The 113095-nt window shown below is 60.0% G+C and carries 112 protein-coding genes and 1 riboswitch (2 of these 113 only partly in view); of the genes, 52 read left to right on the forward strand and 60 right to left on the reverse strand.

The genetic code is table 11. The annotated features are described in order from the left end of the window. Positions 1-444, forward strand: the 3' portion of a protein-coding gene (gene lipB / locus O4G74_RS09785) for a lipoyl(octanoyl) transferase LipB (protein ID WP_269402423.1). It extends 258 nt beyond the left edge of the window; the window shows 444 of its 702 coding nt (coding positions 259-702); the start codon falls outside the window, past its left edge; the stop codon is at positions 442-444. On the opposite strand, the gene O4G74_RS09790 is transcribed toward lipB, so the two are convergent. The 5 genes from O4G74_RS09790 to O4G74_RS09810 form a co-directional block, all read right to left on the reverse strand. Then, positions 432-1235, reverse strand: a complete 804-nt coding sequence (locus O4G74_RS09790; protein ID WP_269402424.1) for a DUF805 domain-containing protein — start codon at positions 1233-1235, stop codon at positions 432-434. The genes lipB and O4G74_RS09790 overlap by 13 nt on opposite strands. 78 nt (positions 1236-1313) lie before the next feature. Continuing rightward, positions 1314-1853, reverse strand: a complete 540-nt coding sequence (locus tag O4G74_RS09795; protein ID WP_269402425.1) for a DUF805 domain-containing protein — start codon at positions 1851-1853, stop codon at positions 1314-1316. A gap of 37 nt (positions 1854-1890) precedes the next feature. Next, positions 1891-3888: an acetyl-CoA carboxylase biotin carboxylase subunit gene (locus O4G74_RS09800; RefSeq protein WP_269402426.1), complete on the reverse strand. Its 1998-nt coding sequence runs from the start codon at positions 3886-3888 to the stop codon at positions 1891-1893. A gap of 157 nt (positions 3889-4045) precedes the next feature. Continuing rightward, positions 4046-5020 carry a hypothetical protein gene (locus tag O4G74_RS09805; RefSeq protein WP_269402427.1) on the reverse strand — a complete coding sequence of 325 codons (975 nt, stop codon included), beginning with the start codon at positions 5018-5020 and terminating at the stop codon, positions 4046-4048. Positions 5021-5115: 95 nt separating this feature from the next. Next, positions 5116-5526 carry a BLUF domain-containing protein gene (locus O4G74_RS09810; RefSeq protein WP_269402428.1) on the reverse strand — a complete coding sequence of 137 codons (411 nt, stop codon included), beginning with the start codon at positions 5524-5526 and terminating at the stop codon, positions 5116-5118. 315 nt (positions 5527-5841) lie between these two features. Here O4G74_RS09810 and O4G74_RS09815 point away from each other — a divergent pair, with 315 nt between their 5' ends. Beyond that, on the forward strand, positions 5842-6492 hold the full coding sequence (locus O4G74_RS09815) for a carboxymuconolactone decarboxylase family protein (protein ID WP_269402429.1): 651 nt from the start codon (positions 5842-5844) through the stop codon (positions 6490-6492). Position 6493: 1 nt separating this feature from the next. Further along, a complete protein-coding gene (locus O4G74_RS09820) occupies positions 6494-7024 on the forward strand; it encodes a VOC family protein (protein ID WP_269402430.1) in 531 nt (176 codons plus the stop codon). A gap of 10 nt (positions 7025-7034) precedes the next feature. On the opposite strand, the gene O4G74_RS09825 is transcribed toward O4G74_RS09820, so the two are convergent. Next, a complete protein-coding gene (locus tag O4G74_RS09825; RefSeq protein ID WP_269402431.1) occupies positions 7035-8030 on the reverse strand; it encodes an SDR family NAD(P)-dependent oxidoreductase in 996 nt (331 codons plus the stop codon). 179 nt (positions 8031-8209) lie between these two features. Between O4G74_RS09825 and O4G74_RS09830 the strand changes: the two genes are divergently transcribed. Continuing rightward, a complete protein-coding gene (locus tag O4G74_RS09830) occupies positions 8210-8881 on the forward strand; it encodes an MlaC/ttg2D family ABC transporter substrate-binding protein (protein WP_269402432.1) in 672 nt (223 codons plus the stop codon). Between the two features lie 115 nt (positions 8882-8996). Here the strand turns inward: O4G74_RS09830 and O4G74_RS09835 are convergent, their stop codons facing one another. Further along, a complete protein-coding gene (locus O4G74_RS09835; RefSeq protein WP_419715392.1) occupies positions 8997-11210 on the reverse strand; it encodes a M3 family metallopeptidase in 2214 nt (737 codons plus the stop codon). A gap of 164 nt (positions 11211-11374) precedes the next feature. Between O4G74_RS09835 and O4G74_RS09840 the strand changes: the two genes are divergently transcribed. Further along, on the forward strand, positions 11375-11800 hold the full coding sequence (locus tag O4G74_RS09840) for a hypothetical protein (protein WP_269402434.1): 426 nt from the start codon (positions 11375-11377) through the stop codon (positions 11798-11800). Here O4G74_RS09840 and O4G74_RS09845 read toward each other — a convergent pair. Then, the gene (locus O4G74_RS09845) at positions 11736-12218 is read right to left on the reverse strand and encodes a DUF411 domain-containing protein (protein ID WP_269402435.1); all 483 of its coding nucleotides are present in this window, start codon (positions 12216-12218) and stop codon (positions 11736-11738) included. The two genes, O4G74_RS09840 and O4G74_RS09845, sit on opposite strands and share 65 nt — an antisense overlap. A 249-nt stretch (positions 12219-12467) precedes the next feature. Between O4G74_RS09845 and O4G74_RS09850 the strand changes: the two genes are divergently transcribed. The 4 genes from O4G74_RS09850 (at position 12468) to O4G74_RS09865 (ending at position 15670) form a co-directional block, all read left to right on the forward strand. Then, positions 12468-12677 carry a cold-shock protein gene (locus tag O4G74_RS09850; protein ID WP_269402436.1) on the forward strand — a complete coding sequence of 70 codons (210 nt, stop codon included), beginning with the start codon at positions 12468-12470 and terminating at the stop codon, positions 12675-12677. Between the two features lie 425 nt (positions 12678-13102). Beyond that, positions 13103-13546 (forward strand): hypothetical protein, encoded by a 444-nt coding sequence (locus tag O4G74_RS09855; RefSeq protein WP_269402437.1) that lies wholly within the window; start codon positions 13103-13105, stop codon positions 13544-13546. Positions 13547-13575: 29 nt separating this feature from the next. Next, positions 13576-14946: a tetratricopeptide repeat protein gene (locus O4G74_RS09860; RefSeq protein WP_269402438.1), complete on the forward strand. Its 1371-nt coding sequence runs from the start codon at positions 13576-13578 to the stop codon at positions 14944-14946. Between the two features lie 25 nt (positions 14947-14971). Beyond that, positions 14972-15670 carry a hypothetical protein gene (locus tag O4G74_RS09865; protein ID WP_269402439.1) on the forward strand — a complete coding sequence of 233 codons (699 nt, stop codon included), beginning with the start codon at positions 14972-14974 and terminating at the stop codon, positions 15668-15670. 67 nt (positions 15671-15737) lie between these two features. Here O4G74_RS09865 and O4G74_RS09870 read toward each other — a convergent pair whose 3' ends face one another. From O4G74_RS09870 to O4G74_RS09880, 3 genes are read right to left on the reverse strand one after another with little or no spacing between them, the layout of a single operon-like run. Then, positions 15738-16115 carry a hypothetical protein gene (locus O4G74_RS09870; RefSeq protein WP_269402440.1) on the reverse strand — a complete coding sequence of 126 codons (378 nt, stop codon included), beginning with the start codon at positions 16113-16115 and terminating at the stop codon, positions 15738-15740. Positions 16116-16161: 46 nt separating this feature from the next. Further along, complete coding sequence (locus tag O4G74_RS09875; protein WP_269402441.1) at positions 16162-17076, reverse strand: thymidylate synthase; 915 nt, start codon at positions 17074-17076, stop codon at positions 16162-16164. Beyond that, entirely contained in the window at positions 17076-17927 is an 852-nt protein-coding gene (locus O4G74_RS09880) for a dCTP deaminase domain-containing protein (protein ID WP_269402442.1), read from the reverse strand. The genes O4G74_RS09875 and O4G74_RS09880 overlap by 1 nt, the downstream gene beginning before the upstream one ends. Positions 17928-17953: 26 nt before the next feature. Between O4G74_RS09880 and O4G74_RS09885 the strand changes: the two genes are divergently transcribed. Further along, positions 17954-18436 carry a deoxycytidylate deaminase gene (locus O4G74_RS09885; RefSeq protein WP_269402443.1) on the forward strand — a complete coding sequence of 161 codons (483 nt, stop codon included), beginning with the start codon at positions 17954-17956 and terminating at the stop codon, positions 18434-18436. Here O4G74_RS09885 and O4G74_RS09890 read toward each other — a convergent pair. The 8 genes from O4G74_RS09890 to O4G74_RS09925 form a co-directional block, all read right to left on the reverse strand. Next, the gene (locus tag O4G74_RS09890; RefSeq protein ID WP_269402444.1) at positions 18433-19965 is read right to left on the reverse strand and encodes an acyl-CoA carboxylase subunit beta; all 1533 of its coding nucleotides are present in this window, start codon (positions 19963-19965) and stop codon (positions 18433-18435) included. The two genes, O4G74_RS09885 and O4G74_RS09890, sit on opposite strands and share 4 nt — an antisense overlap. 156 nt (positions 19966-20121) lie before the next feature. Continuing rightward, positions 20122-20775, reverse strand: a complete 654-nt coding sequence (locus O4G74_RS09895; RefSeq protein WP_269402445.1) for a hypothetical protein — start codon at positions 20773-20775, stop codon at positions 20122-20124. A 114-nt stretch (positions 20776-20889) separates the two neighbouring features. Continuing rightward, complete coding sequence (locus O4G74_RS09900) at positions 20890-21618, reverse strand: ATP12 family chaperone protein (protein WP_269402446.1); 729 nt, start codon at positions 21616-21618, stop codon at positions 20890-20892. 49 nt (positions 21619-21667) lie between these two features. Then, a complete protein-coding gene (locus tag O4G74_RS09905) occupies positions 21668-22111 on the reverse strand; it encodes a hypothetical protein (RefSeq protein ID WP_269402447.1) in 444 nt (147 codons plus the stop codon). A 170-nt stretch (positions 22112-22281) separates the two neighbouring features. Further along, entirely contained in the window at positions 22282-22446 is a 165-nt protein-coding gene (locus O4G74_RS09910; protein WP_269402448.1) for a hypothetical protein, read from the reverse strand. A 61-nt stretch (positions 22447-22507) separates the two neighbouring features. Next, positions 22508-23185, reverse strand: a complete 678-nt coding sequence (locus O4G74_RS09915) for an HAD-IA family hydrolase (protein WP_269402449.1) — start codon at positions 23183-23185, stop codon at positions 22508-22510. A gap of 144 nt (positions 23186-23329) precedes the next feature. After that, the gene (locus tag O4G74_RS09920) at positions 23330-24325 is read right to left on the reverse strand and encodes an RluA family pseudouridine synthase (protein WP_269402450.1); all 996 of its coding nucleotides are present in this window, start codon (positions 24323-24325) and stop codon (positions 23330-23332) included. Next, a complete protein-coding gene (locus O4G74_RS09925) occupies positions 24322-24711 on the reverse strand; it encodes a fluoride efflux transporter FluC (RefSeq protein ID WP_269402451.1) in 390 nt (129 codons plus the stop codon). Before O4G74_RS09925 ends, O4G74_RS09920 begins: the two co-directional genes overlap by 4 nt. A 75-nt stretch (positions 24712-24786) precedes the next feature. On the opposite strand from O4G74_RS09925, the gene O4G74_RS09930 reads away from it, so the two are divergent. The 4 genes from O4G74_RS09930 (at position 24787) to O4G74_RS09945 (ending at position 28807) form a co-directional block, all read left to right on the forward strand. Next, positions 24787-26085: an FAD-dependent oxidoreductase gene (locus O4G74_RS09930; RefSeq protein WP_269402452.1), complete on the forward strand. Its 1299-nt coding sequence runs from the start codon at positions 24787-24789 to the stop codon at positions 26083-26085. A 5-nt stretch (positions 26086-26090) separates the two neighbouring features. Further along, complete coding sequence (locus O4G74_RS09935) at positions 26091-26456, forward strand: YybH family protein (protein ID WP_269402453.1); 366 nt, start codon at positions 26091-26093, stop codon at positions 26454-26456. Beyond that, positions 26449-27519, forward strand: coding sequence for a phosphotransferase (locus tag O4G74_RS09940; RefSeq protein WP_269402454.1), 1071 nt, complete (start codon positions 26449-26451; stop codon positions 27517-27519). Before O4G74_RS09935 ends, O4G74_RS09940 begins: the two co-directional genes overlap by 8 nt. A gap of 79 nt (positions 27520-27598) precedes the next feature. Next, complete coding sequence (locus tag O4G74_RS09945; protein WP_269402455.1) at positions 27599-28807, forward strand: PQQ-dependent sugar dehydrogenase; 1209 nt, start codon at positions 27599-27601, stop codon at positions 28805-28807. A gap of 34 nt (positions 28808-28841) precedes the next feature. Here the strand turns inward: O4G74_RS09945 and O4G74_RS09950 are convergent, their stop codons facing one another. From O4G74_RS09950 to O4G74_RS09965, 4 genes are all read right to left on the reverse strand, one after another. After that, positions 28842-29579 carry an RluA family pseudouridine synthase gene (locus O4G74_RS09950; protein WP_269402456.1) on the reverse strand — a complete coding sequence of 246 codons (738 nt, stop codon included), beginning with the start codon at positions 29577-29579 and terminating at the stop codon, positions 28842-28844. A gap of 119 nt (positions 29580-29698) precedes the next feature. Further along, a complete protein-coding gene (locus tag O4G74_RS09955; protein ID WP_269402457.1) occupies positions 29699-32722 on the reverse strand; it encodes a TonB-dependent receptor domain-containing protein in 3024 nt (1007 codons plus the stop codon). 200 nt (positions 32723-32922) lie between these two features. After that, positions 32923-33978 (reverse strand): DUF3667 domain-containing protein, encoded by a 1056-nt coding sequence (locus O4G74_RS09960; RefSeq protein ID WP_269402458.1) that lies wholly within the window; start codon positions 33976-33978, stop codon positions 32923-32925. Between the two features lie 26 nt (positions 33979-34004). Then, a complete protein-coding gene (locus O4G74_RS09965) occupies positions 34005-35684 on the reverse strand; it encodes a peptide ABC transporter substrate-binding protein (RefSeq protein ID WP_269402459.1) in 1680 nt (559 codons plus the stop codon). A 92-nt stretch (positions 35685-35776) separates the two neighbouring features. Here O4G74_RS09965 and O4G74_RS09970 point away from each other — a divergent pair, with 92 nt between their 5' ends. Beyond that, positions 35777-36298: a hypothetical protein gene (locus O4G74_RS09970; protein ID WP_269402460.1), complete on the forward strand. Its 522-nt coding sequence runs from the start codon at positions 35777-35779 to the stop codon at positions 36296-36298. A 72-nt stretch (positions 36299-36370) separates the two neighbouring features. On the opposite strand, the gene O4G74_RS09975 is transcribed toward O4G74_RS09970, so the two are convergent. The 3 genes from O4G74_RS09975 to O4G74_RS09985 all read right to left on the reverse strand — a co-directional run bounded on the left by O4G74_RS09975 (position 36371) and on the right by O4G74_RS09985 (position 40213). Beyond that, the gene (locus O4G74_RS09975; protein WP_269402461.1) at positions 36371-37024 is read right to left on the reverse strand and encodes a redoxin domain-containing protein; all 654 of its coding nucleotides are present in this window, start codon (positions 37022-37024) and stop codon (positions 36371-36373) included. 31 nt (positions 37025-37055) lie between these two features. Next, positions 37056-39206, reverse strand: a complete 2151-nt coding sequence (locus O4G74_RS09980) for a protein-disulfide reductase DsbD family protein (RefSeq protein WP_269402462.1) — start codon at positions 39204-39206, stop codon at positions 37056-37058. Positions 39207-39388: 182 nt separating this feature from the next. Next, a complete protein-coding gene (locus O4G74_RS09985) occupies positions 39389-40213 on the reverse strand; it encodes a SapC family protein (protein ID WP_269402463.1) in 825 nt (274 codons plus the stop codon). Between the two features lie 147 nt (positions 40214-40360). On the opposite strand from O4G74_RS09985, the gene O4G74_RS09990 reads away from it, so the two are divergent. From O4G74_RS09990 to O4G74_RS10020, 7 genes are all read left to right on the forward strand, one after another. After that, positions 40361-42199, forward strand: coding sequence for a DUF885 domain-containing protein (locus tag O4G74_RS09990; protein WP_269402464.1), 1839 nt, complete (start codon positions 40361-40363; stop codon positions 42197-42199). A gap of 231 nt (positions 42200-42430) precedes the next feature. Beyond that, positions 42431-43579, forward strand: a complete 1149-nt coding sequence (nadA, locus tag O4G74_RS09995) for a quinolinate synthase NadA (protein WP_269402465.1) — start codon at positions 42431-42433, stop codon at positions 43577-43579. 59 nt (positions 43580-43638) lie between these two features. After that, on the forward strand, positions 43639-44103 hold the full coding sequence (locus O4G74_RS10000; protein WP_269402466.1) for a hypothetical protein: 465 nt from the start codon (positions 43639-43641) through the stop codon (positions 44101-44103). Beyond that, entirely contained in the window at positions 44100-44558 is a 459-nt protein-coding gene (locus O4G74_RS10005) for a hypothetical protein (protein WP_269402467.1), read from the forward strand. Before O4G74_RS10000 ends, O4G74_RS10005 begins: the two co-directional genes overlap by 4 nt. Before the next feature lie 20 nt (positions 44559-44578). Further along, a complete protein-coding gene (locus tag O4G74_RS10010) occupies positions 44579-46123 on the forward strand; it encodes an L-aspartate oxidase (RefSeq protein WP_269402468.1) in 1545 nt (514 codons plus the stop codon). After that, on the forward strand, positions 46123-46974 hold the full coding sequence (gene nadC / locus O4G74_RS10015) for a carboxylating nicotinate-nucleotide diphosphorylase (RefSeq protein WP_269402469.1): 852 nt from the start codon (positions 46123-46125) through the stop codon (positions 46972-46974). The genes O4G74_RS10010 and nadC overlap by 1 nt, the downstream gene beginning before the upstream one ends. A 61-nt stretch (positions 46975-47035) precedes the next feature. Then, positions 47036-47845: an SDR family oxidoreductase gene (locus O4G74_RS10020; RefSeq protein WP_269402470.1), complete on the forward strand. Its 810-nt coding sequence runs from the start codon at positions 47036-47038 to the stop codon at positions 47843-47845. Between the two features lie 9 nt (positions 47846-47854). Here the strand turns inward: O4G74_RS10020 and O4G74_RS10025 are convergent, their stop codons facing one another. From O4G74_RS10025 to O4G74_RS10065, 9 genes are all read right to left on the reverse strand, one after another. Further along, a complete protein-coding gene (locus O4G74_RS10025) occupies positions 47855-48514 on the reverse strand; it encodes an O-methyltransferase (protein WP_269402471.1) in 660 nt (219 codons plus the stop codon). A 9-nt stretch (positions 48515-48523) separates the two neighbouring features. Next, positions 48524-49519: a cell wall hydrolase gene (locus O4G74_RS10030; RefSeq protein WP_269402472.1), complete on the reverse strand. Its 996-nt coding sequence runs from the start codon at positions 49517-49519 to the stop codon at positions 48524-48526. Positions 49520-49886: 367 nt separating this feature from the next. Then, positions 49887-52571 (reverse strand): pyruvate, phosphate dikinase, encoded by a 2685-nt coding sequence (gene ppdK, locus O4G74_RS10035; RefSeq protein WP_269402473.1) that lies wholly within the window; start codon positions 52569-52571, stop codon positions 49887-49889. 5 nt (positions 52572-52576) lie between these two features. Beyond that, positions 52577-52969: a hypothetical protein gene (locus tag O4G74_RS10040; RefSeq protein ID WP_269402474.1), complete on the reverse strand. Its 393-nt coding sequence runs from the start codon at positions 52967-52969 to the stop codon at positions 52577-52579. A gap of 30 nt (positions 52970-52999) precedes the next feature. Continuing rightward, positions 53000-55279: a glycine--tRNA ligase subunit beta gene (glyS, locus tag O4G74_RS10045; protein WP_269402475.1), complete on the reverse strand. Its 2280-nt coding sequence runs from the start codon at positions 55277-55279 to the stop codon at positions 53000-53002. A gap of 64 nt (positions 55280-55343) precedes the next feature. Continuing rightward, the gene (locus O4G74_RS10050; RefSeq protein ID WP_269402476.1) at positions 55344-55889 is read right to left on the reverse strand and encodes a hypothetical protein; all 546 of its coding nucleotides are present in this window, start codon (positions 55887-55889) and stop codon (positions 55344-55346) included. A 48-nt stretch (positions 55890-55937) separates the two neighbouring features. Further along, on the reverse strand, positions 55938-56840 hold the full coding sequence (locus O4G74_RS10055) for a glycine--tRNA ligase subunit alpha (protein ID WP_269402477.1): 903 nt from the start codon (positions 56838-56840) through the stop codon (positions 55938-55940). Between the two features lie 176 nt (positions 56841-57016). After that, positions 57017-57760, reverse strand: a complete 744-nt coding sequence (locus O4G74_RS10060; RefSeq protein WP_269402478.1) for a tRNA1(Val) (adenine(37)-N6)-methyltransferase — start codon at positions 57758-57760, stop codon at positions 57017-57019. Continuing rightward, positions 57753-57977, reverse strand: coding sequence for a DUF2007 domain-containing protein (locus O4G74_RS10065; RefSeq protein WP_233350357.1), 225 nt, complete (start codon positions 57975-57977; stop codon positions 57753-57755). The genes O4G74_RS10060 and O4G74_RS10065 overlap by 8 nt, the downstream gene beginning before the upstream one ends. Before the next feature lie 151 nt (positions 57978-58128). On the opposite strand from O4G74_RS10065, the gene O4G74_RS10070 reads away from it, so the two are divergent. The 5 genes from O4G74_RS10070 to O4G74_RS10090 all read left to right on the forward strand — a co-directional run bounded on the left by O4G74_RS10070 (position 58129) and on the right by O4G74_RS10090 (position 64978). Continuing rightward, complete coding sequence (locus O4G74_RS10070; RefSeq protein WP_419715393.1) at positions 58129-59076, forward strand: polyprenyl synthetase family protein; 948 nt, start codon at positions 58129-58131, stop codon at positions 59074-59076. Between the two features lie 140 nt (positions 59077-59216). Continuing rightward, positions 59217-61178: a tetratricopeptide repeat protein gene (locus tag O4G74_RS10075; protein WP_269402480.1), complete on the forward strand. Its 1962-nt coding sequence runs from the start codon at positions 59217-59219 to the stop codon at positions 61176-61178. Positions 61179-61349: 171 nt separating this feature from the next. Beyond that, a complete protein-coding gene (locus O4G74_RS10080) occupies positions 61350-63050 on the forward strand; it encodes a tetratricopeptide repeat protein (RefSeq protein WP_269402481.1) in 1701 nt (566 codons plus the stop codon). Beyond that, a complete protein-coding gene (locus tag O4G74_RS10085; protein ID WP_269402482.1) occupies positions 63050-63910 on the forward strand; it encodes a 4-(cytidine 5'-diphospho)-2-C-methyl-D-erythritol kinase in 861 nt (286 codons plus the stop codon). The genes O4G74_RS10080 and O4G74_RS10085 overlap by 1 nt, the downstream gene beginning before the upstream one ends. A gap of 9 nt (positions 63911-63919) precedes the next feature. Further along, the gene (locus O4G74_RS10090; protein WP_269402483.1) at positions 63920-64978 is read left to right on the forward strand and encodes a glycosyltransferase family 4 protein; all 1059 of its coding nucleotides are present in this window, start codon (positions 63920-63922) and stop codon (positions 64976-64978) included. A gap of 527 nt (positions 64979-65505) precedes the next feature. On the opposite strand, the gene O4G74_RS10095 is transcribed toward O4G74_RS10090, so the two are convergent. Next, positions 65506-67194, reverse strand: a complete 1689-nt coding sequence (locus O4G74_RS10095) for an electron transfer flavoprotein-ubiquinone oxidoreductase (RefSeq protein ID WP_269402484.1) — start codon at positions 67192-67194, stop codon at positions 65506-65508. Positions 67195-67292: 98 nt separating this feature from the next. On the opposite strand from O4G74_RS10095, the gene O4G74_RS10100 reads away from it, so the two are divergent. Then, positions 67293-68087 (forward strand): uracil-DNA glycosylase, encoded by a 795-nt coding sequence (locus tag O4G74_RS10100; protein WP_269402485.1) that lies wholly within the window; start codon positions 67293-67295, stop codon positions 68085-68087. Then, positions 68084-68338, forward strand: coding sequence for a hypothetical protein (locus tag O4G74_RS10105; RefSeq protein ID WP_269402486.1), 255 nt, complete (start codon positions 68084-68086; stop codon positions 68336-68338). Before O4G74_RS10100 ends, O4G74_RS10105 begins: the two co-directional genes overlap by 4 nt. Before the next feature lie 182 nt (positions 68339-68520). On the opposite strand, the gene O4G74_RS10110 is transcribed toward O4G74_RS10105, so the two are convergent. Then, entirely contained in the window at positions 68521-68997 is a 477-nt protein-coding gene (locus O4G74_RS10110) for a hemerythrin domain-containing protein (protein WP_269402487.1), read from the reverse strand. A 117-nt stretch (positions 68998-69114) separates the two neighbouring features. Between O4G74_RS10110 and O4G74_RS10115 the strand changes: the two genes are divergently transcribed. The 6 genes from O4G74_RS10115 to O4G74_RS10140 all read left to right on the forward strand — a co-directional run bounded on the left by O4G74_RS10115 (position 69115) and on the right by O4G74_RS10140 (position 75135). After that, positions 69115-69798 carry a TIGR04283 family arsenosugar biosynthesis glycosyltransferase gene (locus O4G74_RS10115; protein WP_269402488.1) on the forward strand — a complete coding sequence of 228 codons (684 nt, stop codon included), beginning with the start codon at positions 69115-69117 and terminating at the stop codon, positions 69796-69798. A gap of 12 nt (positions 69799-69810) precedes the next feature. After that, a complete protein-coding gene (locus O4G74_RS10120; RefSeq protein ID WP_269402489.1) occupies positions 69811-70410 on the forward strand; it encodes a TIGR04282 family arsenosugar biosynthesis glycosyltransferase in 600 nt (199 codons plus the stop codon). 87 nt (positions 70411-70497) lie between these two features. Continuing rightward, entirely contained in the window at positions 70498-70911 is a 414-nt protein-coding gene (locus O4G74_RS10125; RefSeq protein WP_269402490.1) for a BLUF domain-containing protein, read from the forward strand. Positions 70912-71000: 89 nt separating this feature from the next. Next, a complete protein-coding gene (locus O4G74_RS10130; protein ID WP_269402491.1) occupies positions 71001-72134 on the forward strand; it encodes a PA0069 family radical SAM protein in 1134 nt (377 codons plus the stop codon). 98 nt (positions 72135-72232) lie between these two features. Then, positions 72233-73315, forward strand: a complete 1083-nt coding sequence (locus O4G74_RS10135; RefSeq protein WP_269402492.1) for a site-specific DNA-methyltransferase — start codon at positions 72233-72235, stop codon at positions 73313-73315. Positions 73316-73392: 77 nt separating this feature from the next. Next, positions 73393-75135, forward strand: a complete 1743-nt coding sequence (locus O4G74_RS10140) for a cation:proton antiporter (protein ID WP_269402493.1) — start codon at positions 73393-73395, stop codon at positions 75133-75135. On the opposite strand, the gene O4G74_RS10145 is transcribed toward O4G74_RS10140, so the two are convergent. Beyond that, positions 75130-76191, reverse strand: coding sequence for an A/G-specific adenine glycosylase (locus O4G74_RS10145; RefSeq protein WP_269402494.1), 1062 nt, complete (start codon positions 76189-76191; stop codon positions 75130-75132). The two genes, O4G74_RS10140 and O4G74_RS10145, sit on opposite strands and share 6 nt — an antisense overlap. Between O4G74_RS10145 and O4G74_RS10150 the strand changes: the two genes are divergently transcribed. From O4G74_RS10150 to O4G74_RS10185, 8 genes are all read left to right on the forward strand, one after another. Further along, positions 76190-76777: a DUF721 domain-containing protein gene (locus O4G74_RS10150; RefSeq protein ID WP_269402495.1), complete on the forward strand. Its 588-nt coding sequence runs from the start codon at positions 76190-76192 to the stop codon at positions 76775-76777. The genes O4G74_RS10145 and O4G74_RS10150 overlap by 2 nt on opposite strands. A gap of 37 nt (positions 76778-76814) precedes the next feature. Next, entirely contained in the window at positions 76815-77612 is a 798-nt protein-coding gene (locus O4G74_RS10155; RefSeq protein WP_269402496.1) for a DsbA family protein, read from the forward strand. A gap of 27 nt (positions 77613-77639) precedes the next feature. Further along, positions 77640-81101, forward strand: coding sequence for a chromosome segregation protein SMC (smc, locus tag O4G74_RS10160; protein WP_269402497.1), 3462 nt, complete (start codon positions 77640-77642; stop codon positions 81099-81101). A 161-nt stretch (positions 81102-81262) separates the two neighbouring features. Next, positions 81263-81622 carry an AtpZ/AtpI family protein gene (locus O4G74_RS10165; protein ID WP_269402498.1) on the forward strand — a complete coding sequence of 120 codons (360 nt, stop codon included), beginning with the start codon at positions 81263-81265 and terminating at the stop codon, positions 81620-81622. Further along, entirely contained in the window at positions 81622-82401 is a 780-nt protein-coding gene (locus O4G74_RS10170) for a F0F1 ATP synthase subunit A (RefSeq protein WP_233348458.1), read from the forward strand. Before O4G74_RS10165 ends, O4G74_RS10170 begins: the two co-directional genes overlap by 1 nt. Positions 82402-82513: 112 nt before the next feature. After that, positions 82514-82750 carry a F0F1 ATP synthase subunit C gene (locus O4G74_RS10175; RefSeq protein ID WP_018146608.1) on the forward strand — a complete coding sequence of 79 codons (237 nt, stop codon included), beginning with the start codon at positions 82514-82516 and terminating at the stop codon, positions 82748-82750. Positions 82751-82842: 92 nt separating this feature from the next. Further along, on the forward strand, positions 82843-83391 hold the full coding sequence (locus O4G74_RS10180; protein ID WP_269402499.1) for a hypothetical protein: 549 nt from the start codon (positions 82843-82845) through the stop codon (positions 83389-83391). 12 nt (positions 83392-83403) lie between these two features. Next, on the forward strand, positions 83404-84000 hold the full coding sequence (locus O4G74_RS10185; protein WP_269402500.1) for an ATPase: 597 nt from the start codon (positions 83404-83406) through the stop codon (positions 83998-84000). Between the two features lie 85 nt (positions 84001-84085). Here the strand turns inward: O4G74_RS10185 and O4G74_RS10190 are convergent, their stop codons facing one another. Beyond that, a complete protein-coding gene (locus O4G74_RS10190; RefSeq protein ID WP_269402501.1) occupies positions 84086-84433 on the reverse strand; it encodes a hypothetical protein in 348 nt (115 codons plus the stop codon). A 182-nt stretch (positions 84434-84615) separates the two neighbouring features. Here O4G74_RS10190 and O4G74_RS10195 point away from each other — a divergent pair, with 182 nt between their 5' ends. Then, positions 84616-85809: an acyltransferase family protein gene (locus O4G74_RS10195; RefSeq protein ID WP_269402502.1), complete on the forward strand. Its 1194-nt coding sequence runs from the start codon at positions 84616-84618 to the stop codon at positions 85807-85809. Between the two features lie 36 nt (positions 85810-85845). Here the strand turns inward: O4G74_RS10195 and gcvPB are convergent, their stop codons facing one another. From gcvPB to O4G74_RS10230, 7 genes are all read right to left on the reverse strand, one after another. Continuing rightward, positions 85846-87411 (reverse strand): aminomethyl-transferring glycine dehydrogenase subunit GcvPB, encoded by a 1566-nt coding sequence (gene gcvPB / locus O4G74_RS10200; protein ID WP_269402503.1) that lies wholly within the window; start codon positions 87409-87411, stop codon positions 85846-85848. Further along, on the reverse strand, positions 87408-87719 hold the full coding sequence (locus O4G74_RS10205) for a hypothetical protein (protein ID WP_269402504.1): 312 nt from the start codon (positions 87717-87719) through the stop codon (positions 87408-87410). The genes gcvPB and O4G74_RS10205 overlap by 4 nt, the downstream gene beginning before the upstream one ends. Continuing rightward, entirely contained in the window at positions 87716-89062 is a 1347-nt protein-coding gene (gcvPA, locus tag O4G74_RS10210) for an aminomethyl-transferring glycine dehydrogenase subunit GcvPA (protein ID WP_269402505.1), read from the reverse strand. Before gcvPA ends, O4G74_RS10205 begins: the two co-directional genes overlap by 4 nt. A gap of 1 nt (position 89063) precedes the next feature. Next, positions 89064-89450, reverse strand: coding sequence for a hypothetical protein (locus tag O4G74_RS10215; RefSeq protein WP_269402506.1), 387 nt, complete (start codon positions 89448-89450; stop codon positions 89064-89066). 6 nt (positions 89451-89456) lie between these two features. Further along, positions 89457-89846, reverse strand: a complete 390-nt coding sequence (gene gcvH, locus O4G74_RS10220; RefSeq protein WP_269402507.1) for a glycine cleavage system protein GcvH — start codon at positions 89844-89846, stop codon at positions 89457-89459. A gap of 13 nt (positions 89847-89859) precedes the next feature. Then, the gene (gene gcvT / locus O4G74_RS10225) at positions 89860-91014 is read right to left on the reverse strand and encodes a glycine cleavage system aminomethyltransferase GcvT (protein ID WP_269402508.1); all 1155 of its coding nucleotides are present in this window, start codon (positions 91012-91014) and stop codon (positions 89860-89862) included. 191 nt (positions 91015-91205) lie between these two features. Beyond that, a riboswitch (glycine riboswitch) is annotated at positions 91206-91297 on the reverse strand. A gap of 117 nt (positions 91298-91414) precedes the next feature. After that, complete coding sequence (locus O4G74_RS10230; RefSeq protein ID WP_269402509.1) at positions 91415-92725, reverse strand: acyl-CoA dehydrogenase family protein; 1311 nt, start codon at positions 92723-92725, stop codon at positions 91415-91417. A 263-nt stretch (positions 92726-92988) separates the two neighbouring features. Here O4G74_RS10230 and O4G74_RS10235 point away from each other — a divergent pair, with 263 nt between their 5' ends. Next, the gene (locus tag O4G74_RS10235; RefSeq protein WP_269402510.1) at positions 92989-93291 is read left to right on the forward strand and encodes a CC_3452 family protein; all 303 of its coding nucleotides are present in this window, start codon (positions 92989-92991) and stop codon (positions 93289-93291) included. Positions 93292-93374: 83 nt separating this feature from the next. On the opposite strand, the gene O4G74_RS10240 is transcribed toward O4G74_RS10235, so the two are convergent. The 3 genes from O4G74_RS10240 to O4G74_RS10250 all read right to left on the reverse strand — a co-directional run bounded on the left by O4G74_RS10240 (position 93375) and on the right by O4G74_RS10250 (position 94758). After that, a complete protein-coding gene (locus O4G74_RS10240) occupies positions 93375-93770 on the reverse strand; it encodes a VOC family protein (protein ID WP_269402511.1) in 396 nt (131 codons plus the stop codon). Between the two features lie 64 nt (positions 93771-93834). Then, positions 93835-94341, reverse strand: coding sequence for a DinB family protein (locus O4G74_RS10245; protein WP_269402512.1), 507 nt, complete (start codon positions 94339-94341; stop codon positions 93835-93837). Between the two features lie 42 nt (positions 94342-94383). Further along, positions 94384-94758, reverse strand: coding sequence for a DUF4112 domain-containing protein (locus O4G74_RS10250; protein WP_269402513.1), 375 nt, complete (start codon positions 94756-94758; stop codon positions 94384-94386). 172 nt (positions 94759-94930) lie between these two features. Between O4G74_RS10250 and O4G74_RS10255 the strand changes: the two genes are divergently transcribed. Together O4G74_RS10255 and O4G74_RS10260 are read left to right on the forward strand one after the other, a co-directional pair. Further along, positions 94931-96139, forward strand: a complete 1209-nt coding sequence (locus tag O4G74_RS10255) for an acetyl-CoA C-acyltransferase (RefSeq protein WP_269402514.1) — start codon at positions 94931-94933, stop codon at positions 96137-96139. Positions 96140-96187: 48 nt separating this feature from the next. Further along, the gene (locus O4G74_RS10260) at positions 96188-96508 is read left to right on the forward strand and encodes a hypothetical protein (RefSeq protein WP_269402515.1); all 321 of its coding nucleotides are present in this window, start codon (positions 96188-96190) and stop codon (positions 96506-96508) included. Between the two features lie 129 nt (positions 96509-96637). On the opposite strand, the gene O4G74_RS10265 is transcribed toward O4G74_RS10260, so the two are convergent. Further along, positions 96638-97432, reverse strand: a complete 795-nt coding sequence (locus tag O4G74_RS10265) for a sterol desaturase family protein (protein WP_269402516.1) — start codon at positions 97430-97432, stop codon at positions 96638-96640. 182 nt (positions 97433-97614) lie between these two features. Here O4G74_RS10265 and O4G74_RS10270 point away from each other — a divergent pair, with 182 nt between their 5' ends. Continuing rightward, positions 97615-98787, forward strand: a complete 1173-nt coding sequence (locus tag O4G74_RS10270) for a hypothetical protein (protein WP_269402517.1) — start codon at positions 97615-97617, stop codon at positions 98785-98787. A gap of 6 nt (positions 98788-98793) precedes the next feature. On the opposite strand, the gene pbpC is transcribed toward O4G74_RS10270, so the two are convergent. Both pbpC and O4G74_RS10280 read right to left on the reverse strand, forming a co-directional pair. Next, positions 98794-100857, reverse strand: coding sequence for a penicillin-binding protein 1C (gene pbpC / locus O4G74_RS10275; RefSeq protein WP_269402518.1), 2064 nt, complete (start codon positions 100855-100857; stop codon positions 98794-98796). Next, positions 100854-105812: an alpha-2-macroglobulin family protein gene (locus O4G74_RS10280; RefSeq protein ID WP_269402519.1), complete on the reverse strand. Its 4959-nt coding sequence runs from the start codon at positions 105810-105812 to the stop codon at positions 100854-100856. Before O4G74_RS10280 ends, pbpC begins: the two co-directional genes overlap by 4 nt. A gap of 121 nt (positions 105813-105933) precedes the next feature. Between O4G74_RS10280 and O4G74_RS10285 the strand changes: the two genes are divergently transcribed. After that, positions 105934-107100 carry an NAD(P)/FAD-dependent oxidoreductase gene (locus O4G74_RS10285; RefSeq protein ID WP_269402520.1) on the forward strand — a complete coding sequence of 389 codons (1167 nt, stop codon included), beginning with the start codon at positions 105934-105936 and terminating at the stop codon, positions 107098-107100. 1 nt (position 107101) lies between these two features. On the opposite strand, the gene O4G74_RS10290 is transcribed toward O4G74_RS10285, so the two are convergent. Continuing rightward, positions 107102-107956, reverse strand: a complete 855-nt coding sequence (locus tag O4G74_RS10290; RefSeq protein ID WP_269402521.1) for a hypothetical protein — start codon at positions 107954-107956, stop codon at positions 107102-107104. 259 nt (positions 107957-108215) lie between these two features. On the opposite strand from O4G74_RS10290, the gene O4G74_RS10295 reads away from it, so the two are divergent. After that, positions 108216-108578, forward strand: a complete 363-nt coding sequence (locus tag O4G74_RS10295; RefSeq protein ID WP_269402522.1) for a YbaN family protein — start codon at positions 108216-108218, stop codon at positions 108576-108578. Here the strand turns inward: O4G74_RS10295 and O4G74_RS10300 are convergent. From O4G74_RS10300 to O4G74_RS10320, 5 genes are all read right to left on the reverse strand, one after another. After that, on the reverse strand, positions 108542-108820 hold the full coding sequence (locus O4G74_RS10300; protein ID WP_269402523.1) for an HNH endonuclease: 279 nt from the start codon (positions 108818-108820) through the stop codon (positions 108542-108544). The genes O4G74_RS10295 and O4G74_RS10300 overlap by 37 nt on opposite strands. Further along, positions 108813-108995: a hypothetical protein gene (locus O4G74_RS10305; RefSeq protein WP_269402524.1), complete on the reverse strand. Its 183-nt coding sequence runs from the start codon at positions 108993-108995 to the stop codon at positions 108813-108815. The genes O4G74_RS10300 and O4G74_RS10305 overlap by 8 nt, the downstream gene beginning before the upstream one ends. A gap of 87 nt (positions 108996-109082) precedes the next feature. Beyond that, positions 109083-109967, reverse strand: coding sequence for a bifunctional methylenetetrahydrofolate dehydrogenase/methenyltetrahydrofolate cyclohydrolase FolD (gene folD, locus O4G74_RS10310; protein WP_269402525.1), 885 nt, complete (start codon positions 109965-109967; stop codon positions 109083-109085). Continuing rightward, complete coding sequence (locus tag O4G74_RS10315) at positions 109960-110247, reverse strand: DUF167 family protein (RefSeq protein WP_269402526.1); 288 nt, start codon at positions 110245-110247, stop codon at positions 109960-109962. The genes folD and O4G74_RS10315 overlap by 8 nt, the downstream gene beginning before the upstream one ends. Then, positions 110247-110555, reverse strand: coding sequence for a YggT family protein (locus tag O4G74_RS10320; protein ID WP_269402527.1), 309 nt, complete (start codon positions 110553-110555; stop codon positions 110247-110249). Before O4G74_RS10320 ends, O4G74_RS10315 begins: the two co-directional genes overlap by 1 nt. Positions 110556-110723: 168 nt before the next feature. Between O4G74_RS10320 and O4G74_RS10325 the strand changes: the two genes are divergently transcribed. Next, positions 110724-111944 carry an MFS transporter gene (locus O4G74_RS10325; RefSeq protein ID WP_269402528.1) on the forward strand — a complete coding sequence of 407 codons (1221 nt, stop codon included), beginning with the start codon at positions 110724-110726 and terminating at the stop codon, positions 111942-111944. 95 nt (positions 111945-112039) lie between these two features. Next, positions 112040-112579, forward strand: a complete 540-nt coding sequence (locus O4G74_RS10330; RefSeq protein WP_269402529.1) for a hypothetical protein — start codon at positions 112040-112042, stop codon at positions 112577-112579. A 58-nt stretch (positions 112580-112637) separates the two neighbouring features. Here the strand turns inward: O4G74_RS10330 and O4G74_RS10335 are convergent, their stop codons facing one another. After that, a complete protein-coding gene (locus O4G74_RS10335) occupies positions 112638-113012 on the reverse strand; it encodes a VOC family protein (protein ID WP_269402530.1) in 375 nt (124 codons plus the stop codon). A 79-nt stretch (positions 113013-113091) separates the two neighbouring features. Continuing rightward, positions 113092-113095, reverse strand: the 3' portion of a protein-coding gene (locus O4G74_RS10340) for a hypothetical protein (protein WP_269402531.1). Its footprint extends 752 nt past the window's final position; 4 of the gene's 756 nt are visible here — the last part of the coding sequence; its start codon lies off the right edge, out of view — the gene reads right to left on this strand; its stop codon occupies positions 113092-113094.

Raw genomic sequence — 113095 nt, forward strand, 5'->3', positions numbered from 1 at the left:
GTCGCTTATGTCATGCTGGATGTTGCCGCGCGCGGCCGCGATATACGCGACTTTGTGGCAAAGCTCGAAGCCTGGGTCATCGGCGCACTGGATGAATTCAATGTGAAAGGCGAGGTCCGCCGCGGCCGCGTTGGCGTCTGGGTCGACCGGTCATCGCCCGGTTCCACGACACGCGAAGACAAGATTGCCGCTATTGGCCTGCGCCTGAAGAGATGGGTCAGCTTTCACGGCATCAGCCTGAACGTCGAACCTGATCTCACCCACTTTGAAGGCATCACGCCGTGCGGGATCTCAGATGACGGTCTTGGTGTTACCAGCCTTGTCGACCTCGGCCTGCCAGTGTCGATGGATGATGCCGATGTTGCATTGAAAAAAGCTTTCCGGGACGTCTTTCTGTCAGAGCTTGAAGACGTCCCTGCCCCGCTCCGCGATCAGGACGCGTAAGGTCGACGATTCATTACTGAACTTGAGGCACCGCCATTTGGTGGGTAGTTGCCGAAGAAAGGCACGCGCGCGACCCACATCAAGCTCCAGATCGCAATCAGGCCGCTTAGCGGGATCACCACATTCTGGATCATGGGCGCCGCCGCTTTCAGAACGAACTCGGTCTTGGGCGCCATGGGCTGGTCGAGGTTCATACCGCCCCTTCCACCCGGAGGCCCTCCGCGACCGCGCTGCTGTTGTTGTTGGGCGCCTTCACCACCCCCCTCAGCTTCAGCTTTTGCGCGGGCGGCTTCGCGTTCTTCCCGCTGACGCTCCCGAAAGGCGTCAGGATCGGCAAGATAGTCCTGGCGCATCTCGAACTGCTTGTCATAGCTCTTCGCCGTCGACATCGCCGTCGTCGTGAAAAGAGCAAAACCGATCAGCAATGGAATGAGTGGCAGGATCGCCAGTAGCGGCGTCTTGCCCGCATCGTTCAGGCGTCGCGAATGGATCACATAGGAGATGAGTGTTGTCGCGATGAAGACGACCGGGGTCGCATAGGTGCCGAAGATCGAGACACCAGCGCCATCGCCGCCTGCAAGGTTCAGGACAAGCGCTACCGTGAACGGGACAACGATGATCATCGCCTGCAGCGCAAAGAGAAGCGTCCAGGCGCGGGTAAAGTGCAGGCGTGGTGACTCCCCAGTCGGATCAAACAGCGTTTGCAACCAGTTCATACGCTCTGGCAGCTCTCGCTCATCCGTGAGCCAGGGGCGCTTCGGGTCGATTGCAGTATCGGTCGTATCTGACATTCAGGATGGCTTTCGCGTTTTATCGATAAACGTTTATATCTCTATATTCGAATTTATCAATAAACGATAAGAAAAATATCAGCTGAATGTCTCCGGTCCATTTCCGGGCGGCGACCCGTACGTATTGGCTTTCGGATCACTTGGCAGACTGCCAACAATGAGGGCCGCGAGGAGAGCGTTCACAACATAGGAGAGGATGATCAGCGGAAAGAGCAGGTCCACCAGCTGGCGAGACGCCTGCGTGAGCTGCACTTCATCTGCCGTCGCCCAGCCTTCCATGACAGCTTCGAGCAAGGCGGTGCCCTCAGATCCCAGGAACAGCCCACCCAGCAAGGCAAACATCAGGACGAATGTGAAGAACTTTCCACACCAGACCGCGATAATCCACCAGCCGCTGGTTCCGGCATCGTGGAAGCGTTTGGCGAAGATGCAGATGTTAGCGTAGACGAGGCCCAGCGTGACCAGCATGGCAACGATGCCGAGCAGGCCGCCCATTGCGCCTGCAAGCTTGATTTCCATGCCGCGCTTGATGACAGCCACGACCGTCACGAGCACGACGCCCTGCCAGAAGCGCCGCTTCGCGATCCGTCCGTTCGGATTGAAAAGAAGATCTTTCATCGCCTGACGGCAAAGCTCCGGACTGTTAGCGTGATGCCTATTCGAATTCGACCATGATTTCGTCGGCAGCTACGCTGTCGCCAGCGCCGACATTGATTGTCTTCACGGTGCCGGTCGCCTCAGCGCGAATGATGTTCTGCATCTTCATGGCCTCAACGATACAGACAGCCTCGCCTTCCTCGACCTGCTGGCCGACCTCAACGTCGACCGAAACGACCAGGCCCGGCATTGGCGAGATGATCAGCTTGGATGTATCCGGCTTCGGCTTTTCAGGCAGACGTTCAAGCATCTTGGCCGTCAGTGGCGTACAGACGAGGGCGCGCACAGCCACACCGCGATGGCGCAGCAGATAGCCTTCGGTCTTGTCGGCAAACTTTACAGCAAATGGTTCGCCGTCGATCGTGCCTTCGAGAAGGTGCGTGCCCGGCTTCCATTCAGTTTCCAGCAAATGGGTTTTGCCATCAATGCTGACCTTCGCGCTGTCATCACCAAGCTCAAGCTCGATGTCCTGATGGTGCTTGTCCAGAATGACGACCCAGTCCTTGCGGGCTGCCTCCGGCTCGCTCATGCGGCCCGAGATCTGCTCCGCGCGGCGTGCAAAAACGCCGTGCACATAAGCGGCCGTGACCGTCAGATAGAGGCGCTGCCTGTCGGTCGGCTCGACACCATCAAAACCGTCAGGGAACTCGTCCTTGATATAGGCCGTGGTGATGTCGCCGGACCGGAAACGCTTCTCGTCCATGACCGCCGCGACAAACGGAATGTTGTCCTGGATGCCTTCGATGTGAAAGCGGTCCAGCGCGGAGGCCTGGGTATCAAGCGCGGTGTCACGGTCCTTGCCGTGGGTCACCAGCTTGGCGATCATGGGGTCGTAGAACATCGAGATTTCGTCGCCCTCACGGACACCGGAATCCATGCGCACCACACCCTCGCCAAGCTCGCCTTCAGCCGGCGGATGAAAGCGACGCAAGCGGCCGATCGATGGCAGGAACTTGCGATAAGGATCTTCGGCGTAGACGCGGCTTTCGATCGCCCAGCCATTGATCTTCAACTCATCCTGCTTGAGGGCAAGCTTTTCGCCATATGCAGAGCGTAGCATCTGCTCGACCAGGTCGACCCCGGTGATCATCTCGGTCACCGGATGTTCCACCTGCAGGCGGGTGTTCATTTCAAGAAAGTAAAAGCTCTTGTCGACGCCCGACGCGACGAACTCGACTGTCCCCGCGCTGTCATAGTCCACGGCCTTGGCCAGCGCGACAGCCTGCTCGCCCATCTTCTTGCGGGTCGCCTCATCAAGCAGCGGGCTTGGCGCTTCCTCAATGACTTTCTGGTTGCGGCGCTGGATCGAACATTCGCGCTCAAACAGGTAGACACAGTTGCCGTGCTTGTCGCCCATGATCTGGATTTCGACGTGCCGCGGCTGTTCGATGAATTTTTCGATGAAGATCCGGTCGTCGCCGAATGAGGCCTTGGCCTCTGCCTTTACAGCTGGAAAGCCTTCCTCGACTTCCTTGTCATTATAGGCGACGCGAATGCCCTTGCCGCCGCCACCAGCCGATGCCTTGATCATCACCGGATAGCCGACGTCATTGGAGACCTTCACGGCTTCTTTGGTGTCCTCGATCAGCCCCATATGGCCGGGCACGGTGCTGACGCCAGCTTCCGCGGCAAGGTTCTTGGAGCTGATCTTGTCACCCATCGCCTCGATGGCGTGCGGGTTCGGACCGACAAAGGCGATGCCTTCCTTTTCAAGCCGCTTTGCAAATTCAGGGTTTTCCGACAGGAAGCCGAAGCCTGGATGGACCGCTTGAGCGCCGGTCTGCTTCACCGCATCGACGATCTTGTCCATGACTAGGTACGATTCTGCGGCAGGCGAAGGACCAATGTGGACCGTTTCATCGGCCATCTCGACAGCCATGGAGCCAGCGTCGGCATCTGAATAGACAACGACCGTTTTGATACCGAGGCGTCGGCAGGTCTTGATCACACGGACAGCAATCTCGCCGCGGTTGGCGATCAGGATTTTCTCGAACATGACTGACCCCTGAATCAGCAGTGATTTATAAAAGAAGCCCTGACTTATAGCCCGGCGGCCAGCCTGTCCATGACGTGCCCTTGCGTCATGCCTCCGGTTTAAGAGATCTGACTGTAATCTGTCCTGATTGCGGGCTCAGCCTGAGCGCGAGCACCGCTCAGGCGCTGTCGCGTAAACCGTCCTCACGCAGGGCTTCTGAAAGCCCGCGCGTAAAGGCCGGAACGTCTTCTTTCATCAGGTTCACGAGGCGCCGCTCAGCCGGGGTGATCGATTTGTCCCAGCCAAGTCGTTTGAGGAACCACTGGCTTTCCTCTTCGGTGATCTTGGCCCCAGCGCGCCGCGCTTCATTGGCGGCATAGTAGCGAGCCCGGGCTGCGGACTCGTCGCTATAGCTGACGCGGTCGAACCATTTCCCGCCGATGAAGGCATTGCTCATACGCCCCAGGAAACCGCCAACATTGACGTCTGTGTCGCGAAGCCATGCCTCGCGCGTCAGGGCACACTCTTCTGTCTGTGGATCTGGATGCGCAGCAGAGACGAGATGGTTCAGCACAGCCTTGGCGAACACATTTTCCCAGCTCTTGGAGTTCAATGCGTGGCCGATCGCGTCATTCGTGCGAAACAGCACATTCGCTTCATGCCTTGAGATAGAGATTGATCCGTCGCCGGCCGGCGCGTGCAGGATACGGCGCATACGCTCTGTCATTTCATCGTCGGCAAAACCTGCCTCGATGATCCTGTTCGAAATCGCATTCAGACAGAAATGAGAGAGGCGGACCGGCGCACCTTCGGCAAAGCGCAGTGTCGACAGTATGAGGTCAATCTCAGCATCGTTCGGCAGATGCCCTTTCCCCTCGATCTGCGAGATCAACCAGTCTGTTTCTTCTTCGGTGACCCAGCCTGCCGGCGTTTCCTGCAGTAGCAGAAAGTCCTTCACGATTTCGACAAACCGGTCGGTCCAGTCCGGATCAGGCGCGGCCAGCGTGGAATTTAGCCGGAACAATGCCTCGGCTTCCTCACGCGAGACGATGCCATCGCTGTAGATTTCATTGAGAAGCAGGCGCGCTTCAGATTGGCTCAGCTGCCCAAGTTGCGCGATCTGTGCCATACGCGCTTTCAAGTCCTCGGACATCCTGATTCCACCCGGTGCCGGTTCCAACAGCCCTAGAGGTCGCAGAAACCCCTTTAAAAGGCGTTATCAAGCCCATGCGCCGTTCCGGCCCCGGCTCATCGCATCCGCAGGAATTTGGAGAACAGGTATAGAAGGTCACGCGGCATATCCGGGTTGAGCAGCGCGTCGATTGATTCGTCCTGGCGAACGACCATCGTTGACGACCCTTCATCATCGTCGACACGATGATAGTTCATGCTCCACTCGGGGAAGGCGCGCTTTTCGACAGGCTCCCCGATGATCTGGGTCACACCTTGATGGCGATCATCCCTCATGATGCGCTGATAGGTATTGAGGACTTCGTCGCGCTCGCCCTCAAGAGCCTGCATGAACGAACGACCATTTTGGGCGAGAAATCCAGTCAGGTAACGTTCGTCATTATTCGACTGCGACACGTTGAGGATGCTGTCGATATCATCGTCAGCAAGGCCTTCCACGGCCGTGCTGACATAAACCAGCCGGTACATTCGTCTGTCTCTCTATCCTCGTTCGCGCAAGCGAATATTGCCTGCGAAGTGGCGTTTACAATCTACTGAATGTCTTTGAGCGCCAGCGTACGTCACAATAGCCCAGTTTATCATTTTTCGATCAATAGCGATACTATCAACTGTTAAAGCCTTCTCCGTTTTCAAGGTCTTGAGGCGGAAAGCGCCCCGGCATCGGCAGCAGGCCCTTTCTAAGCCACCGCCTAGCCTTTGCTTGACTGCCTTTGCGGAAGCCTCGCACTCTCGACATACAGAAAAGAAAGACACCGCCTTGGGCAGGATGTCTGGGAGGAAAACGTGCCGAGGTTGAAACAGGCGGGCCGTGAGGCCGGCAACCCCTTCGCGAACCGCATATTCGACCTGTTGTTCGAAGACCGCGACCCTGTTGAGAGCCCGGGCACGGCAACCGGCACGCCCGGCAACTGGTGGACCGTCTTCAACATCGTCCCCGACGCATTCAAGCACACGACAGAGGGCTTCCAGTTCTATCGCTCCAAAGAGCGCAAGCTGGACCCGAAACTGAGAGAGCTTGGCCAGACGCGCGCCGGGTTTACGGTGGGATCGCAATTTGTCTTCTCACAACATTGCAAGGCAAGCCGCGATGTCGGCCTGACCGAAGCACAGATCGAAGCGATCCCGCACTGGCAGGTCGCCAATTGCTATAGCGAAATCGAGCGCGCGGTCCTTGCCTATACGGATGCGCTTGTCCTGCAGCGCGGGCGCGTCAGCGACGGGGTCTTCCTTGCGCTCAAGGCATCGCTCTCGGACGAGGAAATTCTGGAGCTGACCTACACCACATGCACCTACATGATGCATGCCGTGATGAGCCGCGCCCTGCGGCTCGAATATGATGATGTCGACGACCGCATCGTCGAGGTGCCAGCACCCGGCGGCGACAGCGCCGACGTCATGTCCATGGTCGACGACAACAAAAAGGGGGAGGAATAAAATGGCCTATCATCATCTCGCGCTCGCCGCGAAAGACATGAAGGCGACCCACGACTTCTATGAAGGCATCATGGGGTTCGAACTGGTCAAGGTAGAGGTCGCGCCCATACCGTCAGGCGGTTGGGGCAAGCATTTCTTCTACCGCATGGACGGCGACGATTCCCGCTTCATCGCCTTCTGGGAGCTGCATGACACCGCCACCCAGGATAAGCACATCCACGACCTCAATGAGGCCGCGAACCTGCCGGCACTGACCAATCACTATTCCTTCGCCGTTTCCACCAAGGAAGAGCTTGCCGCCTGGAAGGACAAGTGGCGGAAGGCCGGCCTCAAGGTCTTCGAGATCGACCATAACTGGTGCCATTCGATCTACACGACAGATCCCAACGGCAATGGCGTCGAATTCTGCCTGACGACAGGCAGCTTCGACAAAGCAGACCGCGACCGCGCGCTCGCGGCGCTCGATGAGACTGAGTTCAAGCCGTCCCCGCCGCCAGCCATGGTCAAGTTCTGGGAGCCGGAGCCCGCCTGAGGCCCTTGTCCTAGTTCTTCAGGACCGCCCGCACCCACGGCCCGTAGCCGGAGCCGCCAAGCATGGCGAGCTGCTGTTCGGCAGAGACCTCATTGATCGGCACTTGCGGTGTCGCCATCGGGTGCACCGCTTTGCGAAGCGGGCGCTGGCCTGCCGGCATCATGATGATCTCGGCAATCGCGCGCGGTATATCCATCGGGTCGGTATTGCCGCCGCCATTGCCCGCATCGCCCATGCCTGCGGTCAGCAGCGGATAGGCAGCGATGAGCGGCTCGCGTGAGCGCTCTTTCAGGTCGGCGGAATTCACGGCCGCGTTCTGCCAGATTTCAGTGGGGTAACCGCCCGGCTGGATGATCGTGACTTCAATGCCCTTGTCGACCGTCTCATAGGCAAGCTGTTCGCTGAGGGCTTCAAGCGCGAATTTGGTCGGTGAATACTGGCCAAGACCCGGAATGATCAGACGGCCAAGCTGCGACGTCACATTGAAGATCTGCCCCCTGCCCGCCTCACGCATGGCCGGCAGCGCGGCGCGGATCATGCGCTGGGCGCCGAACACGTTCGTGTCGAACATCAGCTTTGTTGCCTCAAGGTCCTGCACTTCGATCGGCCCGGACATGGCGATGCCCGCATTGTTGATCAGGATATCGAGCGCGCCGCCGGCGGCAGCTTCAGCTTCGGCGACGCCAGCTTCGACCTGCTCATCAGAGGTGATGTCAATTTCGATGACCGTGATGTCCAGATTTTCTTCTTCCGCCAGCGCGCGAAGCTCATCAGCTTCCTGACGCGGCAGGTTCCGCATGGTCGCGAAGACTTTTGCGCCAAGCCGGGCATAATGTTCAGCTCCAAGGCGCCCAAACCCTGAAGATGAGCCCGTTATAAGGATGGATTTGCCCGAAAGCCCCATCGCCGCGCCGCTGGACGACTGAGCCGCCGCACCTGAAACTGAAGATGCAGCGAGTGCTGCTGCGCCTGCCCCGAGAAGGAGTTGGCGGCGGCTGGGGGACATGGATCTGGACATTCGGGCACCTCTTCGCTTTCCAATTTGCGCGCATTGTAGCTGAGGCGGCGAGCATGTCGAACAGCTTCGCGTTCACAATTCGGCGATGAGCTATGCGCGCGCCAGATAAGTGTCATCACAGGCCGCAGTGAAACCGGTTGAGACAAAGCGCGTTTCCAATGGGCGTCATGAGCAAACGCAACGACGCGTTGAACAGATTTACAAACGTGCAACCGCACAAGGAGACGATGATGACGCACGCCAAAGGATTCACGAGCAAGCTTCGCGCCCATATGGCCGCCGGCGCTTTCCTCGCAGCTGGCGCCGTGGCTTTCGCGCCAATCGCGCAAGCCGCGAACGAAGATCATGATGCAGCCCTGCTGGTGACCGATACCGCGGCGCAGGCAGTTACCGCACTCGACGATCAGGTCATTTCAGACGACGAGGCTGACCGCGTTCTGTCTAATGTGGACATCGACGCCGTCGCCAAATTCACACTCGGCAACAAGTGGGCAAACATCTCTGCCGATGAACAGTCACGCTATGTTGATGCCTTCAGGGTCTTTGCGCGCAATCAGATGAAAGAGCACCTGTCCGGCCTCTCCGGCGCGGACGTCAAAGTGACGGACGTCATCGCTCGCGGTGACAAGGATGCTATTGTGGTGACGCAGGTTCGCACCGCAGGCAACGACCTTCCGCAAGAGATGAGCTGGCGCGTTATGGCCAATGGCAGCTGGCATATCGTCGATATCCAGGCGCAGGACATCTGGTTCGCCATCGAACAGCGCGCCCAGTTCGGCGCCATCCTCGACCGTAACAATGGCGACATCGATGCGCTGATCAACGAGATCTCGAGCTAGGCTCCACAATTCTCTCGCATTTCGAAAAGCCGGCCTTCGCGCCGGCTTTTCTCTTGCCCGCAATAAAAAAGGCCCCGAACGGATCGGGGCCTTTCAGTGTCAGATGAACACGTCTCTATTCAAGCGGCGCGTTCGTGTCTTCGCCGACACTGCCTGCTGCTTCACCCGCGACGCCGAAGCCGCGGTCACGCATCAGCGCATCGGTGTCCGGTTGGCGACCGCGGAAGTTTTCATAAGCTTCCGACGGCGGCAGTGTGTTGCCAACCGACAGGATCCACTTACCGAAAGCGTCAGCCGTCTCGCGGTCGTAAGGACCACCAGCTTCCTCAAATGCTTCCCACGCATCCGCGCTGAACGTGTCGGCCCAGAGATAGGCGTAGTAGCCGGCTGCATAGCCTTCCCCAGAGAAGACGTGCGCGAATTGCGGCATGCGGTGCCGCATTGGCAGCTCTTCCGGCATGCCCAGCTCTTCAAGCGTTTCGCGCTCGAAGGCATCCGGATCGAAGCCTTCGAAATCCGTCATCATGTGCAGCTTCATGTCAACGAGAGCACTGGCGAGATACTCGGTCGTATCGAAGCCCTGCCGCGCATTTGCGGCCCGTTCGATCTTGTCGACCAGCTCCTGTGGGATCGGCTCACCGGTCTCAACGTGTAGCGCATAATTCTCCAGCACTTCGCGCGTCGGCAGCCAGTTTTCGTGAACCTGACTCGGGAACTCCACATAGTCGCGCGGCACGGCGGTCCCGGCGAGCGACGGATAGGTCACATTTGAGTTGAGACCGTGCAGCGCATGACCGAACTCGTGGAATAGCGTCGTCGCGTCATCCCATGATATCAGGACCGGTTCGCCTTCGGCACCTTTCACGAAGTTCGAATTGTTCGAGACGATCGGCGTGGTGAACCCATCCAGATTGTCCTGCGTGCGATAGGCGTTCATCCAGGCGCCCGAACGCTTGCCCGTGCGCGCATACGGATCGAAGTACCAGAGACCGAGATGCTCACCGTCACGGGTGACTTCCCAGACGCGAACATCTTCATGGAAGACCGGCACGTCGGTGACCTGTTCGAACTCCATGCCGTAAAGCTCACCAGCCATCCAGAACATGCCTTCACGGAGGTTCTCAAGCTGGAGGTATTGCTTCACTTCCTCGGAATCGAAATCGTATTCGGCCTGGCGGACTTTCTCGGCATAGTAGCGATAGTCCCACGGCGCGATCTTGATCCAGGCTTCTTCCTCATCGGCAATCGCCTGCATCGCAGCCACTTCCTCGTCGACCTTGGCGGTCGCAGCGGGCCAGACTTTCAGCATCAGGTCCATGGCAGCCTGCGGATTGCCCGCAACGGCCTTCTCAATGGAGCGGTGCGCAAAGCTCTCATAACCAAGGATCTGCGAGCGTTCGGCACGCAGCGGCATGATCTTCGCGATAACGTCATTATTGTCATACTCGTCGCCATTGTCGCCGCGCGCATAATAGGTGCGCCAGACTTCTTCGCGAAGGGCCCGGTTATCTGAATAGGTCAGGAAGGGGTCCATGGAGGAACGGGTGTTGAGAATGGCGTACTCGCCGCCCTCATTGTTCCGGCTTTCGGCAGCCGATTTAGCCGCGTTTACGACCGAATCCGGGAGACCGGCGAGATCCTCCTCGCTCAGCCACGTAACATAAGCTTCCTCATCATGGAGGAGGTTGTTCGAGAAGCTGGTATATAGCGGGGCGAGTTCCTGATTGATCTCTGCGACCCTAGCCTTTTCCTCATCATCGAGTGCGGCGCCAGCTCGAACAAAGTCGGTGTAATAATCCCAGACAAGGCGCTGCTGTTCTGCCGTTAGCTGGTCATAATCGTCGCCATTATAGATCGCGTCGATACGCTCAAACAGGGCAGTATTCTGGTAGATCGCGTCCTGGAAGGCCGCCAGCTTCGGCGCAACTTCGCGCTGCACGGCCTGGACTTCCGGGCTGTTCAGGTTTGAAGCCCAGATACCATAGACGGTCAGCGCGCGGCTAAGCTCGCTCGCGCCCTGCTCCATTGGCAGGATGGTGTTCTCGAAAGTTGCGGCCTCGTCCTGCGCAGTCAGCGCATCGATCTCGGCGCGGGCGCTTTCCATGGCCGTCTCGAGAGCCGGCTGGAACATCGCCACATCAACCTGATCGAATGGTGGCACACCGCTATAAGGCCCGGTCCACTCTGCAAGGAGGACCTGCGGATCGGCAACTGGCGCCATCTCAGCCTCTTCGGCCATGGTTTCGGTGGCCGCGTCCTGGGCAAGGGCTGCAGGGTTTATGGCGCTCATCGTCAGCGCCGATGCGCCTGCAAATAGAAGGGTCTTCAGTTTCACTTGTATCATCGCTCCAGTCTGGGTGATCCCCGCCGCCTGAAGGCATCGCGGATCAAAGTAATTTCAAACGCAATTAATTGGAGTTCTAGCATCCGCTTGCGCCGCTCGTCCAATCCGTCGCAAGGATTTAGGATGACAATGCGGTAAGGAAACAGACCATGCACTGGATCGCCATCATCATTATTGCCGTCTGGATGCTGGTCGGCGGCGTGCTTCACTTGATCACGCCAGAGCCGTTCTTTCGCGCCGTCCCGGATGGATTGCCGAAGCTGGCCATTGTTTATCTGTCAGGCATCGCCGAAATCGCGATCGGCATTGGCGTTCTGATGCCCCGGACACGGGCGATTGCCGGCCTCACCTTCGCAGCAATGTGCCTTGTCTACCTGCCGATCCACGCCTGGGACTTCTTCCGGGCCGATCCAATCTTCTCGGTTCCGTGGGCAGCATCCGCGCGTATCGCAGTACAGCTTGTCCTGATCGCGCTGGGCCTCTGGCTCTGGCAGCGCAGGAAGATCAGCGCTAGTGGTCGTGGCCGCCCCCATGGCTCGCCCAGACCTCCTGGCCGCCCTCCCCGAAAAGGATAACATTATAGGCATCGACCCGGTCGCCCATTTCCATGCCCGGTGAGCCAGCCGGCATGCCCGGCACAGACAGGCCGCGCGCCGACGGCATTTCGGCAAGAAGGCGGCGGATATCAGCGGCCGGAACATGCCCCTCGACCGCATAGCCGTTCACTTCGCCGGTATGACAGCTCTGCAGTTCACCTGGCACGCCAAGTTCGCTGCGGACGGGCGAAAGGTCTTCATGCTCGTGGATAACGACGTCGAAGCCGTTTTCTTCAAGATGCTCGGCCCATTTCGCGCAGCAGCCGCACCATGGCGTCTTGTGGACATTCATTGTCTGAGCATGGGCGGGCGCCGGGGCCGAAAACAGGGCCCAACCTGTAAAGACGGCGCCAGCGAGCGCAAGGCTGGCAAAGGCGGACGCGAAGACTTTCGACATGAGGACCTCCCTGATCTGTGCCTGTCAGCAAGCACAGATTGCAACCCGATGCCAGCAGTGCGCATGTTTTCGCTTGCAAAGGCAACCAAAAGCATGGATGGTCCAGTTCTCGACTTTTCGCCGGACTATCAGGCCTTGTTTGCGGTGGCCCTTGTGGCACGCTGCGCTCTCGACTTAGACGACTCCCAAAAAGTTTCGACACCCCCGCACGCAATGTCGCGTGTGGTAACGCTTTGCAGGAGATCTTTTATGACCCAAGGCACAGTTAAATTCTACAACGACCAAAAAGGTTTTGGTTTCATTGCACCTGACAATGGCGGCGACGACGTGTTCGTTCACGCCACCGCCCTTGAGCGTTGCGGCATGTCCGCCCTCAACGAAGGCCAGAAGGTGCAGTTCACGACCGCTGTCGACCCACGCAAGGGCAAGACCGCTGTCGACCAGATCGAAATGGTCTAGGCTTTTTCTGAGGTTGGGCGCACCGCGCGAGAACGACCTCTGAAAATCTAATACGAAAACGCCAGCGGGCCCGACCCGTTGGCGTTTTTTTTATGCCTATCTGAAATTGAAACCAGACCCCAACGCAGGGCGCGACGGTGTCTGGACGATGCACTGACGGTGCATCCACGGTGTTTCTGGAGGGTGGTCGCGAACAGCGTGTCACTTGCGGAAAGACAAGTTCCCGACCCGCGCCGCCCGGCCCCTGCCCCATCGTCCGGGGCATGATTTAGCCATGCCGCACGCGGGGCAAGCTCGCCCCGGATCCCGGCGCGCTTTTTTGGTTAACGGGTGGACTTAATCATACGTTAACCTTAACAAAGGGGACGCCTGTGGTGGGGCGGGGACAGGCACACATGCATGAGCAGGCTAGATATTCCTCTGGATTGGGCTGGATCTGGGCCCTTATCGGCCTGATCGTTATCATCCTGCTGCTGTTCGGCGCATCACAAAGCGGCATCTTCTCGAACAAGCATAGCGACGACCCGATCTTCCAAGCCTGCACTGACACCTATGGGAGGGACAACTGCTCGTGTTTTGCTGGCATTCTTAGAATGCAGCTCACTACAAACGCCTATGACAAGTATGTCGAGGATCTTAAGCCGGACAGACGCCGCTACCGCTATTTCGATGGTCGTCTGGCGGAGAATAGCTTCACCGGACGCGATGCAGGGGTGTGCGTAGATGCCTCTGATATTTGCGAAGTGCCGGTCTGCGAGCCGCGCTATAACCTTCCCCGGGAAAACTATGGGATCGATAGCGCCCTTCTACCGCAAAGCCAGGAGCGGCTCTACGAGGGCACCTCCGAAACTTGGGACCAAGGATCATGAACAGGGTCTATATCCTCATAACCTTGGCCTTGGGCGTACTAATTGTGGGCGGCGCTACCGCGTTCCTTGCAGCAAATAGCACGGCGCAACAGTCAGCGCTCGACTTTGAAGCCGGCGCCATTCCGGCGGAAGAGAGTGTCGATGTGAGGACAGATGAGTGGCAACCGCGGACCCCGTCGGAAGTGTCGCAACAGCAAGGCCGCTGGGTGCCCCCCGGCACCAGTGTGAGCGACCAACTTCACAGCTATGGCTATGAGTCCCCCAAATCCTTTGGCAACCCAGACCGAGGCTGGTCTGGTCGTCATCGCGAACCGTTCCCGGCCGAACCCTGGGCGTTTCACCTGGAAACCATCGCCCCGGGCACAAGCGGCACAAATGCCGCGCTGGTCTGCGTCGCTGGCGCGGCGGAATGCGTGCCCCGGCCCATCGCCGCACGTGTCTATAGCGAAGCTGCGCGCTACTGGCTGCTGCGCGGGGATGCCGAGCTGACCACGCTGGAGCTTGATTGCGGCGAGGCCTATTCGTCGATTATCGATTTTGGCTGTGAGCGCGCGGGCGGACGTCCACTGATGCCGGAGTCGCGCGAAGCCGCGATGCGTTACTGGAACCGGTCGGTCGCCTGGGGGCGGCCATTCGGCGCGCAATCATCGATCCTCGCCCAACGCCGCCTGCAGGCCCATCTGGTGGATTGTCCGGTCTCGCAGGAGAGCCTCTCCCGGATTGCGCGCGATCCAGCCAGTGTTATGGCCGATGTGATCGGGCTCAATCTGCGTCAGGCCGCGCTCACGGCGCTGGGATATTATAGCGGTACGATTGACGGCGCGTATGGGGCGGAGACACGCCGGGCTGTGCGGGCCTTCCAGCGGGAGCTCGGTTATGACGAGACCGCCTCGCTGACCCCGCGCCAGACCGCCCAGCTGATGTGTCATGCCGCCCAGACCGCACGCGATCCCGGCGTCCAGAACGTCTTGGGGATCATGCACGCGGTGGGCCTCGGCGTGGTGCAGAACACCGATCTGGCGCTGGAATGGCTGGAAATGGCCGCCGTGCGCGGCGATCCCGATGCCAATTTCAATCTGGCGGTAATCTACGGCACGGGCGCGGTGTTCGGCTCGTACCGGCTCTGCGCCATCGTCGAAAATCCAGAGCGCGCTGACGCTTATCTGCGCGACGCGGCTGATCTCGGCCATGACATAGCGCGCCGCCTGCGATCGACCCCTGAACTGGCCCATGCTCCGAACGCCCAGGTGCGCTGGGCGCGGATCCGTCAGGAGATCGAGGACGAAGCCAGCGAAGCGCCCGGGCGAGGCGCGCGGGCAATGGAAATTCTGCGCAACGCCATGCGCGCCCGCGTACCTCCGGCTGCCGCCGGGTGTCTAGACGCCAATGCAAGCCGGTGACGGCAATATCAAGAGGACAGGACCGATGCGCAAATTGACACTTCTCAGCGTGCTAATCAGCGCCGCCGCGCTGGTCGGGTGCGGGGCTCATCAGCAGTCTTATGTGCCCCTCCCGGCGACCCCCTACTATCCGCCTAGTGTTGCGCCCGTTGTCACCACCGCAGACGCGATCGCCATCGATACCGCCCTGCAAGTGTGCGAGGTGGATTCGCTGCGCGCCCAGCGTGATGAACGCATCGAGGCGTCGCGCGCGCTTCTGGTCACCGGCTATGCCTCGGGCGGGGATGTGAACGAACGCTCGCAAGCAACCCAGGGCAATTTTCGCGTGGATCAGCCACCATCAGGACCGCAAACCGAACGCACCGAGATCCTGCGCGCTTTCGAGATCGATCTGGACGCGGCCTATCGCTTCGCCGAGGGCTCCTGCCGCGCCTACGCCGCCTGCATGCATCAGCGCGATTATCAGGAAGGCGCCTGCACCGGCTCGCTCAATTCCTGGGAGCGCTCGCAGGACCGTTTCACGGACGTGTCGCTGTCGCTGGCGGAAATCCGGGCCGGGATCGCCGCGCCCGTCGTGCAGCGCCCGGTCTATGGCCATAGCTATCAGCGAGACCGCTACGACCGCCACCATCGCCCCCACCGGGATCGCTACCGCAAGGATCGCGATTGCGACGGCGTTATCGCAGACCTGTTCACCACCAGCGCCTGCGACCGCAAGCATTAGACAGAACGGGCGGCCGCAGGCTCGGTCAGAGTCGCGGCGTTAGAGGTCTGGTTTTCCACAAACGGAGCTAGGGCGGCGCCAGCGGTCTTGCCGGCTGGAGAGCGGTGTTCTGAAGGTCCACGCATGGTGTCCCCACGGTGTCAGGACGGTGTTTTGCGGGAGCGTCCGCAAAGGCGGCAATCCCCGCGCCGGGTGCAAGCCGTAGCCATGGCGCGCGCGGGGCAAGCTCGGCCCGCTCTTGCTGCGCCTGAGGCTGCCCGGAGACCTGTAATGTGATGACGATCCGCCCATTGGGCAGGACGGCGACCCCCATTATGCCGATGGGGTTGGCCGCGCGATAGGCGCGGTAATAGCGCTCCACCGCCCACACCTCGAACAGGAAGAGCGGCCAGGTCCAGACCGGCAGCTTTGCAAGGGTTTCGAGGATCCACGCGCGGGTGAGCATGGTGGGATTATGGGGGTGGTTTGGTGGGGTGGGGATAGCTTATTTTTTAGTGGCAGTGCGAGCTAATTAGCTTTGCCCACCGCAACGTCTCTTTAGACGTCGCGGATTTTGAAGCGCTGAAATCTCTCAAAACCTGCTCAAACCGCCCCCAATAACCGAGGCTATCCGTTTCAACATGCTCGTATTGGCCTGACCTTATGCTCGATTCAGATTGCAAAAGATGCGACAACAGATGCAAATCGCTCATCGGACGCATGCTCGCAGAATTTGGTGTGTCAGCTTCAATTATTCGTTGTGCGCGAGAATAGTGGCGCTCGTATAAATGAAGCGATGAAGCTTGATGATAGTATTTTCCTAACTTGCAGCCTAGCTCTAAAGCCAAACGCTCTTGAAGCATCGAAAAAAAGAATACGTCGTAAGGCAGGCCCCATATGGCGTCGTTGCTTCGCATCGTGACGAAGCAATGAACACAACCAGAGCGAACCATGAATTGACAGGAAGTGGTGCACGACAAATCTTTCGCGTTCACGTCAAGCGAAGAGAGTGGGCGCGCAAGCGTAATACAGGCTCGACGACTATTGATGTCATGCTTCAACATATTCACAACGGCTCTCCATTGATCATCTGAAGCACTGTCCGCGAATACTTTCGCGCCATAGCAACTCTCAGCTATATGCGCACCATCGTCAGATGTATCACGCCATGCACTTGCGTAATACGCAATAGCATCGACGGAGTCGGAACCCGAGCTGTGCCAGCAAAATTCGCCTATCGCCAAAGGTAGACTCCATCGGGCAGCACTATTTAAAATGAGACGCGCCCTCGGATCGGCAAGGCAAAAGTTAAAGTTCAATATCTCGCGGGTGACTTGACCTCTTGGTTTGATTTCATGACCGCTGCAGATAATCTTCCGCAGCGCGAACACCAAAACCTGATCAAGCGAGTCAAAATCAGTTTCCATCAGTTGTCATCACCTTCAGACATACCTTCGCCAGCAGCGTTCTCACTGATAGCTCCTTGAGGCTCATTTGCCGCTTCAATCTGTGCTGCCAATTGGTCTATTCTCAGCTCCAGTCGGCGGATGTATCTCTCCTGCCTTTGCACGCGACCAGCATAACCACCTTCCTCGCGCTCAATATATTCAGTTGCCACCCGCTCAATCATAGAATTGTTCTGCGCGAAATCACTATCTCTTAAATCGTAGATTTCACCCACCAAAAACAATATAATGGAGAACAATCCTAAGGTCGCTGTGAATATTACACCATACCAGCCAAGATTTTTGTAGAATGCGTGCCTCTGATGCCGGGCCAAATAATCGGATATATTTAGGAATGAATTTCCAAAGTTTTGAAGAGCCGAGAATTTAACGTTTTGCACATACTGCGCTTTTTCGACCGTAAGAATTGGCGCTTCAACATTCCCACTGAAACTATGAAACGTTAGCCGAAGAAATGCTTGGCCCTTCCTAATTCTTATTGGCACCTTTCCAAAGTTCACAAATGAAGTTGAAAGAGGACCTCGCCAGCCTGGGTCAACAATTCCGATGTTCAGAGCAAGCGCGCCCTGGTTGCAGAGACCGGTCTTGATGGTGGCATAACCTAGCGTAGTAGGGCCCAGCCTGACGATCTCGCGGGAAATCACCCAAACGATCCCCTGAGGGGCGATTTCGTATTCGTCCCCTTTAAATTCGCGACCGTTCACATCTATAATCTGACCGGCTGTCAGGTCGTAGCCTGCAGGACGAAAATTCTCGTCTGCACTGCCTTCGATTATTCCTCGACCTTCTATCTGCGCCTTACTTAGCAACATGACAGGCACCGTATCCTTTCATTAGAATGCTTACGATAAAGCTAGAGGGAAATATGCTTAATAATTGGGACCGACGCTATCTTGAGTTAGCGATAGTGATCAGCGGTTGGAGCGAAGATCCTGACCGCAAGGTTGGCTGCGTAATTGTCGGTCGCGACTCCGCCATTAGAGCTATTGGTTTCAACGGCCTGCCGAGATCAATTTCAAACCAAGTACCGTCAAGATTTGAACGCGAAGGTGGCGAAAAGTATAGATGGTTTGAACACGCTGAAACCAACGCAATTTTTGCGGCTGCTAGAGCGGGAATAAAGCTTGAAGGCAGCTGCATGTATCTTTCTTGGTTCCCATGTGACAACTGTGCACGTGCTATCATCCAAGCTGGCATCAACAGACTGGTCGCGAGCGAGGTCGATCTTGCAAATCCCGTTTGGGGCCCTCGGATGAAACTTGCACATTCAATGCTTGAAGAAGCAGGTGTCGAACTAGTTTCGTGGGCAACCTCCCCCTAAAGCGGAATATTATCGTGCTTTTTCCAGGGGTTCTCGAGCTCTTTGCCACGTAGTGTCCGTAGCGCCTTGCAGACCCGCCGCCGCGTCGAGTGCGGCATGATGATGTCGTCGATATAGCCTTTGCGGGCGGCGACGTAGGGGTTGGCGAAGTTGTCTTCGTACATCTTGGTGTGTTCGGCGATCTTTTCGTCATTGCCGAGGTCCTTGCGGAAGATGATTTCCACTGCGCCCTTGGCGCCCATCACGGCGATTTCAGCCGTGGGCCAGGCATAGTTCATGTCGCCGCGAAGGTGTTTGGAGCTCATCACGTCATAGGCGCCGCCATAGGCCTTGCGGGTGATGACGGTGACTTTCGGGACGGTGGCTTCGGCATAGGCAAAGAGCAGCTTGGCGCCGTGTTTGATGAGGCCGCCATATTCCTGCTTGGTGCCCGGCATGAAGCCCGGCACGTCGACAAAAGTGACGATCGGGATATTGAAACAGTCGCAGAAGCGCACGAAACGGGCGGCCTTGCGGGAGCTGTCGATGTCGAGGACGCCGGCGAGCGTCATTGGCTGGTTGGCCACGAAGCCGACGGTCGAGCCTTCCATACGGCCAAAGCCGCAGAGGATGTTGGCGCCGAAATCGGGGCTGATTTCAAAGAAGTCGCCTTCATCGGCGGTCTTCTCGATCAGCTCGCGCATGTCGTAAGGCGTGTTTGGATTGTCCGGGATGAGCGTGTCGAGGCTGTGCTCGACGCGCTCCGGATTGTCGAAGCTTGGGCGCTTTGGCGGGTCTTCGCGGTTGGACAGCGGCAGGAAGTCGATGAGGCGGCGCATCTGGATGAGCGCCTCGATGTCATTGTCGAACGCGCCATCGGCAACGCCGGATTTCTTGGCGTGGATGGACGCGCCGCCCAGCGTTTCGTGGGTGACTTCCTCATTGGTGACGGTTTTGACCACGTCAGGGCCGGTCACATACATGTAGGAGGTGTCCTTCACCATGAAGATGAAGTCGGTCATGGCGGGGGAATAGACATCGCCGCCCGCGCAAGGCCCCATGATGACGGAGATCTGCGGGATGACGCCGGAGGAGAGGACGTTTTCCATGAAGATGTCGGCATAGCCAGCCAGCGAATCGACGCCTTCCTGGATACGCGCGCCGCCCGCATCGAAAATGCCGATGACCGGCGCGCCATTGCGGGCCGCGGCCTTCTGGATCTTCACGATCTTTTCCGACTGGGCCAGCGAGAGCGAGCCGCCAAAGACGGTGAAATCCTTTGAGAAGACATAGACGAGACGGCCATTGACCGTGCCAAATCCAGTGACGACGCCGTCGCCCGGAATACGCTGTTCTTCCATGCCGAAGTCGTGGGAGCGGTGCTCCACGAACATGTCGGTTTCCTCAAAGCTGCCTTCGTCCAGCAGGAGGGTGATCCGCTCACGCGCGGTGAGCTTGCCTTTTTCGTGCTGCTTGGCGATGCGGCCTTCGCCGCCGCCCATGCGGGCCTCTTCGCGTTTTGCCTCAAGCGCTTCGATGACGTCTTTCATGGGGCAGCCCTCTCGATCGGTGAGTCCTTAAATCTGGCTGTCCTTGTTACTGAATGGGGCGGGCGACGCAAGAAAAAGGGCAGGCTGCCGCATGGGCAACCTGCCAGCCTTTCTTCAGTTGGGCGTGGGCCTGCGTCCAGCAGGCCCGATCAGGCCCTAATTTCCGCGATGACCGCGGTCGCCCCGGCCGCCATAGAGCGGGGTCTGGGTCGCCGTGGTCGTCGTTACGGTATGGGCGCCGCGCGGGCCGTAGGTGGTGGAGGAGTGGCTGCGATAGCCATGATGGCCGTTATTGTAGCCTCTGTTGTAGCCGCGATTACCGCGGCGGCCCGGCTCTGGAAGGCCGGCGAGTTCCACCACGTTGCCGCGGCGAACCGTGCAACGTACATCCCGGTAAAATTCGCGGCGGCGACCTTCGAACTCGACATCGTTGAAGCGAACGACGAAGCCACGCGGGCCGATCTGACGAACGCGCAGGTCATTGTCGATGTCGACATCGCGGAAGCCGGCACGGTAGCCCTGACGCTGGATGACGGCGGCGCACTGGCGCACCGCATTACGGCGAAGCTGGCGGGTCTGCCATGGGCGCTGACCATAGCGGTCATTGCTATAATAGCGGCCATCGCGCCCACGCCAGCGATCATTACCGACGGAGATATAGAATGACGCGTCAGCGACGCTAAGCAATGCGCCCGAGATGGCGGTTACGTCACGGTGAGGGGCCTCATCCGCAAAAGCCTGGGCGGCGGTGAGTGGGAGAGCCGCTAAAGCCAGCGCTGCCACACGGTTATTCATGACGTGCTTCATCATGAAAGCAGGAAACCATGCTGGGCCGGAACCAGGCCTGACCGCCTTGTTCGGTTTCAGTTCACATTCTCGGTTATTCAGAGACCAGGGCCAGCGAGGGCCTTGGTAGAGCCGAAACTAGGCCTTGATAGCCGCGAAGAGCTGGCCGATGGCGTCCGCGTCTGCGCGGCGGCGAGCGACGACATCCATCGCTTCTTGATCCTCTCCCCACTGCTCAATCTGCCAGGTTTCATCAATGCGCGAGAGGTCAAAAGCATCGAGGGCATCGAGCTCCCCCTGCTCCACCGCGAGCGCGAGGACAGCCGAGCCATAAAGTGCCATCGCCCAAGTGAGTGCGGTGAGGCGGAGGTCATCAAGACTGGCCGCATGGTCCCGAGCCGCTTTCAGCGAGGCGTCCGGCTGGGGTGAGGCAATGACGCCCTCGACCGGGACAAGCACGATGTCGAGCTTTTTACCCGCCCATTCGCGCCAATGGCCCCAGCCTGCGTCCTGACGGGCGCGCAGCTCGCTCGGGCCGTCGGCCAAGTGGCAGACAAGGTCGGTTTCGGCATATTTGGCGACCTCGTCGGCCAGCGCGTCGCGTGCGCCCGGAGCGCCGTCGATAGACACGTTCAGCAGTCGCGTCAGCGGCATGGTGGTCGGGTCGATCAGGTCACCCTGCGCGGCCCATTCTTCTGCGATGAGGGTGGCAAGCGTCTCGTGCTCGGTCGCAAGGTGGTTCTTCTCTGGCGTGCGCACAGGCTTGTCGTCCAGCAGGATGGCCCATTTGTCCCCGTCACGCGAAACCGCCGCCTCCTTGTAGAAGCGGCGGGGCAGATTTGGCGGGGTGGGCTTGCGCGTCGTCATGTAGCGACCTCATGCCATGCGCGGGCAAAAGGTCAAATCCTGCGTTCAGCTAGCCCGCTGCGGTCGTATCGGCTTCTGCGTGACGCTGGCCGGAAAGGTCCATCTTGTCGACGACCATACGGGTATTGCGCTCCATCAAAATGATGCTCTGTCCGATACGAACCGTCTTGAGGTTCTCTGCCTTACGCTCCAGCGCGAGATTTGCGCGCCATTCAAGGGCCAGTGGATACATCGTTTCGGGGAATGCCTCACCGACTGCGATACGGTCTTCCAGGGCGGTGCGCTCAAAACAGAGCTGCTGTGCGGCGAGACCGACGTCGCAATTGCGGTCGGCGAGGTCGAAGTTGCGGTCAAAGACAGCGGTATCGTTCGCGGTAAACTGTGTCGCGACAGAACCGCTGGATGTGCTCGAATGGGCCGACAGAGCCAGTGCGCCACCACCGATTGCGGCAACTGCAAGTCCCGTCAGAATATAATCGATGTTGTACTTCACGGCTTGGGTCCTTTCAGGATGCTTCATTGCGATCTGGTTAGAAACGGAACGCAGCGCCCTCCATATAGATCCATGTCTTCTGCAGTTTTCTTCTTTTTTATCCGCGCATTAAACGAAAAAGGCCGACCTGTTTCCAGGCCGGCCTTTTAATTGGGTGACTGCGAAAAGCCTTACTCGACTTCGTCTTCGAGCTCGTCGCCAGCTTCTTCCATTTCGTCGCCGGCTTCATCGATTTCTTCGCCCATTTCTTCTGCCGGGCCATCATTGTCGTCACATGCTGCGACACCACCAATTGCGCCCATACCGATGAGAAGTGCGACCAAAGACTTTTTCATGAGATTCCCCTTGTTTTCTGGATACTCAGGGGTCGAAACGCCGCTGATCGAAGGCCGTTCCCTAACTGTTGGAAATTTTTTCTTCGAATGAGACCAGACCGCCATGCAGGCTGGAGAATGTGTCATGCACTTCGTGCGCGCCGGCTGCGTGGAGTTCGTTGGCACGTCCAAATCCCCAGCTGACGCCCATCGTATGGATACCGGCATTGCGGCCCATGGCGATGTCATGGATCGCGTCGCCGATGATGAGCGACTGGTGCGGCTCGCAGCCGAGCGCGTTCATGCACTGCTCGACCATGAAGGGATGCGGCTTGCCGGGGCCATCATCTGCACACCAGACAGTGTCGAAGTACTGCTCCAGCGGATGCATCTCGAAAATGGCGCGGATGCCGCGATGCGACTTGCCCGTCGCCATGGCGATAAGCCAGCCCTCTTCAGCGATGCGCTTCAGCGTCTCTTCGGCGCCATCATAGAGCGGCTCGACGAAGTTCTCTTCGGCGCGGCGCGCGACGAAGGCTTCCTTATAGGCCGTGCTCAGACCGACTGGGTCATGATAGTCCGGTGCGAGGATGCGACAGGCCTCTTCAAGGCCAAGGCCGACAATCTTCCGGGTCTCCTCATAGGCTGGCTCTGGCAGGCCGCAGACACCAAAGGCCCGGCACATGGCCGCCTGGATGACTTCGCGACTGTCCACGATCGTACCGTCCATGTCCCAGATGGCGAGTTTCAGTTGGGTCATTTCAACAAATCCATTTTCCGCAGACCCCTGCGCAGGCAAGGGTCATGAAGCGAAATCCAAGTTTGAACGAGAAGAGGGGTGGAGCACCCTGGCTACCTGCCTTCGCAGGTATTGTCGGAGAAGAGCACGCCAGAATTCCGGTCCTTAGATAAAGAGCTCAAACGGGTCCTTGCCGGCTTCCTGTTCGAGGAAGCCAAGCGTATCGAAGGTCCGCTTCATATGGCCCGACAGTGGCACCTGAAGCAGAAGCGGCTTCTTGTTCTTGCGCGGGATCTGGAGGGCCCGCGCATGAAGGTGCAGGCCATTGGCAACGCCCTGGGGCACTTCGCGGCGGGTCATGTACTTGTCATCACCCAGGATGGAGGTGCCAAGCTCATGCATGTGAAACCGCAGCTGGTGCATCCGCCCCGTTTGCGGGCGAAGCGCGACCCAGGCGGCTTTCTGACCGGCTTGAGACACCGTGACATAGTCGGTAATCGCGTGGCGCGCGCCCTCATCATTCTGCGCGCATTGAACCATACGCTCGCGGCCCTCGGAGCCCTCACCCTTGGTCATCCAGCAACGCACCTGTCCGGCAGGTGGCTTCGGGGCGCCCACGGTGACGGCCCAGTAGACTTTTTGCATATCGCGTGACCGGAAAAGATCGCCGAGCCAAGCCGCAGACGCCGGGTGACGTGCAATCAGAAGGAGGCCGGACGTTTCCTTGTCGAGACGGTGCACGAGTTTCGGGCGATACTCCCCGTCCGACAGGATATCCAGCATACCGTCGATGTGACGGTCGCCCTGCTTTGTGCCGCCTTGTACGGCAATGCCGGCCGGCTTGTTCAGCGCGAACAGATCATCATCCTCATAGATGACCATCTCGCGCATGAACTGCTCATCCTTGGCCGACGCGGTGCTTGCCGAGCGAGCCTTCTTCTCTGCCGCCGTCGGCTGGTGCAGAGGGGGCAGGCGAACGACCATGCCAGCCTCAAGGCGCGTATTGGCCTTGGCGCGGCTGCCATCGACGCGGATCTGACCGGAGCGGAGCAGCTTTTCGATCTGGCCCTGTGTAACATTGAGGCGGCGCTTCACCCAGCGGTCGAGGCGCGTGCCCTCTTCCTTCGGGTTGACAGTTTCATTGATGACTTGGCTATTCATGCCAGTACCTTCCGCATGATCATCATGCCTATGAGAACAAGAGCGAGGCCCGCTACAACGGATAGGCCCGCATAGGCAATGGCGCGGGTCCAGTCGTCTTTCTGAATGTATTGCGCGATCTCGAGGGAGAAAGCCGAGAACGTCGTGAAGCCGCCGAGGAGACCGGTTGCAAGGAACAGACGCGCGCCCTGTCCGCCGCCAAGGCTTTCACCCTTGAAAGCCAGCCAGCCGATGAGCAGTCCCATGAGCAGGCCGCCCGCCAGATTGACGAAGAAAGTCGCCCACGGCCAGCCCGTAAACCCAAAGCGTACGGCTGCGAGCCCCGCCCCGTGGCGGAGGCTGGCGCCGAGCGCGCCACCGAGAGCAACATAAAGAAAACCGTTCATCGACGGGGCTTTTACGGCGATTGGCTGGAAATTGACAGTCTGCAGCCCAGCGCTGACGTTGCGTCGCGTCTTGTCATGAAGACGCCTGCCGATACGCTCTCCTCCAACGTGAATGTCCGCGAAGAGACATCTCGGGAGGAAGAGATGAATTACGATCTGATCATCGTCGGTGGTGGTATCGGCGGGTCTGCAATGGCGGCGACCATGGCGCGCGCAGGCAAGTCCGTACTGCTTCTGGAAAAGTCAGCCACTTTTACCGACCATGTCAGGGGAGAATGGATCGCGCCCTGGGGCGTTGTCGAGGTTCACCGCCTAGGCTTGTACGACCTTCTTCGAGAGGCGGGCGGCCATCACATCACCTCTCACGTTCACTATGATGAAAGCCGTGCGCCCACAGCGGCCGAAGAAACGGCGCTACCGCTCGGAATGTTTGCGGAGCACGTGCCCGGGCCGCTCGCGATCGGTCACCCGCATCATTGCCAGACATTGTATGATGAAGCCGTGCGTTGCGGCGCAAAGGCTGTGCGCGACATAAACGTGACCGATATCACGCTCGGCGCGGCACCAGCCGTCACCTATGAGCAGGACGGTCAATCCTATACGGCGCAGGCTCCGCTTATCATTGGCGCGGAGGGCCGCATGTCCCCGACGCGCAAGGCGGCTGGCATAAAGCTGCATCAAGATAAGCCCCATCACTGGTTCGCGGGCCTTCTGGTTGAAGGCGTGGAAGGCTGGGACGAAACACGCCAGGCCATCGGCACGGAGGGCAGTTTCGGCTTTCTCGCCTTCCCGCAAGGGGGCGACAAGGTTCGCGTCTATGGCGGCTATGCCCTGGAAGACAAGGGGCGGTTTGCTGGCGAAGACGGTCCGCGCAAATTCCTGGAAAGCTTCCGGATGAATTGTGCGCCAGGAAATGAAGCGATCGCCGACGGGAAACCAGCAGGCCCCCTGCTCTCCTATTTCAACAATGATAGCTGGACGGATGAGCCATTTGCAGACGGGTGCGTCCTCATCGGCGATGCAGCGGGTTGGAACGACCCGATCAATGGTCTCGGGCTCTCAATTACCTATCGCGACGTCCGCATGGTGTCTGACATCCTGAAAGCGACCCCCGCGGGAGAAGCGCCTGATTTTTCAGAATACGCGGCAGAGCGTTCCGAGCGGATGCGGCGGCTGCGCTTTGCAGGCCACCTTCAGGCCTCGCTCGACATGGAGTTTGGCGAAGACGCTAAAGCGCGCCGCAAGCGCTATCTCGAGCGCGCGGCCGCAGACCCGAGCCTCGGCCTGCACGGCGTCGCCATCATGGGCGGGCCAGAAATGGTCCCGCCAGAAATCTTCACCGAAGAACACAAGGAAAGGGTTCTGAACGGATGAGCCCCATGGATATCGAACGCTTCAATGCCGACTGGTTACAGGCGTGGACGGACAAGGATGTCGATCGGCTGGTCGGCTTTTACTCGGCCGACACGGTTTATAAGGACCCGCAGGTGCCGCATGGCGTCGAGGGCCGTGAGGCGCTGAAAACCTATCTGCAGACGCTATTCAGTTCCACGCCGCCAATGACCTATTTGCCTGAACTGGTCTGGGCCATTCAGGGCGGCTTCTGCGGACGCTGGTATTGCGACATTGGCGAAGGCGGCAAGGAGGGCAAAATCCGGGGCTTCGACCTCGTCCTGATCGAGAACAGCCTGATCAAGCACAATGAAGTCTACGTCCATCCACTCAGCGAGACCGCCAATGCCTGATATTCGCGATTGGAAAAGCATCGACGCCGACTGGCTGACAGCGGCGCTCAAGAGTGACGGGATCGATGCTCGCGTTGCCGCATTCGACGCTGGCAAGGTCGGCACTGGACAGATTGGCGACTGCGTTCGCTTCAAGCTGAACTACGCTGAAGCTTCGCCGGACGCGCCCGCCACCATGGTCGGCAAGTTTCCATCAGAGGGCGCGGAAAGCCGGGCGACGGGGATCCAGCTCGGCAATTACCTGCGCGAGGTGAAGTTCTACCAGCTGCTACAGCCAGATGCGCGTATCTCGACCCCACATTGCTATTTCACCGACGTGAATGAGGAGACCCATGATTTCGTCCTCATGATGGGCGACATGGCCCCTGCCGAACAGGGTGACCAGCTTGAAGGTGTCACGCTGGAAGAAGCAAAACTGGTGCTGAAAGAGGCTGCCAAGCTCCATTCGGCCTACTGGCAGGACGAGAAGCTAGATCAATATGACTGGGTCATGGGCACGACGAATGCGCCAGACGTTCTGGATCCTGACATGATTGCGGGCCTCTGGGACGGTTTCAAGGCCCGGTACGCTGACCGTGTAACGCCCGAAGCCATGAAGGTCGGCGATGCGCTTTCGCGGAATATGGACAGTTACGGCGAGAGCCGCGAGGGGCAGAAATGCCTGATCCATTCGGACTTCCGTCCGGACAACATGTTGTTCGACCTCTCCAACAAGGACAAGCCGGTCACGGTGGTCGACTGGCAGAGCTTCGGTTATGGCCCGGGCGGCGCCGATGTTGGCTATTTCATTGCCGGCGCCATCGACCCGGCAACCCGTCAGGCGAATGAGAGCGCACTGGTGGATCTCTATCTTGAGGAACTCAGCCGTCTGGGCGTCTCAAACTATGACCGCAGCGACTTTCTTCGCCATTATGTGGCCGGGGCGTACCAGCACTTCTTCACCTCCTATTTCGCAGCGATGCTGGTTACGCAGACCGAACGCGGCGACAATATGTTCTTCCGAATGCTCAACGGTGCGGTAGATCTGATCTCCGACCATGACGCGCTCGACTGGTATGGCTGATTAGGGCCGGAGGCTGGGCGAGCCTCGAAAGCGTTCTATCTGGCGTGGCAGTCTAAGAGCCAGCCAGAAAGGTCCAGCCATGGTCTCCTCTCTTTCCAGAATACTCCTCGCCGCCTGCGCGGCCCCTGCCCTCACCCTCGGCGCCTTTGCACAGGCGGCCGGGGAAACGATGACGGTCACGGGAACCGAAGGCACGGTCCTGACGGCCGAGGCGCTCGAGACATTTGACGGCGCCTGGGCGATGACCTTCCTGCCGGATGGCCGCGCACTGGTGACTGAGCAGGACGGCGACCTCTGGTTGCTCGGCACGGATGGCGCGAAGCTGGGCGAGATCGCCAATGTCCCAGCGGTCACTATGCGCGGCCAGGGCGGCCTTGGCGACATCATCATCCACCCGGACTTCGCAGAAAACGGAACCGTTTTCCTGTCCTATGTCGAACGCGATGCTCACGATGACACACTGTCCGGCGCGGCGGTCGACAAGGCGACGTTGGAACGAACAGAGACCGGCGGCAGCCTGACCGGTATCACCCGCATCTGGGAACAGTCGCAGAAGGTGCCGGGCAACGGCCATTATGGTCACCGGCTCGCTATCGCGCCTGATGGCAATCTGATCATCACCTCCAGCGAACGCCAGAAATTCAGCCCGTCGCAGAATATGGACATGAACCTTGGCAAGGTGATCCGCGTGACGACCGATGGCGCCCCGCTCGAAGACAATCCTTTCTACGGCAATGGCGGTGTCGCCGACACGATCTGGTCGCTCGGCCATCGCAACATGCTGGGCGTCGCCTTCGACGCAGATGGCCAGCTCTGGGTGCATGAGATGGGACCAGCGGGAGGCGATGAGCTTAACTTGATCCTGAAGGGCGAAAACTACGGCTACCCGATCGTTTCGAATGGTGAGCACTATAACGGCAAGCCATTCTTCGGAAATCACGAGGATTACCCGATCTATGAGAACCCGGCCGTTTCCTGGACGCCGGTCATAAGCCCTGCAGGCCTGATCATCTATGACGGCGAGACCTTCGCCGACTGGCAGGGCGACGCCTTTATCGGCGGGCTCTCCTCCAAAGCGCTGGTGCGTGTCGAGTTCGAACAGACCCCTCTCGACAATCAGGGCTCTGGTGGCACCTCCTCCACCATGGAGACCACAGCGAATGAAGCGGAGCGCTATGAATGGGGCAAGCGTATCCGCGAAGTGGAACAGGGGCCGGACGGCGCGATCTATGTGCTGGAAGATGATGCCGGTGGCCGCCTTATCCGCCTGACGCCTGCGGCTGAATAGCGATCTTAGAACCTGAGACATTCAGGCCGTCCTTTCAGACCGAAAGGGCGGCCTCTTTCATTCTGGCGAGGAAATCTTCGGGAAGCGGCGCTTCGAGCTGGAGCCTTTCTGTTCCGGGCTCAGGGTGCGCGATGTCGAGGCGTGCGGCATGGAGCATGAGACGATCTGCTGACAGTTTGCCTGATCCATAAATACGGTCACCAAGGATGGGGCTGCCAAGTGCAGCCATATGCGCACGGATCTGGTGCATGCGGCCTGTGACAGGTTTTGCCTCGACCAGGGCGAAGCTGTCGGACCGGGAAAGTATCTTCCAGTGTGTCTCAGCGCTCATCGCGCCTTTCTGGTTTGCCGGGGCGGGTATCATCTTTTCACGCCCGCCCCTGTCAGATGGCACTTTCAGGAACGCTTCTGAGCAGACCCCATCATCCTCGGCCGGCACCTGGCCCGATACGAGGGCGAGATAGGTCTTCGACGCCTTGCGGTCCGAAAACTCCTGCGAGAGGGCTGCTGCGGCTGGCTTGGTGCGGGCGACGACCAGAACGCCGGTCGTGCCGGAATCGATGCGGTGTACGAGACGGGGGCGCTTGCCATTCGATCTCGCAAACGCCCACAGCAGAAAGTCGAGCGACTTGCCGCGACCGCCTGCGATTTGCACGGCAAGACCAGCTGGCTTGTTGAAGGCTAGCACCTGGTCGTCCTCGTGGATGAGAAGGCCGCGCACAAAGGCACGGTCTTCGTCCGGAATGTGTGGGATGGGCGTGTTTCGGGCCATGACCTGCTCATAACGCGGGCGGACGGACTGCCGCAACGGGCCGTGCCAGCCAAAGAAAAAGGGCGGCCCCGTGAGGCCGCCCCTTCCTGATATTCCGATCTTCCGGAACCTCGAAGGACCTAGAAGTCCACCGTGGCGCCCATGAAGATGTAACGGCCGAGTGCGTCGTACACCTGCGGGTAGGTGTTACCGTTACCTGGTGCCGTACCAACGACGGAGGACAGCGGCGGATCTTCATCCGTGACGTTGTTCACACCGAAGCGGATGCGGGTGTTGTCCAGGAGCTGGTAGCTCGACGACAGGTCGAAGTAGTCCTGAGCGTCAAACGAAGCGTTGATCGGCGCAGGGTTGGATGCGTCGAGGTCAACTTCGCTGAAGTGGCGCCAGGTACCGGTGACGGACAGCTTGCCGTCGAGTGGCATCCAGGTCGCGCTCGCCTTGTGGCGATACTCAGGGTTTGCACCGTTACCGAAGTTCGACTGACAGCGGCCGCCATAGAGGCCAACACAGTCAAACGGAGGCGTGACAGATGCGTCTGGCAGCGACTGAACTTCGAGGCTTTCGAGGAAAGTACCGACATAGTCGAAGCTGAAGACACCGGTCGCACCTGCGTCATAGCTGTAGTTTGCCTGAAGGTCGAAGCCAGTGGTTTCGAGGCTACCCGTGTTGACGTTCGTCGCGATGAAGAAGCCAGTCGGGTTTGCCCAGAGAGTGCCACCGGTACCGCGGTTGATGAGCGAGCAGAAGAACTGGTCGCCGGTCAGGGCACACTGGTTGATCGAGGTCTCGGCAGGCACCGTCGAGATGTAGCCTTCCACTTCGATGCTGAAGTAGTCGAGCGACACTGTGAGGCCGTCGATGAAGCTCGGCGTGAACACTGCACCAACAGTGAACGTATCCGACTCTTCTGGTTCCAGCTCTTCGTTACCACCGGTCAGGATGTTGTACTGGCCAGCTGGGCTGGTCAGCGACTGCGAGCCATAGTTCGCTGGGTCAAGACCGGTGTTCGCACACTGAGCCTGGGTGAAGAGCGGGTTCGGGCCGGCACATGGGTCGCCATCTGCTGGGTCGAACAGCGTCAGGCCTGCTGGCGAGAACAGTTCGAAGATGTTGGCAGCACGAACAGCGCGCTGGAACGAACCGCGAACCATGAAGTCCGAAGTCGGCGAGTACTGAAGGCCAACCTTGTACGCGTCGGAATCGACGTTGTCGTAGTAGGACTTACGATAGGCAAGGTCCATGTTCAGGTCATAGATGCCTGGACGTTCCTGAACCAGCGGGATGTCGAGTTCTGCAAAGATGTCGATGACATTCTGCGAACCAGAGATCGCCTGGGTTGGACCACCCTGACCAGCACCGTCGCCGGACTGGTATGCGGCATCCGGGTTCGAGTCGAGCGTGTCACGGCGGTATTCAGCACCGAAGGCCCAGCCTGGTGCGTCGACAGCCATTGGCGAAGCAATGCCGTAGTCGCCAAGCGAACCGAACATCTTGCCGGAAATGACCGTCTGGGTCACGTCGCCGTTACGGTTCAGCGGGCTAACGACATAGTCGATTGCTGCTGGATCCGGAGCCGCACCAGACCAGATGTCGTAAGGCACACAGGCCGCGTCATCATTGGTTGGGTCAGCGTCGACATTGACGTTACAAGCCACGCCGCCATTGCCATCTGGAACCGCGTAGAGCGCGTTCGTCAGCTTACGGATGGAGAGGTCGTTGTTGTAGACTTCCGTACGGACCACTTTCGCGAACGATGCATAGACATCGTAGCCGATCGAGGTGCCTTCCAGATCGCCGCGGATGCCGATGACATTGCGGAAGGTCTGGTGACGGATGTCCTGGTTACGCGGACCGCCTTCGACGTTCCGGCGAAGTGCCAGAAGCGAACCAACGCCGACAACTGCGTCAGGTGCGAGACCATCACAGCCGATGAAGGACGTTTGTTGAGCCGACAGGAATGGGTTGTCACAGTTCAGGCCACCAGCCGAACCAGCAACACCGTAGCCGAACACACCGGACGGTGCGATCTGCGAGTTGGTTTCGTTTTGAACGAACATGAACTCGCCATAGGCTTCGATATTGTCCGTGATGTCATAGTTCAGGAACGTGCCGAACGTGTACTTCTCGTTCGGACGCTGGAAGTGGTTGAACGGGTTGAAGTTGAACGTGTCAGAGACGAAGTCACGCGCGATGAACTGGCCAGAACCCGATGGGTCCACGCGGCCCCAGGTGCCGGTTGGCAGACCGCCGCCCAGATCGAGCAGGTTGGTGAACTGGTTCGTACCCGAACCGGCACAGGTGAACTCGTTGCCGCCATTGCGGGTACCAAGCGCACACTGTGCGTAGTCGCGGTCGCCCTGAAGGACTTCGTTGACATTCTGGTACGACGCGAAAGCCATCATGTGGCCGCGGTCATTATCGAAGTTGCCACCAGCCATCAGGGTGACATCGACGGCATCGCCATCTTCGACAGAGCCGCTTGGCACGCGGTACTGGCTTGGGTTGATGGCTGAGAATTCTTTCAGAAGACCCTGAAGCTCACCATCATTGTTGTGCTGGTAGAAGCTGTAGTTGGCGTCGATCTGGAAGCCTTCGAAATCGTCGTTCATGACGAAGTTCACAACGCCAGCAATAGCGTCAGAACCGTAGGTCGCCGAGGCACCACCGGTCAGAACGTCAACGCGCTCAACCAGCTGGGTCGGGATCGAGTTGATGTCTGGCGCGGAGATGTTCAGCGAGCCGTATGGAAGGCGGCGGCCGTTCATCAGAACGAGCGTACGCTCGGAACCGAGACCACGAAGGTTGACGGAAGCAGTACCGGTACCACCGTTCGCGAGCGAAGAACCTTGAGCACCGAATGCCTGTGGCAGGGTGTTGACGAGGTCTTCAGCGCGGATCGTACCACGAATGTCGAACTGCTCAGCATCAAGCTCGGTGACCGGGCTGGTTGCCGTCAGGTTGCCGGACTGCGGAATGAGCGAGCCGGTAACAACAACCGTCTGCTGACGCGCCTCAGCCTCTTCCTGCGCTGGTACGGTTTCGACATCATCCTGCGCAAAGGCAGGTGCTGCGAACACCGTCATTGCCGCACCGGCGAAAACCGCCGACGTTAGCAAATGTTTTTTGAGTGTATTGCCGTTCACTGTTGAACCTCCAGATTAACTCGCGTGTGCCATGCATTTTGGCAACCGACCCCTCAGAAATCGGTATAGGTGACAGTGCTATCCAAGAAGATTTCGTGGCGTCAATCGAAAGTGACAATCTCGTGACGGATTCTCGAAAAAGTGTTGCTAAGATGTCGACACGCTGAATTTTCAGGGCGTTATGGACTTTCAGCAACGCGTCACACTGCGAGCAGAGACAGGACAATCAAAGCAAACATCAGCACAACAAGGCTGATAAGCCAGAAGAATGACAGGACCACCATTCGCAAAAAGGCCTGTAAATAGCCCGTGCCATACGCACCGCGCATGCTGAACATCGTATAGACTGGAAGGGCGAGGGAATAATATAACCCGGCGACCCATCCGCCCAAAAGGGCCGATAATCCGAATGCCAGCGTGGAGCTAAGATAGATCCAGCTGTGCAGATGAAGCGCGTGGATCGCGTGGTCATAAACATAGATGCTCCGGCGCCACGCATACATCAGCGCAAGCGCCAGGACGGTCAGTGGCACAAGAATGAGGCTCAGACGCGGTGCCCAGTTCTCGGCAGCGGTCGTGAACAGCCGGGGGTTGTCGATTGTACGCTGTATCGCGCCTTCCAGGCGTTCGCCGAACTCATCTGACCCTACGTCGATATTATTTTCTTGCGGCTCCGAAACAGGCTCATCCGGCTCCGATTCGGCTTGCGTCTCGTCGGCCTCAGCCTCGGCTGCCGCATTCGCCCGCGCGCTTTCGAGTATGCGATCAAACTCGTCCTCATCGAAATTTTCAGTCTGGGCGAGATATTCAAAGAGTGCCTCTCTCTCTTCTGGATTGAGCTCTGCCCCCTCACCAGTCTCGATCTGGCTCAGCGCATTGACGCCGTTCGTGTTGATGAAGGCGAAGGCAACGAAATAGAAGATGAGGCTGGAGAGCAGGAAAAGCCTGAAGGGCGGCACATAGCGCGCCCGCTTGCCGTCACTGTAGTCGCGGCTGAGCTGCCCCGGCTTGAAGAGTAGTCTCGGAAGCGTACGCGCAATGCGCCCATCGAGCGCAAGACTGTCCGACACTGTCTCCGCTACGAGAGAAAAAACGGGCCGGTGAAAACTGGCGGCCAGCTGACCGCAATTGGGGCAGTAACGATGTTTCACCATCACACCGCAATTGCGGCAGGGTTGGCCCTGCAGATCGGCAGTGCCGCCCGCAGAAAGAGCGCCGGCCGATGCAAGGCCTGCTGCTTCCAGTTCGTCGCTCATAGCCCCCCGGCCCCCTTGCTTCCCGCCTACTCCTCGGCGCTGTCAGTGGATGCGGCCTCAGCGTCCGCGCCCGACTCTATGTCGGCGCGGCAAAGCCAACGCGAGAGATGATCGTCCTGCGCATTCTCGGCCCAGCCGGTCAGCTCCGGATCGACAAGGTTCTTGGTCACCTGGATCCACATCGGCGTGATCGGATAGTCCTCCAGCATCAATGCTTCGGCTTCGGCAAAGATTTCCGCGCGCGCCTGCAGGTCACGGGTGCGGCTCGCCTCCGCTAGAAGCGCGTCATATTCCGGGTTGGAATAGCGGCCATAATTCTGCTGGCCCGTCTCGGAATCGAGCAGGTAGAGGAAGTTGATCGGATCGTCGAAGTCCGCCACCCAGGCGCCGTCCGCAACCTCAAAGTCCGACTGACGAAGGCGTGCGTAAAGAACCTTTGTGTCCTGACGAAGGATTTCGGCGTTCACCCATGGGGCAATCTCGTTCCAGTTTGCTTGGGCCACGGGCGCGGCTTTCGGATTATCGTCGGTCGAGCGGTGGATGAACTCGAAGGACAGCTTGTTATTGGGACCGTAACCAGCCTCTTCCAGAAGCGCGCGGGCCTCGGCCAGTCGCTCTTCGCGCGTCATGTCGGCAAAGCCCAGCTCAGGGCGATCGACATTATAATTGCTCATCGTTGGTGGCACGAAGGAATAGGCCGGGATGTAGCCGGGCGTCAGCACGCGGTCGACGATGAACTCGCGGTCCAGCGCCAGTGACAGCGCCTTGCGCACACGCACATCGTCAAACGGCTCCTGGCTGGAGTTGAAGCTCCAATAGGTCGTAATCAGGCTTGGCGCGGTGCGCACCCAGCCCGGGAACTTTGCTTCCAGTTCTTCGGTCCGGCCCCCATCAAAGCCATTATTGATGTCGAGCTCACCCGCCTCAACGCGGCGTTCCACGGCTGCGGCGTCCTCGATCTCGAAATAGGCAACGCGGTCAAAGCAGACTTCATCGGCCTCATAGAAGAACGGATTCTTTTCGGAAACGAGCTGGTCGCCCGTGCGCCAGTAGGCGAGCTTGTAGGGGCCATTCACCTCAATATTTTCAGGCTGGATCCACGCTTCGCCATACTGTTCGACGATGTGCTCAGGCACTGGATAGGTGGTGTAGTGGGTCAGAAGGCCGAGCAGGTAAGGCGCAGGCTCTTCCAGCGTGATCTCAAAGGTGTAGTCGTCGATGGCGCGCACGCCGAGCTCTTCCGGTGGCAGCTCACCAGAGTTCACCTGCGCTGCATTCTTCACGACGTAGAGAAGCGACGAGTATTGCGACGCGATCTCCGGGTTCTGGATGCGGCGGAAGGCGTAGACGAAGTCATCGGCCGTGACAGGTTCACCATCCGACCATTGCGATTCGCGCAGGTTGAACGTCCAGGTGAGGCCGTCTTCGCTCGTTTCCCAGCTTGTCGCGACGCCCGGAATGACTTCGCGCTCTGGCGTGATGGTCATGAGGCCGACGATCATGTCGGAGATCACGATATTCTCCCACTTCGCCGAAGAGCGGTGCGGGTCGAGCGTATCGACCTTCGCAGAAATACCGCGGCGCAGGACGGCGGCTTCTTCACCATCCCCCGATCCGTTTCCTCCGCTGCCCCCACAGGCCGCGAGCGTAAAGACCAGACCAGCTGCGCCGGCCGACAGAAGAACGGATTTAAGAGATTTCATCATGACTTCCCGTGATTTTCGTTACGACTTAGTGTTTCATGTGATCAGGCGCTTGGAAAGATAGCGCACCACAGTTGAGCAGCAGATGAACAGGCATGCGACACAGTTTACCCCTTTCGATACTTATTCTGAGCACAATTCTTCCGGCAGCAGCGCAAGAAGCCACGTCATTCAGTACGCGTGAGGTCTATGCTTGCGCCGACCTTGCAGACGATGCCGCGCGCCTCGCCTGTTACGATGACGCTGTCGGGCGCCTCAAATCTGCCGAGGAAACCGGCGAAGCAGTTGTCGTCACCCGCAGCGAGGTTGAGGAAGTGCGCCGGGATTCCTTTGGCTTCTCCATTCCGAGCCTTCCAAACTTCGCCTCCTCCGTGTTCAGCGATGGCGAGGAGATCGACGAGGTTTCCTACCCCGTCGCTTCGGTCCAGAAGACAGCGCGCGGCAAGCTCTACATAACCTTGCAGAATGGCCAGGTCTGGCAGCAAATCGACAATAAGCGCATCTACTATTCCGCCAAGCGCGGCGTGGATGGCGCGACCATCAAGTCAGCGGCCCTTGGCAGCTATATGATGAAGCTGGATGACGGCCTGCAGTTTCGCGTCGAACGCCTGAAATAGCTGGCCAACAGAATCAAAGACCCCTGCGAGCGATGCCCGCAGGGGTCTTTTCATTTGCGCGAAAAGTTTCGCCTATTCGTACTTCACAGAGCAGCCATAAGGCGCTGCCCAGCTCGTCTGTACCGTCTCACCCGATTGAAGCGCATCAAGTGCCGCAGTCACGTAATTTTCAGCCGTATCGATGTCGGAAACGCGTGAAGATGGGATGGAGTCGATTGCGCCAGCATAGGCGATGTCGCTATCGGGCTCGATGACGAACATGTGCGGCGTGGTCTTGGCCTCATAAAGGCGACCGATATCGCCAGACGGATCGAGGATGACATGGGTCGGTGAGGCGTCGCGCCCGTCATTGATCTCGATTGCGCGGTTTCCATCGACATGGCCTTGCGTGCCCGGCGCCGACGAGATCACCTGCAACCAGACGATATCATCCTCGCCTGCGCGATCCTGAAGACCCTGCATGTTCTGCGGCGGGTCAGCATAGTGTTTCTGCACAAACGGACAGCCATCATTGGTCCATTCGAGAATGACGGTTTTCCCTGCAAAGCCCGAGAGCGAGACCTGCTCACCCGTCGCCGTCATGCCGGTAAAGTCCGGTGCGGGCTGACCCGGCTCAGCTGCAGGGGCGGCGGAGGCGGAAAACGCGATCATCGCGCCAGCGCTGAGGGCAACGGCAGCGGCCATGCCGGAGGCAAGTCCAAGGTTTCGACGGGTAAGAGCGGTCATGATGTCATCCTTTCTGCGTGGGCGGTACTGGTCAAAAGGCTTCGAGCTTGCGTTTCAACATGCCCGGATTGAGCAGGGTCGGCAGGACTTCCGGCTCTGGCTTACCCGGCGCGTAGAGAAGATACATCGGAACGCCCGGACTTCCACGCCGCTTGAGTTCATCGGAAATTTCGTCATTCGGCCGCGTGAAATCTGCGACCAGGAAAGTGACATTGGCGTCTTCCATGGCTTGCAGGACGTCTTCGCGCTTCAGCGTCGTGCGCTTGTTGACCTGACAGGTCGCGCACCATGACGCGGTAAAGTCGACGAAGATGCCGCGTTCCTCGCCGATAAGCTCCTCCACGCGCGCTGGCGACCATGGCTCTGGTTCATAGGCCGCTGCATAGGACGCCGCCGCTCCACTTGTCGCCGGCGCTTCCTGCAGCCCTGACGCGACCGGCCAGACAATACCAACGAGAACAAGCGCTGCGCCGACTGCAACGATACCGCTACGCAGGCGTCCGCCTGCCACGCTGACGAGCCAGACACCGAATGCGAGAATGACCGCGCCGAACGCTGTCGCTCCTGCAGCCGGGTGATTCCCGAGCACGGTGATCAGCCAGGCGGCCGTGAGGAACATAGGGAAGGCAAAGGCTTGCTTCAGCCGCTCCATCCAGAGCCCCGGTTTCGGTAGCGACTTATGCAAACCCGGCACATAGCTCAGCACCAGGAACGGCAGGGCGAGGCCGAGGCCCAGCATCAGAAACACAGCCATCACGACAGGCCATGGCTCGTTCAGGACAGCCCCCAGCGCGCCGACAACGAATGGGCCGACACAGGGCGCGCCAACGACCGCGGCCAGCACACCTGTGAAGAACGCCCCTGCACTATCCTGCCGCCCCGCGAGACCGGAGCCGACATTCTGGACCGACGTGCCAAAATTTACGACGCCGAGCAGCCACAGGCCGATAACGACCATAATAAGCGCGAGCGCAGCGACCACTGCCGGGTATTGAAGCTGGAAGCCAAGGCTGACGAACTGGCCCGCCGCCCGAAGCGCAATGAAAACAAGCCCGGTCACGGCGAAGCTGATCAGAACGCCTGCCGTATACCAGAGGCCATGCTTGCGCAGCTCACTACGCTCACCGCTGGCTGCGACCTGAACCATGCCGATCGCCTTGATGGACAGCACAGGCAGGACGCAGGGCATGAGGTTCAGGATAAGGCCCCCAAGGAGTGCAGAGCCGATCAATAAGAAGAAGTTGATCCCGCCACTTCCATTGCTCGGGATCGTTGGAAGACCGCCCGCACCGCCGCCAATCGCAGCCCCGTTTCCGCCTGAGCTTCCAAGTCCGCTGGTTCCGGCAAGCAAGTCACCTTCGCTGGCGGAGATGCGAACGGCGACGGGTGTTGCGCCATCTACAGCGACGCGAATTAGGCCTGTGAGGGCCTCCGGCATGCCAGCCCGAACGGGCGTTAATTCAATCGCCACGCCCTGTTCGCCGAATTCTACTGGCTGCGGCGCGGCGTGGACGATCTCATGTCCGTCAGGAAAGAAACGCGTCTCTCCAGACACACCAACCAGCTCACCCCCCGCCGCTGACAGGATCCAGCTTTCGTCATCTGCGGTGAGGGAGGTTTCGCCGGAAAACTGAACGGGCACATCGCCAAGCGCGTCGGCTATACGTGCGCCATTCTCGCGGTCTGGCACCTGCTGCGGGCCGACATCCAGCGTCACGGCAAGATCAACCGATTCCGGGATGCAGATATCCTTGCAGATCAGGTAATCGATTTCACCGCCAAGACGGACCGGCCCGGTCACGCTTTCCGGGATCTGGACTGGAAACGGCAGGACGATCTCGCCGCTATAGCCGTAATCCATGATCTCACCTTCGACGACAGGGAGAAGCTCTGGCAGAGGCCAGTCGATCTCACCAATCGCTTCGGCATCCACAGTGGTCTGGTCGTCCCAATAGGCGCGCGGCGGAATGCCCGCGTCTCCAGCATTCTTCCAGTAGATGTGCCACTCATCATCCATCTCGAAGCTGAGACCGAACCACACGGTTTCGCCTGGAATGGCGGTCTCGCGCTCTGAAATCAGTTCGACGCGCGCATGCCCGCCATCTACCGGCTGCGCCTGAAGCGGCGCGAGGGCTGGCGCTGCGATGAGAGCAAAAAGAAATGGGAAGACGAATTTCATCATTGGGCGATAAGTCGGCCTTTATTGAGAAGAATTCCAGAGGGCTGGATGTCGCAAATTTTCATTGCCCGCCAGCGCTCTCGCGCAATCGTGATGCACAGGTGTAAACAAAAAGGCCGGACCTTTGCGAGGCCCGGCCTTTTCAGAAATGAACTTGAAAGGCTGACCGCCTTTCTTCAATTCGGCTAGATCTGTAGGCTTGGGCCGTCAGAGCCGCCCTGTGGCTGCTGTACGGCGTCTGCTTCCTGCGCACGCAGGGCCCGGTTGATAACGCGTGACCAGTTGAGCAGCGAGATATTGTGCGCGAGGACGGCACCAAGCATGCCATTGCGCTGAAGCTCGGCGATCTTTTCCTCTGGAAGTGCATTCACCTTCTGCTCGTCGATCGCATAGTATTTCGCGACGACCTGCGGATCACCGATATTGTTGCCGCTATTGTCGCGCGGCTGGAAGGTCGCTTCACGCTCTGCGAACAGGCCGAGCTTGTCGATTTCCTTCACGAATTCTTCGGTGCGGCGACGCTGGCTTTCAAAGTCGCGGCAGAAGTTCATCGCATTCGTGGTAAATTCCGATGGCTGGCCGTCATTGAAGAACGGAATTTCCGGCTGGTTGGAGACCATGGCTGCGTCGCGGTCGACACAGAGGACCAGACGCTCCTGAGAGCTGTCATTCGCGAAAACGAATGGATACCGGCGGGCAAAAGCAGGGATGTAGAAGTCTGAATCGACGGCCCCGTCCTTTACGTAAAGGTTCTCATTATCGCGCACACCCATCGCGCCGATTGGCATCTTGTCCTTGCCGACGAAGATGATCGGGTATGATGTGGAAGCGAGGCCGAACTCATTCACCGTGAGAGGAACAGCATGTGCCTTGCCAAGAAATGAGAATGGCTTTTCGATCGGCTTGATGCCGAGACCGCCATGCTTTTCAGCATTGAGAGGCTGGGGATTGGAATAAAACAGCACTTGCCCGCTAAGCGGAGACGCTTGGGCCGACTGGGAATTTGCCACGGGAACACTCCATTGATTGACCGGCGCGGTTTACCGGATAAGCCAGACGCTCACAACCGCCGAGCAGCTATTGCCCCGCCCGTTTCACGCCAGCCTATTGAAAGCGGATTTTCACGCCTGATGAGACCAGTCCGGAACCTTGCAAGAATGCGTCCAGTTTTCGCGCTCGCAGCGGTCAGCCTCGCAGCGTCCTGTGGCCCCGCCGTGAACGAAGACGGCATCGCGCGGCGCACGGTGCGCGACATCAACCGCGTGATGGAAGACACCGCACAGGCTGAACTGGCGCTGTCACCGGAAACCGCCACCCGGCTGGGACTCGAAGAAAGCAGCGCACGCGTCTCCATCAACGATGTGCTGGATGACCGTTCGCAAGCCCGGTTCGAACGCGCGCGCCTTTTGCGGATAGAGCTTCTCAACCGCTTGCTTCAGACGCCCTACATCCCGTCGGAGAGCGAGCTTGCCCGGCATCTCGACGTGATTTCGAGCCATTATGAGGCGCTGACCCGACTGGAGGCCTACGGGTACGGGCGCTATTCGCTGGGCATGGCGCGCCCCTATGCTGTCGACCAGATAAGTGGCGCCTGGGTCGATGTGCCCGATCTACTGATAAGCGCCCAGCCGCTCCGTTCGCATGCAGACGCTAAAGATTATCTCGCGCGTCTGGCGGCACTGCCGGATACCATCGCCGATGAGCGTCGTCGTCTCTTGTCCGATGCGAAGAGCGGGGTGATCCCGCCGCAAATCGTACTCGACCAGCTTGAGGCGCGCCTGCGGGAATTTGCTCGGCAGCCAATCCAGACCCATCCCCTGATCCAGACATTCGGGAATGTGGTCAGCGGCCTTGACGCCACGGCCGGACCGTCTGCGAACACATATCGCGAAGCCGCTGCCCGAACGATGCTGGACGAGGTCATTCCAGCCTATAGAGAATTCGCTGACGAGGTCGCGCGCCTCAAGCTGCAGGCACCGAAAGAGGCCGGCATGTCCTCCCTTCAGGATGGTGACGCCTATTATCGCGACCTTCTTGCCTTCTATGCGTCGCCGGACGTTGGGCCGGAGTTTCTCCACCAGGAGGCTTTGAGCGCCATCGACGCAATCAATGCAGAGATTGATGCGCAGTTTGAATCGCTGGGCCTGTCAGGCGGCACTGTCGGCGAACGCCTCGCCTATCTCGCGGAGACGCCCGGTCAGGCCCGGCCGCTGAATGTCGATACGCGCACGCAGGTTCTGAGCACGCTGCGCCAGGCCGTATCGGCGGCAACTGAAGTACTGCCTCGCATGGTTGCGGATGCGGCGAATGAAAGCCTGGTCGTCGCGCGGATGCCAGTGCTGAAAGAAGCAACTTATTCCGGGGCGCTCTATTCGCCGGCGACCGCAGATGGCACCAGCCCCGGCCTCCTTCTCATCAATCTTGGCGAAGGTGAGGAATGGCCGCCCTTCACCCTCCCAACGCTTGCCGCCCATGAAGGCGTGCCGGGTCATCACACCGAAAGCACGATGACGACGCGAACGCGCAACCCTCTACTGCGCCAGATGATCTGGGACGTGGCGTTCGGCGAAGGCTGGGGCACCTATGCTGAAGACCTTGCCGATAGTGCGGGCCAATACGGCGATGACCCGCTGGGGCGGCTTGGCTATCTCCAATCCATCCTGTTCCGGGCCGCACGCGTGGTCGCCGATACGGGCCTCCATTCGCGCGGATGGTCCTATCAGCAAGCTGTCGATTATCTCGTCGATACGACGGGACTGCCGCGCACCCAGATGGAGCGTGAAGTTCTGCGCTATCTAGTCTGGCCAGGCCAGGCTGTTTCCTACTTCGCAGGGCGTAACCGCATCCTTGACATGCGCACCCGCGCAGAGGCCGTCGTTGGCGCGCGCTTCGACAACGCCTCGTTCAATTCGGTAATCCTGTCAGGCGGACCGCGGCCCCTTGATCTGGTTGAGGCTGACGTAGAGAGCTGGTATCAGCGACAGCTCCAGAACTGACACGGCCAGTCTTCGGGCGAAAAAAGAAGCCACGCCTTACGCTCAACATTGTCGCAAAATTGACATAGGCCTTGCCACGAAGATACGCGTGGATTAAGTGGCCTTTTGCTCACTATGCCTAAAAGCGCTGGGCAGCGTCAGATTTCTCCTCTTCGTCAAAGGAAGACTTGAAATCCGGCGACGGCATGACCAAGTAATGCTCATATTGAGCAAAAGCGTGGAGGACACGATATGGCTAGATTGATCGATTCAGGACCGGGATGCCCAACCCCGACGCCGCTTCGCGCGAAAAACGCAGCTGAAGCACGTGGCCTTGCCTATACCGACGAGATCAAGGCGAAGACCGATGATCTCTATCCGCTTGTGTCTGATTTCATCACCCCCATGGAGTGGCCCGCGATTGCGCCGCTCGTGGCCGAGATCAACCGCCTCAAGGAAGAGAAGAACGCGGTCATTCTCGCGCACAATTACATGACGCCGGATATCTTCCGGCTTGTGGGCGACTTCCGCGGTGACTCCCTGCAGCTGGCCCGCGAGGCCGCCGCCGTCGAAGCCGATATCATCGTCCAGGCTGGCGTCCACTTCATGGCAGAAACGTCCAAGATTCTCGCGCCTCAGAAAACCGTGCTGATCCCGAGCCTGGAAGCAGGCTGTTCGCTCGCCGCGTCGATCACTGGCGCAGATGTGCGCCTGATCAAGCAGCGCTATCCTGACTATCCGGTCGTTACCTATGTGAATACCACCGCTGACGTGAAGGCTGAGTGCCATATCACCTGCACCAGCTCGAACGCCGCGCAGGTGGTCGAAGCCATCGCCAAGGAATGGGACACCGACACCGTTATTCTGGTGCCGGACCAATATCTTGCAAAGAATGTCGCAGCGCAGACCGATATCCGCATCATCACATGGCCGGGGGCCTGCGAGGTGCATGAGCTCTTCAGCGCTGACGATGTTAGCCAGCTGCGCGAAGCCCATCCGGGCGTCGTCATCCTCGCCCACCCGGAATGCCCGCCTGACGTTCTTCAGGCTGCAGACTTTGCAGGCTCCACCTCCGCGCTCGCGAGCTATGTGCAGGACAACAGCCCGAACAAGGTCGTGCTGCTAACTGAATGCTCGATGAGCGACAATGTCGCCGCAGAGAATCCAGGTGTGAACTTCGTGCGCCCGTGCAATCTCTGCCCGCACATGAAGCGTATCACGCTGGAGAACATTCTCGACTGCCTCATCGAGCTGAAGCATGAGGTCGTAATCGACGAAGAGATGCGCGTGAAAGCGAAAGCGGCGATTGATGCAATGCTCGCCTTGCCCAAGACGGACAAGCCGCTTGCCTTCGAAACGGGCCTTGCCCCGCGCGAGATCGAAGTTATTTCGCCAGCCTGACGCCTTGAAAAGGCCGCTTCGGCGGTCTTTTCTGGCCGAATGACACGAAAAGAGCTTCCATGCTGAGCCGCCTGCGCCTTGCCTGCCTGACTGTTTCCTTGCTTGCACTGGGGCCAAACGCCACTGCGCAAGCTGCAGCGGAAAGCGACCCCGGCGACGTGCTCGGCAACTGGACCTTCCAGACCAAGCCCTACCGTGACGGTCAGTGCATCATGTCAGGCACGGCCCGTCTGACCCCTCATCCGGACGAAGGCGTCTATAATTGCGAGCTGACGGCCGTGGAGGTCTGCTCCATGTGGGGCCGGTCCGTAGTCGTACAGAGCTGCAAGGCGCGCCGGTTCAATGAGCAGGTCTCGATCCGCTCCGAAATCGAACAGTTCGTGGAGTCCAAGGCCGAAGGGCTCGTTTATGTCCCAGACAACTTCGCACTGACAGTTCAGGATGGCCGCCGCATGTACGGATCGCTTGTCTCTGCGGCCACTGCGCCGGTTGAGTTTATCCGCGCCGAGGAAGGCATTTCATGATCCGCGCCCGCGCCGCGCTCCTCACTGGCGCACTTGCGCTGGTTGCAGGTCCATCTGCCCTCGGGCAGGAAGACACCCCGCCCGCTGACCCCGTTCTGGCCGGAACATGGGTATTTGAAGCCGATCTCAACGAAGCCTGCACCTTCGATGGCCAGGCCCGCCTCATGCCGACGGAAACCAAAGGCGAATATGGCTGTGAGCTGACCGCCCGTCAGGATTGCCCTGCCATCGATGTCACCTATGTCGTCGAACAGAGCTGCCGCGCCAGCGTTGAGGAGGATGTACTGACTGTGCGTTCCGAGATCCGTAACTTCCTGCAGGGCGAACCATCCGCCTTCTACACGCCGGACAATTTCCAGCTTCGCATCGAGTCGAAGTCCCGCATGGACGGCGTGCTTGTTGGCGCCGATATCTACCCCGCCGTCTGGCAGCGCGCCGACGGGGCCATTTCCTGAGCCGCCGGGGACGCAAGACCATGACGCACACCCGATTACTGAAAGCCGGTCCACCGGCTGGCGACCGTGATATCCTGATCGTTGGCGCTGGCCTCGCAGGGCTTTTTCTTGCGTTGCGCCTTGCCCCCCGCACATGCACCGTCATTGCACCCGCGCCACTTGGTGAAGCGGCCTCATCGGCCTGGGCACAGGGCGGGCTCGCCGCTGCACTCGATCCGCTTGATACCGCCGACGCCCATGCCCGCGATACGGTCGCAGCCGGATCCGGCCTGGTCGATCCGGTCATAGCGCAGCTCATCGCGGAAGAAGGCCCCGCCCGCGTTCTTGATCTCATTGAACTTGGCGTCCCGTTTGACCGCACGCCAGAGGGCGCGCTGTCGCTCTCGCTAGAAGCGGCACATTCTGTCCCGCGCGTTGCCCGCGTTGCTGGCGACCTTGCCGGCAAGGCCATCATGGGCGCGTTGACCACGGCCGTTCAGGCGAGCAGCCACATCAACCTCGTTGAGCCTTACCGCGCCGTAGGCCTTCTTCAGGATGACAATGGACGCGTCGCCGGAGTTATCGCGCGTAACGCCAAGGGCGGGCTCGCCCCTATGACCGCCCGCGAAACTGTCTTCTGCACGGGTGGATCGGGCGGTCTGTTCCGCGTCACCACCAACCCACCTGAATCGCGCGGTGACGCCCTCGCCATGGCCTGGAATGCAGGCGCGCTTGTCGCCGATACTGAATTCGTCCAGTTCCACCCCACCGCCATGGATGTCGGCCTCGACCCGGCGCCGCTCGCCACCGAAGCCCTGCGCGGTGAAGGCGCAGTACTGCGCGATGGTAAAGGTGAGCTGTTCATGGCCCGCTACCATGAGAAGGCAGAGCTCGCGCCTCGCGATGAAGTCGCGCGCGCCATCGACAGCGAAATCAAGGCTGGCCGCGGCGCGTTCCTAGATGCGACCGTAGCCGTCGGCGATGATTTTCCAGCCCATTTCCCGACCGTGTTCGCTGCCTGCATGGCCGCGGGTATCGATCCACGTGAGGCCCCGATCCCGGTCGCGCCTGCCGCGCACTACCATATGGGCGGCGTCGTCTCCTCCACCTGGGGCCGGTCTTCGCTGGAAGGTCTTTCTGTCTGTGGGGAGTGCGCCTCGACCGGCGCCCATGGCGCAAACCGGCTGGCGTCGAACTCCCTTCTCGAGGCCGTCGTTTTCGCCGCCCGGATTGCCGAACGCCTGACCAGCAGTGAGCTTGGCAATCCTGAACACTCGCGCGCCGAAGTTCCCAACGAGCTTGCCCCCGATGACCTTCTCTCACTTCGCCGCGCCATGGCGTCGAAGTGCGGCGTGGTTCGCAATGGCAAGGACCTTCAGGACCTCGTCTACATGATCGATGAGCAGATCGAGGCACACGGCCCCGTTCATGCCCTTCAGGCCTCTCGGCTTATCGCGTCCGCCGCGCTCGCCCGCGAAGAAAGCCGCGGCGGCCACTTCCGGCGTGACTTCCCCGATGCTGGGCCTGTCGCCTCCCGCTCTTTCCTGGAAACGCCTTCGCGCACAACTGCAAAGGAGGCTGTCTGATGCCTGTCCCTCCCCCACTTCCAGACCTCGTGCTGGATTCGATCGTCCGGCTCGCCCTGACTGAAGATCTCGGACGGGCCGGTGACCTCACCACGGACGCGACCATCGCCCCCGGCACAGAGATGAGCGCGCAGATCCGCGCGCGAAAGCCGGGCATTCTCGCCGGCATGGACGCCGCCGCATATGCGCTGAAACTGGTGGACCCGTCAGTGTCGCTCGATATCTCGATCCATGATGGCGGCAAGCTTGAGCCTGGTGCTGTTATTGCGACTCTGTCGGGATCAGCCCGCTCCATCCTGACAGCAGAGCGGACCATGCTGAACTTCCTCGGCCGCCTTTCCGGCATTGCGACGCTGACCGGGACATTCGTTGCAAAAGTTGCCGGCACCAATGCCACGATCGTCTGCACGCGCAAGACCACGCCCGGTCACCGCGCGGTTGAGAAGCGCGCCGTGCGCTGCGGTGGTGGTACGTCTCATCGCTATGGTCTCGACGACGCAATCCTGATCAAGGACAACCATATCGCCGCTTGCGGCTCGATCCCTGAAGCGCTGAAGCGCGCGCACGCCTATGCAGGCCATCTGCGCATGATCGAGATCGAAGTCGATACGCTCGCCCAGCTTGAGGAGGCCCTGCCCCACAAGCCGCATGCGGTCCTCCTGGACAATATGGACAATGAAACACTCCGCAAGGCCGTCGCCATGATTGATGGGGCCTGCAAGGCCGAAGCCTCCGGCGGGGTCAACCTCGATACGGTCGCCGCTATCGCAGAAACCGGGGTCGACTATATTTCCGTCGGCGCGCTCACTCACTCTGCGTCAAACCTTGACGTGGGCCTCGACGTCGCTTGAAGGTGCGCCCTGCTAAAACGGCCCATAACTGAAGTGGGGCGGAACCGGAGGAAGTTCACCGATGCCCAAAGCAGCAGGCCGCAAGAGTATCTTTATAACGGGCGCCGCATCCGGCATCGGCAAGGCAACGGCAAAGCTGTTTGCCGACCGCAGCTGGTTTGTCGGCCTGTACGATATCGACCAGACTGGCCTCAAAGCCATCGCCGAGGAAATCGGAGAGGACAATTGTGTCTGGAAGAAGCTGGACGTGCGATCCCGCGAAGACTGGACCGCTGGTATGGAGCACTTTTCAGAGGCCACAGGCGGCAAGCTGGACGTGCTGTTCAACAATGCTGGTATTGCGCGTCATGGCTGGTTCGAGACCGTTCCCGGTGAAGACAATGACCTCATGGTCGATATCAACGTCAAAGGCGTGCTGAACGGCGTTGGCGCTGCCCTGCCCCTGCTCCGCAACACACCGGGCGCGCGCATCGTCAACACGGCGTCTGCGGCGGGCGTCGTCGGCGGGCCGCAAATGGCTGTCTATTCAGCGACCAAGTTCGCCGTTCGCGGCCTGACTGAAGCGCTGGATGTCGAGTTTTCGAATATCGGTATTCGAGTCACGAGCCTCATGCCATGGCTGATCGATACGCCGATCCTCGACATGTTCTCTGGCGACCGGTCGAACGCGAAGATAAGCGATGAGCTGCGTGAGCAGGGCCAGGATGTCTATCCGGTCGAGCTTGCTGCTGAGCGCGCCTGGGACGCGGCCCATGGCGAAGAAGTTCACTATATGGCCGGCAAGCGCGCGCAACAGGTGAGGTTCGCCCAACGGTTCATTCCCGGACGCCTGCGTCGTCAATTGATGAAAAACCTCCCGGCGCGCGACTAGGCTTGCCGCCTAGTCTTTCACGCGGGCGATGGCGAGACCGTCATGGCCCTTGATGCCGACCTGCTGGAGCACGATCGCCTCAAGATCGGGGTCGCTGGCAAGCGCCTGGTTGAACGCCGCTGCACCGATGGCATTCGGGTCGACCTGTGACGGCTCGAGGACTGCGCCTTCGCGCACGACATTATCGGCGACGATCAGGCCGCCCTTCCGCAACAGGCGTTTGGCCTGTTTCAGATAGGCAGGATAACCGTCCTTGTTGGCATCAAGGAAGACAAGATCGAAGCTTGGCTCCAGCGCGCGCATTTCATCGAGGCCGCGCCCTTCGACAATCTCGACCTTTTCCGACAGGCCCGCATCCTTAACCGTCTCACGCGCGACGGAAACATGGGCCGCATCAAGCTCAACCGAGATCAGCTCACCATCCTTTGGCAGGGCGCGCCCAAGCCAGACGGTCGAATAGCCGCCCAGCGTGCCAATCTCCAGAATGCGTTTCGCGCCGATCATCTTTGCCAGAAGATATATCAGCTTGCCTTGGCCTGATGAGACCTGGATCTCCGGCAACCCGGCTTTCTGCGCACGCTCGACAGCACGCGACAGAATTTCATCATCCGCGGCAAAAAGGCTGTTGATATAGGTGTCTACGGCTTCGAAAAGCTGGGTCGCGGACATATGGGTCCTTTATGGAGCCGGGCTGAGGACGTTCAGCGACTGTGCGTTGAGGTCCTGCGTCGTGGTCGACGTGTCGATCGTCATGATGGTCGCGTCGGCGCCGCCCTCTTCCGTCCGTGCCATGGCAAGGCGTGCGCGCTCTGCCGCTTTCGCACTCGCCCATTCGGCGCCTCGCGGGAAACGATAGAAAATGTGGGTACCAATACGCGAAGTGCGGATCAGACCCGAATTCCAGACCGGGTTCACATAGGTTGCGTGATAGTGCGTCGCGCCGCCCGTACGTGGCTCATCGAGGTCGAGATAGACATGCGCGGCGATGGACTTTGCCGCTTCCCAGCGTGAGCCGCGCGGCGTGCGCGCCATGGCGCCATCGCAGGTGAAGGTGAACTGGCAGCCCGTTGTGCGGGTTGCGCCCTGATAGACGACGCCGCAAGCCGAGTTCGGATAGCGGTGATCGCGCACGCGGTTCATGATCACTTCAGCGACAGCGATCTGGCCCTGCGTGGATTCCGAGCGGGCCTCATAATAGACGGCCTCTGCGAGACACTTCATCTGCGCGCTCATTTCTTCTGCGCGCTTGAGGTGTGCTGGCTCAAAGCTCTTCATTCCGGCGAGGACAGCCGCATCGCGCTCTAGCGCGCCATAGCGGTTAGTCGCAGAGTCAGGGTCGCGCTCGAGTGAATATTCGACATTGCGCAGCCATTCATGCTGCATCACGGCTGGCGCGGCCGGGTCAGCGCGAACCGCATCACCCGCATCCTTAGCCTGGGCAAAGCGCAGCGTCTGCTCACGGAAATCAGCTTCGGCTTCTTTCTGCGTATTGGCAGAAGAAATCGTAGGCAGCGCGAAGGTCAGGCCGAATGCACAGGCACACACCATCGCCGCGCGAGATACTGCGGAGCGTTGTTCTGCATCGCTCTTTGCAAGCCACCAACGGCGTGCACGCGCGCGAAGCGAAGTGTTCGCAATGAATTGCGAACTTTGCTGTCTGGTCCTGAGTGACATTTCTGTCCCCCTGTTAAACCCGGCTCAGTCTTCTATGAACGCAGAATTCAGGCCGAATTTGGCCCACACCTGCTGCCTGAGGCCGGTATTTCTTCCGGTTCCGATATTGGACGACGGGCGGCTATATCAACGATATCGTCGCGGTAAAGACTTACATTTCTGTTATGAATGGAACCTGACCGCATCACGAACCAGGCGCCGTGATTTTCTGTGCCGTGAAATATGCTGGATTATCAGCACCTTCCGAAGCGGGCTGACCAAGGCGTGAGCAGGCTGCAAAAAAAGGCATGTTGCCGGGAGAACACAGTTCCCCCGGCTCAGCTTTTAGCGCTCACCTACCCGATTTTCGATTCGTTTCAGGCAGGTCTTACTTGTTCAGTGCCGCATGCGCAGCGGCCAGCCGGGCGATCGGCACGCGGTAAGGCGAGCATGATACATAGTCGAGACCAAGGCTGTCGCAGAACATGACAGATGCCGGGTCACCGCCATGCTCACCGCAGATGCCGAGCTTGATATCGGGCCGTGTCTTGCGGCCACGCTCAGCGGCCATCTGGACAAGCTCGCCCACGCCGGTCTGGTCCAGCGTCACGAATGGGTCTTTCTCGTAGATACCCTGCTCTTCATACGCCTTCAGGAAGCGAGCCGCGTCATCGCGCGAAATGCCCAGCGTCGTCTGCGTTAGGTCATTTGTCCCGAATGAGAAGAAGGCCGCCGATTCCGCGATCTTGCCGGCCTGCAGACAGGCGCGTGGCAGTTCGATCATCGTGCCGACCAGATACTCAAGCTCTGTGCCCGTCTCGCTGAAGACAGCCTTTGCCGTGGCATCGACCTTGGCCTTCAGGATGTCGAGCTCCTTCTGCGTCGCGACCAGCGGGATCATCACTTCCGGAACTGGCTTGTAGCCCGTTTCCTTGGCGACCTGGACAGCCGCTTCAAAGATGGCACGGGCCTGCATCTCATAGATTTCAGGATAGGTGATACCCAGGCGACAACCGCGGTGACCAAGCATGGGGTTGCTTTCGTGCAGCTCATTCGCCTGACGCTTCAGCGTATCGACACTGACACCGGCGGACTTGGCGACTTCCGCCATCTCGTCTTCCGAATGCGGCAGGAATTCGTGCAGCGGCGGGTCGAGCAGGCGGATCGTGCACGGGCGATCTTCCATGATGCGGAAGATCTCTGCGAAGTCGCCGCGCTGCATTGGCAGCAGCTTGGAGAGGGCGGCTTCACGGCCCTTCTTGTCTTCCGCCAGGATCATGGAGCGCACGACAGGGATACGCTCTGCATCGAAGAACATATGCTCGGTCCGGCAGAGGCCGATGCCTTCGGCGCCGAAATTCTTGGCCGTCTCGACGTCTGCTGGCGTTTCGGCATTGGTGCGCACTTTCAGGCGGCGCGCGCGGTCTGCCCATTCCATCAGCTTGCCGAAGTCGCCAGACAGGTCCGGCTGGACCATGTCGATCGCGCCGACGAGCACTTCGCCTTCAGCGCCGTCGATGGTGACCACGTCGCCCTTCTTGAACTCGCGTCCGCCAGAGCGGAATACGCCCTTGGCCGGGTCGATCTGCAGCGTGCCTGCGCCGCAGACACATGGACGGCCCATGCCGCGGGCGACAACGGCTGCGTGCGAGGTCATGCCACCACGAGAGGTAACGATGGCGCGCGCGGCGTGCATGCCGTGAATGTCTTCCGGGCTGGTCTCGACGCGCATCAGGATGACGTCTTCGCCCTTCTCGGCGAGTTCTGCCGCCTCGTCGGAATCGAAGACGACCTTGCCGACAGCCGCCCCGGGGCTGGCTGGCAGGCCCTTCACGATGACGTCGCGCTTGGCGTCCGGTGCGATGGTCGGGTGAAGTAGCTGGTCGAGCTGGCCTGGCATCAGGCGCAGGACGGCTTCTTCCTCATTGATCAGACCTTCGCTGGCCATGTCGACAGCGATCTTGAGCGCTGCTGCTGCCGTGCGTTTCCCGTTACGGGTCTGCAGCATGTAGAGCTTGTTGTCCTCGACCGTGAACTCGATGTCCTGCATGTCGCGGTAGTGGCTTTCCAGCGTGTTGGCGACCTCCACCAGCTCTTCATAGACTTTCGGCATCGCCTCTTCGAGCGGCGCCTCATCAGAGCCCAGCGCATCGGCGCGTGAGCGTGAGATCGGCGCAGGCGTGCGGATACCGGCAACGACGTCCTCGCCCTGCGCATTGATCAGGAACTCGCCATAGAAAGTCTTCTCGCCGGTGGACGGGTCGCGGGTGAACGCAACGCCGGTCGCAGACGTGTCGCCCATATTGCCGAACACCATGGACTGGACGTTCACCGCCGTACCCCATTCGGCCGGGATGTCGTTGAGCTTGCGATAGAGGATCGCGCGGTCATTCATCCAGGAACCGAACACAGCCGTGATCGCGCCCCAGAGCTGTTCCCGTGGATCGTCCGGGAAGGGCTTGCCAAGCTGCTTCTTCACCGCCGCCTTGTACTGGACAATGATTTCCTTCCAGTCGTCAGCCGTCATTTCAGTGTCGAGCTGATAGTCCTGACGCTCCTTATAGTCGTCGAGAATGTGCTCGAAGACGTCATGCTTCACGCCGAGGACGACGTTGGAATACATCTGGATGAAGCGGCGGTAGCTGTCATAGGCGAACCGCTCACCGGCCTTCTTGGCGAGGCCCTGGACGGTGATTTCAGAGAGACCAAGATTGAGGACCGTGTCCATCATGCCCGGCATGGACGCGCGTGCGCCCGAACGCACGGAAACGAGGAGCGGATTGTCAGCGTCGCCGAACGACTTGCCGGTTTCTGCCTCGACAGCTTTCAGCGCCGCATCGACTTCCGCATCGAGGCCGCCCGGATAGGTTTCGCCATTGTCGTAATAGGCGGTGCAGACAGCGGTGGTAATCGTAAAGCCCGGCGGCACAGGCAGGCCAAGCCGTGCCATCTCGGCAAGGTTGGCGCCTTTGCCACCCAGCAGGTTCTTCATCGAGGTATTGCCGTCTGCCGATCCCCCGCCGAAGGAATAGACCCATTGTTCCTTCGACATTTGCTGAGCGGTGTCACCCATGACTTTCATTCTCCAGTCTCTGTCCTGCCTGTCTGGCCAGTGGCCAGTCGTGCGGCATCCTCTGTAAGGCGATATCGCCCCGGTTCAAAGGAAACCAGTAAATTTAACTGCGGTAGTCTCACGCCAAGCGCCTGCGTATCGTCAAGCCTTGCAGGAGTCACGCCGAAGCGTTCCGCAATGTCCGGATTCAGACGTTTCTCCCGGATTTCTTTCAACTTGAAGTCTCTTGTGCCGAAACGACTGTGAAGATCAGCCACATAGGCGCGGTCACTGTCTGAAATGACGCCGGGGCCGCGGCCCTGTGCATCGAATATCGCGCGTGCCTGCCGGGAAGGCATATTGATCAGGCAATAGCCGACAAAGACGATCACGCCGACAATGAAGACGATGACGATCATGGCACCCTTGCGACCTTCTGCCTCTCTGGATCAGCCCGCAATCTTCGAGAAATCGGCCACACGGAACAGCGCAGCGCGAATCGATGTGAGCAGGCGAAGACGGTTCGCGCGAAGCTTTTCGTCGTCGGCATTCACCGTCACGCCATCAAAGAACGCATCGACCGGTCCGCGAAGTTCCGCAAGCGCCGCCATCGCCGCCGCGAAGTCTTCTGCCTGAAGCGCCGCATCGGCGCGGGAAACGGCAGTCTCGATAGCGGCATGAAGCGTGCGCTCTTCATCCTGCTCGAACAGGGAGGCGTCGACATCGCCTTCAACGGCCGCGCCATCCTTCTTCTGTTCGGCTTTCAGGATGTTCGCCGCGCGCTTGTAGCCCGCAAGCAGGTTAGTCCCATCCTCAGTCTCAAGGAAAGCCGCCAGCGCCTCGACCCGTTTCACGATCAGGACGAGGTCGCCCTCACCAAGAGCAAAGACCGCATCAATGAGGTCATGCCGCGCGCCCTGGTCACGAAGGTGTTGTTTCAGACGGTCAGCGAAGAACTCTGCCAGATCGCCAAGAACGCCGCCGTCTCGCTCAATAAACTGATGCGGCGCGTCACGGATATCGAGATTGTAGAGCTTGCCCGTTGGCGGATCGTAGGCTTCCTCTTCCCACATCTCCTCGACGTCTTTTGCCGTGAGAACGGGGTTACCTTCCGCTGAGAAGAAACGGTTCTCCAGAGCCGCTGCCCATGCAGCATTCTTCTGGGTGAAAGCGATGTAAAGCGCCTTGTTGAAAACGTGGCCGAATGCCTTGGCGACAACAACATCGGTCTCCGACTCGGACCGAAGGTCTAGGCGCACATTATTCTCCAGAATGATCCGCACGACACCCAAAGCCGCGCGGCGCAGCGCGAACGGATCCTTCGACCCTGTCGGCTTTTCATCAATCGCCCAGAAGCCAACCAGCGTATCGAGCTTGTCGGCAAGTGCCACAGCAATCGCGACCGGCTCTGTTGGCACGGCGTCAGACGGCCCTTGCGGTTTGTAGTGCTCAGCGATGGCGGTCGCGACAGCATCGGTCTCGCCCTGCTCGCGCGCATAATAGCCGCCCATCACGCCCTGTAGTTCAGGGAACTCGCCCACCATGCCGGAGACCAGATCTGCCTTCGCAAGGCGCGCGGCACGTTCGGCCATGTCCGGATCCGCACCAACCTTCGGCGCAAGCTCACGCGCAAGCGCAGCAACGCGCTCTACCTTGTCGGCGATCGTGCCGAGCTCTTTCTTGAAGTCGATGGTCGCGAGCTTTTCGGCCATCTTCTCCAGCGGGGTCGACTTGTCCTGCTCCCAGAAGAAGCGCGCATCATCGAGGCGTGCAGACAGGACCCGCGAGTTACCCGCCGCAATCGACTTGCCGCCATCGCTGGCTTCGATATTGGCGACGACGACAAAATTCGGCGCAAGCTCGCCCGTTTCCGGGTTGCGCACGGCGAAGTATTTCTGATGTGTGCGCATCGACAGCTGCACGACTTCAGGCGGCAGTGACAGGAAGGCCGGGTCCATCTCGCCCAGAATGACGACCGGCCATTCGGCAAGGCCCGTCACCTCTTCGAGCAGACCCTTATCCTCAACCAGCTCCAGCCCGGCCTGCGCGCAGACCATGTGCGCCTGATCCTCAATCAGGAGGCGACGGTCCTCTCGGGCAATGGCGACAAAGCCCTTCTCCTGCAGCGTTTCTTTGTATTCGGCATAGGAAGAGACCTTGAACGGTCCGCGCCCATGGACGCGGTGGCCTTCGGTTTCATTGCCGGATTTCAGACCGTCGATCTCCAACTCGACGGTCTTACCATTGAAGACACAGAGGATGCGCTGCAGAGGGCGCACCCAACGCAACTCACCGCGGCCCCAACGCATGGATTTTAGCCAGTGAAAGCCGCGTACGATCTCTGGCACGAGCCCTGCAATGATGTCTTCCAGCGGACGACCCGGGATTTCGCGCACGGCGACATAGAAATCGCCTTTCTTGGGGTCGCTCCGCACCTGCGCCTCATCGATCGAGGAGAGCCCTGCCCCGCGCAGGAATCCCTCGATCGCCTTTTCCGGCGCATCCGTCTTCGGGCCCTTCTTCTCTTCGCTGACATCGGCCGACTTCTCCGGCAGGCCCGAAATCGCCACCATCAGGCGGCGCGGCCCGGACCGGGCGACCACATCGCCGTATGCAACGCCAGCCTCGCTCAAACCCTTGGTCAGCGCATCGCGCAGGTCGGCTTCGGCCTTCGCCTGCATGCGTGCCGGGATTTCTTCGGAAAGGAGTTCGAGAAGGAGTTCAGCCATAAGTGGTTCGGTCCGGGAATTCAGGGGCGAGAAAGTTCAGTGAAAGGGGATGTGGCGCAATGTGCTAGACGCCGCAATCGCCCTTGATGCGCATGCGTTCGGTTGTTGCCGGTTCGATGATGGCCATCGTGCCCGTATAATTAGTGTATTCTGGCCCGCTTTCGGCTTCCTTCACCTTCAGCTCGACAAGAATGCGCCGATCATCGGAGCGATAGCGCCAGGTCTCAAGACCCTCATCATTTTTGGTCCGGTCGGCCGGCTGGAAAGCAAGCTCTTCCTCATTGATCATGATGCGCGCCGATGGGGTCTCGCCGGCATCCTCGCCCAGGAAAACGAAGCGCCAGGTCGACGGATCATCATAGACAAAAGTGTGCGCCGCCTGCGTGAAGCTGCAATACGCCTCACTGTCCGGGGCATGAATGGTGCCGATCTGAAGCGCCTGCGGGTCACGGTCTGCCACCTGCCGGACTTGCGGCGACGGCTCCTCGACCGACTTCTTGAACGCATTGCTGGCTTCAGGCTGGGCGCGCTCGCCGCCGCAAGCCGCCGCAAGGACAAGTGCGCCCACCAGAAGAATCGCATTCCTCATGTTCGAACCGGTCTTGGTCATCATTCTCTCCTGATGGTCTGGCGCATATGCACCTAAGACCAGTGCGCCCTAAACGGCAGCTCGTTCTGCTTCCTGCTCGGCCCATTTCTCGGCAGCGCCGCGGGCCAGATCGCGCACCCGGGCGATGAAGGCCTGACGCTCCGTAGGCGAAATCGCGCCGCGCGCATCGATCAGGTTGAAGACGTGACTGGCTTTCAGCGCATAGTCATAGGCTGGCAGCGGCTTGCCTGCTTCGCGTAGTGCGGTGGATTGTTTCTCGCAGCCGGAGAACCAGGTCTGCAGCATCTCCACATCGGCCAGTTCAAAGTTGAAGGCCGACTGCTCGATCTCGTTCTGCAGGAAGACATCGCCATAGGATAGCGGGGTCTCAGACGCCGGGTCGTTGAAGGGCAGGTTGTAGACATTGTCGACGCCGAACACATACATGGCGAGGCGTTCGAGGCCGTAGGTCAGCTCACCCGAGACAGGGAAGACATCGAGCCCGCCGACCTGCTGGAAATAGGTGTACTGGCTGACTTCCATCCCGTCGCACCAGACTTCCCAGCCAAGCCCCCATGCGCCAACGGTCGGGTTCTCCCAGTCATCCTCGACAAAGCGGATATCGTGGACGGTCGGGTCGATACCGATTTCATAGAGCGAGTTGAGATAAAGGTCCTGAAGGTCTGCCGGGTTCGGCTTCAGGATAACCTGAAACTGGTAATAATGACCCAGACGGTTCGGGTTCTCACCATAGCGCGCATCGGCCGGGCGGCGCGATGGCTGCACATAGGCGGCGCGCCAGTCCTTTGGCCCCAGAGCGCGCAGCACGGTCGCCGGGTGTAGCGTGCCGGCGCCGACTTCCATGTCATAAGGCTGCAGGATCGCGCAGCCTTGCGCGGCCCAATAGGCTTGCAGGCGCAGGATCAGGTCCTGGAAGGAAGCGGGTTTCTCGCGGGCAACGGGTGCGGTCATGCTAGGGCTCAGCCGGTTGAGTTGGCGTCGTGGTTCTGGTCACTCCGCCTAGCGCCACCTGCCCGAATTCGCAACTGCGGCACGGCCGTCCTGGCCAGCGACAAGCAGCGGGGCTTATGCCAACAATAGCAAAGCCCGCTTGGTGAGCGAAGTCGAACCACGCGGGGCACCAGACGCTAACTCCAGTCCAGCCCAGCTTCTGATCGCGCAATACGTTCCAGAAGCTCGGTGCGCTCACCGCCCTTTCCGGTATAGATATTTATCCCGGCCAGCAGGCGCATCGGGCCGGACCGTAGCCCCTTCCGGGCACGCACGATCACCCGCTTTGCATCTTCGCCGGGAAAGGATCGGACAGGCAGGACTTCAATCTGGCCGGTGCGCCGCTCAATCAGCGACAGGATACGCGCTAGCTCTGAGGCGCGGTGGATCATGACAAAGCGGCCCTTCGGCTTCAGCACGTGCAGCATCCGCCCGATCCAGTCTTTCAGCGGTACTGTCTCCAGATAGGCGTCGGCCTTGCCCTCACCCGGAGAAGTGATCGACCCGCCGCGAAAAAAGGGCGGATTGGAAAAGCAAAGATCAAAGCGGTTCTCGATGGCGTCAGACAGCTCGCTGACATCCTGGAGCTCAATCGACATGCGGTCGCCAAACCCATTCGCCTCGACGCCAAGCCGCGCGAGGCCGGCAAGACGCGCGTCGCGCTCATAGCCGGTAAAGCGCATCTTCTTGAGGCGATAAGCTGCTGGCAGGAGCGCCCCGCCTGCCCCGCAGCCAAACTCGGCCGCGTCGCCCGTCATTTCAGGATCAAGCGCCGCCGATAGAAGTACACTGTCCGTCCCGGCGCGAAACCCGCGCCGTGGCTGGTAGACTTTCACCAGCCCGCCAAGGAAGGCGTCTTCCGTGACGTCGCCTTCAGCCATCCTGGTCCAGTTCGTTCAGCGCGCGGCGCGCCGCATCTGCATCATCTTCGTGTACAACGACACGAACTGGCACCAGAGGGCCGCGACCATCGATATAGGCGGTATGCTCATCAAGCACGAACACCTCAATCCCGGCCTCGGAAAGCAGGTGTCTGATATAGCTCAGCTTGACGGGATCATTGGTGCGGAACACTTCTTCCATGACATGTCCCTTCACTGCTGCGGTCCTGTACCGCATCGCTGGACCGCGGACGTATTCGTATGCATATGACCTAGTCAATTGAGCTTAGCAGGAAATCTTTGTGTCTACACCAGCGACAGCGCGCGAAACTTCCAGCCGGTCATCCGTCGTCGAACGTCTGAGCGGCATGCTCGAAAAAGACCTCGCCGCGGTCGAGACCCTGCTCAACGCCAAGGCTGCAAGCCCCGTCGATATTATCCCTGCCATGTCAGAGCATATCGTGTCGGCGGGCGGCAAACGCCTGCGCCCGATGATTACGCTCGCCGCTGCGCAGGCTGTCGGCACGGCCAATCCATCGACCCATTCGCTGGCGGCTGCGGTTGAGTTTATTCACACCGCGACCCTGCTGCACGATGATGTGATCGATGAGAGCGACCTTCGCCGCGGCAAGCCTGCCGCCAAGTCGATCTGGGGTAATTCTGCTTCCATCCTCGTTGGCGACTTCCTGTTCGCGCGTGCCTTCACGCTGATGGTGGAAACCGGCTCGCTCGAAATTCTCGATATCCTCTCGAACGCCTCGTCTGTGATTGCAGAGGGCGAAGTTCGCCAGCTCGCCGCGCAAGGAAAGCCGGACCTTCCAACCGAAGACTATCTCGCCATCATCGAAGCCAAGACCGCTGCCTTGTTCGAAGCAGCCGCCCGCGCGGGCGCGATTTCCGGTGGCGGCGCTGACCACGCCGCAGCCCTCGCAAGCTATGGCAAGAATCTCGGCCTCGCCTTCCAGATTGTCGACGATGTTCTCGACTATGGCGGCACGACCTCTGTCATCGGCAAAGTGGTTGGCGACGATTTCCGGGAGGGCAAAATTACCCTGCCCGTCATCATCGCCCGCCGACGCGGCCGCGCCGAAGACCAGGCCTTCTGGGCCCGCGCGCTCGACCTCGACAAGCAGGAAGAAGGCGATCTTGCCCGCGCGATCCATCTCATCCGCACGACCGGCGCAGCCGAAGCGACGATTGCCGAAGCCGAAGCCTATGTCGGTCTTGCAAAGTCCGCGCTGTCGACCCTGCCGGACACGCCATGGCGCGCCCTTCTCGGTGAGCTTGCCGACTTCTGTATCCGGCGCGTCAGCTGAAGACAGGCGTGGGTCATACCGGCATTCTGCGACACCGGCAGAAACACCGTCCATACACCGTCACTGCACCGTCAAAACACCGTGGTCAGCCAGCAAACCAGTTCTAGCTTGAAGGCCGATAATCCCGAAAGGATTGCCGCATGAAGTTCACTCAGACCTCAGCCGCCGCCCTCTCCGTACTGGCGCTTGCATCCTGCGCCGCAGTCGAAACAGAGCCGGCACAGACCTACGAGATCTCTGACGCTGACCAGGCGGCCGTCAACGCGAAAAAGTATGAAATTCTGGGCATTAGCCCGGAAACGGCGAATGATTTCGAGCTTTCTGACGCCGCCCTCGCCACCGCCGTCCGCGGCCCCGACAACGCCCCCGTCGGGCCGCTCGCCTATGCCTCTCCCGGCGAAGCGGTCAAGGCAGGCGACATGGCCGCCTTCGTTGCGGCCATGAAACTCAGCATCGAGCGAAACGACGACAACGTCCCGTTCGCCTCTGCCATAAGCTCCATCGATGCTGCCGCAGCGGGTGATTATGACCGCGCCAAGGAACTGGCGGATATAGCGGCGGAAAGTACAGAGCTGACCTTGCTCGGCGGCTTCCTGAAAGCCTGGTACTTCGCGCTTGAAGGCGATTTTGACGCCGCGATTGATGCTGAACTTGAGGTCGGATCAAGGCTCCCCGGCCTGACAGGTGACCTGTCTCTCGCCGCCATGCTGGAAGCGGCGGGCCGTGAGGAAGAAGCCCTCGCCGTCTATTCCGCCATCACCCCGTCAGAGATCAAAGCGCCAGAGCACCAGTTCGATCCGCAGTCGATCCTGTTCAGCCATGTGCGCCTCGTCATCTCGCGTCAGGCCCTCCTCCTGCGCCGTCTCGGCCGCGTGGAAGAAGCGGTGGAACTCTACCAGCGCCTCGCCGAAGCCGAACCAGAACGCGCCACTACTTATGCGGCAGCGATTGAACAGATCGAGACGGGCCGCGGCCTCGACAATGACCCCCTTGATGCGAACACAGCCTTCGCGCGCACCATGGCGGACTATTCGCTGGCCCTCGCCTATCAGCGGATGATCCGGTCAGCTTTTGCAGGCCAGCAGGCATCCGGTTTCGACGATACAAAGGCGGCTTTTGATCAGCTGGCGCTGCTCATTGATCCCGATAATGAAGACCTGCGTCTCGCCGTCATCGCAGATCTCTATGACGAGACACTGTTCGAAGCCGCACTCCACGTCGCTGAGGTCGCGCCGGAAGAAACCGCCTCTCTGCAACTCGCCAAGGCACAATCTCACGTGCGCATGGAGCAAGCGGGCGAAGCGCGCGCCGCCTTGGGCCGCGCACTTGAGCTTGCTGATGAAGACGAAGAGCTCAGCACGACATCGAGCGCGATGCTGATCTACGCCCTGCTTGGCGAGCAGGAGAGCGCGAGCGAATTGGCCGAAACGACGCCGGACCTTGCCCAGACAGATGCTGAAAAAGCGAGCGCCCACTCGACCAGCGCCACCATCTATTCCCAGTTCGGCAACTTTGAACGCGCCCTCTTCCATGCCCGTGCCGCCCGCGAACTGGACGACACGCATGAGCGGCGCATGGCGCTTGCCAATGCGATGGCGGACGCTGGCGAGGTGAACGAGGCGCTGCAGCTCATCCGGGCCGAAGCGCTCCGCCGACCGAACGACCCTTATATGCTCAACACGCTCGGCTATTTCCTGATCGAGAATACCGAACAGTATTCAGAAGCCTTCCGGGTGCTCGCCCGCGCCAATGCGCTTGCGCCAAATGACCCGTATATCGCCGACAGCTATGGCTGGGCCCGCTACCGGCTTGGCGACCTTGAGGGCGCGGCCCGCTATATCGAACAGGCCCGCCGTCTGCTTGAGCCCAATATCCATTGGGAAATCGAAGACCATCTCGGCGACATCTACTGGCATCTGGACCGCGAGGACGAGGCGCGCGCGGCATGGGAAAGGGCACTGACCGACTATCCACGCGAGGAAACCCGGCAGAACCTTGTCGAGAAGTTGGAAAACGGCCTTGAAGGCGCGCCGCCAGAAAAGCAGCCCCTGCCTGATATCTCACTCGGCGACGACCAGGAAGTGAACCGCCAAGACATCTGATCACTTGTCCACATTGCATGACGGTAATGTGACCCGGTTTTCCTAGGAAAGTCCGGTCATGCCGGGTAAGGTAAAAACCGGGTTCGGTTATTCCGTAGGATCATGATCAAGAAGCGCCATCTTTCAGCTGTATTGACCGCCGCCTCCGTGTTTTTGGCGGGCTGCTCATCCATGCCCGATTATGGTCTCGCCCTTTCTGAACGGTTCCAGAGCTCCGAGACGGAAACCAAGGAGAAATTAGCCAAGCCGAAGGCCCTCGCCTCGACGAATGAGTTCAGCGATTTCCTGATTGCCCGTTATGCCTCGCTCACGAACGATCCGCAGCAGGCGGCGCAAAGATATGCCGGTGTTGCGCTTTCCATTCCGGGCGACACATCGATCTCAGAGCGCGCAGTCTTCTCCGCTCTGCTCGCCAATGATTTCGATCTTGCCCTCTCAGTTGCCAAGAGTGCAGACGAAACGGTGCTGAGCCAGTCGAGCCTTCCACGCCTGACGCTTGCGGCGCATGCCATTAGGTCTGGTAACTATGACGCTGTCCCCGCCCTGACGGGCCGGGAGCGGTCTGGACCTTTCTACGCACTCGTCCTTGGCTCGCTCGAAGCCTGGTCGCTGTTCGGAAAAGGCGATCTTGGACCGGCTGAGCTCACCCTTCTCGATGCCGCTGGCGAAGACCCTTACCTGCGCGACATCATGCTGAATTCGCTGGCCCTGATGGAAATCGCGGCCAGTCAGGACGAACAAGCGCTCGAGACGCTCGGTTTTCTCGAAGGCAATCTCGCACTTACCGCGGCCGCGGCTGAAAGCTATGCGCGCCTGCTAGCGAGTCGCGGCGAAGAGGCCCACGCGATCAACGTCCTTTCAGTGTATCTCGAACAGGTCGGCTACAGCCCCGCCATTGAGGATACGCTGAACCGGATCGCCGCCGGTGAACAGCTCCCCGTCAAGCGGCTGACCGCCGCTGAAGGCGCGGCGCTCTCGATCTATGTGCCGGCTGCTGCGCTTGCGGCGCAGTCCACTGATGACTTGCCGGGCGTCTACTATTCCATCGCACTGGAACTCGATCCGCAGCTGCACGCAGCGCGCGCCCTCTTTGCCGACGCGCTGGACCGTTCGGGCCGTAGCGGCGACGCCATCGACATGCTGCGCGCCATCCCGGACGCCTCGCCCTATCATGTGACGGCAATTGGCCAGCTTGCATGGGCGCTGCATCGCACCGGTATGGATGACGAGGCATTGTCGCTCGCCATGGAAACGCTGTCGGAAGATCCCGAACGCGACCTCAAGATCCAGATCGCCGACCTTCTGACCTCGCTGGAGGCAGACGAAGAAGCGCTCACTGCATTCACCGAAGTTATCTCCGGTGACGAGGCACAAGGCGTCGGGGACTGGCGGCTCTACTATGCGCGCGGCACGCTGAATGAGCGGCTTGGCAACTGGCCGGATGCCGAAACAGATTTCCTGACGGCAAAGGCGCTGAACCCGTCCTCACCGGAAGTCCTGAACCACCTCGGCTATAGCTGGGTCGATCGCGGCCTCCATCTGGAGCGTGGCATGGACCTCATCCGACAGGCGCTGTCGCTGCGTCCCAATAGCGGGGCGATCACGGACAGTCTGGGCTGGGGATATTACAAGCTCGGCGACTTCGATCAGGCTGTCTATTATCTTGAACTCGCCGCCGAGATCGAACCCGACCTCGCCGAAATCGTCGACCACCTTGGCGATGCCTACTGGATGACGGGACGTCGCACCGAAGCCCGCTTCCAATGGGAAAAGGCGCTCACGCTTCTCAACGACGACGAACAGGAAATCCGGAAGATCGAACGCAAGATGCTGACCGGCCCTGAAACACAGGCGGCCAGCCGGGATAACTGATGCTGGCTCCGGCCAAGATAAACCTCCTGCTCCATGTCGGAGCCGTTAAGGAAAATGGTCGGCATCCGCTGGATAGCCTCGTCATGTTTGCAGGCCCCGAAGCGTCTGACCGGGTCGAGGCCCGGCAGGCGACTAGCCTGAGCCTCCAGTTAGATGGCCCCTTCGCCGCGCCTGAGCTCGCGACCAGCGAGAACCTCGTCCTCAAAGCTCTATCGGCTTGCGCGATCCGCGGGCTTCGCGTGCCGCCGCTTGCCATCACGCTATACAAGAACATTCCTGTCGCGGGCGGGCTTGGCGGCGGGTCGGCTGATGCCGGTGCCATGCTGCGCCAACTGGTGAAGCTGGGCACGATAACAGACCAGATCGCCTGGACGCTGGCAGCGAGCCTCGGCGGCGATGTGCCTGCCGCCTATGTCTCGCAGGCCTGCCGGATGCAGGGTGAAGGTGAAACAGTAAGACGGCTGAACGGTCTGCCTGATCTGCCGACGCTGCTCGTCAATCCAAACATCCCCTGCCCAACGGGCCCTGTCTTCCAGACCTTTGACGAGCAGAGCGGAAACCCCGGTCTCTCACCACTGGATCTGCCAGCCTTTGAGCGCCCGCCGGAAATGATTGCCTGGCTGCGCACGCATAGCCGAAATGACCTTGAGGCGCCCGCCATCCGGCTGGTGCCTGAAATTGAAGGCGTACTGGACGCCATCAGGGGCCTGCCGGGTTGCGCCCTGAGCCGCATGTCAGGGTCGGGAGCGAGTTGTTTTGGCCTTTTTGAGAGCCGCGGCGACCTTGTCGCTGCCGCAGGCACGCTGAAATCGCTATATCCGCACTGGTGGGTGGCTCCCACACTTCTCAAAGGCGGCTAGGATCGGCGAATGCCTGAGCTGATTCTCTATCCGGCCATCTGCCTTCTGGCGGGACTTGTCTCTTATTACGTGTGCCAGCTCAGCCGGAAATGGCGTGTGCTCGACATGCCGGATGGCCAGCGCAAGTTTCAGACAGCGCCCGTGCCGCGTCTTGGCGGCGCAGGCATTCTGGCCGGTTTCTTCGCCGTGATTCTTCTTGCGGGTATCCTCCACGCTGTGAACCCGGTCTGGCTCGGCAACGACTTTCTGCCTGGTGGTGTTGGTGCCGTGGCCGTGGCGCTGGCGGCAAGTCTCGGCTTCGCGGCGATCGGCGCAGCCGATGATGTCAGCGACCTCAATGCCGTGCTCAAACTTGTTCTATTGCTTGCTGTCTGCATCGGTGCACCGCTGCTCGGCGTCGCCGTGCCAGCGCTCGACAGCCCGTTCGGCGATCTGACGACGCCTGCCCTGATGATTGCGGGCTCTGCGCTCTGGCTGCTTGTCTTCACCAATGCTGCCAACTTCATGGATGGTAGCAACGGCCTCGCGATTGGTGTCCTCGCCTTCATGTTTGCCGGACTTGGTGCATCACTGTTGCTGGGCGAGGCGGGCCGCTTTCCGCCCGGCCTGATCGCGATTATCGCGGCCAGTGCAGGCTTCCTCATCATCAATATGCGCGGGCAGATCTATGCGGGTGACATCGGCGCTTTCGGAGTCAGCGCACTGTTTGCAACGCTCGCCATCATTTCAGGCCTGTCGGTCTGGACAATCGCGACGCTCGCCCTTCCCATCCTGATCGATACGCTGATGACACTCGTCTTGCGGGCCAAGCGCGGCGAGAGTCTGTTCACGGCGCACCGCGACCACGCCTATCAGGCCCTCATCAAGACAGGCTGGAGCGCCTGGGAAGTTGCCATTCTCTGGTGGGGTCTTGCTTCGGCTTGCGCGGCTGGCGCTTCAATCGGGGCTGCTGGCGGCGGCGCCCTGCCCTTTGCCCTCTTCATTTGTCTCGCCATTCCGCTCACCGTCGGCTGGGTCACGGTTCAGCGATCTTGCGGCCAGATGGGCACGCGCCTCGTCCAGGTTTAACCGGCGGATACCCGCGCCGGGCCGCCAGGTGAATGCCATTAACATGCCGAACATAACAAAGCCGCCACCGGCCGCGAGCGCAAACAGCTCCATGCCGCGCCGCGCTTCCTGAGAGAGCGCCATGCCAGCTATGCCCGCCACAATCATGGCGAGGCCCAGCAGGAACAGGCTCCAGCGGGAACCGCCCCCGACGCCAACCTTCATCGTGACGTCTGGCTTGACCTCGGCAACTTCACCCACGATCGCAGAGCATAGAGCAAGAAACGCCTCGCTATGGCTGTCACCGCGCGGGGCGTTACAGCTGATACGGTGCTGACTATTGCTGGTCTCAACATCCAGCCAGGCGCTGTGCGTCTGCCGCACGCTGAGCTCACCAAACTGTAGGCCGGTGACATTGGCGAAGCTCAGATAGAGCTCACCATTGCAGGTCAGCATGCCGCTATCGACAGTCCAGTTGTCCCGCCCTCTCAGGAGGGCGGGTTTGAATTCAAAGCTCTGCACATCGCGCTCCTGTTCAGGAAGCGAACCTACATATTCGGATAGGCTGGTCCGCCGCCGCCCTCAGGCGTCACCCAGTTGATGTTCTGGTTCGGGTCCTTGATATCGCACGTCTTGCAGTGAATGCAGTTCTGCGCGTTGATCTGGAAGCGTGGCTCCTTGCCCTCTTCCTCAACCCATTCATAGACGCCAGCCGGACAGTAACGCTCGGATGGGCCAGCGAACACGTCATGCTCTGAACGCTTCTGCAGCTCCATATCCTTCACGATCAGGTGCACCGGCTGATCTTCAGCATGATTGGTGTTGGTGAAGGACACGTTCGTCAGCTTGTCGAAGCTGAGCTTGCCGTCCGGTTTCGGGTATTCGATCTTGCGGCACTGGTCCGCTGGCTTCAGATACTCATGGTCAGCCTTCTTGTGGCTGAGCGTTGGCAGATAGCCAAAGCCGAAGAGGTAGCGCAGCCACATGTCCGGCATGGCCAGAACAGCACCCGCCAGCGTGCCATAGCGACTGATCAGCGGCTTGGAATTGCGGACCTGCGAGAGATCCTTGTAGACCCAGCTATCCTTGTAGGCGGTCTCATAGGTTTCAAGCGTATCGCTCTGGCGACCTTCGCGTACGGCCTCGACGGCTGCTTCAGCTGCAAGCATGCCGGTCTTCATTGCGTTGTGAGAGCCCTTGATGCGCGGCAGGTTCACGAAACCAGCCGAACAGCCGATCAGTGCCCCACCCGGGAAGGCGAGTTTTGGCACAGACTGGACACCGCCAGATGTAATCGCGCGTGCGCCGTAAGCAACGCGCTTGCCGCCTTCGAGGAACTTGCTGATGTCCTGGTGGTGCTTGTAGCGCTGGAACTCCTGATACGGAGACAGCCACGGGTTCTTGTAGTTCAGGTGGACCACATAGCCGACGGAGACATAGTTCTCGCCACCTTCAGAGAAGTGGTAGAGGAAGCCGCCGCCATTGCCGTCCTTGTCCTGGACCGGCCAGCCAAAGGTGTGCTGGACATAGCCTGCGCTGAATTCAGGGTGGTCTGCCGGGACCGACCAGACTTCTTTCAGGCCGATGCCGTATTTCTGCGGGTCACAATCGGCTTCGAGGTCATACTTGGCCTTGACCTGTTTGGTCAGCGAACCGCGGGCGCCTTCAGCGAAGAGGACGTATTTGCCAAGCAGTTCCATGCCAGGCTCATAGTCACCCTTGTGGCTGCCATCGGCCGCAATGCCCATGACGCCGGCGACGACGCCTTTGACTTCGCCGTTCTCGCCGTAGACGACGTCGGACGCAGCAAAGCCCGGGAAGACCTGAACGCCGAGATTCTCGGCTTCCTCACCGAGCCAGCGGGTGACGTTCGCGAGCGAGCCGGTGAAACAGCCATGATTGTGCATGAAGGGCGGGAAGCCGAAGGTCGGCATACCCATGGAGCCTTTCGGGCCGAGCAGCTTGTACTTGTCGGCGGTGACTTGGGTATAGATCGGCTTGTTATCGCGATCGCGCCAGTCAGGGATCAGCTCATCAAGGGCCTTTGGATCGAGCACGACGCCGGAAAGGATATGTGCGCCGATCTCGCCGCCCTTTTCCAGCACGACGACTTCAAGCTCTTCGCCAGCTTCATTGGCAAGCTGTTTCGCCCGGATCGCAGCGGACAGGCCTGCAGGCCCGCCACCAACGATTACCAGGTCGAATTCCATCGATTCGCGTTCCACCGCTTCGGTCATATCTTGTCTCTCCCGGCTGAGGCCACGTGTGATAGCCCGCTTTGTACATGTTCGCAGTCCGGTCTACAGTCGATTTGCCAGAATTCCAAAGGGTCTCAATGTCTCATACGGAACAAATTCAGGCGCTTGAGGCGCTGCGCGCCTGGTGGGCGGAGATGGGGGTGGAGGCCGATGAGGCAGAGATCCGCGCCCTGACCAAGGCTGCGCGCGAGAGACCTGAAGCCGGACAGCCCCCCGCGCAGGCACGCGCCTTGCGCCGTATTCCGAAAGAGAAAGGCCATGACGACTGGGTCGAGGAAGCCCGGAACCTCGCAAAGGCCGCGTCCAGCTTTGCGGAATTGAAAGCCGCCATTGAAGGGTTTGACGGCTGCCTCCTGAAGGAAGCTGCGCGCAATGCAGCCTGTTTCGATGGGGTCGAAGGCGCGCCGGTCATGGTGATCGGCGAAGGCCCTGGCGCTGAAGAGGACAAGCAGGGCCTGCCTTTCGTGGGGCGGGCAGGTCAGCTCTTGGACAGGATGCTGGCAGCGATTGGCCTGTCGCGCGCGACGAACACATTCATCACCAACGTCAATTACTGGCGCCCGCCCGGCAACCGGAACCCGACCGATGATGAACTGGCGCTCTGCCGCCCCTTCGTCGACCGTATGGTGGAGCTTGGTCAGCCAAAACTCATCATCTCGGCTGGCGGCGTTTCTGCAAAGTCGCTTCTCAATGCCTCGATCGGCATCATGAAGCTGCGCGGCACCGAACAGACTTTCGAGACGCCGGGCGGCTATTCAGGCCCCCTCTTCCCGATTTTCCACCCAGCCTTCCTGCTCCGCCGGCCAGAAGAAAAGAGCCGCGCCTGGCGAGACCTGTTGCAGATTCAGGAACGGCTGGAGGGGCTTTCTTGAAGTCACAAGAACCGCGTAGCGAGATGGATGAAGCGAGCCATGCGTTTCTGACATTCGCGATTATCGGCGGCCTCTGCGGATTGGCCGCGAACTTTGCGATGATTGCATTTGGCCTGCCACCCCTCATCGCAATATTAGCCGCCATCATTGCTGGGCTCGCTATCGGGGCTTTGGCGGCTCAGCTGCGCATCGTCAGGGCTGGCATAAGGCGAATTTTCACCTGGGTAGGAGAACTAGCCTGGTGGTTCTGAACCGCTTATCTCAGATTTCCTCCACGCATTAAAAAACCCCGGAGCGCGAGGGAGGGGAGGGGATGCGCTCCGGGGCTTTTTGAGAGGGTGAAGCGCGAGGGGGAGGGGACGCTTCAGCCTCTTTTTGATGGACGTCCACCGGATGTGCGGTCCAGCTTCCTTAGGTGTCCAGTCTGTTCAATCTACTCTTCGAGTTTGTCTTCGGCTTTTTCCTCGACAAGCTCGAACTCAGCTTCCTTACGCTTTTCAAACGCCGATCCGAGTTTTTCGTTCCCGTCCTTGCCGACAGTTTCTTTGGCGACCGGAAAAACGTCGTTTTCCTCTTCGTCCATGTGATGCTCATAGCGCTCTTTGAGCTGCTTGAATTTCACCAGCCAGCCCGGTGAGGACATGTCGTTGTCGTTCAATTCTTCCATCAGATCGTCGAGTTCCTTGTGCTCGGCGACCGAGTGGCGACCTTCAGGCTGGCCGTCTTCCGTAGCGATGAGCTTGGAATAGAATGTTTCTTCTTCAGCTGCGGCGTGCGCGCTGACATCGTGATAGAACTTGTCCCAGACGTCGCGGCGCATTTCGTTATCGCCGCTCGTGCTGGCGATGAGGTCGAGCATCTCGCGGTGCTTGTCGTGGTCTTGTTTCAGTGTCTCGTAGATCGTGGACATGGATGGTCCTCTTCCTTCGTGTTTCGAACACTGCTTAAACGCCGGGTCACGAAAGCCGTTCCGCCAATCATGGCGCCCGCGTGCGCGACATTTTCGACCTTGCCGAGATCTGCTCATATGCCCGCGCCCCTTTCCATTATTATCCCAACTCTTCATGCCGCCGAGGATTTGCCCCAGTGCCTGGCGAGCCTGATGCCTGGCGCCGAAGCCGGACTGATCAGGGAAGTGTTGCTGAGCGACGGAGGCTCGCGCGATGCGACGGCGGACATCGCCGACGCGGCCGGCGCCTCAATTATTCAGAGCGAGCGAGGACGAGGCAAACAGCTGGCGACCGGCGCGAAAGCAGCGCGGGGTGAGTGGCTTCTATTTCTTCACGCCGATACGTCGCTGACACGCGACTGGGTGGAGCGCGTGCGCGATCATATGGCAAACGCTCCGGGCAAGGCTGCGTTTTTCACCCTCGCCTTCCGATCAGATCATCCGATGGCAAAGCATGTCGCAGCGCGGGCGAACCGTCGCGCAAAGCTTCTCGGCCTGCCATATGGCGACCAGGCCCTGCTGGTGCCTCGTAGCCTATATGAAGAGACGGGCGGCTATAAGGACATGCCCTTGATGGAGGACGTCGCACTGGTCCGCGCAATTGGCAGACGTCGCCTCAGCATGCTTTCGGCAGAGGCCCGAACATCTGCCGCCAAGTATGAGCGCGATGGCTGGCGCAAGCGAAGCTGGAAGAATGCCTGGCTGATCACACGTTATCTGCTTGGCGCCAGCCCGGAAAAGCTGGCCGCCGCCTATCGCTGAGCCCTGTCCCGAATGACCAGACCGACCCTCCTCATCTTTACAAAGGCGCCGCGGATTGGGGCGTCCAAGACCCGGCTGGCCGCAGATATTGGCCGGAGAGAGGCCCGCCGCATGTCCCGCCGCCTGACGGCGCATACGATCCGACAAAGCGAACACCCGGCCTGGCATACGCGGCTCATGGTTGACCCGCCTTCCCTCGCCTCAGCATCGCTTGGAGGTCTCTGGCCGCAAAGACTGGAGCGCCGTGTCCAGAAGGGCCGGTCCCTCGGAGACCGTCTCGCGAATGCCATGGCCGATGCCCCCCGGGGCGCTGTCATGTTCATCGGCACCGACGCACCGGGACTGCGCAAAGGCATGATACTTCAAGCTTCCAGAAATCTTGGCCGGAACGCGGCTGTGTTTGGCCCGGCATCGGACGGCGGCTTCTGGCTGTTCGGCGTATCCTACGACTTGCGAACGCCAGATCTGTTCAGAAATGTACGGTGGTCGAGCCCTCACGCCATGGAAGACGTCAGGAGTAATCTTCCACACGACACGCGCATCACTCTATTGCGACAGTTGACCGACATAGATACATGGCGCGACTGGCAACTGTACAAACAGAGTCAATAAGAGCGTGATGAACAGCTATATTGATTCATGTTATCGACGGCACTTGCCAAATTGTTTCACGTCCCGGCCTATTGAAGAGGGTCCGTTATGTATAAACTAGCCTATGTCAGCGTGGCGACACGTACGCTGACCTCTGTTGATCTTCAGAGTATTCTTGAAGCAGCGATCACCAGAAACCGCGATAGTAACATAACCGGCATTCTACTCTTCAACGGCACGAACTTCATGCAGGTCCTCGAAGGTCCCCAGGAAGAAGTCGAGAAAGTCTTCGAAGACATCTGCTCTGATGATCGTCACCGCAACGTGGTCGTTATCTACCGTGAGAGAACCAGTGTCCGCGAGTTCGAGGAAGCGCCAATGCTGCTGCAGATCGTCCCTGCTTCGCACGGTGTCGCCCCCGACGGCATGACTGTCACCAAGGATATTGCGCTGTTCCTGCCAACTTCGCTGGCGCGCCATTTCCGCACTATTCTTGAAAGCTTCGACACCCACGGAGCCTAGGTCGCCGACGCGGATTCGTCTGTGGACCAACATGGCTTTACGGCAATATTGTTCTTGTTTTGTTCTACTCCTCATGGTTTTCTTTCTCCATGAGACTGAACCAGAAACTCCCGTCGAAAGGGCGCGTCACAAATCTGGACGTGTCGCATAGCGCCGAGCGGCATGAGCACCGTGGGCGCGGCGCGATCTCTAACCAGACAGGCCGGTTCGAGCACGAAACACGCGATGCTTTCGATGATGGCTGGGGCACGATCGAGGATAGTGCCGGACGTCTCGATACGACGCTCACGCGGGAAAGCGCGCGGACGATCATCACGTATAATCGCTCGCCCGACATATCATTCGACCGGACGATCAATCCCTATCGCGGCTGTGAACATGGCTGCGTCTATTGTTTCGCCCGCCCGACCCATGCCTATCACGGCCTGTCTGCTGGGCTCGATTTCGAAAGCCGCCTCTTCTTCAAGCCGGAGGGCCCTGCTCTGCTGCGCAAGGAATTGTCGCGTCCGTCCTACGTGCCCCGGCCAATTGCGCTGGGCATGAATACGGACGCCTACCAGCCAGTTGAGAGGCAGCTGAAGCTGACGAGAACTTTCCTCGAAATCCTGTCAGAGCATAATCACCCGGTCACGCTGCTGACCAAGTCTGCGCTTATCCAGCGGGATATCGACCTGATCGCCCCCATGGCCGAGAAGGGGCTTGCCCGTGTTGGCGTGTCTCTGACCACGCTGGACCCTCGACTATCACGCCTGATGGAGCCACGCGCCGCCGCGCCTTATAGACGGCTGCAGACCATCTCCGCGCTGACGAAAGCCGGGATCCCGATCATCGCGATGACTGCCCCCATCATTCCCGCCCTGAATGAACCGGAGATGGAAGACCTTCTGGAAGCGGCCGCCGAAAACGGGGCCTCCAGTGCGGGCTATGTCGTGCTTCGCCTGCCGTTTGAACTGAAGGACATCTTCCATGAATGGCTTGCCGAACATTATCCGGATCGCGCCGCGAAAGTGATCAACACGCTGCGGGACATGCGCGGGGGACAGGACTATGATGCAAACTGGTTCGAGCGCGGACGCGGGCGCGGTGTTCATGCCCAGATCATTTCCCAGCGCTTCAAGAAAGCCGCGCGCCGGCTTGGTCTGGATGAAGCCCGGCCTCGCCTGCGCACCGATCTTTTCTGCCCGCCAGAGCCGCCGAGCGGACAGATGCGGCTCGCTTTCTGAAAGGGTGCTGCGCACGGGCGCGCTGGAGTAACGATTGAATAACCAAATTCCTGCGGGATGCGCGCCAGTCACCGAATCGCACAAAAGGGCATTCAAGTATGGATCTGGTCCGCAATACGATCATCGAAGGCGAATGTGTCGACGTGCTGTCACGCCTGCCGGACAAGTCCGTCGACCTTGTCTTCGCCGATCCGCCCTACAACCTCCAGCTTGGCGGCGGACTTACCCGGCCGGACCAGTCGCATGTCGACGGGGTCGATGATGCCTGGGACCAGTTCGACAGCTTCGACGCCTATGACCTGTTCACCCACCAATGGCTGACCGAATGTCGCCGCGTGTTGAAAGATGATGGCGCAATCTGGGTGATCGGTTCCTATCACAACATCTTCCGCGTCGGCGCGATCCTTCAGGATAGCGGTTTCTGGATCCAGAACGATGTGATCTGGCTGAAGTCCAACCCGATGCCGAACTTCAAGGGCACTCGTTTCCAGAACGCGCATGAGACGCTGATCTGGGCAGGCAAGACCGAAAAGTCGCGCGTCACCTTCAATTACGATGCGCTGAAAGCCTTCAATGAAGACAAGCAGATGCGGTCGGACTGGACGATCCCTCTCTGCACTGGGTCCGAGCGTCTGAAAGACGTTCAGGGCAAGAAAGCCCACCCAACGCAGAAACCCGAAGCCCTGCTCAAGCGGGTCATTCTGGCGACGACCAATCCGGGCGATGTCATCCTCGACCCGTTTTCGGGCACGGGCACGACGGCTGCCGCCGCGAAGATGCTTGGCCGCGACTTTGTCGGAATCGAGCAGGACCCGTCTTACATCCGCCTCTCGAGGGCCCGCCTGTCGGCGATCACCCCGCTAGACGGCGCGGCGCTGGAAACCCAGAAAGGCGCACGCGCCCTGCCCCGCGTCCCGTTCGGTGCCCTGGTGGAAAATGGCTGGCTCAAACCCGGCGACCGTCTCTGGTCGCCAAAAAAGCGTCACCATGCCCGCATCCGCGTCGATGGCAGCCTGTCATCGGGCGATGCGTCCGGCTCGATCCACCGGCTTGGCGCGCATGTGATGAAACAGCCCGCCTGTAATGGCTGGACCTTCTGGCACTACGAATCGCCAAAAGGCGACCTTGCGCCAATCGATCTGCTCCGCCGCCGGTATCGCCAGGAAATGGGCCTGAACTAAACTTTTCCCTCAATGGTCATAGCCTAAGGGAAGACCCTGCCTTGCCGCCGCCCCCCGGATCGTGTCGATAGACAGGTATGGGACACGAAGGTCAGGAAATCTTTCTGAAGGACATGCTCGTCTTTCTGTTTGCCGCCGGCATCATTGTGCCGGCGCTTCGGCTGGTGCGCGTGCCTGCCGTGGCAGGGTTCCTGATCGCAGGTGTGGTCCTTGGTCCCTATGGCCTTGGCACGCTGGAGGATCTCTGGGCGCCTGTTCAGTTCATCACGGTTGGTGAACCCGAAGCGGCCGAGCCCTTCGCTGAACTTGGCATCCTCTTCCTTCTCTTCCTGATCGGGCTGGAGCTGTCCTTCGAGAAGCTCTGGCGCATGAAAGATGCGGTTTTTGGCGCAGGCGCCCTGCAATCGGTCGCAAGCGCGATCGCAATTGGCGTTGCCCTCTGGCTGATCGGGCTTGAGCCGGCGGCGGCCGCCATCATCGGTCTGGCGCTCGCGCTATCGTCGACAGCGATCGTGATGCAGATGTTGACGAATGAGCACAGGGCGACGGGGCCGACGGGCAAGGCGGCGCTCGGTGTGCTTCTGTTTCAGGATATTCTCGTTGCGCCGATCCTGATCCTGATCAGCTTCCTGTCAGCCGAGAGCGGCGGCAGTCTCGCTGGTGACGTCCTGCGGGCGCTTGGTGAGGGCCTCATCGCGCTCATCCTTATCGTGGCCATTGGCCGTTTTGCTGTCCGCCCCGTATTCAGGCTGGCCGCGCAGGCAGGCGGTCGCGACTTCCTGATGGCGGTTACCCTGTTCACAGTCATAGGCGCAGCGGTGATCACAGCGTCTGCCGGGCTGTCGGTCGCGCTCGGTGCGTTTCTCGCAGGCCTGCTGCTTGGCGAGACGGAATTCCGCCACCAGGCAGAAGTGGACCTCGACCCGTTCAAAGGTCTGTTACTCGGCATCTTTTTCATGACGGTCGGCATGAGCATCGACCTCGCTGTAATCGTGGAGCTTGCACCTGTCGTACTTGGCGGCCTCGCCGCCTTGCTGGCGCTGAAGCTCGTCATCGCGTGGACCAGTACGCGCCTTTTTGGTGCGTCCCGCCCGGTTGCGACGGAAGCGGCTTTCCTTCTGGCTCCCGCGGGTGAGTTCGCCTTCGTTGTAATGGCATCGGCGACAGCGGCAGGCCTGCTGACCTCCCAGCAGGCGACACCTGTGACCGCGATCGCAGGCCTCTCCATGCTCCTAATTCCGGCAACCTCACGACTGGGACAGGTTCTCGCGACGCGTTTCAAGCCGCCACAGCCCACCCATGAGCCAGAGCCGCAGAGCTTCGAGAAGATGGATGGCCACGTCATCATTGCCGGGTTTGGCCGCGTTGGACGCACGATTGCGCGTGTCCTGTCAGAAGCAAACACGGACATCGTGATTGTAGAGAATGACCCTGCCCTTGTCCGGCAAGGCCGCCGGAAAGGCTGGCAGGTCTCGATAGGGGATGCCGGCAGGCCGGAAATGCTGGAAGCTGCCGGATTGGCGGGCGCGTCGATGGTGGTGGTCACGGTCGACAATGCGACCAGCGCACGCCAGATGGTCGAAGCTGTCCGCAAGAAGCGCCCTGCCCTCCCTATCATGGTACGGGCGCGCGATGCAGAACATGGGCGGGAACTTGAAGCGGCAGGTGCGACCTATGTCATCCCAGACGCGATCGAGGCTGCACTCCAACTGTCGGGGCGGGTACTCGAAGAATTCGGATACGCTGGTGAAACCGTGCGCGATCTCCTCGCCGCTGAGCGGGAGGAAGCCTACCGGGCGGGCACGCAAGAGACTTCATGAAGCAAGTTTCAGAGCCTTCTTGAACACGCTGGGCAGCGCGCTGGCGACACCCTCTTCACCCCGAAACTCATAGTCCGATGGCACCAGATCTCGGCCCTCGACGGTGACGACTTTCAGGCGAAGCTCAAAATGGGTGAAGACATGTTTGACCTCACCGATTTCCTCCGCATCTCCGATCCATTCCAGCCGGGCGGCTGCCCCATCCTCTCGCCAGTCCGTTGTCGGAAGCCCCAGCATGCCGCCGAGCAGTCCTTGCGGCGGCCGCGTCTCCACGACGACACCTGACGCGCCGCGTACAATGTAGACTTCCCCATATCTGACGGGTTTGACTTTTTTCGCCGGTTTGACCGGATAGCGCTCTGGTTCGCCTTCCGTGTATGCCGTGCACCAATCGCGTATCGGACAGATGAGACAGTTTGGACGCTTGGGCGTGCATACTGTCGCGCCGAGGTCCATCAGCGCTTCTGCGAACTCTCCGGGCCTATCCTCGGGGACGAGGGTGCGGACAATGTCGGCAATACGGCGCTTTTCATCCTTCCATTCACCCTTGGCGGCGAGGATGCGAGCGAAGACGCGGTCGACATTACCATCTACTGCGGCCGAACGCTCGTTGAAGGCCAGCGCTGCGACGGCCCCTGCCGTATAAGGACCAATGCCCGGCAGCTCTCGAAGGCCGGCCTCTGTTTTCGGCCAGCTGCCCCGCGCTGCGACTTCGCGCGCACATTTCAGAAGGTTGCGGGCGCGAGCGTAGTATCCAAGCCCCGCCCAAGCCGCCATGACGTCCCCGTCCTCGGTTGATGCCAGTGCTTCAACGGTTGGCCAGGTGCGCGTGAACGTTTCGAAATATCCAACTGCATGCGGCACAGTGGTCTGCTGCAGCATGATCTCTGCCAGCCAGATACGGTAAGGGTCTGGAACGACACCGCGGCCACGCTCACCCGGGCCAATTCGCCAGGGCAGCGTGCGCGCATGACGTCCATACCAGTCAAGAAGTGCATCAGGCAGCCCGTCAAAGCGCGTGCCAGCCGCAAAAGCGGCCTTTTCTCGTTTCGCCATGCAGGGCACAATCACGTTCATGGTGATGAGATCAAGCCTCGACCCGCTGGAGGAAGCCCGTGCCCGGATAAGGCTGCGCCATGCGCGCGCCAAACCGGTCGCCCCAGCTCCGAAAACGATTGGCACGCTGAGCCAGCGCATCACCCGCGACCGCGTGCCGGACAAGGGCCCAGCCATTGGCCGGTTAAAGCTAATCTGGGCGGAAACCGTCGGCGCTCAGATCGCAAGGGTTTGCGAGCCAGAGAAAGTCGGCTCTGGCGGCAAGGGGAAGGGCCGTGTTCTCACGGTGCAGTGCATTCCCGCTGCCTCGACCATGATCCAGCATCAAAGCGAGCTTATCCGCCAGCGCGTGTCCGTCGCGCTGGGCGGCGATATCGCCGAGATACGTATCAAGCAGGGCCCTCTTACGCGTCAGCCTGCGCCAAAGCCTGTGCGCGCCCGCCGGCCGCTGACAGCCGAGGAGCGTGCTGCGCTCGAAGCGTCGGTCGCGAAGATCGAAGACCGCGCATTGCGCGACGCGGTTTTGGCGCTGGGCGAAGCTGTGCTAGCGAGCGACGAGAACCCCAATTTGCCGGATCAAGCCTGACCGGAAGTTGACCTAACCATTCTGAAGAGAAGACGTCATGAAACTGAATACCCTGACCCGCCGGACCGCTATTCTGGCTGTATCCTTTCTGACAATGGCCGCCTGCGGAGCGTCGGGCGATGAAAGCGGCGAAGGCCCGAACAGCGCCGCGCTTCAGGAAATCTCGCTCGGTGAGGCAGACGCACCTGTGACGATTGTTGAGTATGCCTCCTGGACCTGCCCGGCCTGTCTCCAGTTCCACAATGAAGTCGTCGGCAATCTGAAAGAAGACTATGTCGACACCGGCAAGGTCCGTTACGTCTTCCGCGAATTCCCGACAGCGCCAGCGAACGTTTCGGTCGCAGGCTTCGCACTCGCGCGCTGCGCAGGTGAAGACCGCTACTACGACGTTCTCGATGAACTCTTCTCTCGCCAGACCGCGATCCTCAGCCTTGCGCGTCAGGGCGGCCAGGTGAAACAGGCACTTCAGCAGATCGGCGCCAATCACGGAATCACCGATGAGGCCGAGTTCGATGCCTGCCTGAACAATTCAGACATCCGCCGTGCCATTTCCGCTTCTGTTGCTGCAGGCGACGAAGCAGGCGTGAATGCAACGCCAACTGTCTTCCTCAATGGCGAGCTGCTGGACGGTTATGAGTGGCGCCAGTGGCCAGCCATGCAGAGCATGCTGGATGAAGCCCTTGGTGAAGATGCACCAGAGACTGCCACCGAAGCAGGCATGGAAGAGGCTGAAACCCCCGCCATGACTGACGAGGGCGACATGTCAGGCGAATCCATGAACATTGAAACTGAGTCCATGGACGAAACCGAAGGTGAGGCTGCGCCGCAGCAATAAGCCTTCCATTCAATTGGGGAGCCTGCATTGCACATTTCAGAACTGCGCATTGCAGGCTTCAAATCCTTTGTTGAGCCGCAAGAAGTTCCGATCCATCCGGGCCTGACAGGCATTGTCGGCCCCAATGGTTGCGGCAAATCCAATCTTCTCGAAGCCTTGCGCTGGGCCATGGGCGCCAATTCTGCCCGGGCCATGCGCGGCGGCGAGATGGACGACCTGATCTTCTCCGGCTCGCAAAGCCGCCCGGCGCGCGAACTGGCAGAAGTCACGCTTGTGCTCGACAATTCAGACCGTACTGCGCCGCCGGAATTCAATGCGTCCGACACGCTCGAAATCATGCGGCGGCTCAAGCGCGGCGCCGGCTCCACCTACAAGCTCAACGGTCGGACGGTACGCGGCAAGGACATCCAGCTCATCTTTGCGGATGCCTCCACCGGAGCGAATTCGCCTTCACTGGTGCGTCAGGGCCAGATTTCAGAGCTGATCGGTTCCAAGCCCCAGAACCGTCGCCGCATCCTTGAGGAAGCCGCCGGCATTGCCGGGCTCAATACCCGCCGCCACGAGGCAGAGCTGAAATTGCGCGCGGCCGAAACCAATCTTGAACGACTGTCGGAAGTCTCAGCCGAGGTCGAACGCCAGCTCGAAAGTCTGAAGCGCCAGGCCCGTAAGGCGCGCAAGTATAAAGAGCTTTCCGAAAAGATTGCCGCACTGGAAGCCTTCCTTGCACACCTGCGCTGGCAGACAGCTACGGAAGCAAAGACGCTTGCGGAAGAAGAGCTTGCACGCTGCCGGGATGCCGTCGAAGCCCTGACCCGCGCTTCGGCTATCGCGGAAACGCGCCGCATCGAGGCGGGCGACGGCATTCAGCCGCTCCGAAATGCAGAGGCCGAAATCTCCGGCCGCCTGGGTCAGGCGAAGATCGACCTCGCGCGCCTTGAAACCGAGCGCAAGACCGCTGCAGAGCTGCTGGCCCGGCACGAGAGCGAAGCGCGCCGAATCATGTCCGACATAGAGCGCGAGCAGTCCCAGAAGGAAGAGGCTGAAAGCGCCCTCGCTGAAGCACGCGAAACTTTGGCATCGCTGCCGACCGAGGATCCGCAAGCGAACGAGGCGCTGGAAGCTGAAGCCGAGCAGAAGCTTGAACAGGCCCGCGCCGATCTTGAAACCGCGCAGACACAGGCCGACACGCTTGGCGGAAAGCTCGCCGAACTGAAAGCTGCCCGCCAGGCAGCCGAAGCAAACGCGAACCAGCAACGCCGCCGCAAGCAATCGCTTGAAAGCGAAGCCGCGCGTCTTCGCCAGCAGCTCGACCAGATGCCGGACACGGCGGTGCTGAATGAACGGCTCGTATCAGCGGAAAAGGCCGAGGAAGCGGCTGAGATCGCCCTTCATGACGCCGAACGCGCAGTCGATGCCGCCGATGATGCGCTCGTCGAGGCCCGCGCGGCAGAGACTGCCGCGCAAGGCCCGAAGAACCAGGCCGACACAGCCGTACGCACGCTTGAGTCCGAGATTGCTGGCCTCAAGCGCCTTCTACAGTCGTCCATCGGCCCAAAGGCGCCACCCGTCATCGACAGGATCCGTTCTGATGACGGATACGAGAAAGCCGTCGCCGCTGCGCTCGGCGATGATCTTCAGGCTTCGACCCGGTCTGATTCGCCGCTTTACTGGGGCGGCAGTTCAATCGCGACGCCCGAGCTGCCGGAAGGCGCTGAACCTCTCTCCACCCATGTCGAAGCGCCAGTCGAGCTTGCTGTTCGCCTGTCACAATGCGGCGTCGTATCGGCCGAAATGGGCAAGCGCCTCGCCGCGCACCTGAAGCCGGGCCAGCGGCTCGTTTCCGTTGAAGGTCATCTCTGGCGCTGGGACGGTTTCACCCGAACGCCGGACGCGCCGGTATCGGCTGCAGAGCGGCTGGCACAGCAAGCCCGGCTCGACGCCGCCGAAGCTGAGGTGGCTCCCGCCCGCAAACGCTTCGAATCAGCGGCCAGCGAACTTGCAGAGGCCAAGGAAACTCGTGAGGCCGCAGAGCGCGATCTAAAAGAAGCGCGCCAGCAGGTTTCGCCGAAAGCATCGGAACTTAACCGTGCCCGCGCCGCGACAGCAGAAGCCCGGCAGGCTGCGGAACGCGCCGACGTGAAGCGCGAATCGGCAAGCGAAGCCCTCGCCCGTGTCGAATCAGACCTTCGCGGCGTTGAAGACGCCCTGTCATCGGTATCGATTTGCGGTGCACCGGAAGACCTTGCAGCGCTTGAGGCCGATCTTGAACAGGCCCGCACAAGCCTGGCCCGAGCTCGAGCTGACGAAACCGAATATCGCGGCCAGCTGGCAGACATCACCCGCAACCGTGAGCAGGCCATTGCACGCCGCGAAGGGCTGGCGCGAGACGTGGAGCGCTGGGAACGCCGATTCGCAGCGAGCGAGCAGCGTCTGGAGGACCTTCTTGCCCGGCGGCGTGAAGCCGCTGGCGAAGCCGATGCGGCACGCGCGAAACCTGAAGACATGCAAGCCGACATCGACGCACTCGCCAAGCGGGTGGAAACGCTGGAAGAAGAGCGCCGCGTTGCGGCTGATGCGTTGGCCGAGAAAGAAGCCTCCCTGCGTGAGAGTGAGACTGAAGCCCGCGAGGCCTCGAACGCAGCCGTCGAGGCGCGCGAGGCGCTGGCTGGCGCAAAAGTGCGGGTCGAGAATGCCGAGGCGCGCCTGTCGGATGCCGTGGAAGCCGCCCGCAATCAGTTCCAGCGCGCCCCGAACGGCCTGATCACCCTTGCCCGTGCAGGCCTAGAGGAAGAAGAGATCGAAAGCCTCGACCCTTCTGAGGCCGAACGCCAGCTCGACTTTCTGCGACGTGACCGCGACCAGCTCGGCGGCGTGAACATGGAAGCAGAGGCCGAGGCCGAAGAGCTCGCAGAGCGGCTCGGTACCCAGGCAACCGAAAAAGACGATTTGATCAAGGCGATTGCCCGCCTGCGCGAAGGCGTCGCTGCACTCAATGATGAAGGGCGCGCGCGCCTTCTAGAGGCGTTCGAGCGGGTCAATGAACACTTCAAGGCGCTCTTCACGACACTCTTCCGCGGTGGTGAGGCAGAGCTTCGCCTCGTCGATGATGAGGACCCGCTGGATGCTGGACTGGAGATCATGGCCCAGCCACCCGGTAAGCGTCTTGGAACGCTGTCGCTCATGTCCGGCGGTGAGCAGGCCCTGACAGCGACGGCGCTGATCTTCGCCGTCTTCCTGTCGCGCCCTGCCCCGATCTGCGTGCTGGACGAGGTAGACGCGCCCCTCGATGACGCCAATGTCGACCGCTATTGCCGTTTGCTCGACGAGATGCGCCGTCGCACCAATACCCGCTTCATCGTCATCACGCACAATCCGGTCACGATGAGCCGTATGGATCGTCTGTTCGGCGTGACCATGCGCGAGAAAGGCGTGTCGAAACTGGTGTCGGTCGACCTCGACGCTGCCGAGGAACTCGTCGCGGCCGAATAGGCGCATGCGTCAAAAGCGCAGTCACTGTTTTTCTTAGTATAATCAGCATGTTGTCAGAAAACTGGCTGGCTTGACTTGCCCCCCCCCCTCCAATAGCTTCCGGCTCGAAAGACAAGGGGTATTCCCTGAGTCAGTTTCGAGCGGCATTTAGGCGATTCCCCATGGCCGGTCCTGAGCGTGATGATCTTTCAGAGCGGATTGCGAAAGCGCAGGCCGACAATGACGCGCGGGAAGCCAGGAAACGCAAGCGCGAGGCAGATCAGGAGAATGTGAACTCAGGGGCTGGCATGGCGCTGCGCTACGGCGCGGAAATGGCCGGCTGCATCGTGATCGGACTTCTTATCGGATACTGGTTCGATAAGGTTTTCGAAACAGAGCCCTGGGGACTGCTTGTCTGGCTGGGATTCGGCCTTGCAGCCGGAATCCTTAGTGTTATACGCGCCTATCGCCAGCTAACGGCATATGCGGAACTTCAGGGAACGGACCAGACCAAGGGTCCGGAAAACGGGAAACAGGGCTGATGAACCTCTCCTTCCACCAGATGGCTGACCCGATGAGCCAGTTCGAAGTGAAGAAACTCTTCGAACTGCAGATTGGCGGCATCGATCTTTCGTTCACCAACGCAGCTTTCTACATGCTGCTTGGCGTTTCGCTGATCATCGTCTTCTTTGGCCTTGCTGCTTCGCGCGGCAAGCTTATCCCGTCGCGTTCGCAGTCCATTGCTGAGATCGGCTATGGCTTCGTTGCCAATATGGTCCGCAGCACTGCGGGCGAGGAAGGGCTCAAATTCTTCCCGTTCGTGTTCACGCTCTTCTTCTTCGTGTTCTTCGCGAACATGATAGGCATGGTGCCGTACGCCTTCACGACCACCAGCCACATCGTCGTCACCGGCGCGCTGGCCCTGCTCGTGATTTCGATCGTGATCATCTATGGTCTCTACAAGAACGGCCTGAAATTCTTCAAACTCTTCGCCCCGTCCGGCGCGCCGTTCTTCATCTACCTCATTCTCGTGCCGATCGAGGTCATCTCCTTCATCGCACGTCCTGTGACGCTGGCGCTTCGTCTCTTTGCGAACATGCTTGCCGGTCACATCATGCTGAAGCTGTTCGCCACCTTCGCTGCGCAACTGTTTGCTGCAGCACTGGCAGGCACGGCGCTCCTCGGTGTTGTCGGTGTGCTCGCCTTCGCTATGGGTATCGCCATCAACGCGCTAGAACTTCTCGTTGCAGGCCTTCAGGCTTATATCTTCGCGATCCTGACCTGCGTCTATCTCAACGACGCGCTTCACCCATCGCACTAGTTTCTCGCCGGTGCGGCCAAAAGAGCCGCGCCTCAACACTTGACGCGCCCCGCCGAACAGGCTTCACGGGCATCAAATCGAACCAACGCCAATCCCTCAAAGGAGACACGAAATGGAAGGCGATATCGCTCTTGGCCTCAAATATGTTGGCGCAGGCCTCGCAACTCTCGGCATGATCGGTGCCGCGCTGGGTGTGGGCAACATTTTTGCCAGCTTCCTTGATGCTGCCATGCGCAACCCATCGGCTGCTCCTCAGCAGACCGGTAACCTCTTCATCGGTATGGCCCTTGCTGAAGCTCTCGGCATCCTGGCCTTCCTGGTGTCCGTCCTGATCCTCTTCGTCGTCTAACGAAGACTTTTCCGGACTATTGATTTGGACTGGCCCGTCGCATTGACTGCGCGCGGGCCAGTCTCAACCATTCAGACTGATAGGGTCGCGCCATGAATTTCCTGTCGCTTGCTGCTCCGGCTGCTAACGGCGAAGCCGCCGGTGGGGCCTCTTTCCCGCCGTTCGATCCGTGGCATTTCCCGTCACAGCTCTTCTGGCTGGCTATCCTGTTTGGTATTCTCTACCTCGCGCTGTCGCGTTTCATCCTGCCCAAGCTCGGCGGCGTGATCGAGAATCGCGAAGATACGATTGCTGACTCGCTCGATGAAGCTGCCCGCCTTAACGAGCAGTCGAAGGAAGCGAAGCAGCAGCAGGACCTTGCGCTTGCAGAAGCCCGCGGCAAAGCCCGCGATACTGCTGAGAAGGCGCGCGAAAAGGTTGAAGCGGAAATCGCTGCTGAAACTGCCAAGGTCGACGCCGAACTTGGTGAGCGCCTTGCTGATGCCGAAGCCCGCATCCAGACGCTTCGCAACAACGCTATGTCTAACGTCGAACAGATTGCGACCTCCGCAACGCAAGCCATGCTTGGCCGCCTCGGCGTAACAGTGACCGAAGCCGACGCCCGTCAGGCCGTCGCCCGCAACACGCAGCAGGAAGGCTAGACGATCATGAAGATGGCACGTTTTTCATTCATGCTGACCGCTGCAGCCTTGGCTACACCGCTTGCGTTCGCCGCGCCTGCCGGAGACGCCGGCTACGAGACCAAGACCGGCTTTAGCAACCTCGCCTACCCGTTCACGGATGCGGCCACGAACTTCGCCTTCGCTGCCTTCGTCGCCTTCCTCCTCATCGCCATCTCGCTCGGCGCGCTCAAGGCTATCACGTCTGCGCTGGACGGCCGTGCTGATGAGATCAAGCGCCAGCTTGATGAGTCGCGCCAGCTTCGCGAAGAAGCCGCTGCCGCGCTTGCCGAAGCAGAGCGCAAACAGAAAGAAGCCGATCAGGCCGCTGATGAAATGATCAAGCAGGCCAAGGCTGATGCCAAGATGATGGTTGAGCAGGCCCGCAAGGATCTCGCTGAGAAGGTTGCCCGCCGTGAAGCGCAGGCTGAAGCCCGCATCGCACGCGCCGAAGCCGAAGCGACCAATGATGTGCGCCGGGCTGCGGCGAATGCTGCCACCCGCGCCTCGAAGGACATCGTCGCTAACTCACCTCAGCGCAGTGATCTCTTCACCAAGGCGCTGAGCGATATCGAGAAAGCGCTGAACTAGCGCTGATTGCGACACTTAATCCCGTTTTTGGATGCGAAAACGCCCTGCTCTTTAGCAGGGCGTTTTTTTGTCTGGAATATCTCGTCTATGAGCGGGAATGCTTGTCACGTCCGAAGACCGCCCGCATGAGCCAATTGGGCGCGAACCGTTCAAGACGGGGAAAACGGTTCAGCATGCCTTCCATCCAGCGACGGCCCCACACCGCATTCCGTCCAAGCAGCACCACACCGATGATGGCGAGTGGCAAGCCAATGGGAAGAAATGGCGTAAGCGCGCCGATTGGAATTGCAATGGCAATGAGGAAGGCACCAAGTGCGGCGAGGCACTGCCTCATAGCCACATGAAGCCCCATCGTCACAGTGCCAAAACGCCTGCGTGTGGCATTCATTTCAGGAGGCAGAGGCATGTCGGGATCCAGGGGTTTGCGTGCCATCATTTCCTATATGGTCTCCCGTCAAAGCTTGCCTAGATGCTTGCTGATTTCCCGCAGATCCGTGCGGCGATAGCGATTGCGATACGGCCTTTGCTTGTGAAGCAGGCCATGCCACAACGCAGGAATAGACACTCCGATCCGGGATGAAGGCACCTGGACAACAAGAAAAGGGATGCAGCGGCTTGAAGCTCCATACGATACAGGCCCTTCGCGCCGTCGCCGCGCTTCTCGTGCTTGTCTATCATACCCGTGCGATCGAGATGGACGCCATTGCGCGCAAGGGGCTCAATGAAGCTCCGATGTTGTCGACATTCGTCCAGAACGGTTTTTCCGGCGTCGACTTCTTCTTTGTGATCTCCGGTTTCATCATGGTCTACGTGACCGGCAAGGTGCAGCCGCGCCTGGCAACGGCAGGCGCATTCCTGTTTGCGCGCGCCGCTCGCATCTACCCACTCTGGTGGCTCTTTGCAGCCATCATGACAGCCTATTTCTTTCTTGCTTATGGCGGCGTGCCCTTTGGGGCTGAAACGCTTGAGGATGGAAGCAGGATGATGCGCGAGAACTCGGCGCTCCATCTCATCTACTCCTACGCGCTGCTTCCCCAGCTGACCGTTCCCATCCATGGTGTCGGCTGGACGCTGGTGCATGAAATGCATTTCTATATCGGCTTTGCGCTGCTGATCCTGCTGCCGCGCCGGTTCCTGCCACTCGGACTGGCTGGCTGGGCAGCTATCATCCTGCTCGGCACGCTGACGGGTCTGCAGCAGCCAACCGCAACCGATTATATATCCCTGCTGCTGCACCCGCTATCGCTTGAGTTCCTGGGGGGCTGCGCCGCAGCGCTACTCATCTGCTCAGGCCGCCGCTTCAAGCCAATGACCGTACTTGTCGTCGGCCTTATCGCCTTCGTTGCTGCGCTCTATCTACAACCCTATCCGACCGACTTCACGCTCGGTTGGGGACGCGTACTTTTCTTTGGCATCCCCAGCATTCTCATCGTCTATGGCGCTGCCGCACTGGAAGCCGAAGACCGCGTGCGGGTCCCTCGCTCGTTTGTCGTTCTCGGTGACTGGTCCTATGCGCTCTATCTCGGTCACACACTCGTGCTGAGCGGACTGCGGCGTATCTTCGATGCGCTGGCAGCCCGCCTTCAGGGCACCTTCCTTGAAGATGTTTTCACAATCGGCGCGCCAGGCATTCTCGACAATCTGCTGTTCTATATCGTCGGTGCGGTTGGCAGCATCGTCTTCGCAGGACTGGTCTTCAGGCTGTTCGAGAAGCCCGCGATGACGCTGACCGGCCGCCTGCGCCGAGACCTGTTTGAGGACACTAACGCCCAGCTGAAGCCCGCCCCTATCAAGGCCGCGATCTGGTAAAAAAATGGCCGGGACATTGCCCGGCCACCTCTCATCTCATTCTGCCGCGATCTTGTCGGGCTCGCTCCAGCGAAGCTCCGGCTTGCGGGCGGCCTGCGTCTCATCAAGGCGCCGCTTCGGTGCGAGGTATGGCGCACTTTTCAGGCTTTGATCTCCAGCCCGGGCCTTCTCCGCGATAGAAAGAAGCGACTCGCAGAACCGGTCGAGTTCTGCCTTCGACTCAGTCTCCGTCGGCTCGATCAGCATGGCGCCATGAACGACCAGCGGGAAGTACATGGTCATCGGGTGATAGCCTTCATCAATCATGGCCTTGGCGATATCGAGCGTCTCGATCCCCTCAGCCGTGAAGGCGTCAGAAAAGAGCGCTTCGTGCATGCAGTAGCCATCGAAAGCTGGCGTCATCACCGTCTTGAGGCGCGACTGAAGGTAATTGGCGTTGAGCACCGCATCCTCTGCAGCCTGTTTCAGGCCGTCTGCGCCGTGGCTCAGCATATAGGCGAGCGCGCGGGTGAACATACCCATCTGACCATGGAATGCGCAGAGACGACCGAAGGCATCAGAGCCTTCACCGCTACGCTGTTCAACCAGATGGAAGACGCCGTCCTCCTCGACCACAAATGGCACAGGCGCGAAGTCAGCCAGTGCTTCGGAAAGCACCGTTGGACCTGCGCCCGGACCACCCCCGCCATGCGGCGTGGAGAATGTCTTGTGCAAATTGATGTGCATCGCGTCGACACCAAGATCGCCCGGACGCACCCGGCCAACGATGGCGTTGAAGTTCGCGCCATCGCAATAGAAATAGCCGCCAGCTTCATGGATGAGATCGGCGATCTCGCGAATGTCCGTCTCGAAAAGGCCGCACGTATTCGGGTTGGTCAGCATGATGCCGGCAATGTCGTGGCTGTCTTCGAGCTTCGATTTAAGATCGTCCATCTCGACACGTCCGCGCGCATCGGCCTTGATCTCATCAACCTTGAAGCCGCACTGCACCGCCGTCGCGGGATTGGTGCCGTGCGCAGAGGCTGGCACGAGAACGCGCGTACGCGTGGCGATTTCGCCGCGCGCGATCAGCGCACCGCGGATCGCCATCATGCCGCAGAACTCACCATGTGCGCCGGCTTTGGGGCTCATAGCGACGGCGGGCATACCGGTGAGCGTCTTCAGCCACGTTGCAAGCTCATCGATCAACTCCAGCGCGCCCTGGACGGTCGACTGCGGCTGCAGCGGGTGAATGTCGGCAAAGCCCGGCATCCGCGCGACTTTCTCATTGAGGCGCGGATTATGCTTCATTGTGCAGGAGCCGAGCGGGAACAGGCCAAGATCAATGGCATAGTTCTGCTGGCTGAGGCGCACATAGTGGCGCACGGCTTCTGGCTCTGAGAGGCCCGGAAGGCCGACGCTCTTCTTGCGGGTGACGCCGCCAAGACGATCCATGCCGCCTTTTGGTGCTGGCAAGTCGACGCCTGTCTTGGTGGTGGAGCCTGTCTCGAAGATCAGGTCTTCGCGCTGCTGCAGGCCGCGTGAGCCCGAAACGGTCTTGATCGCTGGCTGGGCGCTTGGCGCCGACGGGCTGGTTGGACGGCCTTGTGAATTCATGCTCATGTCTGAGCCTCCACGAAATGCTGGGTGTTAGGTCCGAAGGTCTCTTTCAGACGCTTGTTGGCTGCGCTGACATGGATGGCGCCAAGGGCGAGGATTTCCCGGCGAAGGTCAGCGTAGAGTTTCTTGAAGTCCTGCGGGTCACGCCAGGTTTCAGGATCATCATAGATCCCCTGAAACTGGGACTTGCGGCGATTGATCGCCGCCTTGTCAGCGCCCATGCGCACGAAAATCTCCTCAAGGAAATCCTCATACTCACGGATCGCCCGCTTATGTTCCCAGGCTTCCTGATGTTGCGGAGCTTCGCTCATGCTAGCACCTTTGCAAGCGCATCGGCGTACGCCTTGATATCGGCTTCGCTCGTGCACTCAGTCGCAGCAGCAATAATGACATCGTCGAGGCCTTTGCCTGGATAGAGGCGCGAGGCGCGCACGCCGCCGACAACACCAAGCCCATCGAGCTGCTCAAGCACGTCGCCGGCTTCGCGCGGAATGCGGAAGGCAAACTCATTGAAGAAACGCGGTGTCAGGAGTTCGACGCCAGAAACATCTTCTAGTGCATCGGCCAACATGCAAGCAGCTTCATGATTGAGCTGCGCCAGATGTCCGAGGCCCTTCTCACCCAGCAACGTCATATGCGCAGTGAAGGCCAAAGTGCAGAGGCCCGCATTGGTGCAGATGTTCGATGTCGCCTTGTCTCGGCGTATATGCTGCTCACGCGTTGAAAGCGTCAGGACGAAACCGCGATTACCATCGGCATCAACGGTCTCACCACATAAGCGGCCCGGCATCTGTCGCATCAGCTTTTTCGAACAGGCGAAGAGGCCAACATAAGGCCCGCCAAAGTTCAGCGGATTGCCGATCGACTGGCCTTCGCCAACGGCAATGTCAGCGCCCATCTCGCCGGGCGGCATGGTCATGCCGAGCGCGAAGGCTTCGGTGAAGACAGAGACAAGAAGCGCCTTTTTTTCGTGCGCGGCGTCCGCCACAGGGGTCAGGTCAGTGACCGTGCCGAAGACGTTCGGGCTCTGGCCGATAACACAGGCTGTCTCGTCATCGACAGCATCAACAAGCGCAAGCTCATCATCGACACCCGGTGCAAGCTGGACGATCTCGATCCCCTGCGCTTCACACACCGTACGCGTTGCGGCGGCATAGTGTGGGTGCAGGCCGCCTGACAGGACCACTTTCTGGCGCCGTGTGACGCGGCACGCCATCACCGCAGCTTCGGCACAAGCCGTCGAGCCGTCATACATCGACGCGTTGGCCACTTCCATCGCCGTCAGCGCGGCGACCTGGCTCTGGAATTCGAACAGGGTCTGAAGCGTGCCCTGCGCGATTTCAGGCTGGTAAGGCGTATAGGTCGTCAGGAACTCGGAGCGCTGGATGATGTGGTCCACAGTCGCCGGAACATGATGCTTGTAAGCACCGCAACCAACAAAGAACGGCCCTTCAGAGGCTGTCCGGTTCTTGGCCGCCAGCGCGCCCATGTGACGCTCGACCGCAAGCTCCCCCTGATGGTCAGGCAGGCCTGCAATCTTGCCGCCAAGGCGGGCTGCCTCGGGGACATCGGTGTAGAAATCATCGACGGAGGCTGCACCAATCGTGGCCAGCATCTCCTTGCGGTCTTCAGGTGTCAGGGGGAGGTATCTCAAGCTAAACTCCTAGATACGTATTGTGGAACCATGGCTGTCGAACGAATAGAATGCCCAATGGAATCAGGCCAATCGCGTCGACTATGGCGATCAATCGAAGGGGGCCGGTGAGCTGGCGATTAATGACGGCAAAAAGCAGAAACGAAATCATACTCGCCGCACCCAAGAGCCAGGCGTGCCAACCGATTTCATCGACCCGGAAGGCCGCTGCGAGAAAACCAAACCCGACCAGCCCGAGCAGCATCGCACGATGCTGCAGTAGCGTCACTAGCGTGCGGTCGGCTGGCTCCACGCCATATAGACGCTGAATCTGCCGCGGAAACACCGCTGCGATGGCGGGCAACAGGTGGATTGCTGCCAAGAACGCAAAAAGGGCTGAATCGACCATTCTCGTTTATTGGCCTTTGCAGAACTCGAAATAGGCGTCCTTGTCCATCAGGTTGCGGGTTTCGGCGCCGTCAGAGAATTTGATTACGCAGAACCAGCCCTCGCCTTCAGGATGCTCGTTCACCGTCTCCGGCGAGTCAGCGAGCATGCTATTGGCGTCGATCACTTCACCAGAAAGCGGTGCATAGACATCAGAGGCGGCTTTCACGCTCTCCACGACGGCCATCTCGTCGCCCTTCTTGAAAGTCTTGCCGACTTCCGGGGTCTCGACGAAGACAACATCGCCAAGCTGTTCGGCCGCGTACCGGGTGATGCCGACCGTTGCGAGGTCGCCGTGAACGGTGACCCACTCATGGTCTTCGGTATAGAAGGTGGTCTGTTGGGTGAATTGCGTCATCTGGCGAGTATCCTCAACGTTTGTAGTTTGGTTGTACGAATGGCAGGGCGGTGACCTCGCCGGCGCGGGCCTTGCCGCGCACCATGAGGTCGATTTTCGTTCCGGGCGTGGCGAGATCGGCGCGCACATAGCCCATGGCAACAGGACCGTCCGTGCTGGGTCCGAAACCGCCGGATGTGACCATGCCGACGAGCTGTCCCTCGACATGGATTTCCGTGCCCTCACGCGCGGGTGCGCGCTCCAGCGGCAGGATGCCAACGCGCTTCTCGGCGGGGCCGTCAGCGATCTGTTTCAGGATTTTCTCCGCGCCGGGGAAATCAGCGCGCTCGCGACGCGATTTCTGGATGACCCATTGCAGGTCCGCCTCAACCGGGGTCCGGCTTGCGTCCATGTCATGGCCATATAGGCAGAGCCCAGCCTCAAGACGGAGACTGTCGCGCGCGCCAAGGCCAATCGGTTTCACGCGCTCATCGGCGAGCAGGCCGCGGACATAGGCAAGACCGGTCTCATTGTTCGGCAGCAGCAGCTCAAACCCGTCCTCACCAGTATAGCCGCAACGCGAGACCATGTAGCGCTCACCATCCTTCTGGACGTGCGCGCAACGCATGAAGCTCAGCTCAGCGGCTTCAGGAAAATGGGGGGTCAGAACCGCTTCAGCCTCAGGCCCCTGAAGGGCGACAAGGATACGGTCATCGGCGGTCTGAAGCTCTGCTTCGCCCGCCAGCTTTTCGCGGATCAGTGCCCAGTCGTCATGCTTCGCCGCGCCATTGACGACGATGTAGAGCATTCCATCCAGATTGGCGTCAGGCATGCGCGTGATGATGAGGTCATCAAGAATGCCGCCTTCATCGTTCAGCAGCACGGTGAGACGCCCCTGCCCCGGTTTCAACGTCGAAATCGCGCTCGGCACGAGGCGCTCGATCAGCGCCGAAATCTTCTCATGCGCGCCCGGCTGGCCGAGGCCTTCTTTCAGGTAGAGGAAGCACGGCCCCATATGGGAAACGTCGAAAAGGCCTGCATGCTCTCGGGTCCAGAGATGTTCAGGCTTCACGCCTTCGAACTGGACCGGCATCTCATAGCCAGCGAAAGGCACCATCTTGCCGCCATGCTCCTGATGGAGATCATGGAGCGGTGTCCTGCGAAGTGTATCGTTTGCTTGGTCAGACATGGCACCCTTTGACATTGGAAACGGCCGTCCACGCCGGATGATCCGGATGGTTGGCCGCCCCCGCTGTCTCGGTGCCTGAGAGATTCCGCCGCCTTCGACTTCGCTCTCTATGAGGAGGTCGAAGCGGCTTGCTCCTTCGGCGAGGCCTGCTGCGGGTCTTCTGACGGCCCGCTTGCCTCTTTCCAGCGTTTAGGTCTCTCCCGGTCCTTTTGCCTGAGCGTTTCCGGGGCGGTTGCGCCTTCGGCGGCAGGCACAAGGACCTGCTCTCTCCCGGGAGGGAGTCATCACTTGCGCCGCAAACTATTTCGGAATCAGTGTGCGGGCAAGCACAACGTCGCCGTCAGGTGACTCCAGTTTGCAGCCTGCCCTGCGCTTGTGCGGAACAGGCTGCCGTCAAGGCTTACCGTACCGCGAAATCGAACGGTTCGTTACGGTTCTTGCCCTTGTTCGGCCCCATGAAACCAAAGAGGTGACCGGCGACCTTCCGCATCTGGATCTCTTCGGAGCCTTCGGTGATGCGATAGCGGCGGTGGTGGCGATAGATATGCTCAAACGGCTTGTGGCGCGAATAGCCCATGCCGCCATGCACCTGCATCGCCCGGTCGGCCGCATCACAGCAGAGCCGGTTCGCATAGTAGTTACACATCGAAACCTTATCAGAGAGATAGATCGCGACATCCGGTTTCGACATCTGGTCCATTTCCCATGCCGTCTTGAAGATCAGAAGGCGCAACATCTCAGCTTGCGTTGAGAGCTCGACCAGCGGGAACTGGATTGCCTGATTGTGCGCCAGCGCCTTGCCGAAGGGTCGGCGCTCATTGGCATAATTGATGGCTTCAGTAATGCAGTACATCGCCGCGCCGCAGGAACTAGCGGCCTGGCGGATACGGTTCTCGTGCACGAAGTGCTGAGCAAGGGCGAGACCGCCCTCAGGTGGGCCGAACAGCGCGCTTTCGGGCACCCACACATTTCTAATGGTCAGGCGTGGGTGGTCCGTGGGCATGTTGAATGTCCACATATACTCTTCAATCTCGATCCCGGGATCATCCGCCGGCACGAGAAGACAGGAGATGCCCTTCGCGTCCCCGTCTTCGCCCGATGTCCGGCAAAAGCACATCATGTGGCTGGCATGGTGCATACCGGTAATCCACATCTTCTCGCCATTGATCAGCCAGCCATCGACACCGTCGCGCTTCTCCCTGACCGCGCGCGTCTCCATGTGCGTGGCGTCAGACCCGTGATGAGGTTCGGTCAATCCGAACGTGGCGCGGAACTTCCCGTCGAGAGCGTCCTGGATGAGGTGTTTCTGTTCCGGCCTCGCGAAGTCCCGCAGCATTAGGATCTGCGGCATGTTGCCGACAATCGAGTGCTCGTTCTGCAAGTCGTTATGCAGCCCGAGACCCTTGCGCGCAAAGTGCTCGCGGATGATCGCCATGCCCAGATTGGTCCCGTCCTGACCGCCAAATTCCTTCGGCAGGGCGTAACGAAGATGCCCCGCCTCATCGGCGAGCTGCCGTGCCTGGCGGAGCAGATCTTCCCATTCCGGACGCGGCAGGCCGTCATTATCGAAATCAGTCCGCGCCCATTCGCGGCGATGGTCGAAGAAGCGGATATTGTCGTCCTTCTGCTCAAGCGGCTTGATCTTTTCCTCGATGAAATTGTCGAGCACGACGAGATAGTCGGCGATGTCCTGCGGAATGTTGAAGTCCATTGAAACCTCCCTTGCGCCTGCGCGCGATCTGTTCTGTTTGCGCTAAAGGATACCGGGCCGGCAGGCCGCATCAATGCAGGCCGTCGCGTCAAGGCAAAGAAGTTTCTTTGCGGGCATTCCAGCGTTTACCGAGCTTGTAGGGGGGGCACGGTTCAAAAATAGTCATCGCTGAACGATTGACATTTTATTCAGCGCTCATAAATACGTTGAGTAGAGTAAAACCAGAACCAGATCTTCCGCCAACGCCTGAAAGGTTTCCTCCCATGATCCGCTCCATCGTACTGTCAGCCGCATTCGCAGCCATTGCCCTGCCCGCAGCTGCAGGAACGGCGTTCACCGCAAAGCTCGCAACCCCGGCTGATGGCCAGTCCAGCGTTGTTGCGGCAAAAGCCGTATGGACCTGCAACGGCGATACCTGCGTCGCCGATCTCAACCGTCGCACGGCAACCGTCCGCACTTGCAAGAAAGTCGCGTCTGAAGTCGGCACGCTCATCTCCTTCGGCACAGCAAATGACAGCCTCTCCGACGAAGATCTCGCCGAATGCAACACGGCCGCTGAGGACTAGGTAACTCCATCTCACCCTCTGAATGAACTTGCCGCCCTTCACTGAGGGGCGGCATTTTTTATTGAGGTGGAGATAAACCTAACTCAGGTTCCGGATGGCGGTTCCTTGGGCTCCCAGAGTTCGACCTTGCGCCCATCGGGGTCCATCAACCAGGCAAAGCTTCCATAGTCATGATCCTCGCGCGGCTGCACGGGCGATACGCCGGCCGCTGCCGCCTGCTGAAGTATACCTCCAAGATCATCGACCATCAGGTTGAACATGACGTCATGGTCTGAAGGTTTGAAATAATCACTGTCAGATTTGAAAGGCGCAAAGATGGTCATTGCGCCCTTCGGGAAGACCTTAGCCGACTCGGCGTGGCTGAAGGAAATGCCATACTCTGACGCCTGGATACCCAGGACGCTTGTATACCACTCCTTCGTGACTTCTGCGTCCGCGCATAGAAAGAAGATACCGCCCACACCGATGACCTTGGCCATGTCCATCCCACCATGTTTTGCTATTCAGACATCCTGCATCAAAAATGATGGCGCGGCGAGACCTCTAGGCCTCACCCTCCATAAGGAAGAGATCGGTATCGTCAGGGCTCGCGCCCGCCGCGGTCAGCATGGCGTGAACCTGACCGCGATGATGGGTCTGGTGGTTGAAGATATGGGTGACGAGAAGCCAGACCGGCTTTGACAGAATGCGTCCTGCCGCGCCTGAATGCCATTCCAGGCTATCTCGAAGATCGCTCTCGCTGAAGCCATCCGCCCATTTATCGATGACATCGTCCATTTTCATGCGGTCGGCCTTCAAGACTTCCCAATCCGCCCAAAGCTTAAGGGTTTCGTGGCCTGCGCAGGTCGGCTTCTCACACATATCAAACCGGGACAGCCATATGCGGTCTGCCCAGAGTATGTGCGCAAGCGTCTCATGAATAGATCGGAAAAATGCGCCGCGGTCTTCAAGGCGGGCGGTTTGATCAAGACTAGCGGCGGCCGTGTACAGACTCTCATTCTGCCAGCGATTGTAGCGCGCCATCAGACGCGCATGGTCCGGCATGATCATGAGGCCCCCTCCTCCAGTTTTCACTGAAGGTGAGTTTACACCTCAAGCCGCCCCGCGGCCAACGGGCTTTGCGTGCTCGCTCGCATGGCGGTCGAGATATTCCTGTAGCAGACGCGCATTCTTCGCATTGGCCTTGTGAGCAAAGTCGAAAAGGTCGCCGACCAGTGGTATCGCACCGAGGAGCGTATCGACCAGCAGGTTCCAGATCATCCTGGCGATCAGCCCGCCCGACGCGCCTTCCTGACGCGCCCGGTGAATAATATAGAGGCCAAGGCCGCCTGAAACCGTGTCACCAATACCCGGGATGAGACCAATGATACCGTCAAGGCCAAAACGAAAGTTCGTGCCTGGCAGCTTGAATTGCGTATCGAGTAGTTTTGCGAGCCGGTCGATGTCCGAACGGTTTCCAGTGGGCATATAATCGATCTCCTTTGAAAGCCGAACGCGCATTCTCTGGAAGCTGTTCCGCAGCGCTGATTAAGGCACCGCGACGTCATCGCACCCACTGTCGGTTTTGGGGTAGCGTCCTGAACTTTGCCTCGTTAGGTTGCACCGCAACAAACGAGAACCTGTCTGGAGGAGACATATCATGAGAGAAGCAGTCATCGTTTCAACCGCCCGCACGGCCCTGACCAAGGCAGGACGCGGCGCACTCAACGACACACATGGCATCACCATGGCCGGTCATGCCATCAAGGGCGCGATCGATCGTGCGGGTATCGATGCAGCTGAAGTCGAGGATGTGTTCCTCGGTGCCGCTCAGCCAGAAGGCGCGACAGGCCACAATGTTGCACGCAACGCAGCCCTCTGGGCTGGCTGCCCGTCCTCGACGGCTGGCGCGACCATCAACCGTTTCTGCTCGTCGGGCCTGCAGGCCATTGCGAATGCAGCCCACACCGTCACAAATGAAGGTGCACCCGTTGCCATCGGCGGCGGTGTTGAATCACTTTCGCTGGTGTCGCGCTCCGGCCACATGAACACCCATCGTTACACCGAACCTGAGCTCATGAAGAAGTGGCCGGCGATCTGGATGACGATGATCGAAACCGCCGAAATCGTTGCCGACCGCTACAATGTCAGCCGCGAAGCACAGGACAAATATTCCGCTGAAAGTCAGCGCCGCACCGCCGTCTTCCAGGAAAAAGGCTGGATGGCTGAAGAGATCGTTCCGCTCAATACGCGCATGAAACTGGTCAACCGCGAAACCGGCGAAGAAACCTATCAGGACGTCGTCGCAGACCGCGACGACTGTAACCGTCCCGGCACCACGTTTGAATCGCTTCAAGGCCTGAAGCCGGTCTTCTCCGGCGGCCAGGTCGTCAAGGAAGGCAAGTACGTCACCGCTGGTAACGCTTCGCAGCTCTCAGATGGCGCCGCAGCTGTCGTCGTCATGGAAGCCGCAGAAGCCAAGAAGCGTAACATTGAGCCGCTCGGCCGTTTTGTTGGTTTCAACGTCGCTGGCTGTGATCCGGACGAGATGGGCATCGGTCCGGTCTTCGCTGTTCCACGTCTGCTTGAGCGTCACGGCCTGAAGGTCGACGATATCGACCTCTGGGAACTGAACGAAGCTTTCGCCTCACAGTGTCTCTACAGCCGCGATCGTCTCGGCATCGACCCTGAGAAGTACAACGTCAATGGCGGCTCGATCTCCATCGGCCACCCATTCGGCATGACCGGTGCACGTTGCACAGGCTCTTTGCTGCTCGAAGGCAAGCGTCGTGGTGCAAAATGGGGCGTTGTCACAATGTGCGTCGGTGGCGGCATGGGCGCGGCTGGCCTTTTCGAAATCTATAGCTAAGGTAGTTTTGGGTCAGTCTTTCCAAAACACCTAAGATCGGAGTTCTCGATGAAATCACTCGCCCTTGGTGCAGGCCTTCTCGCAATGGCCATTGTTCCCGCAGCCTGTACGACCGGCGCCGCCGGCAGCAGCGCAACCGGCGGTTCGCAAATGGTCTCTGTTACGCCTGCGATTAAAGCGGAAATCCGTCGTCAGGGTCATGACCCGGACGAGGAGGTCTGCAAACGCGAAGAGCAAATGGGATCGACGATTCCTCGCCGGATCTGCGCAACGCGCGCAGAGTGGGCCGCAAAGACCCAGGCAAGCAAGGATGGCACGCGCGCTATCCAGAATAACGCGCTTCGCACGCCTGACCCGAATGCCGGGTGATGTTCACCAGTTGAGCATCAGGAAGTTTGAAGCCCCGGTCGTTTGGCCGGGGCTTTTTCTTTGCAGGTCGTCCGAGAAACAATAAGAGCTGGGCTTGGGCACCTCCCCCTGACCGCGTCTTATCGAAAGCTAAGTCGGCGGCGACTTTAATGGTTGTAGAAGAAGCGGAAGCGGAGACTGATCGCCAGCCTCTCGCCAGCTGTTCTGGCCGATTTTCATCTGCTCATGCCCTTCAGCTGGCTGGGACTGGTAAACTCTGAAAATACGGTCCCACACCGATAGGCAGAAGCCGAAATTCCGGTTCGCTTCGGCGCGGTGAACGGAGTGATGCACCCGGTGCATGTCCGGTGTGACGACGAGCAATCTAAGCACGCTGTCAATACGCGGCCCGATATTCCAGTTGGCATGATTGAACTGGGCGAAGGCGTTAAGCGCGACTTCAAAGGCAAATGCCGCCCATGCAGGGATACCAAACAGGAAGACAATCGCCCCTTTCCAGAATAGGGAGACAATGATCTCTGCCGGATGGAAGCGAAGCGCCGTCATCACATCAATATGCGGGTCTGAATGGTGCACGCGGTGCATGCGCCAGAGGAACGGCACATGATGCATCGCAACGTGCTGGCCCCAGACGGCAAGGTCCATGACCAGGAAAGCACCGAGGCCCACCAACCAGACCGGCGCGTCGATCCAGTTGAAAACGCCAAATCCTGCCTCGTCCGCCAGAAGCGCAATGCCGGCAAGACCTGCGGGCAATACGAGCCGCCCGAGGACGGCCCCTGCAATGAAAATCACACCTGCGCCCGGCCAGCGCTGCGCACGCGAAAGCGCCGCCTCTCGCCGGGGCGCCAGCGTCTCCAGCAGGACGAGCGAGACGAAAACGCCCGCAAACACGCCTATTCGGATGATCGTGTGTTGGTCCAAAGCTTTCTTTCGCGTGTGTTAGAGGAGATATGAGAGCTCGCGCCCTCAATTGAAGCGCCAAGGACCTCAATGACGCAGTCCTTAAAGTTTTTCACCGCTGGCCGACCCTCGCGTCTTTGACGCGCGTTCCATCCCGTCTAGTGTAGTCAGGGCCTCATAATCCTGCTGGCGGAAAGATTTTCATGCTTCACCCATCGACAAAGAAACTTATCGACAGGCTGGCAGAAATGACCGCCTTGAAGCAGATCGACTGGGCAGAGACGGAAGATGGCGGCGTCATCTATGCGACCGAAGGCTATTCAGTCCGTCTGACAGACGCCCCACCACAGGTCATGCTGGCCACGGAAAAGGGCAAGACGCTGGAAGAAGCGTCCGAAGACCTTCTCAAGGATACGCCTCACGAAGAACACGGGAACTATGGCGAGCTCATCGTCGCTGTCGTGAAAGAGGCATCGCGCATCGCGAAAGGCACCGAAGCGGCCATTGACGCCCTCCTCGCAGGTCTGAGCGGACAATCACCAAACAAGCGCAAATCGGATACCGCATCGCCCGCAGATGAAGTGACTATGGATGCCGGAGCGGAGGACGAGGAAGAGACTGACCTGCCCGTCGATGAAAGCATTCCGCCGCGTGCCTTGCTCGAAGATGAACCTGAAGAACGTCTTCATGCCGGTTTTGACGAAGATGATGTCAGCGGTGCCGTGGCAAGACTGGCCGACGAAGTGAATGGTCGCGGGAAAGCCGCCCTCGCCAAAGCTGAGGCACCGGAAAAAGCGCGGCCAGCCGAAGAGGCTCCCTCCGCGAACGTCTGGGACGAAGCAGGCCCAGATGAAGGCGAAAGCGACTTGGCCGCAGCAGCAAAGAGTTACGTCCCGTTTGGCCTTGGCGGGACGCAGATCGCAGGCGCCGATGCCTCGAACGTACCAGAAGCCGGCGCTGAAAGCGCCGACGACATTGAGTCAGAACTCGGCGCCGCCGCAACCGGTATGACGATCCCGGACAATAACCACGATGATCTTTCCTTCGGCTATGACGAGGACAATGACCCCGGCAGCGCGCCGCTAAGCTATCCGCTGAACCTGAAGGGCTTCCGTTCCCGCATCGACCAGGCCGCCTTATCGGCAGCCACCGCCCCCGCACAAGACGACGGCGATGGACCCGATCCGGTGTCCCCTGCAGATCTTGATGCCGTCTCGCCACCAGCAGAAGACAAGTCCGACGGCGAGGCCGACACCGAACTCTTCGACGAGGGCGACGAACCTGTCCCTCAGCCGAAGTCTTCGAAGAATAAGGGCGAGGACAAGAAATCTGATCGCCCGAAGAGACGCAAATCGCGCTTCAATCCCTGGAGCTAGGCACGCCTAGCTTCCGCCAATTCCGATGACCCGCACACGCACCTCGCTTGTGCGGCCTTTCTCGTCGACTGCGCTCACCGCATAGAAACCAGCTCGCTCTGGCTGCCATACCGGCAGACCTGCATCATCGACCTCCGATGGCTCTCCATTGATGAACCAGCGCAAATTGCCTTCGCCTCTCCCCGACAAAACGAAGGGGCGCGCTGGTGCGCCATTGATCTCACCTGACCACAGCTCGGCGCCCTTCGGCGGGAAGAGGATGTGCGGCGCCTCCGCCACTGAATGATCGAAGGATTGCAGGGCGCCGTCGGCTTCGTGCCGCCGCTCTGGCATCAGGCGTGCACCCGCATCGCCGTCACCGCCAAGGTGGTAGGCTGCTCGATCCGCCACTTCGAACAGGATGGGCAGGGCAGCGGTGCGACCCGTTTCACCCGGACGCGGCGCGCCGTCAGCGCGGCCCACCCAGACGATGACCGCATGGTCGCCGGACACCCCGGCGGCCCAGGCATCGCGAAAGCCATACGATGTCCCTGTCTTGAAAGCGACTTGCGGCGCATCTGCCGTCAGCCTGCCGGGCATCCGTCCTTCCGGGGTCGGCGCGCGGCGCAGGATGGACAGGATTTCGCCTGCGCTCTCCGCCTCCATCATCCGATAGCCCTTTCTGGCCCGGCTGTCGGCTTCCTCGTCAGCTGTCCAGACCAGCGGCTTTGCCCGCCCCCCATCGCCAAGCGCTGCGTACAGGATCGCAAGCTCACGCGCGGTCAGCCCAGCCCCGCCGAGTGCAAGCGCAAGACCAAATTCAGTATCCGCCCCGCCATAGATGCGCGGCGGCGCCCCGGCGAGTGCGAGTGTCGCGGCAAAACGCTCTGGCCCCACACGGTCCAACGCCAGCACGGCAGGCACGTTGAGCGAATGCTGAAGCGCATCGGATACGCGAACATCGCCCCTGAAGGTACGGTCGAAATTGTCCGGTTGATAGGAGGCAAACCGCTTCGGCAGGTCAGATATCCGCGTCGAAGCGCTGGCCTCGCCATCATCGAACGCCATGGCATAGATAAAGGGCTTGAGCGCCGAACCGGGAGAGCGTGCCTGCGCCGTCAGATCAAGCCAGCCCCCTGCGATGTCGCGCGAAGCAGAGCCAACCGCGGCGCGCACTGCGCGTGTTGGAATATCGACAACGAGGATCGCGATCTGCGCCTCACGACCCGCCTCCTTTGCACGCGCAAGCGCCAGGGCTTCCATCTCTGCCTGCAGGCGCGCATCAAGGCTGGCGCGTACGTCGCCGCGAACACCGCTTGCTGCTCGCGCTGTCGCATGCCACGCATCGAAGGGGAATGCATAGGCCCCCGTCGGCATCTGGCTGGTGCGCGCTTCTTCTGCCCGCCCTGCATCGAGATAACCAAGCCGCTCCAGCTTGGCGACGATGGCACGCCTGCCTATATCTGCGCCTTGAGGCCGCAGGTCCGGTCGGCGCACTTCAGGACTTTGCGGCAGGGCAATCAGGAGCGCGATCTGATCATCGGACAACCGGTCCGGTGAGCGCCCGAAATAGCGCCAGCTTGCTGCGCGAATACCCTCAATATTGCCGCCATAGGGCGTCAGGGTGAGGTAAAGCTCAAGGATCTCTTCCTTGCTGAGCCGCGCCTCGATCTGGTGCGCCCTGAACATCTCGATCAGCTTGGACGGAATGGTCCGCGGGCGCGGCTCCAGCAGGCGCGCCGTCTGCATCGTTATGGTCGAGCCGCCGGAGACGACACGGCCCGCGAGCGCTGAACTCCATGCCGCACGAACCATGCCGGTCCAGTCGACACCGCCATGACGCCAGAAACGCTGGTCCTCAACTTCCAGAAGCGCCTCGACGAATACCGGGTCGATGTCTTCGAGATGTGCCTGAAAGCGCCAGTAACTGTCCGGTGTGGGAATGGCACGAAGTGGCCGCCCACGCCGGTCACTGACCAGCTGCGAGACGGTTTCGCCGCGCTCAAGTGGTGGCGGAAAGATCCTGTCCAGCGCGAACAGGACGGTTAGCGCCGCCAGAATGGCAATCGCTGGCCGTTTCAGCCAGATCATCTCTGTCCGCCAGTCGCCGCATTGGCCGTGCTGATCGTCACGCGGCCCGGGGCTGAGCGCGCGAACACGTCAGGTCGGTACATGTCCTCAGCATTGACGCCCGGCATGACGAAATCGCCCGGTGTGACCGCCCGCACGACATAGGCGAGCCGTACCGCCTCATTCCGTACATCGATCGCGGCAACAAAACGGTCATCGCGCGCTTCTGCAGTCTTGGCCGCATCGATCTCACCAGCCCAGGCGAAGGCCCCGTTGGTTTCGCCATCACGCGCCCCATCGGCAGGCTTCAGGACCGTTTCAATCTCAAAGCCTGCGGGCAGCAGATCCGCCACGATGACAGGGTTTGTCCGGCGCTGTTCCGGCGTGATCTGAACCGTCACGACCAGCTGGTCGCCCTGATCGACATCGCCAAGGTCGACCGCGCCGCCCGTCAGCGTGCGCACCTGTTTGGTCACGCGAAGGTCAGCCGAGACGGCAGGCGGCGGCGAAGACGGCGCGCCGCGCACCATCACGGTGCGGAACATGGCCGGCCCGTTCTGGCCAAGCGTGAAACTCACTTCGCCGCGAGCCTGCTCTTCGCTGAGCTGATAGCGCCGGTCATTATTGTTGCCGTTGCCAAGCCCTTCGACCTCCATCCGGTAGCCATCACCCCCATCATTCATTGAATTAACGGCGAGCAGGGCGAACGCCTTTTCCTGCGTGGTCAGTTCGCTTGGGTCTGGCGCGTCGTCGCCAAGCCGTTCGGCCAGCCGGGCAACGATATCGTCAAAATCGGCTTCTGCGGCCAGCGCGATAAGGCCCGTCAGGTCACGAAGCGGCGTCTGGTAATAGTCGCCCGTATTCTGGTAGCCGAGGGCATCTTCGGCGGCCTCGAATGCGCTGAACGCTCGTGAACGGTCACCCATGAAGGCCAGCGCGGCGGCAAGATGCGCGCGTGCCAGCGGGCTTTCGATCCGCTCAAGTTCGCGGTCATGCAGGTAGCGAAGACGGCTGATATCAGCGCGGCCTGCCTTGGCCAGCACGTAAAGCGCATAGGCAGAAGCCCGGCGCATCAGTTTGGCTTCAGTGTCGTTGTGCCACTCGCTTTCCCAGACATCGGTGTCGTAACCATAGGCACGCCAGGCATCGCCCTGCGCCACGGCCCGCATGGATTCAAAGGCCCGCTCCAGTGCCGCTTCAGGCACTTCATAGCCTGCCTCGCTGGCGCGGTAGACAAAGTCGGTGGTATACGCGCCCAGCCATGGCGAGGCATTGCGGTCGCCTTCTCGCCACAGGCCGAAGGCCCCTTCGGCCGACTGTCGGTTCAGGACGGCCGTTACGGCTTCCTGTATCTGCGCGCGGACAGGTTCACGCGAGGTTTCATCTGCGCCCATTGCCACCAGCTGCTCTGAATAGAGAAGCGGCAGCGCCCGGCTGATCGTCTGCTCCGTGCAGCCATAAGGATAGCGCGCAAGCGATGCGTAGAGCGCATTTGCGTCGAGTGGCAGGGTTGAGAAGGTGACAGAGACATACGCCGTACCTGGCACATAATCTTCGAGCAGCCCTTCCGGGATAGCCCAACTATCGCCCGGCTCCATCATGGCTGTCGAAATCAGCGTTGCTGGCAGCCAGGGCGAGCGGGACTCGATCTGGTACTGGCGTACGACGCCATAATTGCCCGGCCCCGATACGTTGAGGCGCAGGTCTGCAACTCCGGTTTCACCAGCGGAGATCCGCAGCCCTTCATCCACACGTTGACCGGATGGAATGGTCCGCGACAGTTCGGTCGCCGCAACACTGACAGGTTCACTCGCATCGAGGGACGCGGTGAACGTGCCGTCATCAAGCTCGATATTGTCTATGGAGACGGTCGCCACGGCTTCATCACCCGGCGCGAGGAAGCGCGGCAGGATCAGTTCGGCTGGCGCAGGATCACGCACCGTCAGCGGTCGGCTCGCAGCGCCTAGACCGTTCTGCGACCAGACAACCGCCATCAAGCGAAGCTCACCGTTAAAGTCAGGCACGTCGAAGGTCACACGTGCGCGGCCAGACCGGCCCACGTCGACCATGCCGGAGAAGAGGGCTACCGTCTTTGTCGGGACAACAGACAGTCCCTCACCGCCCAGTTGGTCACCACCGGTCCGTACTTCTGCAGGAAGGCCCATATTCGGGTCGAGCAAGCGGCCATAATCGTCGAAGATATCGACGCCGAGCGACTTCTTGCCGAAATAATAAGAGACCGGGTCCGGACTCTGGAACTTGGTCAGTTGCAGGATACCTTCATCGACGGCCGCCAGCGTCAGATAGACATTCTCTCGCGGGCCTTCTCCGATATTGACGTCAATCGTCTGCTCACGGCGAGGGCGAACGACATCTGGTGCATCGATTGCAACCTCGAAGGTCCGTTCATCCATGTCCAGCGGCACGTAACCGACACCGACAGCGCGCCGCGGCTTGGCCTGCAGCACAGGGTCACGCGGCGTATACACGTTCACGAGCACATAAGCGCCCTCGCCCCATTCTTCGGTGACGGGCAGCGTGAACTGCGTGCCTTCTGCCGACACATCGCGCGTCTCGATCCGCAAGATCTTGTCAGTCGCCACGACGATCTGCGCCTCGCCATCATAGGGCGGGATCACCGTGATCGCGGCAGGACGGCCAGGGACAATGGTCTGTTCCTCGACAATCACTTCCACGCGGTCAGGCGCCTCGACACCGTCTTCAGAGACGGACCCGCCCCAACCGACATAGAAGCCGGTGCTGGCCTCAGCATCGCCATTTGCATCTGACACGATCAGTTCATGTTGGCCCCAGTCGAGACCATCGACGCTGATCGTCTGCGTCGTGCTATCGGTCTGGACAACGCCTTCATTGACCGTGCTCACCGTGCGCGAACGACGCCAGCGCCACTGACTGCCATCGCGGTACCAGTCATAATGATAGTCGATTTCGATCACGCGCCAGTTGAGCTCGGTGTCGATAATCTCACCGCTGGCGCTCACCGCCGCCAGCTCAAACGCTGCAGGGCCATCGCGGTCCGCGCGACCATCAAAATCCTTGCGGATGCCGACATAGCTATCGCGGGGGCGGTAAGGAATGCGCACACTTTCGGTGACCGCACGTCCGCCCGGCTCCAGCACGCTGACATTGGTATTGAGGCGAAGCGGGCGCGAAGAGTCGCTGCCGCGATCGCCTGGATTAAGACGCACCACGGCGCGGCCCGCGCCATCTGTCGTCTGCGGTTCAAACTCCACAATGCGCTCGCGAAATTGTTCATCAGCTCGCCCGAAGGTGAACCCGTTCAGCGCTTCGAACGGACGTGGGTCAGCCTCAAGCCTCGCTTGCCCCTCAACCGACAGGCCAGCGCCCGGCGCGCCATAAAGGAAGCGCGCCTCAACTTCGATCTCACGCGTATCACCGGCTGCGATGAAACTCTCTTCCTCGCCGTCGAGTTCTACCGCGATACGCTGCGGCACGAAATCCTCGACAGAGAAGCGTAGAGAGCCAGCCTCACCGGCCCCATCAATCGACAGGACAGCGCGCCACATACCGCGCGAAGCCGTCCGTGACAGCTCATAATCCCAGACAAGTGCGCCCGCTTCGGCTTCAGTGAAGCGCATCCGGTCGGATTCAACGCCGTTCGGGCGGTAGATGACGATCTGACCCGCACGGTTCGAAATGGCCGAACCGCCGCGATCACGCATCATCGTGGTGAGATGCACCGTCTCTCCAGGGCGGAAGATGCCGCGATCGGCATAGAGGTAGCCGTCAACAGGACCGGGCGTGACGCGCCCCCCAGTCTTCATTTCAGACAGGTCAACCGGCGCGCGTGAAAGGTCCAGCACAGCAATGTCACCCTTCGCCCCCAACGCCATGACCATGCGCGGTGCGGAGTTGCCTTCGCCCGCAAGTAGCGGCGCCTCGAACCGGACGCGGCCATCCTCACCGGTTTCCGCTTCGCCCAGCACTTCATTGTTGTAGGCGATCAACTGGACACGCGTATTTGGCAGAACCTCGCCATCCTGCAGAGAACGCAGCGTGACATCCATCCCGTTCTCGGCGCGATACGCCGTAAGCGCGAGATTGGTCAGCATGATCCAGCGACGGGCCGATGCGGCCGGGCCGTCATAGTCATTCAATTCCTTGGCGTCTTGCAATTCGACGAAATATGAGCCCGGACGAAGCTCACCAATCACATCCTGAAGCGGGAAGACCGTCGTCACTGCAGCGTTGGTGACATTGTCGATGTCCATGCTGCCTGACCACACTTCAGACGAGACGTCACGCGGGTCTTCTTCGCCATAAAGGTAGGAATAGCGGCCTTGGGCCGCTTCATCGCCCTGGCTGATCGACTTGAAGGCCAGTGCGCGGTCGTTCACGCGGTAAACGCTGATCTCGACCTCATCGACATTGACTGTTTCAATCGCGAGGCCATCGGCATTGTCTCGCGGCAGGATCACACCGGCCCCGTCGAAGCCGACATAGGCCGGGCGGTCCTCAAAACTGATCTGGATCTCTTCCTCGCGCTCGATCGTGCGACCATCGGCGCTCGGCAGTCCTTCCAGGATCGTCGCCGTGTATCCGCTGGCGAAATCGAGACCTTCGAGGCAAAGCTCACGTCCCTCTACCGCAAAGGCAGGACGCACGTCAGACTGCATCCGGATATAGGTCGCGTAATTAACTTCGGGATCGAGCGGCTGGGAGAAGACAAGGCAGGCTCGCGGGCTGACGCCGCTCGTATCAGGGGCATAGCGGAAATAGACGAAGCGGTTCTCTTCGGCGTCCGCAAGCGCCTGGCGCTCACGTTCGCGGCGTTCAGCTGCGGCTTGCGCAGCGCGCGAACGCTCGACGATTTCGCCTTCGACAGTTTCAGGATCGACAGGTGCTGGCGGCTCATCCCCGATGCCGCAGGCGACAACCATCGCCGTCAGTCCGCCCAGTACCAATCCCCGCGCCTTGTTGGTCCACCCTGCCATCACCCGCGTCCTCCTCCTGGTGCATTCACACTCTTTACAGGACTTTGCTATGCCGCGAACAGGGCCAGATTGAGACTTTTTAAGGATTTGCGAACTGTCTGAACGGGTTGATACGCTGATCTTGGGTGCGGGCGCCGCAGGCCTCTTTTGCGGCGGGCGCCTCGCTGAACGCGGCGCCGACGTCCTGGTGCTCGATCACGCCAAGCGTCCCGCAGAGAAAGTACGCATCTCCGGCGGCGGTCGTTGTAACTTCACCAACATCCATACCAGCCCTGCCAATTTCATCTCGGCCAACCGTCATTTCGTCAAGTCTGCACTGGCGCGCTATGGCCCATGGGACTTCTGCGACCGGGTCGCCCAGCGCGGCATCACCTGGCATGAAAAGACGCTTGGGCAACTCTTCTGCGACCAGAAATCCGGCGCCATCATCGACATGCTCGTCGATGAGCTGACCGGCCCCGGCGGCAGGATGAATCTCGAGACCAGCATCGGCGAAGTGACTCACCGGGGCGGCAGGTACGAGGTCGACACGTCTGCGGGCCCGATCAGCGCCAGCAACCTCATCGTTGCGACGGGCGGGCTTTCCATTCCCAAGATGGGCGCGAGTGGCCTTGCCTATGACATTGCCCGCCAGTTTGGACATGACATCATTCCGACGCGGCCGGCGCTCGTGCCCTTCACCTTCTCCGGGAAGCTGAAGGACGCCTTCTCAGAGCTTTCCGGCGTCTCATGCATGGTTGATGCGAAAGCGGGCGGCGGGCCTGATTTCCATGAAGCGATGCTTTTTACCCATCGCGGCCTCTCCGGCCCGGCCATGCTACAAGCCTCGACCTATTGGCGCGAGAGCCAGCCTATTGAAATCGATCTTGCGCCCGGCGACCCAGTTCTCGAGGATTTGCGCGCCGCACGGGAGAGCCAGCCACGTACGAGCGTTTCAAATTGGCTTGGCAAACGCTTCCCGGCGCGCCTCGCAAACTATATCGCCAGCTGGCCCGAAATGCCCGCGAACAAACAACTCGCCCAACTCTCGAAGGGCGAGATGGATGTGATCGCAACCGCGCTAAAAAAATGGCGGGTCGTGCCTGTTGGCACCGAAGGCTGGCGCACGGCAGAGGTGACCTCAGGCGGCATCGATACCGATGGCCTTTCCTCCCAGACGATGGAAAGCAGGAACCAGCCGGGTCTCTACTTCATCGGCGAATGCGTTGACGTCACCGGCTGGCTCGGCGGCTATAATTTCCAGTGGGCCTGGGCCAGTGCTGACGCCTGCGCAAAGGCCATCGTCTGACCTAGTGCTCGGCTGAGGCCTGGTCGTGCTCAGCTATCTCTTCAGGCGCTTCCATCTCGCGCGCCAGCATGATCTCGCGAACCTTGCTATCGATCTTGTAGGCGATCAGCCATTGCCCCGTCATATTGGGATGAATGCCATCTGACTGGATCGGTGAAAGCCCGCGCCCTTCGAGCGCTTTCATATCAGGCACGATATCGATCAGGTGCGCGTCTGCCTTGCAATCGGGCATCTCATCGGCAGCCGCTTTCGCAAAGGTGTAATTCATCGTCATCCCATCGATCGGCACAGACCAGCGATACTGATCTTCGTCTTCGATGGCCAAGGCACCCGGTGCAATATCGTCATAGGTGTTCACGTAGAGCACATCGACGTCATAGTCGCAGAGCAAAGTCCGAAGGCTCTTGAGCATGAGGTAGTAGGCGGCCGGATTGTTGTTGTGCTCACCGGCGTCGCTGATCACGATGAAATCGTCATCAAAAACCTGGCCGTTATCGACGCGCGCATAGACGGTGTTACCGCGAGGATCTTCCGTATATGGCAGGCCTGTGCCTCCGGCATAGCCGGCCCAGTAATCTCCATCGGAGATGAATTTCAGCATCGAAGCCGGAGAGCGCAACGGCCACAGGATCTCGTTTTCTGCTTCTTCAGGCGTGTACTGGTCGGGGAATTTCCGCAGCGCATAGCCGCGCATGATGCTGTCACCGAACAGATGGACAACAGGCATATCCGGCGTGCGGTAGTTCGCCATCTGCACATAGTTCTCGTCCTGCGGACCGGCCTGCGCAGCCGCAGGTGAAACCGCGATCAGCGCACTGACGGCCAACGCAAGCAAAAGACGAAATCCTGACATCATTCCCTCGATACTCCTGAGGCACGAGACATTGAGCGAGCGTGCCACCCGCTAAACTAAGAGTTCAGTGGATTTGATAGCGACAACCATTACGGCTTGTCCATGCTGTGACCGCTGTTGAGTCCAAGCGCACCGATGCGCACGCTGTTAGTAGTCAAACCAGCATCCAGCTTGTCGGCGCGCAGCGTATCTGGCACTTGCCAGACGACGTCCCGGCTTCACATGGAGAAGGGTCAGCTTCGAGGAGCGCGAAGACACCGTCATGATGATCGCCCGCATCCTCGGATTTTTGCTGCTTGGTCTCGGCGCCATAGGCATCTTCCTGCCTGTCTGGCCGACCACCGTGTTCTGGATTGGTGCGGCGCTCTGCTTTGCGCGGTCCAGTCCTGCCATGCGCGACTGGATCTATGGCCGCCCCGGCTTCGGGCCGCCTATCCGCAATTTCATCGAAGACGGCACGCTGTCGCGAAAGTCGAAATCGGGTGCCCTGATTGGCATGACGCTCGCTGGCGGTATCTCGACCGCGTTTCTCTGGGGACGCTGGACATGGCTCGCCGCAGCGCTTGCCCTGCTTGCCAGCGGTATGGCTTATGTGGCGAGCCGCCCATCCGATCCGCCGGCCTGACGCTTGCCCTTGCGCTTGTTGCAGACAGCATGCGCCAGCTGAAGGTTGTCCAGCCTGTCCAGCCCGCCGCCTGCCTTCGGAATGACATGGTCGAAAGTCGGCCGCTGCTTTTTCCAGATACTGGCGTGCGCCACATCAAAGCGGCCATGCGGCATCCCCTTACCGCACAGGGCGCATTGACCCGCCTGCGCCACCCAGAGGCTATCGAAATGCGCGCGGCTCAGCGGCCGAATTTCAGCCATCATCGCTCGCCTTGCGCTTGGCGAGCAGCAGCAGGAGCGAAATCACCGCGCCCACGATCGCCACACCCGCAACGACCACAAAGGCAATGCTCGCCGCCACCATCACGATGACCGCAATGACGGTCAGCATGAAGACCACACCGGCCCAGCCCAGAAATGTTTTCGGCTTTTGCATCGTGCTGTCTCTCCTGCTCGCCTGCCATCCTCTATAACGGCTTTGCCGCCTACTGGTTCATGGCGTGCTGGAACAGGCCGCAGCCAGTTAGAGACCAGACGGCAGCGCCCAGCCGCGGCGATAGCAGGCCGCAATCACCGTGTTGCGCAGCAGGCAAGCAATCGTCATCGGGCCGACGCCGCCCGGCACAGGCGTGATATGGCCAGCGACCTTCTCGCAATCGCCAAAGTCCGCATCGCCAACGAGGCGCGTCTTGCCTTCGCCCTTCTCAGGCGCATCAATCCGGTTGATACCAACGTCGATCACAACGGCGCCAGGCTTCACCCAGTCGCCCTTGACCATTTCAGGCCGCCCGACCGCGGGCACAAGAATATCTGCCGTCCGGCATAGCGCAGCAAGGTCCTTCGTCCGCGAATGCGCAATCGTCACCGTGCAGTTCTCAGCCAGGAACAGGAGCGCAGCAGGCTTGCCCACCAAAATGGAGCGGCCGATCACGACGACCTTCTTGCCGGAAAGATCGTCCCCCAGAACTGACTTGGCGAGGATGACACAGCCCGTAGGCGTACATGGACGAAGCCCCTCCTTGCCAAGGACCAGGCGTCCTGCGCTCGCTTCTGTCAGACCATCGACATCCTTTGCCGGCGCGATGCATTCGATAGCGCGCTGCTCATCGAGCCCCTTGGGCAGTGGCAGCTGGAGCAGGATGCCGTCCACCTCATCATCACCGTTCAGACGGGAAATAAGCCCCTCGACCTCATCCTGACTGGCATCCACCGGCAGGTGATGATGCAGCGAGCGCATGCCGGCCTCTTCGGTCTGGCGCACCTTGTTGCGAACATAGACCTGGCTTGCCGGGTCTTCGCCAACCAGCACGACGGCAAGTGTCGGCTGGCCGGGAAGCGACGAGACCGCCTCGCCAACCTTTGCGCGCACATCCGCTGCGACCTGTTTGCCATCGATACGTTCAGCCATCGCCCATCCACTCCTCGATCTGGCGCGCTGCCGCGCTGCCGTTTTCGGTCTCGATGTCCACGCCTTTAGTGCGGCTCGTCTGCCCGGTCACCACCTTTACGGCAGATTTCGGCAGGCCCAGCGCCTTGGCGAGCAGCTTCTCTACTGCCCCATTCGCCTTGCCCTTTTCAGGCACGGCGCGAACGCGGATTTTCAGGCTTGGTCGCCCGTCGGCATCGTAGGTCAGCTCTTCGATACGGTCAGCCGAAGCATTCGGCGTTACCCGGACCGAAAGACGCATCAGCCCGGCATCGCAAAGAGCAGTTGTGGAAACAGCCAGTCGCGGGTGAACAGGATGAGCAGCGCCAGGATAAAGACAGAAAGGTCCAGCTGGCCGAGCGGCGGGATCGTATTGCGGATCGGACGCAGCAGTGGCTCAAGCACCGATTCAAGCATGGAATAGATCTGGCGGGCAATCTGACCGTAGGGCGACAGGATATTGAACGTGAACAGCCAGCTCATGATCACATAGGCAAAGAGCGCAAACAGGATCAGCGTCAGGATCGGGTAAATGAAGTACTGGTATAGCGCCAAAGCGAGGTCCTGCACGGGTCTGATCTCCTTGTCCTTGAGAGGCCTGACTAAGCCGAATGCCCCGCGCTCTGCAATATGAAAGCTGCGCAGGTTCACTCAGGGGAAGCCGCTCTTTTATGAGAAGTCCGCTTGCCGCAGGCGGGAAACCCTTCCATCTTCAACCTGCGCACGAAGTGGAGGCACATGCTGCATCAGGGCGAAATCGAACAACCTTTACGCCCCCTGAGCGGTTGGCAGAAAGGTATCATCGCCTTTGCCAACGTGGCCATGGGCGCTGGCATGACGATCAATTTTGTCGTGGTTGCCCCGCTCGCGCGGGAAGCTGGCCTGACAGAAATTGAAGTTGCAGGCATCCTTACCCTTTCAGCAGCCATCTATGCGCTGATGATCCCGCAATGGGGCCGCTGGGCCGACAGGTTCGGGCGTAAGCGCGTCATGGTTTTCTCGCTTATGGCGATGGCTGGCACGAATACGCTTTTCGTTCTCGCGCTTCAGGCCGCGCTCGCTGGACTGGTAACTGGCCTATCGACTTTCTTCCTTCTGGCTTTCATGCGTTTGTGGTTCGGCCTTCTCTCGCCCGGCCTTCAGCCAGCCGCGATGGCGGCCATGACGGATGCGACGACACCGGCAACGCGGGCCGGCGGGCTTGGCATGCTCAGTGCGGGCATGGCGCTCGGTTCCATCCTTGGGCCTGCAGGCTCCAGCGTCCTCGCCAAATTAGGCGCGCTCGCGCCGATCTGGGGCTCGATCATTTTCTGCGCAGCGGCAGGTGTCATCATCGCTTTTGCCCTGCCCAAGTCACGCGGACATCGCGACAGCAGCCGGCCAGAGCCGCTGCGCATACGCGACCCGCGCGTCTTCCCGCACCTCGCTTTCCTGCTCTGCTACTTCATCGCCGTCGGCGCGATCCAGCAGACACTTGCCTGGCTGATGGAAGACCGGTTCAACACGGCGCAGGCGGACACGGTGCAGGCGGTCGGCATTGTCTTTTCCTGCATGGCAGTGATGATGATCATCGTCCAGTTTGGCTATGTGCAGCGCCTCAATCCCTCGCCGCGCAGGATCCTTCCAATCGGCCTTGCCCTGATTGGTGCAGGCTATGTCGGCGCCGCGCTGTTGAACGACTTTGTGGCGATGTGCGCCGCCTTCTGCATGGTCGGCGCAGGCTCTGCCATGGCCGTGCCCGCCGCAAATGCCCTTGGCAGTCTTTCGGTCGAGCGCCACGAACAGGGCAAGGCCGCCGCCCTTCTGTCAGCCGCGCCGCCCTCGGGTTTCATCTTCGGCCCGCTCCTCGGCGCCGCCCTCTATACGCTCGATAGCCGCTTGCCGCTCATCGTCAGCGCGGCGATGATGCTCTCCCTGCTAGGCTACCGGCTGATCCGCGAAACACGGCGTGCGACCTGAGCAACCGTCTCGATGTTTCCTGCGTTGATTTCGCGGGGGCTTGCCGATCAAGCGTGTTCGGCTAGCTCCATGACAAAGCGATGGAGGCTGATCGAATGAAACTGAACCTGAAACTTCTTGCGGGTTGCGCAGCAGCGATTGCACTGGCGGCCTGCGGCGGTCCTGAAACCGTGGACGAGACGCCAGCTGCAGACGACCCGATTGAAAGCGAAGGCTCGCTCACCGATGACCCTGAACTGGGCATGGATGAAGAGCCTGGCGGCGACATGAATATGAGCATGTCTGATGCCGACACGGATGCCGCCAACGAAACTCTCGCCGCCCTCGAAGGCGACTGGGTCTCCAGCGATGACAATCTCTCGAAGATGTCCATTCTCGATGGAACAGTCACCATGATGTATGACGGAGAGGTACTGAGCACCGAGACGCTCCAGACCGTGGACAGCTGTCCGGACGCTGTCGGCGACACCAGCGACATGCAGCTCATCACCATGACTGGCGCAGAGAGCAATGAAACCCTCTGCTACGGCATCATCGCGCTGACAGAGGCAGAGCTTCAGCTCACCTCATATCCGCGCGGCAACACGCTCACCTATATCCGCATGCCAGCCATCACGGACGAAGACGCGCAATAGGCAAGAAGCCGTAACGAAAAGATTGGGCCGGAGACGAGCAAGCCTCCGGCCCGTTTTCCTATCCGCCCATGGTAAAGGCGTTGAGCTTGTTGCCATCGGGGTCGCGAAAATAGGCTGCGTAGAAGCCATCTTCACCGCGCGGGCCCGGAGCCCCTTCATCACTGCCGCCATTGGCGAGCGCTATTTGGTGAAGCTTGTCGACTTGCGCGCGGTCCCTGGCCTGCAGAGCGACCATCGTGCCATTACCAACGCTTGCCGGCTTGCCATCGAATGGCTTGGTCGCCGCGATACCTGCCGGTCCGTCCGGCTTGCCCCAGGCAATGAAAGTCTCAAAATCCATCATACGCCCTGTGCCCATCTCGCTGGCAATTGCATCATAGAACTTCGCTGCGCGCGGAAGATCGTTCGTGCCAATTGTAACGTATCCAATCATTGCCCCACCTCCTGTTTCGGAAATAGGAACATAGCATGAACGACTGTCGAGTGGCGAGCAATTTCTCTCGCATGCGAGCCTAT

It is taken from the genome of Henriciella marina (assembly GCF_027213945.1).
GTDB lineage: Bacteria > Pseudomonadota > Alphaproteobacteria > Caulobacterales > Hyphomonadaceae > Henriciella > Henriciella marina_A.

Excerpts from the sequence above, each read along its gene's own strand:
- O4G74_RS10075 (WP_269402480.1), top strand. The coding sequence starts at position 59,217 with ATGAAGTTCACTCAGACCTCAGCCGCCGCCCTCTCCGTACTGGCGCTT.
- O4G74_RS10140 (WP_269402493.1), top strand. The coding sequence starts at position 73,393 with ATGGGACACGAAGGTCAGGAAATCTTTCTGAAGGACATGCTCGTCTTT.
- O4G74_RS09925 (WP_269402451.1), bottom strand. The coding sequence starts at position 24,711 with ATGAACGGTTTTCTTTATGTTGCTCTCGGTGGCGCGCTCGGCGCCAGC.
- O4G74_RS10245 (WP_269402512.1), bottom strand. The coding sequence starts at position 94,341 with ATGATCATGCCGGACCATGCGCGTCTGATGGCGCGCTACAATCGCTGG.
- O4G74_RS09840 (WP_269402434.1), top strand. The coding sequence starts at position 11,375 with ATGCACTGGATCGCCATCATCATTATTGCCGTCTGGATGCTGGTCGGC.
- O4G74_RS09850 (WP_269402436.1), top strand. The coding sequence starts at position 12,468 with ATGACCCAAGGCACAGTTAAATTCTACAACGACCAAAAAGGTTTTGGT.
- O4G74_RS10170 (WP_233348458.1), top strand. The coding sequence starts at position 81,622 with ATGAACCTCTCCTTCCACCAGATGGCTGACCCGATGAGCCAGTTCGAA.
- O4G74_RS09830 (WP_269402432.1), top strand. The coding sequence starts at position 8,210 with ATGAGCAAACGCAACGACGCGTTGAACAGATTTACAAACGTGCAACCG.
- O4G74_RS10010 (WP_269402468.1), top strand. The coding sequence starts at position 44,579 with ATGACGCACACCCGATTACTGAAAGCCGGTCCACCGGCTGGCGACCGT.
- O4G74_RS10335 (WP_269402530.1), bottom strand. The coding sequence starts at position 113,012 with ATGATTGGATACGTTACAATTGGCACGAACGATCTTCCGCGCGCAGCG.
- O4G74_RS09935 (WP_269402453.1), top strand. The coding sequence starts at position 26,091 with ATGGATATCGAACGCTTCAATGCCGACTGGTTACAGGCGTGGACGGAC.
- O4G74_RS10300 (WP_269402523.1), bottom strand. The coding sequence starts at position 108,820 with ATGGCTGAAATTCGGCCGCTGAGCCGCGCGCATTTCGATAGCCTCTGG.
- O4G74_RS09965 (WP_269402459.1), bottom strand. The coding sequence starts at position 35,684 with ATGATGAAATCTCTTAAATCCGTTCTTCTGTCGGCCGGCGCAGCTGGT.
- O4G74_RS10030 (WP_269402472.1), bottom strand. The coding sequence starts at position 49,519 with ATGTCACTCAGGACCAGACAGCAAAGTTCGCAATTCATTGCGAACACT.
- O4G74_RS10325 (WP_269402528.1), top strand. The coding sequence starts at position 110,724 with ATGCTGCATCAGGGCGAAATCGAACAACCTTTACGCCCCCTGAGCGGT.
- O4G74_RS09940 (WP_269402454.1), top strand. The coding sequence starts at position 26,449 with ATGCCTGATATTCGCGATTGGAAAAGCATCGACGCCGACTGGCTGACA.
- O4G74_RS10055 (WP_269402477.1), bottom strand. The coding sequence starts at position 56,840 with ATGACCGCACCCGTTGCCCGCGAGAAACCCGCTTCCTTCCAGGACCTG.
- O4G74_RS10270 (WP_269402517.1), top strand. The coding sequence starts at position 97,615 with ATGCTTCACCCATCGACAAAGAAACTTATCGACAGGCTGGCAGAAATG.
- O4G74_RS09870 (WP_269402440.1), bottom strand. The coding sequence starts at position 16,115 with ATGCTCACCCGCGCGTGGATCCTCGAAACCCTTGCAAAGCTGCCGGTC.
- O4G74_RS10090 (WP_269402483.1), top strand. The coding sequence starts at position 63,920 with ATGCCTGAGCTGATTCTCTATCCGGCCATCTGCCTTCTGGCGGGACTT.
- O4G74_RS09825 (WP_269402431.1), bottom strand. The coding sequence starts at position 8,030 with ATGTCCCCCAGCCGCCGCCAACTCCTTCTCGGGGCAGGCGCAGCAGCA.
- O4G74_RS10000 (WP_269402466.1), top strand. The coding sequence starts at position 43,639 with ATGCTGAGCCGCCTGCGCCTTGCCTGCCTGACTGTTTCCTTGCTTGCA.
- O4G74_RS10135 (WP_269402492.1), top strand. The coding sequence starts at position 72,233 with ATGGATCTGGTCCGCAATACGATCATCGAAGGCGAATGTGTCGACGTG.
- O4G74_RS10165 (WP_269402498.1), top strand. The coding sequence starts at position 81,263 with ATGGCCGGTCCTGAGCGTGATGATCTTTCAGAGCGGATTGCGAAAGCG.
- O4G74_RS09910 (WP_269402448.1), bottom strand. The coding sequence starts at position 22,446 with ATGAAAAAGTCTTTGGTCGCACTTCTCATCGGTATGGGCGCAATTGGT.
- O4G74_RS10290 (WP_269402521.1), bottom strand. The coding sequence starts at position 107,956 with ATGATGTCAGGATTTCGTCTTTTGCTTGCGTTGGCCGTCAGTGCGCTG.
- O4G74_RS10315 (WP_269402526.1), bottom strand. The coding sequence starts at position 110,247 with ATGCGTCTTTCGGTCCGGGTAACGCCGAATGCTTCGGCTGACCGTATC.
- O4G74_RS10190 (WP_269402501.1), bottom strand. The coding sequence starts at position 84,433 with ATGGCACGCAAACCCCTGGATCCCGACATGCCTCTGCCTCCTGAAATG.
- nadC (WP_269402469.1), top strand. The coding sequence starts at position 46,123 with ATGCCTGTCCCTCCCCCACTTCCAGACCTCGTGCTGGATTCGATCGTC.
- gcvT (WP_269402508.1), bottom strand. The coding sequence starts at position 91,014 with ATGTCTGACCAAGCAAACGATACACTTCGCAGGACACCGCTCCATGAT.
- pbpC (WP_269402518.1), bottom strand. The coding sequence starts at position 100,857 with ATGATCTGGCTGAAACGGCCAGCGATTGCCATTCTGGCGGCGCTAACC.
- O4G74_RS09960 (WP_269402458.1), bottom strand. The coding sequence starts at position 33,978 with ATGAGCGACGAACTGGAAGCAGCAGGCCTTGCATCGGCCGGCGCTCTT.
- O4G74_RS10280 (WP_269402519.1), bottom strand. The coding sequence starts at position 105,812 with ATGGCAGGGTGGACCAACAAGGCGCGGGGATTGGTACTGGGCGGACTG.
- gcvPB (WP_269402503.1), bottom strand. The coding sequence starts at position 87,411 with ATGAGCATGAATTCACAAGGCCGTCCAACCAGCCCGTCGGCGCCAAGC.
- O4G74_RS10230 (WP_269402509.1), bottom strand. The coding sequence starts at position 92,725 with ATGGACTTCAACATTCCGCAGGACATCGCCGACTATCTCGTCGTGCTC.
- O4G74_RS10240 (WP_269402511.1), bottom strand. The coding sequence starts at position 93,770 with ATGGCCAAGGTCATCGGTGTGGGCGGTATCTTCTTTCTATGCGCGGAC.
- O4G74_RS10085 (WP_269402482.1), top strand. The coding sequence starts at position 63,050 with ATGCTGGCTCCGGCCAAGATAAACCTCCTGCTCCATGTCGGAGCCGTT.
- O4G74_RS09900 (WP_269402446.1), bottom strand. The coding sequence starts at position 21,618 with ATGACGACGCGCAAGCCCACCCCGCCAAATCTGCCCCGCCGCTTCTAC.
- O4G74_RS09810 (WP_269402428.1), bottom strand. The coding sequence starts at position 5,526 with ATGTACCGGCTGGTTTATGTCAGCACGGCCGTGGAAGGCCTTGCTGAC.
- O4G74_RS10175 (WP_018146608.1), top strand. The coding sequence starts at position 82,514 with ATGGAAGGCGATATCGCTCTTGGCCTCAAATATGTTGGCGCAGGCCTC.
- O4G74_RS09790 (WP_269402424.1), bottom strand. The coding sequence starts at position 1,235 with ATGTCAGATACGACCGATACTGCAATCGACCCGAAGCGCCCCTGGCTC.
- O4G74_RS10250 (WP_269402513.1), bottom strand. The coding sequence starts at position 94,758 with ATGCCCACTGGAAACCGTTCGGACATCGACCGGCTCGCAAAACTACTC.
- glyS (WP_269402475.1), bottom strand. The coding sequence starts at position 55,279 with ATGGCTGAACTCCTTCTCGAACTCCTTTCCGAAGAAATCCCGGCACGC.
- O4G74_RS09795 (WP_269402425.1), bottom strand. The coding sequence starts at position 1,853 with ATGAAAGATCTTCTTTTCAATCCGAACGGACGGATCGCGAAGCGGCGC.
- O4G74_RS10005 (WP_269402467.1), top strand. The coding sequence starts at position 44,100 with ATGATCCGCGCCCGCGCCGCGCTCCTCACTGGCGCACTTGCGCTGGTT.
- ppdK (WP_269402473.1), bottom strand. The coding sequence starts at position 52,571 with ATGGGTGACACCGCTCAGCAAATGTCGAAGGAACAATGGGTCTATTCC.
- O4G74_RS09975 (WP_269402461.1), bottom strand. The coding sequence starts at position 37,024 with ATGACCGCTCTTACCCGTCGAAACCTTGGACTTGCCTCCGGCATGGCC.
- O4G74_RS09950 (WP_269402456.1), bottom strand. The coding sequence starts at position 29,579 with ATGGCCCGAAACACGCCCATCCCACACATTCCGGACGAAGACCGTGCC.
- O4G74_RS09875 (WP_269402441.1), bottom strand. The coding sequence starts at position 17,076 with ATGGAAACTGATTTTGACTCGCTTGATCAGGTTTTGGTGTTCGCGCTG.
- O4G74_RS10120 (WP_269402489.1), top strand. The coding sequence starts at position 69,811 with ATGACCAGACCGACCCTCCTCATCTTTACAAAGGCGCCGCGGATTGGG.
- O4G74_RS10235 (WP_269402510.1), top strand. The coding sequence starts at position 92,989 with ATGATCCGCTCCATCGTACTGTCAGCCGCATTCGCAGCCATTGCCCTG.
- O4G74_RS10110 (WP_269402487.1), bottom strand. The coding sequence starts at position 68,997 with ATGTCCACGATCTACGAGACACTGAAACAAGACCACGACAAGCACCGC.
- O4G74_RS10025 (WP_269402471.1), bottom strand. The coding sequence starts at position 48,514 with ATGTCCGCGACCCAGCTTTTCGAAGCCGTAGACACCTATATCAACAGC.
- O4G74_RS09865 (WP_269402439.1), top strand. The coding sequence starts at position 14,972 with ATGCGCAAATTGACACTTCTCAGCGTGCTAATCAGCGCCGCCGCGCTG.
- O4G74_RS10205 (WP_269402504.1), bottom strand. The coding sequence starts at position 87,719 with ATGAGCGAAGCTCCGCAACATCAGGAAGCCTGGGAACATAAGCGGGCG.
- O4G74_RS10020 (WP_269402470.1), top strand. The coding sequence starts at position 47,036 with ATGCCCAAAGCAGCAGGCCGCAAGAGTATCTTTATAACGGGCGCCGCA.
- O4G74_RS09990 (WP_269402464.1), top strand. The coding sequence starts at position 40,361 with ATGCGTCCAGTTTTCGCGCTCGCAGCGGTCAGCCTCGCAGCGTCCTGT.
- O4G74_RS09920 (WP_269402450.1), bottom strand. The coding sequence starts at position 24,325 with ATGAATAGCCAAGTCATCAATGAAACTGTCAACCCGAAGGAAGAGGGC.
- O4G74_RS10060 (WP_269402478.1), bottom strand. The coding sequence starts at position 57,760 with ATGGCTGAAGGCGACGTCACGGAAGACGCCTTCCTTGGCGGGCTGGTG.
- gcvH (WP_269402507.1), bottom strand. The coding sequence starts at position 89,846 with ATGACGCAATTCACCCAACAGACCACCTTCTATACCGAAGACCATGAG.
- O4G74_RS10180 (WP_269402499.1), top strand. The coding sequence starts at position 82,843 with ATGAATTTCCTGTCGCTTGCTGCTCCGGCTGCTAACGGCGAAGCCGCC.
- nadA (WP_269402465.1), top strand. The coding sequence starts at position 42,431 with ATGGCTAGATTGATCGATTCAGGACCGGGATGCCCAACCCCGACGCCG.
- O4G74_RS10080 (WP_269402481.1), top strand. The coding sequence starts at position 61,350 with ATGCCCGATTATGGTCTCGCCCTTTCTGAACGGTTCCAGAGCTCCGAG.
- O4G74_RS09885 (WP_269402443.1), top strand. The coding sequence starts at position 17,954 with ATGCTTACGATAAAGCTAGAGGGAAATATGCTTAATAATTGGGACCGA.
- O4G74_RS10305 (WP_269402524.1), bottom strand. The coding sequence starts at position 108,995 with ATGCAAAAGCCGAAAACATTTCTGGGCTGGGCCGGTGTGGTCTTCATG.
- O4G74_RS09930 (WP_269402452.1), top strand. The coding sequence starts at position 24,787 with ATGAAGACGCCTGCCGATACGCTCTCCTCCAACGTGAATGTCCGCGAA.
- O4G74_RS10330 (WP_269402529.1), top strand. The coding sequence starts at position 112,040 with ATGAAACTGAACCTGAAACTTCTTGCGGGTTGCGCAGCAGCGATTGCA.
- O4G74_RS09845 (WP_269402435.1), bottom strand. The coding sequence starts at position 12,218 with ATGTCGAAAGTCTTCGCGTCCGCCTTTGCCAGCCTTGCGCTCGCTGGC.
- O4G74_RS10040 (WP_269402474.1), bottom strand. The coding sequence starts at position 52,969 with ATGATCGTCATCGTCTTCATTGTCGGCGTGATCGTCTTTGTCGGCTAT.
- O4G74_RS10185 (WP_269402500.1), top strand. The coding sequence starts at position 83,404 with ATGGCACGTTTTTCATTCATGCTGACCGCTGCAGCCTTGGCTACACCG.
- O4G74_RS09800 (WP_269402426.1), bottom strand. The coding sequence starts at position 3,888 with ATGTTCGAGAAAATCCTGATCGCCAACCGCGGCGAGATTGCTGTCCGT.
- O4G74_RS10295 (WP_269402522.1), top strand. The coding sequence starts at position 108,216 with ATGATGATCGCCCGCATCCTCGGATTTTTGCTGCTTGGTCTCGGCGCC.
- O4G74_RS10115 (WP_269402488.1), top strand. The coding sequence starts at position 69,115 with ATGCCCGCGCCCCTTTCCATTATTATCCCAACTCTTCATGCCGCCGAG.
- O4G74_RS09805 (WP_269402427.1), bottom strand. The coding sequence starts at position 5,020 with ATGTCCGAGGACTTGAAAGCGCGTATGGCACAGATCGCGCAACTTGGG.
- O4G74_RS09890 (WP_269402444.1), bottom strand. The coding sequence starts at position 19,965 with ATGAAAGACGTCATCGAAGCGCTTGAGGCAAAACGCGAAGAGGCCCGC.
- O4G74_RS10130 (WP_269402491.1), top strand. The coding sequence starts at position 71,001 with ATGAGACTGAACCAGAAACTCCCGTCGAAAGGGCGCGTCACAAATCTG.
- O4G74_RS10150 (WP_269402495.1), top strand. The coding sequence starts at position 76,190 with ATGCAGGGCACAATCACGTTCATGGTGATGAGATCAAGCCTCGACCCG.
- O4G74_RS09970 (WP_269402460.1), top strand. The coding sequence starts at position 35,777 with ATGCGACACAGTTTACCCCTTTCGATACTTATTCTGAGCACAATTCTT.
- O4G74_RS10050 (WP_269402476.1), bottom strand. The coding sequence starts at position 55,889 with ATGACCAAGACCGGTTCGAACATGAGGAATGCGATTCTTCTGGTGGGC.
- O4G74_RS09820 (WP_269402430.1), top strand. The coding sequence starts at position 6,494 with ATGGCCTATCATCATCTCGCGCTCGCCGCGAAAGACATGAAGGCGACC.
- O4G74_RS10255 (WP_269402514.1), top strand. The coding sequence starts at position 94,931 with ATGAGAGAAGCAGTCATCGTTTCAACCGCCCGCACGGCCCTGACCAAG.
- O4G74_RS10125 (WP_269402490.1), top strand. The coding sequence starts at position 70,498 with ATGTATAAACTAGCCTATGTCAGCGTGGCGACACGTACGCTGACCTCT.
- O4G74_RS10155 (WP_269402496.1), top strand. The coding sequence starts at position 76,815 with ATGAAACTGAATACCCTGACCCGCCGGACCGCTATTCTGGCTGTATCC.
- folD (WP_269402525.1), bottom strand. The coding sequence starts at position 109,967 with ATGGCTGAACGTATCGATGGCAAACAGGTCGCAGCGGATGTGCGCGCA.
- O4G74_RS09980 (WP_269402462.1), bottom strand. The coding sequence starts at position 39,206 with ATGATGAAATTCGTCTTCCCATTTCTTTTTGCTCTCATCGCAGCGCCA.
- O4G74_RS10215 (WP_269402506.1), bottom strand. The coding sequence starts at position 89,450 with ATGGTCGATTCAGCCCTTTTTGCGTTCTTGGCAGCAATCCACCTGTTG.
- O4G74_RS10070 (WP_419715393.1), top strand. The coding sequence starts at position 58,129 with ATGCTCGAAAAAGACCTCGCCGCGGTCGAGACCCTGCTCAACGCCAAG.
- O4G74_RS09915 (WP_269402449.1), bottom strand. The coding sequence starts at position 23,185 with ATGACCCAACTGAAACTCGCCATCTGGGACATGGACGGTACGATCGTG.
- O4G74_RS10145 (WP_269402494.1), bottom strand. The coding sequence starts at position 76,191 with ATGGCGAAACGAGAAAAGGCCGCTTTTGCGGCTGGCACGCGCTTTGAC.
- O4G74_RS10100 (WP_269402485.1), top strand. The coding sequence starts at position 67,293 with ATGTCTCATACGGAACAAATTCAGGCGCTTGAGGCGCTGCGCGCCTGG.
- O4G74_RS09895 (WP_269402445.1), bottom strand. The coding sequence starts at position 20,775 with ATGATGAAGCACGTCATGAATAACCGTGTGGCAGCGCTGGCTTTAGCG.
- O4G74_RS10260 (WP_269402515.1), top strand. The coding sequence starts at position 96,188 with ATGAAATCACTCGCCCTTGGTGCAGGCCTTCTCGCAATGGCCATTGTT.
- O4G74_RS09945 (WP_269402455.1), top strand. The coding sequence starts at position 27,599 with ATGGTCTCCTCTCTTTCCAGAATACTCCTCGCCGCCTGCGCGGCCCCT.
- O4G74_RS09880 (WP_269402442.1), bottom strand. The coding sequence starts at position 17,927 with ATGTTGCTAAGTAAGGCGCAGATAGAAGGTCGAGGAATAATCGAAGGC.
- O4G74_RS10095 (WP_269402484.1), bottom strand. The coding sequence starts at position 67,194 with ATGACCGAAGCGGTGGAACGCGAATCGATGGAATTCGACCTGGTAATC.